The sequence below is a fragment of the Paenibacillus sp. RC84 genome (assembly GCF_041260495.1).
GTDB lineage: Bacteria > Bacillota > Bacilli > Paenibacillales > NBRC-103111 > Paenibacillus_F.
The window spans coordinates 1-115343 of sequence record NZ_JBGBYL010000001.1 but is presented as its reverse complement, the minus strand read 5'-3'; the positions used below and the strand labels follow the sequence as shown (position 1 = coordinate 115343).

Genomic DNA, 115343 nt, shown 5'->3' with positions numbered 1-115343 from the left:
GGGATCATGAGGACGCGATTATGGAAGCGCTGAAGCTTGATCTCGGAAAATCCGACTTTGAAGCGTTCGCTACGGAAATCGGCATTCTGCTTGAAGAAATCAACCATGTGCTTAAACATCTCAAGCGCTGGAGCAAGCCGCGGCGGGTTAAAACGCCCCTTACGCATATCGGATCGCAGAGCCGCATTTATGCGGAGCCTTACGGCATTGCGCTTCTTATCTCGCCGTGGAACTATCCGTTCCAGTTGGCAATCTCGCCCCTGATCGGGGCCATGTCCGCAGGAAACTGCGCGGTCCTGAAGCCCTCCGAGCTTGCGCCGCATACTTCCGCCCTGCTCGCCCGGCTTCTCGGTCAGACCTTCGACGAAGCATATGTGGCCGTTATCGAAGGCGGCGTCGAAACGAGCAATGCCCTGCTCGCGGAGAAGTTCGATACGATTTTTTTCACGGGAAGCGTCGGGGTCGGACGGATCGTCATGGAAGCGGCCGCCAAGCATCTGACACCTGTCACGCTGGAGCTTGGCGGCAAAAGCCCCTGCATCGTGCATGCCGACGCCAACATCAAGCACGCGGCCAAGCGCATCGTGTGGGGCAAAACGCTGAATGCGGGGCAGACCTGCATCGCTCCGGATTACTTATACGTCCATGAGAGCGTAAAGGACGATCTGCTGAAGCGGATGAAGGAAGTGGTAGACGCCTTCTATGGCGATCCGCTTGCGGACGGAAGTCCATACCCGAACATCATTAATGCCCGCCACTACAACCGGCTCAAGAGCCTGATGGAAGCCGGACAGCTGGTGTACGGCGGAAGAACGGACGAGCGGTCTCTTAAGATCGAGCCCGCTTTTATCGGCGAAGTCGGCTGGGAGGACCCGGTTATGCAGGAGGAAATTTTCGGTCCGCTTCTTCCGGTCCTCACCTACCGCAATCTGGAGGACGTGATCCGGGAAGTAAACGCCCGCCCGAAGCCTCTCGCCCTGTACGCTTTCTCCGAAAGCGAAGAAATCCAGCAGAGGATCATCCACTCGATTTCGTTCGGCGGAGGCTGCATCAACGATACGATCCTCCATATCGCCACGCCGTACCTCCCTTTCGGAGGCGTCGGGAACAGCGGGATGGGCGGGTATCACGGCAAAGCAAGCTTCGAGGCATTCACTCACCGTAAAAGCGTGCTGAAGCAGACGAGCCGCTTCGACCTGCCTTTCCGCTATCCGAATGCCAAAAACGCTTTGAAAAGATTAAGAAGCGTTTATAAATAACCCGAACAAGCTGAACGATCTGAACGTTTGAATAAATTGCACAATGCCAAAAACCCCCGTGCCTGTCGGCAAGGGGGTTTTCCATTAAGATTTTTCTACGAATTCGAATTCATAATCGTTCAGGCGGATCGTCTGGCCGTCGACTGCGCCGCGTTCACGGAGTGCCTTATCGATCCCCATATTCCGCAGAATCCGGGCAAAGCGAAGCACGCCTTCTTCCGTGGTAAAGTTGGTCCGTTTCATCAGCTTCTCGATGCTCGGGCTCTCTACAACGAATATATCGTTCTCGCGGCGAATAACGAAATCGTTGTCATATTCGTTCTTTTTCTCCATCCGGTACACTTTGCGTTCTTCGACTTCCTGCACTTCTTCAAGAAGCGGAGCGTCGGGAATCGCGTCCAGCATATCGCCTACGCGGTACAGGAGGGGCTGAATGCCTTCCTTGGTGACGGCCGAGATGGCGAAGATTTCAACGGATTTGCCGTCTTCCTCCAGCCGCTTGCGGAAAACGGCCAAATTTTCTTCGGCTTCCGGAATGTCCATCTTGTTGGCGACTACCACCTGCGGACGTTCTTCCAGCTTGGCGTTGTACAGCTTGATTTCCTCATTGATCTTCTTCCAGTCCTCATACGGGTCGCGGCCCTCTGTGCCTGCCATATCGACCACGTGCACGATGATGCGTGTCCGCTCCACATGGCGCAGGAACTCGTGGCCGAGCCCGACGCCTTGGCTGGCGCCTTCAATAAGACCCGGCAGATCGGCCATGACGAAGCTTCGGCCTTCGCCGAGATCGACGACGCCCAGGTTGGGCGTAATCGTCGTAAAGTGGTAGGCGCCGATCTTCGGAGTCGCCGCCGACACGACGGATAGCAGCGTCGACTTGCCCACGCTCGGGAATCCGACGAGGCCCACGTCGGCCATCACTTTAAGCTCGAGAACGACCCAGCGTTCCTGGCCTTCCTCGCCGTTCTCCGCGATTTCCGGAGCGGTATTCTTGGCCGTTGCGAAGCGCATATTGCCGCGTCCGCCGCGTCCGCCCTTCCCAACGACCACTTCCTGCTGATGACGCGTCAGGTCGGCAATAACCTCGCCGGTGTCGTCATCAATGACAAGCGTGCCGGGAGGAACGCGAACGACCATATCGTCCGCATTGGCTCCGTGCTGGCATTTGTTGCGGCCTTTCTCGCCGCGCTTGGCTTTGAAATGCTTCTGGTAGCGGAAATCGACCAGCGTCCGGAGTCCTTCGTCCACGCGGAAGATCACATCGCCGCCATCGCCGCCGTCGCCGCCGCCAGGGCCGCCTTCGGGTACATATTTCTCGCGGCGGAACGCGACAAGACCGTCGCCACCGTCGCCGCCTTTTACATAAATCTTCGCTTTATCTACAAACATGTGCATCACACCTCAACTGATGTCCGGTAAGGCAGCCGCAGGGCGAGGGCCGCCTCCTGTTCCTGATAGTCATTCTGTTCCACAACCGCAACCAAGGTACGACCTGTCCCCGATTCCAATGCGAGCGACAAAGCCTCTTCCAGAAGGCTCCGGTTATACGGTCCCTGATATACAAAATCGAGCAGCAGCGAACCCTCTTCGGGAACGAGCTGCATGCTGAGCATGCCGCCTTCTTCATTTTCTCCCGCAGACGCTTGTTTGAAACCTTCGATAAGCTCGGGAATCAACTTGCAGACGGCGTCGCCGTCCAGCGCCAGCTTGCGGATGTTGACCTCCTGGTCAAGCTCGACCTCCAGCTTCATGTGCCTGCCTTCCGCTTTCGCGGTGAGCAGAAACACGATCAGACCCGGATCGCCCAGCTTGGCCATAAAGCTCTCATGCTGGAGCTTTCCCATCACACCGGCAACCACCCCGTGAAGATGATCGTATTTCTTCAATTGAATATATCCAAGAAGCACCTGGATATCGTTCATCCAATCGTGCCGAAGATGATTGATCGTCAGAAGCATCTCCTGCTGAGCGAGCTGCTGAATCCGCGCACGCTCTTCTTCCGCTTCCTTAAGCTTCATCCGGTGCCGGATGTACAGAACCGCTGCAAAACTTGCGGCGGTAACGGCTCCCGCAGCCAGACGAAGTCCTGCCGTCAAAGGCGCGGCAGCCAGCATTATCAAACCGAGCAGACCCAGCAAGGCTGCCGGTATCCACAACCTGTTCCCCATGTACGCATACGCTCCGTTTCCGACTTCCCATTAGCACATTATACCATTTCCGGTCCCAAAACGCATCCGTGCATAAATGGCCGCAGGTTCCGGTTGGATGCCTCTAAAAAGCAAGAAAGCCCCAGCAAACATTACGTCGCCAGGGCTGTACATGCATGAATTTTTAACTTATGCTTCTACAGTAGCCGCTACTGGAGCGGTTTCTACCGGGTAGACGCTAACTTTCTTACGCTCACGACCCCAACGCTCGAACTTAACAACGCCTTCCACTTTAGCAAACAGGGTGTCATCGGAACCGATGCCCACATTGTTGCCCGGGTGAATTTTCGTTCCGCGCTGACGCACGAGAATGCTGCCTGCGGTAACGGTTTGACCGTCTGCACGCTTAACGCCAAGGCGTTTTGCAATGCTGTCACGACCGTTCTTTGTGGAACCTACACCCTTCTTGGATGCGAACAGCTGAAGATCCAATTTCAACATGGTGTCAACCTCCTTCATTATAGGCTGTATGAATTGCTATATAGTCACTGTAGGAACTTGCAATAGTATGAAGCATCACGATCATAGACTCGATGATCAGCTGAACTTGAGCCATCTGTGCCGGTTCCGAATCAAGAGGAAGGATAACGTCAAGCCAGCCTTTCTCCATCTCTGTACCCGGTACAACTCCGGTTAGTGCTTCGATCGAATTGACCGTCCCGACCGTAATGGCCGATACCGCGGCACAGACAAGGTCTTTGCCGGGAACGTCGAATTCCGCGTGGCCTTCGACTTGGTACGCTTCTATCGTCGGGTCTTGTTCAGACCGTCTTGAAACCGTAACGTGGATCATCTGATGGCCTCTTAAGCTTCGATTTTCTCGATTACGACTTTCGTGTACGGTTGACGATGACCTTGCTTACGACGGTAGTTCTTTTTCGCCTTGTACTTGTAAACGATGATTTTGCGTCCTTTGCCTTGTTTCTCGACTTTGCCGGAAACTTTAGCACCTTCTACGACTGGAGCTCCTACTTGAAGACCGTTGTCGCCAGAAACAACCAGAACACGGTCAAAAGTGACCACATCGCCTGCGCCGGCTTCCAACTTCTCGATGTAAAGAACATCGCCTTGTTGTACTTTGTATTGCTTGCCGCCTGTTTCAATAATTGCGTACATTTCGTTGCACCTCCTCATGTCTCAGACTCGCCAATATCCAGGTGACGTTCAGCGGCAGAGCCTCTGCCCGTGCTTCACAAACCCGATCCGTGCGGTTACAGCGCATGCCTAAAGCAACGCACTCATAGTAGTATAGCAAAAGGGTTCGTCCTTTGCAACGTTTTATTCAACAGCTCAGGACGGCGATGCTCTCTTCTTAATCTCCCTGACTGATTATGTCTCTGATCGGAAAAGTCTTGGAATGCTGCGCTCGATGCGGGAAGCTTGAGCCATACGTAAAACAAACCGGCCAGCGAAAGTTTCCCGCTGGCCGGTTTTTATCCGTGCCTGTGCCGCATGCCGTGCCGATTACCGGACCATTCCGGTTTAAGAGTTCCGGATAACGGCCGTTGTCATGCTATAGGCTTAACGTTTGATGATATTGCTTGCTTGTACGGAGTGCTTGTACACCGTGCAGCCTTCAGGATCGGCAGCCGATATGCCGCCACGTACGCGAGAGGATTAATGCTGCCGATTGCTATTTGCGTTTGCGCGTTATTTCCAGCAGGCCAAGCTTCGTCCAGCCGAGGAGTATCGTTTTGGAGCGGTCCTTCTTGACCGCCTCCGCCATACACTCCAGCACGCGGTCGCGGTGCGCGGACTGCTCCATGTCGATGAAATCGACAATGATGATGCCGCGCAAATTGCGCAGCCGCAGCAGCCGCGGGATCTCGGCGGCCGCTTCCATGTTCGTGCGGAACACGGTCTGCTCCAGGGACGAAGTCCCTGTGAACCTTCCCGTGTTCACGTCAATGACCGTCAGCGCCTCCGTCGGGTCGATGACGAGATAGCCTCCGCTCGGCAGCCACACTTTGCGGCGCTGCGAGCGGGAAAGCTCTTCGGCGATGCCGAACCGCTCGAAGAGCGGGACATCGCCGCCGTCCAGGCGGACACGCGCCGCAAGCTCCGGGCTGCGCTGCCGCAGCAGCCCCTGCAGCTCCGCGCGGACGGCTTCGTCGTCCACCCAGATCTCGAGCACGTCCTCCGTGATCACATCCCGCGCAAGGCGCGGGAGCAGCTCGAGATCCTGGTAGATGCACGCCGGCGCGGCGCCGGCCTCCGCCCTCTGCCCGATCACCGTCCACAGCTCGCGGAGATCGAGCAGGTCGCGGCGCAGCTCCTCTTCGCTGCGCCCCTCGGACACTGTGCGGAGGATGAGTCCTTCTTCACCGCAGCGGAGGCTGTCCGCCACCTGCTTCAGGCGGATTTTCTCTTCTTCCGCTTCGATTTTGCGGGAGACGGCCGTGTACCCCGCTCCGGGCATGTACACCAGCCAGCGGCCCGGAATGGAATAATGGGTCGTGACACGCGCCCCTTTGGACCCTTCCGGTTCTTTGACGACCTGAACAAGCACACGCTGGCCCGGCTGAAGAAGTTCTCCGATAGGCGGTTTCGTCTTAGGCTGCTTCTGCATGTTGACAGGCAGCACGTCATCTATGTATAAAAAAGCATTCTTATCCAATCCGATATCTACAAATGCGGCCTGCATGCCAGGCAGTACGTTTACGACACGGCCGATGTAGATGCTTCCGGCACGCTGCGTCTCGCTAGGATGCTGAGCCTCGTATTCCACGAGCTTGCGATCTTCGAGCAGAGCCGCCTGAAGCGAAGCCGCCTCGCAGCTTACGATCAGTTGTTTCATGGCGTTCACCCCATCATTATTGTACATGAAGGAGAGATGTTTCGCACTTTACTGAATAAAAGCAGGAAAGCGAGTCAGACACCGAAACCCCGCACACCAGGGTGAACAGGTCAGGAAACTGTTGCCGATCCGTTTCCGCCCTTCAAGGCAGCAATTCGGAAACCGTGCACGAACGGTTTTGGTGCGTCAAATAAGTATCGACCACCTGCTGCTCCGGGAGGATCCCTTCGATCGTTCCCCGGCTGCCCATCACGTAGACGGGATGATATTTTTCACGCATAAAAAGCTTCACCACTTCTCCGACCTTCCGCTGCCTTGCGACCGCAATCGGCCTTGCTTGCGTTCCCTTCTGCATGAGGCGCTCCGCATTCGCTTCGCGGTTCATCAAAAACCGGAGAAAATAAAAAGGCAGATGTCTGCGGCTCACCCAATTTTGATAGAGCAGAAACAAGCCGACGATAAGGACGTTCATGTGAATCTGTCCCGTCCCCCCAGGCCAGATGGCGATGATGGTCATCATCAATCCGAGTACGATAGACACCCAGACTGTGCACACCAGGGTGCGCTGGTAAGGCAAGCCCAAGCTGAGCAACCCCTGCAGCAGTTTTCCCCCGTCAAGCGGCAAAATCGGCAGCAGATTAAACAAGGCGATAACCGCGTTGATTTCGATAAAATAGGACCACCACTCCGGATCCCCCGCTTCGAGAAAGCGACAGAGGAAGCCGAGAGCGATCAGCCAGAGATGCTGGAGCGGTCCCGCCAGCGCGACGATCATTTCTTCCCGCAGAGGAACGGATGCCAACTCGTCGACGACAAGTACGCCTCCGAACGGCAGCAGGCGAACCTCCCGCACCCTCCAGCCGAAAGCGGCCGCGGCTCCGAAATGGCCGAGCTCATGGAGAAAAACGATGCCAAACAACGTGGCCGATTCCAAAAAATGTCCGGTCGCCAGTGAAAGCAGCATCACCATTGTAAAAAGGGGATGAAAGCGGAAACGTACCTGCAGCCGATTATTCAAACGGGATCACACTCGCCGGATCGACGTAACGGCTTTCCTTTTGGACGGCAAAATAGAGAAGCCCTTTGTCGCTCTTGCTGTCTCTGGACACTTGACCGATCGCTTCGCCCCCTTTGATCCAGTCGTTGACCTCGACGCGGGACTGCTCGATCTGCCCGTACTCAGACTGCAGGCCCCCCGGATGACGGATGATGATCGTGTAGCCTGTCTCGTCTTTGGGACCCGCAAAGGTGACTTGACCCGCATCAAGCGCATACACGGGGGTATGGGGCTCGGCCGCTACGCTTACGAAAGGCTTGTCAGCCGTGTAAGTCTGGTGGATTTTTCCCTTCAACGGTACAAAATAGGAGCGTTTCTGGGCATCCGCTTTTACAGCCGGATTTTCTTCATCCGAATGAAAAGCCGGAATAAAGGAAGGCGCGCCGGCAAACGTTTTCTGATACCAGGCCGTCAGCTGCTGAAAATCGAGCGGCTCACGGAGGGCCGTCGTGACAATCCCTTTCCCACGTTCAATCAAGGGATGCTGAAGCTGAAACATGCCCCAGATAAGACCGAACAGCATGGCACTGGCGACCAGCTGCCGCAGAAACCGGATACGGTAAGGAATACGAGGGTGGTACCCGCCCCCGTCTCCATCTTCCGGATCCATAGCGCCGGGTCTCCGGGCATAGTAAGCGGCGGGAAGCTGAAGCTCGCGCTGCATTTTTTGCTTCCATACATATTCGGGGTCGTTCCATCTGTCGTCAAACTCTTGACCCCGGCGGACTAAAGGCAGCATGTCAGGCGCCGGTTCCACCTCCGAAGCCGGATTCCCAAAGGGCAAAAGTTCTCTTGACTGCCGGTGCCGAGGAGCTTTACCAGGAAGGCTCTCCTGCAGCTTCCTGATTTTTTCGAGTCTGCGCTGGCGCACGTTATGCTTGTTCTCCATGACTTAACCTCCTATGAGGCGGGGCTTGTTTACTACAGCATATGTGCGGCTTGTACGAAATATGAGCATACAAAAAACAGGCCTCACGGGCCTGTTTATTTATCATCTTCTATGGCAATATCGTGGATTTTAACGCTCAGCACCATTCCGATACAGAGCATGTTGATTAACAAGGAACTTCCGCCGTAACTAATAAACGGAAGCGTGATACCGGTCAAAGGCATCAAGCCTATCAACATACCGATATTCTCAAATATCTGGAACACATACATGGCTACAACACCGACTACCAGATAAGAGCCGCTTCGGTTTTTACTTTGAATCGCAATCAGAATCATCCTGTAGATGAGGAAGAAGTAAAGCATCAGGAGAACGGCAGCTCCCCGGAAGCCGAATTCCTCACCTACCACTACAAAAATCGAATCCGAATAAGCGTAAGGGATAAAGTTAGAGTGGATGGAGCTTCCGTTCAAGTAACCTTCACCCGTTAGCCCGCCCGAACCGATAGCGCGGAGCGAGTTTTCCATCTGATAACGTTCATCCCGGCTTGCTTGTGAAGGGTCCAAAAATGTATTGATCCTTTGGAACCAGTGGTCTTTAAAATGAAAGTGTTCGACGAGATACCCGCTGATTTCTTTCGGATACATCGAATAAAAGTAGAAAAAAGCAAACAACCCTCCGCCCAACACAATGAAAGCAAGTAGCGCGTGGGAATACTTGATATTCCCGATCCAGACCATACCAATCAAAATTCCGATAAGAATGATGGCGTTTCCTAAGTCAGGCTGGATAAAAACCAAACCGAAAGGAAGAAGCGTGATAAGCCCCATAGGAACTATATCTTGTAAAAGCCTGAGATCTTCTCCCCTTCGTTTATGAAGCCACGCCGCTAAAGCAATAATCAGAGCGACTTTAATTAACTCCGCGGGCTGAAACGAGAACCCGCCCGGCAGCTGAAACCAACCGCTTGCTCCGTTGATTTTCTGATCGAATTTCAAAACGACTACAAGGAGGATGACACTAATCGCATACGGATAAACAGCAAATCGGACAAGAAGCCGGTAATCCAGAAAACTGGCTCCCATCAAGGCGATCAAAGCAATCATATAGCTGATGATCATTTTGCTCCAGCTCACCGAAATCGTGGGATCGTCAATATCCGCGCTGTAAACAAGCAGAGAACTAATGGCCATAAACACCATCAACAAAAAAATGATGGTCAAATCTAATTTTTTTAATTTGGCAAGCATATCGCACTCATCCTAATTTAAAAAACTTTTTCAATTTAGCCAGCATACCCGGTTTTTCGTCAAGCGGCATAAGCGGGACCGATTCACCCAGTATGCGTCGTGCGACATTGCGGTAAGCGATGGCTGCCCGTGAAGTCGGATTCATCACGGTCGGTTCGCCGGAATTCGCCGCCTTAATGACATGCTCGTCATCCGGCACGATTCCCAGAAGGTCGATGGCCAGTACGGAGCAGATCTCGTCGATATCGAGCATTTCGCCTTTTTTGACCATGTTCTGGCGAATGCGGTTAATAATCAGTTTCGGAGCATGGATTTTCTCGTTCTCCAGCAGGCCGATAATCCGATCCGCATCCCGGACGGCCGCATTCTCGGGGGTCGTAACGACAATCGCTTTGTCGGCTCCGGCCACCGCATTGCGGAAGCCCTGCTCGATTCCGGCAGGGCAGTCGATGATGACGAAATCGAAATCTTTTTTCAATTCCAGCACGATATCCTTGACGCTCTCCGGGGAAACGGCATGCTTGTCTTTGGTTTGTGCGGCCGGAAGCAGATACAGTTCCTCGAACCTCTTGTCCTTGATCAGCGCTTGAGGAAGCCTGCAGCGTCCTTCCACAACGTCAACCAGGTCATAAATGATCCGGTTCTCCAGCCCCATAACCACATCCAGGTTGCGCAGTCCGATGTCGGTATCGACCATACATACTTTCTTGCCCTGCAGAGCGAGTGCTGTCCCCACATTGGCCGACGTGGTCGTTTTGCCGACGCCGCCTTTTCCGGAAGTGATAACGATTGCCTCTCCCATGGTATTCACTCCTCAGCGTTACGATAATTGCGTGCTGCCGGCTTGCAAAAGGCCATCCGGCTATTAAGCAAGCACCATACGGTGCAGACCGTTCAATTTATCAATTTCCATACGCCCGTCTTTGATATAGGCGTATTCCATAAATGCCTCCTGGAATCCCCATTCATCCGGAGGCCGGCTGATTACGCCGGCAATGCGCAGTTGAGTCGGACGCATATGGGATGCCGCAACGATCGCAGCCTCGTCCCCGTCCACACCCGCATGTGCCATTCCCCGCAAGGAACCCATGATGTAGATGCTGCCGGTGCACAGTATAGTGCCTCCGGGATTGACATCCCCCATGTACAGCAGATTGCCTTCATGTTTAAGTGTCTGTCCCGACCGGACCATCCCTTTAAGCATGGTAATGGGAGCAGCCGTTCCGACAAGCGGCTCCGGTTCATCGGATTCAATGGACTGAATGAGCAGGTTGCCCTTCTGTCCGATGATGGCGCGGATTTCTTCCTTCTCCTCGTCACTGACGCTGCGCTTACCGAGTCTGACTTGAACACGCACGATAGGTCCGGTCAGAATGCGGTCGTGAGTGCTCTCCACCTTGTGCCGCAGTTCTTCCAGGACAGTCGCAAGCTCGCATGAATCGTCGAGAAGAAAGTTCAGGCCGTCTTTGACTCCTTTTATAATCACATGATGTTTACCTGCCGTCGTCATAAACGTTCCAACCTCCCACCCCATACAATTCGGCCTGCTGTCCGGGTTTTCCTGCCGGGTGAAAAAGAACGGTCAAAATTAATGTTCCGCTCTGGATCCTTGGCCTTGGAGGGCTTCCATAAGCTTGCGCATCGGAATGTATACCGCCAGGGCGAACAGCATGTTGAGCAGCACGCTCGGCAGCATAATATGGGTAAACGCAAACTGAAAATTCACCGTTACAATGTTAAATAAACGGTTGATTCCGAATTTGATAATCTCGAAAATAAGAACGCCGACTCCCATCGTCATCAAAGTCGTGAAAATAAGGTTCGTCTGCCTGCGGGGAAGAAGCCCCGCTATGTAGCCGACCAATCCGAATCCGAAGGAGTAGACACCGAGTATGTGTCCGAAATAGACGAAATCGTGAAGCAGCCCGAAACCGAGGCCATACAGCAGTGCAGAATGCCGGTTTAAATAAAGTCCGATATACAAAATAATGATCAGCATGAAATTGGAAGAAATCCGGACGCTTTGCTGCCAGGAATCCGGAATCAGCCAGTGAATGAGCGATCCTTCCAATATGAGCAGCGAGAACAGAATGAGCCAGAGCGAGTTGCGTACCATGGCTATTTCACCTCGGGTATTTCGATGATAAAGACTTCCCGGATATGTCTGAAGTCAGCGAAAGGTTTGATCATCGCTTTCTGGGTAATCCCGAAATCCCCGGGCTCGCGGGAAACGACCGTACCTACCGGAATACCGCTCGGGAATACTTTGCCGATATCGGAGGTAATGACGGTGTCGCCGACCGCAAGCTTGTCGTTCTGATCGATTTTGTTCATCACGAGCAGACCCTTTTCTTTGTCGTACGACTCAATGATCCCGTAAGAACCTTGGCCTTCGGCGGATTTGTACTCCTTGCCTTTGACGGTTGCGGAAATAGCGGGCGCCTTGTTGTTGGTATCGCTCAAATCCGTAAGAAGCTGCACATTGGAGGTGAATTCCGTTACGGTGAGCACCCGGCCAAGAAGACCGTCCACGTTAATAACGGCCATATTGGGCTTGATGCCGTCTTTCTCACCCAGATTTACGGTGATGGTCCCGTTATAAGGGTCGGGACTTGCCGCGATCACGTCGGCAATCCGGTATTTATAATTGGACACTTGTTTCTGGCGCTCCGTGAACCCCAGAGCTTCTTTATACCGTTTGTTCTCATCTTCAAGCGCGTTCAGCTGCTGGGTAGCGAGTGCGTAGTCGGTCAGTCTTTTTTTCAAGATCTGATTCTCGTCATAGATGGTTTTAAGTTTGCCGACGTCTTCAAAGAAGCCCGCCACGCCCGCTGCCGGTCTGTAAAATACGCTCTGCGTCCAGGCGATCGAATCTTTCAGAAATTTTTCCGGCCAGTAAAATTTCGTCCGTCCGCTAAGTGTAAGTCCCATCAGAATGAAAAAACAGATGAGACCCACAAGCAGAACCATCAGCCTCTTGTTCCCCATGAATTTCAACAATTCAACACCTTCTCACGTCGGCACAGTGTCAGACTAGCGTCTGTATTTGGCGCCGGATTTGGCACCTTTGAACAGATGGATGTGGTCCAGGGCGCGGCCGGTCCCGATGGCTACACAATCAAGCGGATTGTCCGCGACGATAACCGGCATCCCGGTTTCGCCTGCAAGCAGTTTATCGAGATTGCGCAGAAGGGCTCCTCCGCCCGTCAGCACGATACCGCGGTCCATAATGTCGGCGGCCAGCTCGGGGGGACATTTCTCCAGCGTCACTTTAACCGCATCGATAATGGCGTTCACGGTGTCGGTCAACGCTTCCGTAATTTCGTCGGAAGTGACGGAAATCGTCTTAGGCAGACCTGTTACGAGATCGCGGCCGCGGATTTCAAGAAACTCCGGCTGTTCCATCGGCAGGGCGGAGCCCACTTCCATTTTCAGCGTTTCGGCCGTGCGCTCGCCGATCATCAGGTTATAGGTACGTTTGATGTACTGGGTGATGGCTTCGTCCATCTCATCGCCCGCGATGCGGATGGAACGGCTCGTCACGATCCCCCCGAGGGAAATAACGGCCACTTCGGTCGTACCGCCGCCGATGTCCACAACCATGCTTCCCGTCGGTTCCCAGACCGGAAGATCCGCGCCGATTGCGGCCGCGAACGGCTCTTCGATCGTATAAGCGTCACGTGCGCCGGCCTGCTTGGTCGCGTCTTCCACGGCGCGCTTCTCAACCGCCGTAATGCCGGACGGTACGCAGACCATAACATTCGGATGGCGCTGGAACATGAAACGATCCTTCTGTGCCTGACGTAAGAAATAACGGATCATCGTGGCGGTCGTTTCGAAATCCGCGATTACGCCGTCTTTCATGGGACGAATGGCACGGATGTTGCCCGGCGTACGTCCGATCATTTTCTTCGCGTTGTCGCCGACAGCCTCAATGGTTTTCGTATCCGTGCGGATGGCGACTACCGACGGCTCCCTCACGATAATTCCTTTGCCTTTCAAATACACCAATGTATTGGCAGTACCCAAATCGATACCTAAATCCTTTGTAAAACCTCCGAACATAATAAAACGGCTCCTTCCCAAAATCCATCTTCTCTCTGATTAACTGCTTAAATGGCAGCAGAAAAATACCGACGGTTTATTGTTTCGTCATAGTTTTCGTAGTCATTGTCGAAATTAGGGGTCTTTCCACGAACATAATCTTTATTATATTACATATGACCATGCTCCTTCAAACTGACATAGCGGTCATCTCCGATGACAATATGATCGAGGACTTCGATCCCTATAATATCACCGGCTTCTGTCAGCCTGTGCGTAAGTTCAATGTCCTGTGGACTTGGCGTTGGATCCCCGCTGGGGTGGTTATGTACACAAACGATGGAGGCGCTGCTGCGCTGAATCGCGGCGCGGAAAACTTCGCGCGGATGCACAATGGAGGCGTTCAAACTTCCGATGGACAGCGTTTCGCGTCCGATGATGTGGTTTTTCGTATTGAGGAACAAACAAACGAAGTGTTCTTTCTGCAAATAGCGCAGTTCGTCCTTAAGCAGATCAAAAACATCAAACGGAGAGCGCACCGTCGTGATTTCTTCCGTGCGGGTCCGGGAAATCCGTCTTCCCAGCTCGATTCCGGCCATAACCTGGAGCGCCTTGGCGTCGCCTATCCCTTTGATTCGGACAAGCTCTTCCCGGCTGGCTTCGACTAACCCCCGGAGTCCTCCCGTTTCGGAAAGAATCCGCTGTGCGAGCGCCAAAGCAGACTCGGAATAGGTTCCCGTACGAACCAGGATAGCCAGCAGTTCGGCACTGCTGAGCGATGAAGCCCCGAGCTGCATCATTCTTTCGCGGGGTCTCTCTTCCGGCGGAATTTCACGCAAGGTGACAATTGATGATATCATATATTCCCCTCTTCCGGTATGTTCTTAGGCCAATTTCCAACATTTCCTTTAAAACCGGCACCGAGCGTCCGAAAAGCGCCGTCTGCCGGGCTTTTGTCGTCTTCATTCGGCCACTGTGCGGTCCGGTTTTAACTGGAGCATCCCCAAACAATAAGCGCGGGGTGACCGGAACGGAAATGCCTGTGAAAATCGGCAGAGATCATTCGTTTATACCTATGCGGTCATCATATAAAACCGCACAAAACCATACAAAGGTCAGAGGGACTGTTAAATAGGACGATACAGGTCCCAAAAAAGTCTGCATACCTCGACAAAAAATACAAAGGATGACTCACAAATAAAAATTTTACGACGGATTTCCGGTTCTGGAGATGGGTTTAGAGGGATTTTTCTAACAGCAGGATCAAAAAGCCGGTGTAATAGGGAAGGCAGCAGTAAAGGAAAGAACGGAGCGGAAAACAAGATGCGTCAGCGGAGAAGGAAAATTAAAACGGAATGCGGGAGAGACAAGCGGCAAGCAGTAAACTCATGAAGAAGAAAAGGAAATGGGAGAGTAAAAAAAGCAAGAGCGCAAGGGCCCGAAAGCGGAAAGAAATCGAGGTGCATGAAAGGGTAAAATCAAGCTTAGCCATTTAACCGGCTCGGCGATTGAGGAAACGGCAAGGAAAGCGGCGGCGTCCAAGGCCCAAGAAGACAGGCGGACGGACCAAAGCGTCTCCCTGACGGGAGAAATCGTGCCTTGTGAAAGCTGGGTCCGCGCCGCCCCCGCAGCACCGGGTGTCTTTCCTCATGTATCGTTACAATAAAGCGAGCGCCTGCATGTCCTTGAGCGCTTAGCAAAGGCAGACGCCGCTTCAGGAAATCAGATTCTTCTCGGCATCGGCGGCTCTCTTCTCCGTCTCGTTCAAGGTACGGAGCATGCTGCCGATCGTCACGCCTTTCAAATATTGAATCATATTCTGTTCGGCTCCATCCAGCATGTTGTCCATCACATTCTGCATGTTCGCAGAAACAAGACATTCATTTCCCTGATCACCCGAACACCAGTTCGGTTTGAGGGTGCCGAGCGAAGTTAGCTGATAAATGTCGCCGAGCGTAATCTCGTCCGGGTCGTGATTGAGAATAAATCCGCCTCCGCATCCTTCCTTGGTGCGAACAAATCCGGCTTTGCGCAGACAGCCCATAATTTTGCGGATGCGCGCGGAATGGGTGCAAACGTTGGAAGCAATATCATCGCTCGAAGCCATGTGTTCCGGCAAATGGGCAAGAAGCACCAGACTGTGCACGGCAATCGTAAACTCGCTGTTCATGACATAGCCCTCCTTTCTCCTGATGTTCTCTCTATTGTAGCAGAATCGGCTCTTAATGAAAACGGTTCAGGGCCGGGGACATTTACCTAGATGACGCGGATGCCGAAAGGCTCGAGCATCTCGCTCAGAAGAGACACCGGAAGACCGACGACATTGAAATAGTCGCCTTCTATTCCCTCGATCAATGTGGCTCCGATCCCCTGAATCGCGTATGCCCCCGCCTTATCCGAAGGCTCGCCCGTCCCGATATACCGGAGAATCCGCTGCTCGTCCATCGCTTTCATCGTGACTTTCGTCCGGCGGTGGCTCACCGAAACGTTCCTGCGGTCCGCGCTCAGGCAGGCGACTCCGCTGAATACCTCGTGAGTTTGGCCCTGCAAAGCGGACAGCATGCGGAGAGCGTCCCGCTCGTCTTTAGGCTTGCCGAGCACTTCCCCGCCTAGAACCACAATCGTGTCGGACCCGATGATGACGGTTCTGTCCGGGGCGTATGAACCCGGTAAAGAGGCCGATACCGCCTCCGCTTTGCGCACGGCAAGCGTCTCGACGATCTCCCGGGGACCCAGGCTCTCCTCCACGGTTTCATCCGCATCGCTGGAGATAATTTCAAAATCAAGTCCCATCCCTTTCAGCAGCTCCTGCCGTCTTGGCGAAGAGGATGCGAGAATCAGTTTAATGCCCTGCTCATAGGGCGCGCTGCCGGATTGGCTCATAGCGGTATGCCTCCACTTTTCTCTTAAAAATTTACTTTCGTTTTCTCACGGGCTACACCTTGCGGTACAGCCAGAAAGCGGCCGCGAGGCCTATAATGCTGCACAAATTCAGTTTAATCTGCAAAAGAATATCATACTGGATGACCTGCAGGTCCGCTTTGGGCTGCCAGACGATATCCGTCGTTTTGGTCAGAAACGCCAGTGCTTTGACCGGTGCTAGGAGTTGTCCCACAATGATGCCGACGACAAGACCGATCACTAAAAACAGAACGAGGGTGAAGCCGTTTTTCTTCATCCGTTATCCTCTCTCTTCCCTTGTTTCTCCCTTATTATACGGAGCCGCAGGTTTCGCATCAATCCGAAAAAACAACAAATTGTAACATATTTCCGGCTTACTAACCTGGAAAGTACCTGTACAATTGGAAACGGGAGGGGAAAACACGATGAAAAAAACTACAAAATTAGCAGGGCTGACCCTCGCGCTTCTGCTGGTCTTTCCTTACGAGGCGATGGCCTACAAGGTTGTCGTCGATCCCGGTCACGGCGGGAAAGATCCGGGAGCCATCGGTGTAAACGGTCTCAATGAAAAAACGGTCAACCTCGACGTTTCTTTGAAGCTCCGCGACGAGCTCAAGAAGAAGGGCGTCGAAGTCGTGATGACCCGGTCGGACGACCGTTATTTGTCCCTTGACGAGCGAGTTCAATTTACAAATGCCCAGAACGCGGACGTTTTCGTATCCGTTCATGCCAATTCAAATCCAAGCTCGACCGCAAACGGATCGCAGGTGCTGTATTACGACAGCCGCTATCCCCAGGACGATTATCCCGCCAGTCCGGAAATGGAAGCCCTTACGCCTTCCAGCAAGCTGCTGGCTCAAAAGGTGTTAAGCTCCGTTCTGTCTCAAACCGGATTGAAGGATCAAGGCCTGGTGCCGAGCGCGGTTTATGTCGTCCGCAAAGGAAAAATCCCGAGCATCCTTGTCGAAACCGGTTTTTTGAGCAACAAAAAAGAAGCGGATTTACTGGCCGATCCGGCGTTCCGCACCAAAATGGCAAAAGCGATCGCCGACGGGGTCGTCTCTTACCAGCCGCCGGTTTTCCCGGATACTGCCGGGCACTGGGCACGCGAAGCCATCCTGCGCATCAAAGACAAAGGCTGGATGGAAGGCATCGGAAACAATTTCGAGCCTAACCGGGCGCTGACACGCGCGGAATTCGTAACCGTGATGGACCGCGTCTTCGGTTTCGACGGCCTGCTCGGGACGGGAAATTCCGCACCCGCACCCGCTTTCAGCGATTTGAAATCGACCCAGTGGTCCTACCCGGTGATGACAAAAGCCGTCCACCTCGGACTTCTCGACGGCTACGCGGATCATACCGTACGACCGAACCAGGCGATCACCCGCGGCGAGGTATCCGCCATTCTTCAGCGGCTTCGCGAAATGAAAGGCACCCCGTCTTTAACGCCGCCGGCCGGGCAGGACGTTTTCTCCGATGTTCCCGCCTCCATGTGGTGCGCCGGCGCCGTCTATACACTGACGAAGGCCGGTATCGTCGACGGGACAAGCCCGACGGAATTCAAACCGAACCGTTACATAACCCGGGCGGAAATCGCCGTCATGATGGACCGTTATTCCAAGCTTCAGCCCTAAAACCAACACGGCCTGCGAATTCGCAGGCCGTGTTTTTGCGTGATAGAGCGGCGGTTTGCGCCTACGCCGATGCGGCCGTCAGCTGCTGCATCAGGCGCTTCTCGACGACGACGTACTGCATCAGCGCCTCCTGGGCTTCGGCCAGAAGCGGGGCGGACGGCGACTTGCCGTACTCGCCGAGCTTCGCGACCGCCTTGGCGAGAGCCGCGTTCATCTCCTCGACCTGCGGCTTGGCCGCGTCGGGAATTCCCGCGGCTACCGCCGGCTGCAGAGCCGCCCACGCCTTGGCGGCGGCGTCGAGCGGCTGCAGCGAAGCCGCGTCGATCGCGCCGGGCGAAGCCTCCGCCATCTTCGCGGCGGAAAGGCTGCCGGCCGTGCCGGCGACCTTCGCGCCCTGCGCGAGATAATCCGCGAGCGGCTGGGCGCTGCCGCTCTTCCAGTACACCTTGCCGACAGCGGGAAGATCGAGCGGCTTCGCGAAGACTTCGATTTTCTTGGCGGCAAGGGCGGCTTTCAGCTTCGCGGCGTCCTCCTTGCTCCCGGCCAATCCGACGTACACCGTCGTCTTCGTGCCGGGTTCCGCTACCGCCGCGGCGCCTTTGCCCCGCGCGTCGGCCCGGGCGGTCTCCGCGCTCTGCGGCGTGCTGAAGATGCCGTTCTGCAGCACGGTGTAGGAGCGCGCCGGGATGGAGGCCGCCGCAGTCGGCCCTCCGACCGGCGGGGCGGCGACGGCGGCCGTGCCCGCGGACGGAGCCGAAGCGGCCGGGGCGGAGGCATCCGGCTTCAGCGGCGTGACAGCCCCGGGGCTCGGCTGGGCCTGGGCGGTCGCGGCCGGACCCGCGTCGATCGTGATGGGTTTCTCCGCCCCTCCCGAGAACATGGAAAGGACAAAATAACCGAAGGCCGCCCCGGTTACCATCGCCCCCGCAACCGATGTGGCGATGCGCAGCAAACCGCCGCGGCCGGAACGGGAAATGCGCACGCCCGACTTTTCGGGTTCCTCCCAATGAAGGCGGTTATACGGATCCTCGTAGACGGGTTCCCTGCGGTATGCCGGCGGTTCGTCCTCATAGTACGCGTGCTCGTTCCGTTTCCGGCTCCTGTTCTGCCCGGGAGGAGACGCTTGCGCAAGCTGCCGTTCATAGTAATCCCTCTCTCCAGACGTCCTTCTCTCCCTCGTATCCGGCACCGGTACGCCGCCGTTTACGGGACGCGCATAGCCGGCATCCTCCAGCTCGTCTTCTTCAGCGGCGCGCAGGCTGTTATAGCCGGGCAGGGAGGCCGTCCCGTGATCGATAAAGCCGCTGGGATCCTCCGGCCAGCCGAGGTTTGGCGGAAGCGGATAGCGTTCCTCGCGTTCCCGTTCACCTGAATTGCCGCGCCCTGCGGCCGGATTCTCCCGAAACCGGTCATCCGTATATTCGTCCTCCTGCTCGGAGGGCCCCTCAAAGTCCCTCAACTGCCGCGCGGCTGCTTCTTCGTCTCCGCGTTCCTTATACGCGCTCCGGTCCAAATCCTCGTATTCCTGTCTTCTTTCTTTTTCTTCCCTGAAGCGTTCATTAATCGTGCTCTCAAAATAACCGGAATCTCCCCGGTAACCCGGTTCGGATTCCCGGATAAGCTTGGCGATCCGTTCCGTTTCGGCATCATAAGGACTCTGCCATGTACCGAAGTCGGCCGTATATTCATTGAATCCTTCCCGGTTCCGGGGTCCCGCTTCCGTGTCCCTCCGGTTTTGCCGGTTTTTTTTCGCTCGATCCACCTCCGCGTCTCTCCAAAGAGCTTCCGAAACCGAAAACTCCTCTTTCGTTAAAGGAATAATTTTGCCGCCCGATTTATCTTCTTTACGGTTTGTCCGGTCGTTTCCGTCTATACGGTAAGAAATTCTCGCTTTATTCATACGGCCCATCTCCTTATCCGCGTTCTGCTATCAGCCTATGAACGGAAGCGGAAAAATATGTCCGGGCCTCTGTAAATTTTACTAGAGTGGAGTTTGCCTAAATATGGGTATATGGTATACGTGTGAAGTGAATAAACGGAGGTAGCCGAATCATGACCCTGAACAACAAAAGAAACTCTTTGCCGCTGCTTGCAAGTATACTCGCTGTCTTGGGCTTTTTCGCTTTTACGTCAAACCTGACAAACTCCAACCAATCCACTACTCTATACGTATTTAATCCCCATGTTCCTTTGACGGAGGAGCAGTTTAAGGGGCTCGGTATTGACGTGATCTCTTACAATCCGCCTATGGATAAGTTTAAAATCACGTCGTACCCTACATAAGTTCTAGTAAAAACCAAAACGCAGGAGCTACTCGGGATAACTAACGATTTTACGGAACTAGAGAGCCTGAGAAAGAAAAGCAACTAGGCGTTTAACTCGCGAAGCGCTTCCCGGCATCCTCTTATTTTCCCATAAAAAAACCTCCCGTCAGCGCAGGCTGAGGAAGGTTTTCGTACTGCGTCGTGCAGTATGTTTTGTTTGGTTATGTTGAAAAAACTTCTTTATTCCGCCTCATAGCGGGCGCGAAGCGTTTTCGCGAGACCGTCCGCCGTTTTCCAAATGTCTCCGGCTCCCATCGTGATGACGAGATCACCCGGTTTAACGCGGTCCGTCAAATAGACTTCCGCTTCGCCGCGGGTCGGAATGTAGGTGACGTTCGGATTGCTGTTCTTGCGGATCAGTTCGACGAGTTTCTCGGAACTGATTCCTTCGATCTGCTTCTCCCCCGCGGGTGAGTAGATGTCGGTGATCAGCACCTCGTCCGCCTCTTTGAACGCATGGCTGAACTGCTCGAATAAGTAAAACGTACGCGTATAGCGCTGGGGCTGGAATACCGCGATAAGATGCTTGCCGGTCGCTTTGGCCGCAGAGATCGTCGCCTCGATTTCCGTAGGATGATGGGCGTAATCGTCGATTACGAGAATGTCGTTCACTTCGCCCAGCACCTGAAACCTCCGTTTGGCGCCGCGGAACTCCTCGATCGCCTCGGCGATCTGGTCAAAGGTAAGGCCCGCTTCCAGACACGTAATCAGCGTAGCCATCGCATTGTATACGTTGTGCCGGCCCGGAACCGACAAGCGCACCTTGCCGAGCGTCTCGCTGCCGCGGCGGACGCTGAAGGACACTTTCCGGTCGCCCAGCTCGATATCCGTCGCCACATAGTCGGCATCCCGGTCGATGGCGTAAGTAAGGGTCTCGCTTTTGATCTGCGGAAGCATGCCCCGCAAATATTCGTCATCGAGACAGATGATCGCCTTGCCGTCTTCTCTCACCTGGCTGAGGAACTGGGCATAGGCTTTTTTCAGATTCTCGAAATCTCCGTCATAGTTCTCGAGATGATCCGCTTCGATGTTATTTACAAGGGCGAGCGTCGGATGATACTGCAGGAAAGTGCCGTCGCTCTCGTCCGCTTCGGCTACGACGTAGTCGCCTTTGCCCGCTTTGGCATTCGAGCCGATGTTCATGATCTCGCCGCCGATGATATACGTCGGGTCGGTTCCGCAGCGTTCCATGACAAGCGCGATCATGGAAGAGGTGGTCGTTTTGCCGTGGGCTCCGGCGACCGCGATGCCTTTGCGTTCATTCATCAATCTCGCCAGCATTTGCGAGCGGTGAATGACCGGTATGTTCTGCTCTCCGGCCGCGACCATTTCCACATTGTCCTTGGACAACGCCGTGGAGTAGACCACGAGGTCCGCTCCGTTCACGTTCTGGGCTTCATGCCCGATATAGACGCGGGCGCCTTTGGCCCTCAGCTTTTCCGTCAATTCCTGCTGGGCCAGATCGGAGCCGGACACCTGGTAGCCCATTTCCAGCATCACTTTGGCGATCGCACTCATACCGTAGCCGCCGATGCCGATAAAATGTACGTGTTCTGGGGTATTCAATGTCGTTCTCACCATCCTTTTTCAGAGTCGGTCGTGTATAAGAGCCAAGAACGAACATCAGAAATCAAGTAGAGCGTGCCGGATACGACCGCCAGATCATCCTGTCCCGTTCGCTGTTTCAATTGTTCCAGGGCTTTCTTCCAATCCGGTTCCACCACGATATCGATATCCCGGTTCACGTCCAGTTCCCGGAGGGTCTCCCGGGCCCGGTCGGCCAGACGGGACGCACTTTCTTTTTTATGAAAATCCGGTTCCGTAAGGATAAGCGTATCCACCATTGGTAGTATATGCCTGAAATAGCCGGGTTGATTCTTCGTGGACAACATGCCGGCCATCAAATGCAGTTTCTTATAGGAATACGTGTCTTTCAGGGCGGCGGCCAGCGTCTGCGCCCCCTCGGGATTATGGGCTCCGTCCAGCAGAATCCGCGGATTGTCGGAAACCATCTCAAGGCGGCCGGGCCACTGCGTTTCGCTCATGGCGGCGAAAAGATCTTCGTCGTCCACGATGAGCGCGTTATACTGGCGCAGAACTTCGAGCGTCATCAATGCCGCGGCGGCATTTTTCAGCTGGTGCGCCCCGTTGAGGGAGACCGGCACGTTCTCGATCGAACGGAACGGTCCCGTGAAGTTCAGCTTCTGGCCGTCCAGCTCCGTCGATACGGGCTCGTAAGTAAACTGCTTGCCCAGGAGATAAACGGTCGTGCGTTTGCTCTTCGCATCCCGAAGAAACAATTCCGCAAGCTCGGGCTGTTCCACGGTTGTAACCAGGGGCACGCCGGGCTTGATGATGCCCGCCTTCTCAAGCGCCACCTGCTCCAACGTATCGCCGAGAATATCCATATGATCGTGACCGATGTTCGTGATAACGGAAATGACCGGCGAGACGATGTTGGTGCAGTCGAGACGGCCGCCGAGCCCCACTTCCAGGACGACATAATCCGGGAACGTGACCGTGCCGAAATACAAGAGCGCCAGCGCCGTGCAAATTTCGAACATCGTCGGGGAACCCAGTTCGGTCTCCGCCAATTCGTCGGCGATCGGCTTCAGCCGGTTCGCCAGAAGCAGGAGAGCCTCTTCTTCAATATCTTGACCGTTATACTGTATACGGTTCGTAAACTTTTCGAGATATGGGGACGTGAAGGTTCCGACATCGTATCCGCTGCGGATAAGCACCTTCGTCAGGAAGGCGCAGGTCGAGCCTTTGCCGTTCGTGCCGCCGACGTGTATGAACTTCAGTCTCCGGTGAGGATGACCGAGTTTCTCCATCAGCAGGTCCATTCGTTTGAGTCCGGGTTTGATGCCGACCGGCACGAGTCCGGTGATCCAGTTCACTGCTTCGGTATAAGTCTTGAACGGGGAAGCCGCTTCTGTGTGTTGTTCCATGACTATCATCCCTTTAATTGATGTGAATCGCGGTGCTCCTCGTCAAACCGGACGGGGGGCACCGCGATATATTGCAGGCTTAGGCTTTCAGTTCGGCCAGACGGGCAACGACTTTGTCGCGCTTATCCGCGTAGTCGGCCATTTTCGCTTTTTCTTCTTCTATGACCTTGGCTGGAGCTTTGGCGATAAAGCCTTCGTTGGAAAGCTTCTTCTCGATCCGGGTCACTTCCCCGATGAGCGTCTGCATTTCTTTCTCCAGACGGGCCACTTCCTGAGCGATGTCAATAAGTCCCGCGAGCGGCAGGAACAGCTCCGCTCCCGTCACGACAGCCGTCATCGCCTTATCGGGCGGCGTGAGTTCCGCGGAAATGCTCAGCTCCGAGGTGCTGCAGAAACGGCGGAGGTACTCTTCGTTGCGGGAAAGAATCGTCTCTACGTCCTGGCCGGAAGGCTTGACGAGCAGCTCGATCTTCTTGCTCATCGGAACGTTCACTTCCGCACGGATGTTGCGCACGGCGCGGATAATGTCCATGAGCAGTTCCATTTCGCGCACCGCTTCCGGTGCTTCGAACTGCGCATCGTACACCGGCCAGGCGGCCAGTGTGATCGTATCGCCCTCGTGAGGCAGATGCTGCCAGATTTCTTCCGAAATAAACGGCATAAACGGGTGAATCAGGCGCTGCGTCCGGTCAAGCACATAGGCCAGAACGGATTTCGTCGTTTTCTTGGCCGCTTCGTCCTCCCCGTACAGGGAGAGCTTGCTGAATTCGATATACCAGTCGCACAGATCGTCCCAAATGAAGTTATACAGCAGACGGCCGGTTTCGCCGAATTCGTATTGGTCGATAAGACGCGTTACATCGCGTGCCGTTTCGTTCAGACGGTGCAGAATCCAGCGGTCGGCCGTTCCGAGCTTGCCGCTCAGGTCGATGTCCGCAGCCGTGAATCCTTCGAGATTCATCAGCGCAAAACGCGAAGCGTTCCAGATCTTGTTCGCAAAGTTGCGTGTCTGCTCTACGCGCTCGATGCGGAAGCGCAAATCCTGTCCCGGCGTGCTCGAAGTCGAGAGCATATACCGCATCGCATCCGCGCCGTATTTCTCGATAATTTCCAGAGGATCGACGCCGTTGCCCAGCGATTTGGACATTTTGCGGCCTTCCGAGTCGCGGATGAGACCGTGCAGCAGCACGTCCTTGAACGGAACTTGATCCGTAAATTCCAGGCCGCTGAAAATCATGCGGGCTACCCAGAAATAAATAATGTCATAGCCGGTGACAAGTACATTCGTCGGATAGTAGCGCTGCAGATCTTCGGTCTGCTCCGGCCAGCCGAGTGTCGAGAACGGCCAAAGCGCGGAGGAGAACCAGGTATCGAGGACGTCTTCGTCCTGACGGATATTTTCGCTTCCGCAGTGCCCGCAGGCATGAGCGTCCTGCTGAGCGACGGTCACCTCGCCGCAGTCCGCGCAGTACCACGCCGGAATGCGGTGTCCCCACCAAAGCTGGCGGGAAATGCACCAGTCGCGTACGTTTTCGATCCACTGCAAGTAGATCTTCTCGAAACGGTCCGGAACGAAGTTGACGCCGGAGCCGTTCTTCTGCGCTTCAATGGCGCGCTCGGCAAGCGGCTGCATTTTCACGAACCACTGCGTGGACAAGTAAGGCTCTACAACGGCGCCGCTGCGCTCGCTGTGTCCGACCTGATGGACGTGTTCCTCGATTTTGACGAGGACCCCCTGCTCCTGCAGGTCGGCGACGATTTTCTTGCGGCAGTCCGCACGGTCCAGCCCCTGGTACGGGCCCGCGTTGGCATTCATCGTGCCGGATTCGTCCATCACGAGAATTTGCGGCAGATCGTGGCGCTTGCCCACTTCAAAGTCGTTCGGATCGTGCGCCGGTGTGATTTTAACCGCGCCGCTTCCGAAATCTTTCTCGACGTACTCGTCGGCGATAACCGGAATTTCGCGGCCGACCACCGGCAGCACGAGCATTTTTCCGATCATATGCTTGTAACGCTCGTCTTCCGGATGAACGGCAACGGCCGTATCGCCGAGCATCGTTTCCGGACGGGTAGTCGCTACCGTAATGGAGCCGCTGCCGTCTTTGAGCGGATACACGAGGTGGTACAGGCTGCCCTGGATTTCTTTATATTCAACCTCGATGTCGGACAAAGCGGTCCGCGCTTTCGGGTCCCAGTTGATGATATATTTGCCGCGGTAAATCAGGCCCTTGTTGTACAAGCTCACGAAAACTTCGCGTACGGCTTTGGACAAACCTTCGTCGAGCGTAAACCGTTCACGCGAATAATCGAGAGAAAAGCCCATTTTCGCCCATTGCTCGCGGATGGTTTCGGCGTAGAGGTCTTTCCATTCCCACACTTTCTCTAGGAACTTCTCCCGTCCGAGGTCGTAGCGGGAAAGCCCTTCTTCGCGCAGCTTTTGCTCCACCTTGGTTTGTGTGGCGATACCCGCGTGGTCGGAGCCCGGAAGCCAGAGCGCGTCATAGCCCTGCATCCGCTTCGTGCGCACCAGAATATCCTGCAGCGTAAAATCGAGCGCATGGCCCAGGTGCAGCATTCCCGTTACGTTCGGCGGCGGAATTACAATCGTATAGGTTGCCGCGTCCGGACGTTGCCCCGCACGGAAAAATCCGTTAGAAATCCAGTAATCGTACCATTTTTTCTCGCTTTGCGAGGGATCGTAGGTTGTCGGCATGGATACCGAGTTTTTATCGCTTGTTTCTGCCATAGTCCATTTCCTCCATTCAAGTACCTTGCGCAGCTGCTCCAGCTAACAAAAAAATCCCTTCGCCGCAAAGGACGAAAGGATTTGCTTCCGTGGTACCACCTTCATTTCACGCCTGCTCCCGAAACGAGCGGAACGTGACACTTGAGACGCATATAACGGTGCGGGCCGGTTTACGCTAGACTTTACCGCCTTAAAGCGGATAAGTGCTCACGCAAACAACTCCGGGGCGACTTCGAACGGCCGTTTATCTCCCTGTGGAACCTTCCAGCGCTGCAATTCCACTCTCTGAAGGGCTCGCCGTCTACTACTCCCCATCCACGTCGATTCAACGTAATGAAAAATGTTTGTAAAGCAAACCGTTAAATTACACTTTATGATAAACCAAACGGACCAAAAACGTCAATCTTTTCAATACGAAAAGGGCTATTACCCATCATATCCAAGGGGGCGCCCGCATAAACTGGTAGCGGAAATTTTTATTATTTGAGGGGGATACTCATGCAAAAATGGTGGTGGAAAACCCGGTTCACCGTTCGGGGCGTGCTTTTCCCGCTCATCTGCATTCAATTTGTCCGCACGCTGATTTTTCCCAACGGCCTCGACGTCTTTCTCTTGTTCGTTCTTTTTCTCGCCTATCTCGGTTTTCTTCTGGACGTCTATTAATAATAGTAGGTTTGCAAAAAACAGGACGGAAAAAACCGGCAACGCTGGATGCGTCACCGGCCGTACCTTCCTTACTTCACAATGGTATCAAGCAGCATGCGGCCTGTTTCCATCTGAATATCGTACTCACGCTGATACTGATTGATAATGTCGGTGCTGAAACCTTCATTCTGAAGCGTATTCTGGGCACTGCCCACAATATCCCTGAAATCGGACACGCACTGGGCGAAGCGCTCGGAAGCTTCCTTATAAAGAGTGGACTTCTGGTGCGTTGTCGTCGCCCGGGAAAACTGCATCGCGTAAGAAACGAGGTCACGCTGGCACGCCGATTTCAGCGCATTCAGCTTCTGAATCGTTTCTTTATTGATGGAATCATAACGGTCATCGCGGTCCTTGCCGCCATTGCCGTTACCATTGCCGTTATTACCTTGGCCGTTGCCGTTATTGCCATTACCGTTATTGCCGTTGCCGTTGTTGCCATTTCCGTTGTTACCATTTCCGTTGTTACCATTACCGTTATTGCCGTTGCCGTTGTTACCATTGCCCTGGCCATTCCCTTGGCCGTTGCCTTGGTTTCCGTTGTTTCCGTTGTTTCCGTTGTTGCCTTTATCTTGGCCGTTACCCTTACCGTTACCGCCGGCCTGGTTGCCTTTGTCGGTGTTCTTGTCCTGGCCTTTGTCCTGGCCGTTTCCGTTGCCTTGACCGCCGCCGTTGTTCTGGCCCTTCCCGTTACCGGAATCCGGAACAGGTGTTGGAACCGGCGTCGGGACAGGCGTCGGGTCTGGCTTAGGTTCAGGCTTAGGGACAGGAAACTTCTGATTGCCGCCCGTAAGAATCGGGAGCAGATATTCGTTCAGGAAGCCCCATACATTGTTGGCAAGCTGATCAAAACTCGCGCGGGCGTTCTGATTCACCGCCGCTTGCGCATTCGCCTGACCCGGCTGGAAAGCCGGGGACAGCAGAGCCAGCAGCATTGCGGCCACGAGCGCTTTATTTAACTTTTTCACAATTTCACTCTCCTCTTGGCGGGCGTTCTGACAAAACCGCAGCTCACTCGTTAACGGATTGCTGATACGACTTGCCTTTGCTTAAGCCATATTTGCCCGCAATGGCGATCAGCTCGTTATACTCGCTTTCGCTCAGCTTGTCCATGATGATCGCTTTCGCCTTTTTCTTTTCCTCGCGTGACACGCCGTCCTTCATCAGGAGGCTTAGCTGCTTGATGTCGCTTGCCTGCAGCCGCTTCAGCAGAACGGATGTAATCTTCATCCGCTCCGACCAGGAAATCTCCCCGCTCAGGCGCTCGGCCCGGTCCGCCGGTATGGCTGCCGGGTCTTTGGGGCGGCTTTTCGCGCTTCCGCTGCCCTCCTCCGCCGATCCGGCTGCCTGATGTCCGGCCTGCCCCGGGTCCGGCCGGGCGGACGGCGCCGCAGACGCAGGAGCTTTCCCGCTGCCCGGCGCGGCCTTTACGGCCGGGAAAGCTTCCTGCGGACGGGAGCCGTCCTGTGCATCCGCACCGGGCGAAGCCGGCGCCCCGCCACCCGGAACCGGGCGGCCTTCCGGCGCTTCCTTGCCCGCAGCGTCAGCTTCGTCGGCTGCCTGCCCAATACTTAAGGAGGCCGCCGTCCGGATCATTTCATCCGAAATCCGGACGGCCGCAAAAACCCCGGCCATTCCCGTTATAAGGATGCCTGTCCCCACCCAAAGGAACAAGCGGCGTCGTTTGTTCATCTCCCGGCCTCCCGCCTTTTAATCCGGATGCTTGTCCGCCAAAGCCGAATCCCCCAAGGCGCCGCCCACACGGCTGCTGATAGTCCCGCCAAGCCTCCGGCTGTATCCAAGACAACATCCTGTATTGCGCTGGTACGCATGGCTGCGGCCGATTGAACCCATTCATCCCCCATCGCGATCGCGACGACATACAGCAGGGAAAAGAGTGCCCGCTTCCTCCGCCGGCTCCCCCAGAGAGAAAGAGCTTGATACGCAAGTGCGGCAAGTACGGCATAAACAACCAGATGAGCTGTTTTACGGAAAATAAATTCGATGAACCGCATCGGATCGGATTGCGCCCGAATAATCGTATGATGGTAGCGCACCGTCACCTGCGGGATATAGGCATGAATCTCCTCCTTTGTGAAAAGTTTATGCAATAAAGGCTGTATGCTCTGCTCGCGAAACGACTGATGAGACCAATGGAAGACGAGCAGCGTCCACAGCAATACAGGCAAAATCCATAAAAGCTTAGAGCGAGACGGTTTTGGCCGCACTGGCATTTGCGCTGCCGGTTGTGACGGCGGGACGCCCGACGGAATAATAGACGAACTCCCGCTCTTTCATTTCCCGTACGGAGAAACAGTTGCGCCCGTCCACGATAATCGGAGCCGTCAGCAGTTGTTTCACCCGGGCCAGATCCATTTCGACGATCTCGCTCCATTCCGTCAAAATGAGGCAGGCATCGCAGCCTTCCAATGCTTCTTCAAGCGTCTCGAAATCTTCGTAATACTCGGCGATCTGATTGCGCGCGGCCTGCATCGCGATAGGATCGTAGGCGCGTACGGAGGCGCCGAGCCGGACCAGTTCCGGAATGATGGTCAAGGAAGGGGCGTAGCGCATATCGTCGGTGTTCGGCTTGAAGGCAAGTCCGAGTACGCCGATCTTTTTGCCTTCCAGACAGCCCAGAGCCTGTTTCAACTTGTCCACGACAACTAAGCGCTGTTCGTCGTTGGCTGCGATAACCGATTTCAGCAGGGAGAAATCGAATCCCGCCTCTTCGGCGATATAAGAAAGCGCAAAGGTATCTTTGGGGAAGCAGCTTCCCCCGTAACCGATGCCCGCCTGCAGAAACTTCGCGCCGATTCGGCTGTCCAGACCCATGCCTGCGGCAACGGAGGTGACGTCGGCGCCGACACGTTCGCAGACGTTAGCGATTCCGTTGATAAAAGAAATTTTGGTGGCCAGAAAAGCATTGGCCGCATATTTGATCATTTCCGCGCTCTCCAGATTCGTCTGGAAAATGCGGGTGCGGAAAGGGGCGTGAAGATCGGCGATCCGCTTGGCCGCCTTGTCGCTCGTGGCGCCGATGACGGCGCGTTCCATGTTCATGCAGTCCTCGATGGCCGAGCCTTCCCTTAAAAACTCGGGATTGGAAACAACGTCGAACTGGACGAAGCGGTTTTTCCGGTTTTCCATAATAATCTGCCGGACCTGCTCACCGGTTCCGACGGGAACCGTGCTTTTGTTCACGATAATTTTGTAGCTGTTCAAATGCTGACCGATCGTCCGGGCAACCTCGTGCACGTAGCGCATATCGGCTTCGCCGTTATCGCCCATCGGCGTGCCGACCGCTATATAAATGATGTCCGACGCTTCAATGGCGTCGCCGATTTCGGAAGTAAAAAACAGACGGTCGGCATCGACGTTTTTCTTCACCAGTTCTTTGAGACCCGGCTCGTAAATCGGAATCTCGCCTTTGCGCAGCATCGCGATTTTGAACGGATCGACGTCGCCGCAGATGACCCGGTTGCCGATTTCAGAAAAACAAGTTCCGGAAACAAGCCCAACATAACCACTGCCGACTACTGTAATTTTTTCCATCTACTTCGCCACCTTACTGATAGGATTGTGAAGCGCAGCGTGCTGCTCGTGAACCGATTGAATGTATCCCAGCAAATCCTGCTGTAAATCCTCGCGCTGCAGAGCGAAGTCGAGGGTTGCTTTAATGAAGCCGAATTTGTCCCCCACATCGTAACGAACGCCTGAGAAGTTGTAGGCGACAACGGGCTTCTGCTCGTTCAGCCTGCGGATCGCGTCCGTCAGCTGGATTTCGCCGCCCGCTCCCGGCGCCTGATTTTCCAGGATTTCAAAAATTTCCGGCGTCAGCACGTAACGCCCCATAATCGCATAATTGGAAGGAGCCGCCTTGCGCGAAGGCTTTTCCACGAGCGTTTCCAGGAAAAAGACGTCCGGTTCGATGGAGGAGCCTCTCGGCGCGATGACGCCGTACTTGGAAACGTCTTCGTCGCTGACCCGCTGCACGCCCACGACGGACGAGGAGTAGCGGGAATGAATGCGGAGCAGCTGCTTCAGGCAGGGCTCCTCGGATTGCACGATGTCGTCGCCGAGCAGAACGGCGAACGGCTCGTTGCCGACGAAGCTGCGGGCGCACCAGATGGCGTGACCGAGGCCTTTCGGTTCTTTTTGCCGGATATAATGAATATTCGCCATGTCGGAGATGGCCTGAATTTGTTTAAGTTCTCCGTGTTTGCCCTTCTTGTCCAGGGTTTCTTCCAGTTCGAACGACTTGTCGAAATGATCTTCAATCGCGCGCTTGCCCCGTCCGCTGATAATGAGAATATCTTCGATGCCGGACGAAATGGCTTCCTCGATAATGTATTGGATCGTCGGTTTGTCCACGATCGGGAGCATTTCCTTCGGTTGGGCTTTCGTAGCTGGCAGAAACCGGGTACCGAGACCTGCCGCCGGAATTATCGCTTTACGCACTTTCATGATTCATTCCTCCTTATGGTCGTTAACTGCGGGTGGCTCTAAGCGTTCAAAGCATGAAGCAGAATGCCGATGACAAAATCCTGATCCGATTCGCTGAGGCTGGAACCGGAAGGCAGGCACAACCCTTGTTCGAAGAGGCGGTCGGACACGCTTGTTCCCTCTTCGTGCGGGTAGTAAGCGCACTTACCGTACAGCGGCTGCCGATGCATCGGCTTCCAGACCGGCCGGGACTCCGCATTCTCCGCGGCCAGGCGCGCGATAAGCTCTTCCGTCGTGATGCCGGCCGCGGCCGGATCGACCGTCAATGCGGTCAACCAGCGCGTGGAGCGGCCGTACGGCGCCTCGGGCATAAACGTGATGCCTTCGATGCCGCCAAGCGCCTCGCGGTACCGGTCGAACACGGCCCGGCGGGCGTTCACGCGTTCATCCAGCACACGCAGCTGCCCGCGACCGACACCGGCGAGAATGTTGCTCATCCGGTAGTTGTAGCCGACCTCGCTGTGCTGGTAATGGGGAGCCTGATCTCTTGCCTGCGTGGCCCAGAAGCGGGCTTTCTCCAAGGCTTCCAGATCGTCCGACACCAGCATGCCTCCGCCGGAAGTCGTAATGATCTTGTTGCCGTTGAACGAGTAGACGCCGAAACGTCCAAGCGTTCCGCTCGACTTGCCGGAATAGGTCGCGCCGAGCGACTCGGCCGCATCCTCGACAACGGGAACGCCGTAGGCGTCGAGCAGTTCCAGGAGAGGCGCCATGTCCGCGCTCTGGCCGTAGAGGTTGACGACGACCGCCGCTTTGGGCAGCCGTCCTTCCCGCTTCGACTCGGCGAGAGCCCGCTCCAATGCGGCCGGCGACATGTTCCAGGTCGCTTCGTCCGAGTCGATCAGCACAGGCTCCGCGCCTTGGTACAAGATCGGATTGACGCTGGCGACGAACGTGAGCGAGGAGCACAGGACGCGGTCGCCCGGGCCTACGCCCAGCAGACGCAGCGCCTCGTGGATACCGGCGGTGCCGGAGCTGAGGGCCACGGCCCCCTTCGAGCCGGTGTAAGCCGCCAGCTCGGCCTCGAACGCGTCCACGTTCGGTCCGAGCGGAGCGATCCAGTTCGTCTCGAACGCTTCGCGGACGAACTTCTGCTCCTCCTCGCCGATATGCGGAGGAGACAGGAGAATACGGCTCCGGCCGGTTCCCGGCAGACCATCCGCTGTTCCGGGGGCGGCCCCTGGTTGAAGCTGTGCGGCGCGGGCCGGTGAAGCATGAGTTTGAAGTTGAGCAGCCATATTCGGTCCTCCTTTGATTGATCCGGTCATTCGGTCAAATGGAATAAGAGCGTGTTTATGTACCTGACGGAATACGATTGATTGAATGAAATACGAATCATTTCGCTAAATCCGGGTAACACCGAGCGCAGCGCAGCTCAGCTCCCGGTGCACGCCGCGGTGCAGCATGACGTCAGTCACCCGCATATCGGCTGATTGCCGGGCAACTCGCTCGCCGCCCCGGACGGGTGAACTCAACGCGCGCGAATCCCAGGCTCGCGCCTGCGGCCCTGCGCGGCGTTCAGACGTTCAGCCGCTCACGCCTGCCGGATCACCCGGGCAGGGACGCCCGCGGCCGTGCATCCGGCGGGGACATCGCGCACCGCCACGGCTCCGGCGCCCAGCGTGCTCCACTCGCCGACGGCGAGCCCCTGGATCACGGAGGCGCCGATGCCGATGTGCGCCCCCGCTCCCACGTCAACACCGCCGGCCAGGGCCGCGTTCGGCGACACATGCGCGTAGTCGCCGATCACGCAGTCGTGCTCCACGACGGCGCCGGTGTTGACGATCGCGTGAGCGCCGATCCGGGCCCCCGCGTTGACGACCGCGCCCGGCATCACGGCTGTGCCGGGCGCCAGGCTCGCGTCCCCGCTCACGACGGCGCGGGGATGGATCAGCAGCGCGAAGCGCCCGGGCTCCACGCCGAGCGATTCGGCGACCCTGCGGCGGACCGCGCAGCTGCCGATGGCGACGAAGACGCGCAGGTCTTCGTCTTCCGCGAGCATACGGGCGGCCAGCGCAACCGGTCCGCGGGGCAGGCCGTCCGCCCCGGCGGCCGGGACCGCATACCGGTCGTCGAGCACGGCGGCAAGCTCGTACTGCCCGCCGGCCCGCGCGATGTCGCGCACGACCTTGGCGTGGCCCCCGTCGCCGATCAGGAGAAGTCTCCTCACGACGGGCTTCCGATACCGGATGCGGCGCTTCCGGTGTACTTGGTCGTCGTGGCCTGCCCTTCCTGCGACACGCCTTCCCTGCGGACGACTTTAACGGCGGTCAGCAGAAGTATTTTGACGTAAAGGCGGAAGGAGCGGTTGTCGACATACCACACGTCGAGTTTGAACTTGTCTTCCCACGAAATCGCGTTCCGCCCGTTCACCTGCGCCCATCCCGTAATCCCGGGGCGTACCCAGTGGCGCCGCTTCTGTTCGTCGGTATACAACTCCAGATATTCCATCAGCAGCGGCCGGGGGCCGACAAGGCTCATATCGCCCTTGATCACGTTCAAAAGCTGCGGAATTTCGTCCAGGCTGAGCTTACGCAGCAGCTTGCCGAAAGCGGTCAGCCTGACTTCGTCCGGAAGCAGATTCCCGGATGAATCTCTCTTGTCTGTCATCGTCCGGTACTTGTAGACGTGAAACGGCTGTCCGAATCGTCCCGGCCGCTTCTGCTTGAACAGCACCGGCGAACCCAGCTTCATGCGGACAAGAAGCCCGACGACCGCGTAGACCGGAAGCAGCAGGAGCACCAGAGGCAGTGCAATAGCAAGATCCGCCGTACGCAGGACGGTATGCCCAAGCCATCTTCCGATGCGGCCCTTTTCTCTTGTGCCCGTACGAAGCTCTTGGTACATCGTTTCCAGCCTTCGAACGACAATCTGCTCGGTAAATTCCTGTTCGATTCTGCGCCGTCCGCCTTGTCCCAGCAAGGTGCCGTACGCTTTGTTCTCGATGAGGGTGCGGAAGGCTTTGGCGAGCGCCCCCGTATTTTTGTAAGGAACGAGCAGACCCGTATCCTCATGCCGGACCAGCTCCCGCGTACCGAGCACATCGCTTGCGACCACGGGTTTGGAAAAAGCCATCGCTTCCATCAGAAAACGCGGAATTCCTTCTTTCTCGGAAGTCAGCACGACGATGTCGGCCATTTTCAGAAAGGCATACAGGTCGGAACGGTGCCCGATCAGCAGCACTTCTTTTTGCAGACCGAGTTCGGCGATCCGTTCGAGGATTTGCTTTTCCAGCGGACCTTTGCCGGCTAGCAGACACACGAAATCCGTGATTCCCTGGCTTTTCAGCAGAGCGAGCGCGTCCAGCAGAAAATGATGATCCTTCACCGGCTCCATTCTCGCTCCCATGAGCAGAACGGTCTTATTTTGCGGGACGCCGTAAGTCGCCTTTAACGTCTCCAGCTCTTCCCGGCCGATTCTGCCGGCCGCCTTGTCCAGCTTGTCCAGATCGACGCCGTTGCCTTCGTAGTACACGATCTTGCCCGCGTTCAGCGACTGAAGCTTCGCCATGTCTTCCCGGTTCTGGGAAGCAAGCGCATCGCAGAAGTACGTGCCGATTTTTTCAAGTGTCCGGTAAATCGTATAAGCCGTCTTTGACTGGCCCTCATAGAACGGCAGGCCGTGGCTCGTGTGCATAATGACCGGCGTGCGGGCCAGCCAGGCGGCGGCTCGTCCGATAATTCCCGCCTTGGCCGTATGGGTATGGACGATGTCATAGCCTTCGCGCTTGATAAGCCTTCTCATCCGGAGGATCGAACGCACATCTTCCACAGGACGTATTTTGCGGTTCATCTGCACGAACTTCAGTTTGAGTCCGCTGTTCTTCATCGCCTGCTCGTCGTAGCCTTCCGGGGATGAAATCAGATGGACTTCATGCCCGGCCTGCCGCAGGACGGACATTTTGTCCGCCAAAATTTTGTGAGAGATAGCCGACGTACAAATATGGGCGATTTTGCTCAAGCGAAGCCTCCCCTTTCCGTCTAAGATGCGTTTGCTTTAAGACCCGTAATACCCGACATACCAGTCGGCGAACTTGCGGAGCCCTTCCGAAATAGGCGTCGACGGACGGAATCCGACATCTCTCTGAAGAGCGTCAATGTCCGCGAAAGTCGCCTGCACATCACCCGGCTGCATGGGTTTGAATTCGATTTCCGCCCTCGTGCCCAGGCTCTCTTCCAGCGTCCGGATAAACGTCATCAGTTCAACCGGCGAATTGTTGCCGATGTTATACACTTTATAAGGCGCATAGCTCGTACTCGGATCGGGATTTTCCCTATCCCAGTCCTTATTCGGCGCGGGCGGGCGGTCCAGCAGCCTCACGATGCCCTCGACGATGTCGTCGATATACGTAAAGTCTCGCCGCATTTTGCCTTCATTGAACACTTGAATGGGCTTGCCTTCGAGAATGTTGCGGGTAAAAGAGAAATACGCCATATCCGGGCGCCCCCACGGTCCGTATACCGTAAAGAAGCGCAGCCCCGTCACCGGTATCCCGTACAGGTGGCTGTAAGAATGGGCCATCAGCTCATTCGCTTTTTTGGTAGCCGCATACAGGCTGACGGGATGGTCGACCGGGTCGTCCGTCGAGAACGGCATTTTGGTATTGGCGCCGTATACCGAGCTGGAAGACGCGTAGATGAGATGGTCGATTTTGTAAGTCCGGCACGCTTCCAGGACGTTTAGAAATCCGGTCAGATTCGAATCGGCGTAAGCCCTCGGGTTCTGGAGGCTGTACCTGACCCCCGCTTGAGCGGCCAGATTGACGGCCACCCGGATTTCATGCTCGCCGAACACCCGGTTAAGCTGCTCGTGGTCGCATAAATCGGCCGTATAATGATGATAATTCGGGTAATTTTGAAGCTGCTTCAGCCTGTCTTGTTTCAGCGTTACGGCATAGTAATCGTTGAGATTATCGTAACCGACTACCTTCGCCCCGCTTTCCAGCAGCCTTAAAGCCAAATGATAGCCGATAAACCCGGCTGATCCGGTGATCAGAATGGACACCTGCCTACACTCCCCTGCTTACATATTGATGAAAAGACTGCCAGAACTCGCTTCGATCGCGGTCCAGCTTCGTTTTGGTGAAATTAGCCGCTTTGGCAAAATTGCGGCTCGCCTGCTCCAGCATCCAGTCCCGGTTGATAACCGTTCCCGTAAGCAGAGCGGCCAATTGTTTATCCTGGCCCGGCTTGAACAGGCAGCCCGGATCGAGAAGCTCGGGAATGCCTCCGGCCGTCGAGCCGATGACGGGACAGCCCCTTCCCATCGCTTCGATTGTGGCGCGGGGAAGTCCTTCCTGGAAGCTCGGCTGGATGTAGATATCCACGCTGTCCAGCCAGCCGAATACCGCGCTGCCGCTTGGAAGGACGCCGTCGAACTGAACGTTCTCCTGCAGCCCGAGGCTGCCCGCCATCGCGATCCAGCGCGACTTGTCCCCGTCCCCCAGAATGCGGAACTTGAACGGGGGCAGCTGGCCTTTGATTCGCGCCAGGGCATTCAGGGCCGTGTCGATGCCCTTAGTTTTGCCGTTTAACGAACCGATCAAACCGATCGTGACCGGCGTTTTCATGCTGCGGATCCGCTCCAGCCTTCTTTGCAGCACGTCCTCGCCCATTTCGGGAAGCTCGACGTTCGAGCACGATTGGGTGCGGCCGCTCGGGCATGGGTACCTTTTCTGCAAAAACTGCTCGGTGACATAGATGGCGTAGGGGGCTTCCTTGACGTCGGACTTCGTTTTCCACGTGGCGATCGGCGCGTACAGCTTGCCCTGCACGCTGCCGTAGTTCCACAGACCGTCCCAGGCGCAGGCAACAACCTCGACCGCAAACGGTTTGCCCAGCTTCTTGGCAATGGCGATCGCTTCGGAGCCGATCTCGCTCGGCAGCCGGGCGATCACCGCGTCCGCTTTCATGACCGCTTCCGTCAGCACGCGCTCGACGTAGCCCTTTTTCGTAATTTTATTAACGGGATTGCTGAGGGAGGGCAGGACGATAAAGTTGACGCCCGCTCCGCTCGACAAGCTTTTCTTCTCCATTTCATGGGCGGAGGTCATTCTCTTGCCCCGGGACACGACCGTGAGAGAGTCGAATACGGAAAGATACCTCTCCCATACGGCGTAAGGCAGCTTGCCGCTTGAGTAAAATTTCCCCGAATCCGTAAAGTAAAACGTATGATCATGTGCCCACAGAACGTTCATAGTGACCCTCTTTTCTGATTGACTTAATGATTTTGGCCGGCACACCCGCCGCCACTGTCATGGAGGGAACCGGTCTGGTTACGACCGCCCCCGCAGCGACGATAGAACGGCTTCCGATGCTTGCGCCCGCCAAGACCCTGCATCCGCAGCCGATCCAGACATCCCGGTGAATGTGGATTTTGGAACAGACGACCGGATTGTCGCGGATGGGAAGAGACTCGTCCTCCCAGCTGTGCTGGAAGGAGATCAGCGAACTCTGGTGCGCGATGGACACTTCGTCGTCGATCTGAATCTCGCCGCACGCGTCCAGGTAGCACTGCTTGTGGATGCTGACATTGCTGCCGATCCGCAGGCGCTCCCAGTATTTGATCTCCACCGACCGGCCGACGAAGACATTGTCTCCGCAGCTCAGCGTCAGGCACTTCAGCAGACAGTAGCGCATCGCCACTCCCGCCGTGTCCGGCAGAAGATCGGTCAGCGTCCAAGCGTACTTAAGCGCCGGCCTCGGGAAGAGACGGAGAATGCGGATGACGATGTCCAGCACCGTTTTGAATTTGTGAAACCGGTCTCGGCCTCTCATGAATTCCTCTCCTTTTGTCGCGGATAGACTTTAGCCATTTCAGCGTCCAGCCGGCCGTATAAGCTTGAAACATATACAGCAGGGGCAGAATGGGAAGCTTCTTGCGCACCATGTTGTCCCCGATCGTGCCGACGCCGTATTCCAGATCGCGTCCCGTTACGGTCATGTAGCCGACGAGCACCAGCGTGCAGGCATAAGCGAAGAGCAGCACCACGACAATTCCGTAAAACGCCCTCGTCTCTTTATATCGGATAAACATCAGCACCGCAAAAGCAAGCGCCACGAGCATCGCGACGGCTTCCATGGAACGGTACATCACGTTCGTTTCCCAATTTTCCGGATTAACGGGATTGGGGCTCAGGAACAGGAAGGCCGTCAGCAATACCGCGTTGACGATGCCCAGTCCGCCGATTTTGACGGCGAGCACGCCGGCCGATACGACCAGCATGGCGACCGCGGTTTTGAATCTTTTCGTAAACAGCAGGTAAAAGCAAAGCGTGTACACGATGGCATAATCCCGCAGGCCGGTTGCGTACAACATCACGAGCAGGAACAAAACATACTTCCGCTTCAGCAGCAGATGCGTGCAGTACAGGCCGAGCGCCACGCAGGTGACGTCTTTTGCAAATAGCGAAGTCATCATCATGAACGACGGGCTGACGAACAGCCCCAGAATGATCCAGCCTTCGTACATGCGGCGGTTTGCCTGCTCATAGCCGAAAAACGACCGGTTCAGCGCATAGATCAGATAAGCGATCCAGATCAGCATCACCGAATTGTACGTAATGATGACAAGCGGATCGGACACGTCGAGAAATTTAAAGAACGGCATATACATCAGCCCGAAAATCGGGTAGGCCGATGAATTGAACAGATAAGTCGAAATATGCTCAAAGGCGTAATGCAGAAAATCACCCAGTCCCAGGTACGTGACGACCTGCTCGTAATAATGATTTTCGTCGGGTCCGGCCAAGGGAGTCGCCGTAAACGCATAAACGAACTTCCCGATCAGCATCACGCAAAAGCCGATATACAGCAGGAACGGCTGATCCGGCCAGCGGATCATGCAGAAAAGCGGCAGAAGCAGCACGAAAAAAGAAATGATCCCCATACGCTCATCCAGCAAAAAAATTCCTTTTTCCAGAAGCAGCATAAGGAGTACATAGCCGATCACGAACAGGTTCCGAAGGGGAGGCGCTCCCTTCGGCAGCCCGGCTGCGGGGCTATGGCGCCGCAGCGTACATCCGCTCCAGTCTCCGCACACTTGTCTGAATGTCGTATCCGCACTCCTGCAGCGCCTCCAGCCGGACGGGCCAGTCCAGCCGCGATCCGGCGGTTTTCTCCCGGATCGCCCCCGCCCACGAATCGGCCGATTCGTTCAGGGACAGCCGGCTGACCAGCCCCAGGTTCAGGTCCGCTTCCGCGGGCACCTGATCGGAGATGAGGCACGGAACGCCCGCAGCCTGCGCCTCGATGACCACGATGCCGAGTCCTTCGTACAGCGAAGGCAGCAGGAACAGGTCGAAGGCTCCGATCAGCTCGGGGATGTTCTTGCGCACCCCGAGCAGGTGCACATGGTCCGCGATTCCCAGCTCGCGGACCCGGGCTTCCATCTCGCTGCGCAGCGGTCCGTCCCCGATCAGCACAAGCTGGGCGTCCGGACGGACCCGCAGGAAGCGGGCAAAGATCTCGAGCAGAAACCGGTGGTTCTTCTGCTCGCTGAATCTTCCGATGTGCCCGATCACGGGCACATGAGGGTCCGTGACCCCGACCGCTCTGCGGTAAGCCGAGCGGTCTCTCTCCAACTGCCCGTAGGGCTGGACCTGGATCGAATTCGGGAACACGACGACCCGCTCGTCCCGCCAGCAGTCGGGCCCGAAAAGCGCTTCGCAGGCGGAGCGGGAGCAGCCGAGCATCGTCGTCGAGTTGCTGCGGATCAGTCCCCGCATGTACTTGCGGTAGAGGCTGCGCAGCCACGATTCCCGCTTGCTGTCGTGCGTGTTGTGGCTGTGGCTGATTCGGACCGGCACGTTCATCTCTCCGGCAAGTTTCAGCACGTAGCCGCTGAACTGGTAGATGTGGCTGTGCACGACCTGATACGGCCCGTGTTCCTTCAAGTTGGCGAGGAAAGCACGGCGGAAGGCGCGCAGCCCTTTTTTCGGATGGGGCTGTCTGAAAATACGGCCTCCCAGCTCGATGATCTCGTCATCGTAAAATCCTTTTTCCTCAAATTGTACGGCAAAATGAAACTCATACTTGTCCCGGTCTATCGTCCGGTACAGGTTCATCAATAGCGTTTCGATCCCGCCGGGATGCATTTTTCCGACGACGTGAAGAATTTTCGTTTTAGGCTTCATGCAGAATCCTCCCGACGTAAGTAACAAGCTCCCGTTTTTTCTGGTTGACGATCCGTACGGAGCCTTCGTGACGGCTCTTCTCCGGGACAAGCCCGGCAAGCACTGCTTTGGGGTCCGTACGGAAATCGAGCACGTACCCGGAGAGGCCCAGATCTTTAAAAATGCTCGCCAGCTTTTTGTCCCAGGCGATGCCGTAGGTCGGCTTGCCGAAGGAGATGGCCGGGATGCACGCATGCAGGCGCTGGGCGATTACCGTATCGCAGTCCCGGATGCTCTCGACCAGATCCCCGACATCGCCCGGATAAGGGGCGAATTCCACACCGGGCATTCCGGCCAGCCGCGGTTTGACGTAACGTTCCACGAAGGCGTTGTCGGTGTCCGCCCCGTTCGTAAAGACCCGGACGCGGCTGCCGCCGTCGGTCGCCCCTTTCGCCAGGCTGTACCACCAATCGGCGCAATCGTCCCGTTCCCATACGTAAGGGGAATGCCGCCTCATTTCGTTGGGGTCCATGATGCCGAGCCCGACGGTATGGACGGAAGAGGATCTTGCGCCCCCGGCTGCATGCCTTCCCGGAAATGCTTCCAGGGTAACGAGCGCCGGATCGGATAAAGCCACGGCTTTGTGGGCCAGAGACGGGGCGATGGAAAGTAAATAAGCCAGCGAATCTTCGTCGCGGACTGAAATCGTTTTGGCGTAATGCAAAATATCGGTAAACCACTTCCGGGCCAGAAAGCTCCAAGGCCCTCTCATGCCGACGAACACGACGTGAAGCGGCTTGCCCTGCCTCTTTACTTCCCGGACCAGACGGCGCATGGCGATGGGAAACGACAAATAAGTGTCGATAAACAAATGTCCTCCGCCGATCAGCACCGCATCCGCCTGCGTGACAAGTTCGCGGATCTGCTCGCCGAGCACGGCGTCTTTGCGTTTATGGACCGAGTACGATTTCATGTAACGCAGAAAATCCGGCGTCAGCTTTTTTTTCACGCTGACTTCGTTCAATTTGTAGTCGCGGGTTAGAGCGGGTCCTCCATCCGTTCGCGGAACGGAACCGCTGCAGGCCGGGGTCTCTCTGTACAGACCGGCCGTCAAATCGAAGTTGGTGACGGTATATTCCCCGCAGGTGCGGATCAATTGGTTGACGGTCAACGCGATAAGACCGTCTCCCAGGTTCGTCGAATGGGGCACGCCCGCAAGCAATATATGTTTCACGTTAATTCCCTCGCTTTTTGTTGGCGGTCATCCAGGCAAACATCCCGATCGAGATATTAAGCTTGCGCCGGATAACGATCACCATGGCTGTTTTCCAGCAGACGGTGCAGAGCAGATTCGTAATAGCGGCCCCCAGCATGCCGAAGGCGGGGATCAGGGCAAGGTTCAGCACGATGTTCAGCACGGCGGAACCGGCCAAAATCCGGCCCAGTGTTTTCTGCTGCCCCGTCATCGTCATCAGCGTACCCGTCTGCCCGCTGAACGCGGAGACGAGCTGGCCGGTGGACAAAATCAGCAGCGCCAGCGATCCCCGTTTAAACTCTTCTCCGAACAGGCCGAGAATGGGATCGTTCAGAAACAGGAAGGCGACATAGATGACGCCCGCAAACAGGAATCCCGCCAAATTGCTCAAGCTGAGCACATGCTGGAGCTGCTTGTCGTCCTTCTTGGCGTAGGACTCCGAGATGAAAGGAGCCGCCGTCATGTTGATAGCCGTCAGACCGAACGAAACGAGCGTTGCGATCCGGACGGCCGCCCCGTAAATCCCCGCCTCGGTCGTCCCCTCCATCCAGCCGAGCATCAGCACGTTAAGCTGGCCCAGCACGAGGTACATGCCCGAGACGAACATGAGCGACAGGGAGACGTTCACCCACTCGCGGGTGTTGTAGGCGGTGTCCGCTCCTTGGATCTTCGGAGTCAGCCTGCGCTTCAGCACCCATGCGCCTATGGCGTAGGACACGGCCATGGCGGCCAGGAAGAGCAGCATGGCCTCTCCCGCTCCGGCCTTCGTGTCTGCGATGGCGTTGTAGAGAAACAGCAGCGCGATGAACACGACCGGGCGGATGATTTTCTCCGGCAGCTGCGCGTGCAGCATCTCCTTCAGCGCCTGAAGGGAGCTTTGGCGGAGCAGGGCCAAGGCCATCACCGGAATGCCGAGCAGGCCGGCTATGTAGGTGTAGAGCAGTTCGCCGTTCATGGTTCCGCTCATCAGAAGCACGACGAGGAGCGAAATGACCGTTACGGCCAGGGACAGTCCCGCCGTGATCTGATTCGCCCGGCGGAGCAGGCCTTTCACCTCCGCCCACTGCCCGTGCGCCCGGTAGGACGAAACGTAGCGGACGATGGCGGTGTCGAACCCGAGCTTCGTCGGGAAAACAAGGAACGTCACTACGGTGGTGACGAACGAATAGTAGCCGTAGCTGACGGCGCCCAGCTGCCTGGCCAGCAGGATTTGCAGAATCAGCGCGATGCCGATTCCCCCCACATTGACCAGGAAGGACAGCGAGCTGCTTTTCATCAGCATTTTCGATAAAGAACGTTGTGTAAGTGGTTTCGCGGTTGTATTCATACTCATCCCGGATTCAATCCCATTCCTGCTTGAGTTTTAAGAAACATTGCGGTAGGTCGGCACCAGATGCTGCAGCAGCGCGCGGATTTCTTCGGGATCGCTGCCGAGCACGCGTTCAAGCCGGCGCATTTCGAACTCCAGCTCGGTCCGGTTGATATTCATCGGCTTCCCGATAAATATCCGGTCGTGCATCGTGGAAGACATGCCTTCCTCGCTGGTCAGCAGCTCCTCGTACAGCTTCTCGCCCGCACGGATACCGGAAAATTCGATATCGATATCGACGTTCGGTTCATAACCGGAAAGCCGGATAAGGTCGGTCGCCAGATCGACGATTTTAACGGGTTTGCCCATGTCGAGAATGAACACTTCGCCGCCTTTGGCGAAAGCTCCGGCCTGAATCACGAGCTGCACCGCCTCCGGAATAGTCATAAAATAACGCACCATCTCGGGGTGGGTCACCGTCACCGGGCCTCCCCGGGCGATTTGGTCCTTGAATCTCGGGATCACGCTGCCCCGGCTGCCCAGTACATTCCCGAAGCGGACGGCCACGAACTTCGTCTTGCTGTGCTTGTCCAGACTCTGGATAAACATTTCCGCGATCCGTTTGGTCGTCCCCATAATGCTCGTCGGGTTGACGGCTTTATCCGTGGAAATCAGCACGAAACGCTCCGCGCCGAATTCGTCCGCGCATTCCGCTACGTTTTTGCTGCCGAATACGTTATTCTTGATCGCTTCCGACGGGTTGCGCTCCATGAGCGGCACGTGCTTGTGCGCTGCGGCGTGGAAGACGACCTGCGGGCCGAATTCGCGGAATACGTCCGCAATGCGGGTCCGGTCCTGCACATCGGCGATCACGGTTTCGATCGGAAGATTCGGGAACAGCCGGCGCATTTCCATCTCAATGCCGTAAATGCTGTTCTCGCCGTGGCCGAGAAGGAGCAGCCGGGCCGGTTTGAACGGGGCTACCTGGCGGCAGAGCTCGGAGCCGATAGACCCGCCCGCGCCGGTGACCAGCACGATTTTGTTCTGCACGTAATCGGCGATATTTTGTAAGTCCGTCTGGATGGGATCGCGTCCCAGCAGGTCTTCCACCTGCACGTCGCGCATCTGGTTGGCCGCCATTTTACCCTGAATGTATTCCTGGATGTGCGGAATGATTTTCAGACGGGCTTTCGTCGTTTTGCAAATATTGATAATGTCCGAAATCTGCGTCTTCGACACCGAAGGCAGCGCGATAATAATATCGTCGATCCGCTGCTCTTCCACGATCCGGGGAATATCAAGGCGGTTTCCCATGACCGGAATGCCGTGAAGCTGAAGCTTCTGTTTGTAGGGATCGTCATCCACGAAGGCGACCGGCTTCATCATGAAGCTGTCGTTGTGCGCAAGCTCCTTCACGAACATGACTCCGCAGCTCCCCGCTCCGACGACAAGCGTCCTTTGGGCGGGCTTGCCGCCCCGGGACCTTGAGCTGCCGTAAAAATTGTCGCAGAACACGCGCCAGACAAACCTTGAACCGCCCAGCATAAGCAGGATACCGTTCAGATTCTGGAGGAACATATACAGCGTGATCTCACCGGCGGACAGGAATGACGTCACCGCATACGAAATCAGACAGGAGACGATGACCGCTTTGGCGATCGCTACCATTTCACCGACGCTGGCATACTGCCAGATCCGGTTATAGAGCTGGAAGTAGAACATCGCGCACGCTAGCGAGATACCGGATACCAGTGTGTAGAGCATAATGACACTCATGACTTCCTGCGGAATGCCGCCCCGGAAATGCGCCAGGAAAGTCAGATAAATGCTCGCCCATACGATAATCATGTCAATCAGGACAAGCATGGGCGTCCGTTTAGAATAACTCATCTTTTCCCCTCCCTTAGTGTTGGAAACCGTTTTGATAAAAGGATGATGAATCTAAATGGATGAAGCCGCCGTTTCCCAAGCAAATCAGCTGCTGTAGTCGTAATACGTGTTCATCTTGGCGTCCTTGCGGGCGACTTTGTTCAGCACGACGCCCAGTATCCTTGCATGGACGAACTGCAGGCTGTCCCGCGCTTTCTGCACCAGCTCGCGTTTGACTCCGCCCGCGTTAACGACGAGCACGACGCCGTCGCACTGGGTCGCCACGACCTGAGCGTCACTGACGGCGAGGACGGGAGGCGTATCGACCAGAATCACGTCGAACTCCTGTTTGAGCCGCTCCAGGAGATCCGTCATCCGCCGGGAACCGAGAATCTCGGACGGGTTGGGCGGTACGGTGCCGCAGGTCATAACATACAGGCCCGGGATATCCGTCTCCTTGAGCGCTTCCTCCACTTCGGCCTGGCGCGTCAGCACATCCGTCAATCCGGTGCGGTTCGAGAGGCCGAACGTGCGGTGAGCCGTCGGTTTGCGCAGGTCCGCGTCGATGAGCAGCACCTTTTTGTCCGTTTGGGCGTACACGACGGCCAAGTTGTCGATGGTGGTGGACTTCCCTTCCCAGGGACTTGCGGAGGTGACCATCAGCGTCCGGATTTCTCCATCCACCCCGGAGTACTGAATGTTCGTCCGCAGCGTGCGGTACGTTTCGGATATCGGCGACATGGGATTGCTGTGAGCGATAATCGGTCGCTGCTTATTGGATAGGGACACCGGATGCTTCACCTACTTTCTTCCCGATCGGGGTGCGTTTGGGCTTCATATCTCCGGCCCGTATTTCAGGGACCGCTACAAGGGTCGGAAGGCCGAGATAGTGCTCCACGTCTTCCTCCGTTTTCAGGGTATCGTCAAAATATTCGAGTGTGAAAACGAGTCCGATCGCGAACATGAGCGAAGCCAGGAAGCTGATGGCCACATTCAGCGGCACATTCGGTTTGACCGGCGCCGGCGTTTTGGCCGGGTCCGCCTCATGAAGCACGAAGACGTTGTCGATTTTCATAATGTTCGGAATCTGCTTCTGGAACATCTGCGCCACCGTGTTAATCATCTGAGCCGCTTTGGAGTAGGAAGCATCTTCAAGACTCAGCGTAAAAATCTGCGTATCGCTGACCGAACTGAACTGGATACGCCGCATAAGATCGTCGGAGGTCACTCCGTATTCCGGATGTTCCTTGACGACAAGATCCATAATCGCCGGCGTTTTGATAATTTCTTTGTAAGTGTGGATCAGGGAAATATTCGTGTTGATCGCATTCATATCGAGCCTCAGCATTCCCTGGTTATCCGCAGGGGAGTTGACGATCAGCTTCGTGGAAGCCTGGTAAACGGGCTTTAAGTAATATTTGCTTACGACGCCGGTAATCAGACAGCCCGCCGCCACGATCAGCAGAATAAGCCAGAGCCTTTTACGGAGGACAGCCAAATACCGTTTAATTTCAAAATCTATACTCACCGAACTGAATCCCTCGCTTTCCTTTGGTATCCGTATGACGCGGCCCGATGAGGGCCTACGAACAGCAAGCTGCTTTTTCCATACTTCACCGCATTAAAACAATGTCTAATTGCCGCTTTGTAACCTTAAAGTATAGAGGTGCGCCATTCAACGGAACATCGCAAAAATCCTTCGGGGCCTGCCTGCGACCGGTTCCCTTTTTTCCAAAGGAAGATCATTCGCTACCCGGATGGCGTTCCGGCGGCAGTATTCCGCGTAATCTCCGCCTATCTTCGCCTCTATCTTCTCATAGGCTTCACTCAGCCTGAACGGCCTGCGGACCAGATCGTGCGCATCCGACGCAACCAGATGAATCAACCGGCGGGAGCAAAGCTCATAGGCGAGCGACTGTACTTTCGAGCCGAATGTGCCCAGGATGGAATCCGAGGTGAGCTGAAATACCGCTCCCCATTCCGCAAGCTGCAGCAGCTTGTCCGGATCTCCCGCAACCTCCGCATTCCTCTCGGGGTGCGCAATTACGGGCACGAGTCCCAAAACCGAACATTCATGGCAGATCTCGGCCAGCTCCGCAGGAAGGGAGTAAGCGGGACATTCAATCAGCAGATAACGGGTTCCCCCAAGCGTGAGCAAAGTATCCTCGTACCAGTCATTGATCAGATTCGGGGTAACGCGGATCTCCTGGCCGCTTTTAACGTGAAGCGGAATGCCGTGCTCCAATAAGGACGCATTCAGCCCGGCTACCGCTTCTTCAATGTCTGCGGAGGGGGTGAAATAGCGGCTCGTCCGGTGATGAGGCGTAGCGAAAACCGTCGATATTCCATTCGACACCGCCATTCGCGCCATTTCGAGTGATTGCTCCAGGCTGCTTGGCCCATCATCCAGACCGTGAAGGATGTGTGTATGGATATCGATCATTCAATTTCCCTCCAGATCCGAATGTTACTAAAATTATGTCACAAAACGTATGGATTGCATGAGGGTGTATAGTTATAAATTCATGTAGTTACTCTTGCTTATTTTACAAAGCGAAGTATGAGCTGGATTTCCTGTTTGTTTTTGTTTTTATTTATCTCTTTTTCCAGTTATTTATAATTATTAAGCGGTATTTTACGAATAAAATGCTTTCTTCTGCCGCTTGCAAGGTACAACGAATCAGACCTTTATCTCTACAAGATCACGATCCGTTCATGCTTTTTTTCCACTCGAAAAGCCCCCTAATGCTTTTAAAAGACTGGCTCCGCGGGCTTTCGGGGGGTCGTAAACGAATTTTTAACAGTTGATACCAAAGACAGGTCCCAGGGAAAGCCGTTCGGCTCAATTTCGGATTTAAGGGTGGGACGGGGTAACTAACCTAGGTCTTAGGGATGGATTTAGAGGTTGAAAAGGAACCGGATTTAATTCCCACAATTTTACTTGGAATAGTCCCGGCCTGTACCTACCTCTTCCGAAAACCGGGACAAAATCCGATTTTTCGTCCCAGTCTTCCGGGAAATACCGCTACTAAATTCCCGTCCGGCGTGAGCTTTGCATGCGGAAAAGCCGACATCGGGCTCTTCCATGAAGACCCAACCCCGCGGAAACCGCCGTTTTTCGGCCGGTTCAGGTTATATTTGCCTCCTGGCAGTGACTTTGGACACAAGGAGGCGTGCGCCTTCCTTCTTTCAGCCCAATCCGACACGGTCTCAAGAGCTGTTTTTTGCAAGCGTTTCCATTCAAATTTTTGGGGGCTTCTCCTGTACTTTCCTTTTAGTGTCCAAAAGCACGCCCGGCTTCCGGCCGGCCCAAAGAAAAAAGCCGCGCGCGGCGGCTTCTCTTTCAACCCCAATTATTCTGTTCATCCGTGTTATCGGAACCTATCGGAACTTGCCGGATTGCCTGCCGGATTACTGGTCGGAGGAAGTAAACACGGCTTTCCCGGGGATATACAGGATTTGGCCGGGGCTGACTTCCTGATCCTCCAGCCGGTTGTAGAGCTGAAGCTCCCTCGGATTGATCTCATACCGTTTGGCGATAAGATCCAGTGAATCTTCCTTCTGAACGATGCACATCGTCACTTTGCGGAACTGCTGATCCTCTTTTTCCGTTTGGATAAAAAGTTTTTTCCACTCCAGGGCATCCGCTTTGGATTCTTCCGAACCCGCGGCCGAGGCGTATTCCCGCTCATCCTTTTCGGTCCGTTCGTAAGAAGATGCACCGCTGCCTGCACCGTTTGCGAAGAGCGACTGAAGACCGGAACCTCCGGACGACGGAGAGTCCTGCTGCTTCTTGCTTCCGAACGCCACCTTCAGTTCCTTCGTTTCTTCCTGCACGGCAGGCTCTTCATCGGCGAATACTTCCAAGCTCTCCTCGGCGGGAGCGGAAGCAATCACCGGCTCTCTCTCGGGCTCGATAACTTCCGCCTCGACGACGAAGGCCGGAGCCGTTTCCCCCCGCTCCGCCCGACCGGCCGCCTCCTGCTCCGCCGGGGAAGCCGAAGCAGGGTCCTCCGCCTGGGCAAGCGTCTGCTGCCCCGCAGCCGCAGACGGCGTGCGCTGCTCCTGCGCCTCTTCCTCGCCCGCGCTGCGGTAAGAGCGCTCGGACGAGAGCTGGTTCAGCGTCAGCTCGCCGAAAGACCGGTCCGCAAACGAAGCGGACGAATCCGCCTGCGGCGGAGGAGACTTCGGCGCGGCCAGCCGGTCCCAGGCGCTTGGCGCCGGACCGGACGGCGCCGCGGCCTGGACCTCGGGCTGCTCTGTCCGCGTCTCGCGCAGCCACGGGTTATCGGCCTTGTACGCGCTGCCCGGATAAACCGGAGCCTGAGGCTGGGCCTGGTACTGAGGCTGGGCCGATGTCGTCGGCGGCTGCAGCTTCGCCTGCCCGTCCGCCGCAGCCGCATATTCCGTCTGCTGGCGAAGTTCGAGTTCGTCGGCTCCGCCGGCAGGTTCGCTCCGCGGCTCTGCCGGAGCATTTTGCGGGGCGGAAGCCGTTTCATGCACGAAAACAACCTCTTCGTCCTCTTCGCTCCAGCCGCCGGCTTCATAAGCCATCTCCACCCCGTGCAGGGAAAGCACCCCGGTCACATTCAGGCTCCGTGAATTCAGTACGTCCACATCAAACGTTTCGATATCGACCAGAATATCCTCGATCCGATGCACCCGGCTGAGCGGCAGCGTAATCTCCACCGGAATGGAATGCTCCAGCGACCGTTTCGTTTCCTGCTCATCCAGATAGCTTCCGTTCAGCAGCAGGCTGCCTTTCAACAAAGCTTGTTCCTGCTGGGGAATCACCTCTATGCGGGGAATCAGTTCCACATCGTCCAAATCCCGTATGCCGGCGGCTCCTTCCGCCAAATGTACGCGTTCGTAGATGTCGAATCGCAGACCGTTCTGCTCTTCCGTCAACGTTGCCATCCTCCCTTCGGTTGTCCTCTAGTAAAGCTGCGCCTTATCGCGGGACTCCGTTCTTTACTATGTATATGATAGAAGGAGGACGGCATGACTGCATTTTCGCATTTATGCGTTCAATGCCGCAAGAAGCTCCCGGAAATCATCCGGATAAGGAGCATCGACAGCCAGCTCCTCGCCGGTGACCGGGTGACGGAATAGAAGGCGTGCGCCGTGAAGCGCCTGCCTTCCGAAAGCGTTCATCCGTCCGCCGTACAGGGCATCTCCGAGCAGCGGATGGCCGATATGGCTCATATGTACGCGGATCTGGTGCGTCCGCCCGGTCTCGAGGCGCAGCTCCAGCAGGGCTGCGTCTCTGAAGCTCTCTACCGTGCGGTAATGGGTCACCGCCGCGTCCCCTCCGGGAGACACCCGGCGGCGCGCCCGGTGATGACGGTCTTTTCCGATCGGGGCTGAAATCGTTCCGGCCGGAGGCGCCGGCAGTCCGTCGCAGACGGCCGCGTACATGCGCCCGATCGCTTTCTCCCGCATCGCTTCATCGAGCAGAAGGTGCGGCAGCTCGTACTTCGCATACAGCACGGCTCCGCTTGTATCCTGATCCAGCCGGTGAATGTGCCGGACGCCGCAGCTTTGGCCGGTGGATTCGTAATAGCCGGCCACCGCGTTCGCCAGTGTCCCTCGCTGCCCCGGCTCCGATGGATGAACCGCCATCCCCGCCGGTTTGTTAACGACAAGCAGGTAGTCGTCCTCGAACAAGACTTGCAAGTCGGTCCATTCCCCGGGCACCGGTGAAGGCTCATCGGGAAATACCTTCAGCAGAACTTTCTTCCCCTGCCGGCGGATTCCGCCTTCGCGTTCCAGCTTGCGCCACAGCTTAAGCGGAACCGGCAGTACCACGTGGACCTCTTCCCATGCACACGCATCGCCCGACAGCGTCAGCTCAATCCATTCCCCTTTTCTTCTGCCCGTCACGATAGCGCCCTCCCTTCCGCAGCACGACTGCCAAAGCGGCAAGCAGCACGACAAATACGAACACGATAAAGATCAGATCAATCGGAAAATCGAAGAAATAATAGCGTTTCATACGAATAAACAGCTCCGTTCGTCATCGAAAGTCTTTCCCATTTTATCATCTCCGCCTTTTAAAAGAAAACAAGCAGGTCCGGACCAGGCCCCTCGTTTGTATTAACGTTCACCGGCCCGCTTCCCGGCAGGAGATCAAGGCTGTCTCGCGAGGCTATCTCGCGCAGCCGGATGCAAGCCCAATCGCCGTTCCTTGCGTCCGCACCAATACGCACAAAAAAATCCCCGGTCCTGACAGACCGGGGATTCATCGTACAACAGGACAAACACCATGCAAAACAGCCGGCTAAAGCCTACAACCGTTTCAAAGCTTCGCGGTTCGCCTCGATGGTCGCTTCGATGTCTTCATCCGTGTGGGCGGCCGAAACGAACATCCCCTCGAACTGGGACGGGGCTACCGAGACACCCAGATCCAGCAGATGGCCGAAGTACCGGTTGAATACGGACAGATCGGACGTTTTGGCCGTGTCGTAATTGACTACCTTCTGCTCCGTGAAGAACGGGCACACCATCGACCCGACACGGTTCAGCGTGCTCGGTACGCCGATTTCCTTGGCATTGGCCAGAAAACCTTCCGCCAACCGGGCTGATTTGCGTTCGAGTTCCTCATAGACGCCCGGCTGTCCGAGCAGCTTAAGGGTGGTATACCCCGCCGCCATCGCGAGCGGATTTCCCGACAGCGTACCCGCCTGATAGATCGGACCGCTTGGAGCGATCTGCTCCATGATGTCCTTGCGTCCACCATAAGCGCCGACGGGCAGCCCGCCGCCGATTACTTTGCCCAGACAGGTCAGATCCGGCGTCACGCCGTACAATCCCTGCGCGCAGTTAAGATGGACGCGGAAGCCGGTCATCACTTCGTCGAAAATAAGCAAAGCGCCGAATTTGGAAGTCACCTCGCGCAGTCCTTCCAGGAAACCGGGCAGAGGGGGCACGACGCCCATGTTGCCCGCAATCGGTTCGACGATGACAGCGGCGATATCTTCGCCGAATTTTTCAAACACTAGCTTGACGGACTCCAGATCGTTGTAGGGAACCGTCAACGTATTTTGCGCGACCGATTCCGGCACGCCCGGACTGTCCGGCAGGCCAAGCGTCGCTACACCCGAGCCCGCTTTGATCAGAAGCGCATCGGCGTGGCCGTGATAGCTTCCCTCGAATTTCAAAATCTTGTTGTGCTTAGTGAAACCGCGAGCCAGACGCAGCGCACTCATCGTCGCTTCCGTACCGGAATTCACCATGCGCACGATATCGATGGAAGGTACGCGCTCCGCGACCAGCTTGGCCATTTCCGTCTCGATCAGCGTAGGCGCTCCGAAGCTCGTTCCTTTTTCCGCCGTCGATTTCACGGCTTCGATCACTTCGGGATGGGCATGGCCGAGAATGAGAGGTCCCCAGGAACCGATATAGTCGATATATTCGTTCCCGTCGATGTCGTACACCCGCGAGCCGCTTGCGCGCTCCATATACATCGGAGTCAGACCGACCGATTTAAAAGCGCGGACCGGGCTGTTCACCCCTCCGGGGATCACTTGTTTAGCTTCGGCAAAAGCAGCCGCGGACTTCGTATCGTTGCGTTTGTGATTCAGTTCCATAATAGCCGGATACCTCCTGGTTTCAGTTATCAGTAAACTTAATCGGGCGGGCACCGTCAGGCGGATGCGGTTAAACCGCGGTCCGCCGCCTCCCGTCTTGACAAAAGCCGGAACGCTTCAAACGAACAAAGGCGGTCCGGCTTCTGCTTGTCAGTTGTTTCTATTATACACGCTTCCGCATGGGATTGCTTTAAGAGGCACACGACCTTCGCTGCCGCCGCGCCGCACGTGTTCGCTTTGAGAATAGTCAGCATTTGCTTCTTATCGGAATCGGCAAACGGTTTCGTTTTAGTGCGGAGCGCAGCGAGCTGCCTCACGTCGACTTCGTCCATAAGCGTCACGTGAGGGGCCCTATGCTTGGATTTAACCAAGGCACTCGTCATCACGTTTGCTTTTGCCGCTTCGGCCCCGGCTCTAGTTTCCGCGACTAGACCTTCGCTGCCGTCTTCGTGCCTTCCGCTGAAGCTTTCGCCGCCGATCCGTCAGCCGCGCCCGTCAAGCGATCCGCGGCCTCGAATGCCGCTTCCCGTCCCTGCCGGATGCAGTCCGGCAGACCCACGCCGTGGAAGCCCGCGCCCGTCACGTACACGCCCGGCATACGCTCGGCGAGATCGCTCCTCAGCTCCCGGACATGATCCAGATGGCCGACCGGATACTGCGGCATCGACCGGTACAGGCGGGTCACTTCGTAGAACAGAGGCTCCGCCGTGATGCCCATCAGTTCCGCAACATCTTTGCGGACTTTTGCCACGATTTCTTCGTCCGTAAGATGCACCCAGTCTTCCTCACCCGAGCGGCCGACATAACAGCGAAGCAGGACGTGACCTTCCGGCGCCGTGTGAAGCCACTTGGTGGACGTCCAGGTGCATGCCGTGATCGAGCGCCCTTCGGATCTCGGGATAAGGAAGCCCGATCCGTCGAATTTGACGTTCGCGTCTTTTTCCCGGTAAGCGATCACTACGTTCGCAACCGACACGTAATTGATCGCCTTCAGCTTGTCGACGGCCGGGTGGTCGCCGAGCAGCTCGGCGGAATGATACGTCGGCAGGGTCAGAATGACGCTGTCGGCCGTTTCCCGCTGTCCGCCTTCGTATCCGACCTCGTAGCGGTCCCCTTCCTTGCGGAGTTCCGTCACTTTCGTGCCTGTCCGGATCGTCACGCCTTCCTCCCGCAGTACTTCCTCCAGCCGCTCAACCAGCGTCTGCAGACCGTTCTTGTAGGTCAGGAAGGTGGAGTTGCGGCCGGGAGCCGGCAAATTCAAAGCCTCCTGCTGGGATTTCTTGCGATTCGATATCATCCCGTAGATCAGACTCCGGTACTGCTGCTCCATTTCGCCGAACTGCGGAAAGGTCGACTGCAGGCTGAGCGCATACGTATCGCCTGCATAGATGCCCGCCAGCAGCGGTTCGACGATCTGGTCCAGCACTTCTTTGCCCAGTCTCCGGTGAAGGAAATGGCCGAGAGATTCGTCGCTGTCGTCTTCCTTCTTGGGCAGCACGAGATCCATCATCGCACGCGCCTTGCCTTTCGCGGAAACGAGACCCGTTCTCATAAACGGTTCGATGTCCGTCGGAATGCCGAGCACCAGTCCCGCAGGCATCGGGTGCAGAGTGCCGTCCCGCAGGATGTAGGTCTTCTTCGCCTCCGGGTTCGTACCCGTGAGTTCCCCTTCCAGCCCGAGCTCGCGGCTCAGCTCAATGATCGGAAGCTTCCGGGCCAGGAAAGAATCCGGGCCCTTCTCAATGACGAATCCTTCTTTACGCAGGGTATGGATTCTGCCGCCGAGCTTTTCGGCTCCTTCAACCAGGGTAACATCCGCCGTACATCCGGCCTCCTTCAATCGCTTATTCACGTAATAAGCGGCGGTGAGACCGGTGATGCCTCCTCCGACAACGATTACTTTACGGGCCTCGTTCATCATGCAACGTCCTTTCCGCCCGGACGGCATCTTAAGGCCGCCCGGATTATAAAATCGCAAAGAGGCGCATCCGAATGTCTGCGCTCCCTTGTCGTCTTGCTCTAAGCTTGTTTCGTCAGTTCGCCGTACTGCTTCCAGACGGCATCGCTGAGCGTCTGCATATACAGCGGGTCGGTATTAAGCGAATCCGTACGTTCAAGGTGCAGGCCGATTTCCTTGGCGAGCTGCTGCGCCTCTATATCCAGATCGTACAGCACTTCCAGGTGATCCGAAACGAATCCGATCGGGCACACGAGTACGCGCTTCACGTCTTCCTTCGCGAGAGTACGCAGTACATCCAGGATGTCCGGGCCAAGCCAAGGGGTAGCCGTTTGTCCCGCGCTCTGCCACGCAAACTGCCAGTTCTCGATGCCGGCTTTGTCCGCGATCGCGCGCGAAGTTTCAAGCAGCTGCTCCGGATACGGATCGCCCAGCTCGAGAATTTTCTCCGGCAGGCTGTGCGCCGAGAACAGGACGCGGACGGAGGAACGGTTCTCCTCTCCGAACTTGCCCAGCGCGCGTTCCACCCGCTCGGTCAGAGCTTGAAGCAGCTTCGGATGCAGATGGTAGCTGTCGACAAACGTCATGGCAATGCCGTGCTCGGCCGCTTTTTCGCGTGCGCGCTTGTTGTAGCTGCCGATGCTCATCGTCGAATAGTGAGGAGCGAGAACGATGCCCACTCCTTCGGTAATTCCGCTCTGAGCCATTTGCTCAATGCCGTCTTCGATGAACGGATATGCGTGCTTCAAGCCTTGGAAACAGACGAATTCCACGTCGTCATGCTCGGAAGCCAGCGCATTTTGCAGACCCGCCACCTGATTGTCCGTATTTTCCCGCAGCGGAAAAACACCTCCGACAATCGCTTCGTAACGGCTGGTCAGCTCATGCAGCTGTTCCGGACTCGGCTTGTTGCCCCGCCGGATGTGCGTGTAGTAAGCTTCGATATCCTCCATGCTCTGAGGAGTGCCGTAAGACATCACCAGTACGCCGACTTTCTTCCTGCTCATGGTTCAGACCCCCTTGCCCGCGTTCCGCCCGGCCAGCGCCTCGGCAGAATAGGCATGTATAAATTCAGTGAGTTCCTTTAATTTATCCAGAGACGCTTCCGGGAACAGGCCGTGACCCAGGTTGAAAATATAACCCGGCTCCGTGATCCCCTGATCGATAATGCGCTTCGCATGTTCCTGAATGACCGGCATCGGCGCCGTAAGTAGGTAAGGATCGAGATTACCCTGGACGGCAAAGCGTCCTCCGGTTCTTCTCCGTCCTTCCGGAATGGATACGCGCCAGTCGAGGCCGATCACATCCGCCTGGAGGTCGCCAAGCAGAGGAAGCAGTTCGCCCGAGCTCACGCCAGGGAAATAAATCTTAGGCTGCTTCAGATCGCCGAGCTCGCGGAAAATCCGCTGGATCGTAGGCAGGACGAACACCCGGAAATCTTCCGGCGCAAGCGCGCCGACCCAGGAATCGAACAGTTGGACCGCTTTCGCGCCTGCCGCGATATGCGCCCGCAAATATGTAATGACCATGTCTCCGAGCTTATCCATCAGCGCGTGCCATACTTCCGGATTTCCGTACATGAGTTCTTTCGTGCGAATGTAGCTTTTCGAAGGACGGCCTTCTATCAAGTAGCTTGCAATGGTGAAAGGCGCTCCGGCAAACGTAATGAGCGGAACCGTCAGCTCGCGGTCCAAAATCCGGATCGTTTCGATGACATGGGACAAGTCGCCTTCCACGTCGATCGGCTTCAGCTTCATTACATCTTCACGGGAACGGATCGGATTCTCGATCACCGGCCCCACGTTTTTAACAATATCGAATTGAATGCCGAGCGACGCTACGGGATTCATAATATCGGAATACAAAATAGCCGCATCCACACCGAGCTTCTTTACCGGCATCAACGTGACTTCTGCAGCCAGTTCCGGCTGTTCGCATATTTCAAGCAGCGAGTATTTTTCTTTGATCTTGCGGTATTCGGGATCATAGCGTCCGGCTTGACGCATGTACCACACGGGCAGCCGGTCTACTTCCTGCTTGCGGCAGGCTCGAATAAAACGGTCATTATTTATCACAAGACACCTTCTCCTGACCCTGTCATGATTTGTTACCATTATGCCCTAATTATACCCCGGTCACAACCGGAACCGCGCTCCGACTTCCGACAAATGTTTGACAAAGCCGCAGTGAGCGGGCTTTCCTCCGTGCTCTTACCTTCTTTAAAGAGAATTGAAACCGCATTTCCCGGAGGTACGGTTTCGAATGTAAACGGCTGCGTCAGCCGGCTCCCGCGCTTTTTGCCCGGATAAAAAACGCTCCGCAGTTTCCCGGCCGGGCTCCTGCGGAGAAAGAAGGTACGGTGTACCTCGGTTAAACGTTTTTCAGCCAGCGCGCCGCATCCTTGGCATGGTAGGTCAAAATAATATCGGCTCCCGCGCGCTTAAAGCCAAGCAGCGTCTCCAGCACGATTTCTTTTTCATTGATCCAGCCGTTCTGGGCCGCAGCCTTTACCATCGAATATTCCGCGCTTACGTTGTAAGCCACGAGCGGAAGATCGAAGTTCTGCTTAAGCAGCTGCAGAATGTCCATGTATGCAAGCGCAGGCTTCACCATGAGGAAATCCGCGCCTTCCAGAACGTCGCTCTCGGCTTCGCGGAGAGCTTCGCGGGAGTTCGCCGAATCCATCTGGTAAGTTTTGCGGTCCCCGAACTGAGGCGCCGAATCCACCGCTTCACGGAACGGACCGTAGTAAGCGGAAGAATATTTGACCGAGTAAGCCATAATCGGCACATGTTCCAAACCTTCCGCATCCAGTCCCGCCCGGATGGCATGCACATAGCCGTCCATCATGTTGGACGGAGCGATAATGTCCGCGCCCGCCTTCGCCTGGGAAACGGCTGTTTTAACGAGCAGCTCCAGCGATTCGTCGTTGGCGATATCCGTGCAGCCCGTTTCCGGGTTATGATGCACAACGCCGCAGTGACCGGTATCCGTGAACTGGCATAGGCAGGTATCCGCAATAATGAGCAGATTCGGGTTGATCTTCTTGATCAGGCGCGATGCCTGCTGGACGATACCCTCCTCATGAAAAGCCGACGTTCCGATCGCGTCTTTCGTTTCGGGAACACCGAACAGAAGAATGCCCTGGATACCGAGCTCGGAAATCTCGCGGATTTCTTCTTCCAGACGGTCCAGGGAAAAATGGTAAACGCCCGGCATAGACGGGATTTCGGATTTGATATTATGACCGGCCTCCACGAAAACCGGCTGAATCAGATCGTTAACGGACAACGCGTTTTCACGCACAAGGTTGCGGATTGCAGCCGAACCGCGCAGACGGCGGTGGCGCACTAATGGGAAACTCATGATAACTTCCTCCTTTTAATCCATGCCGGCAGGGCAGCGGCCCCCGAAACTTCGAGCACGGCCGCTCCCGCCGCATAACGAAAAGTTTAATAGAGTCAAGAGCCCGCAGGCTCTCCTGCTTTAACGGCCCGGCCTGCGGCAATGCTTTCCACGAGGGACGCGATGGTCGCTTCCGGCGGCATATAGGCGGCCGCCAGCTCGTAATGAGCCAGCGTCGCTTCCGTCTTCGGACCTATGCAGGCGATCTCCGTGTTTTTCAGCAGGGATACGGGGTCTTGGACCCCGAGCTTCTGAAGCGCTCCGATCAGATTCGTGACCGTCGAGGAGCTCGTGAACGTCGTGATGTGAACCTGCCCTTCCTCCAGCAGCCGGACCACGTCTTCGCCGCCTTCGACTTCGGGTACGTTCTCGTAAACGTCCACTTCGTCAACTTCGAGACCGAGCGAACGCAAGCCCTGTGGAAGTGCGTTGCGGGCGATGTCCGCGGTGGGCAGCAATGCGCGCTCTCCCGGGCGGACCGCTTTTCCCAGCTCCGCAAGCAGCTCGTCCGCATGGAACTCCCCGGGAAGCGTCTCGACGAGCAGCCCCCGGGATTCCAGAGCTTCCGCGGTCTTGGGTCCGACTGCCGCGATCCGCACGCCGGCCAGACCCCGTATATCAAGGCGCAGCTCCCGCATGCGGCGGAAGAAGAACTCCACCCCGTTCGTGCTCGTAAACACGACCCAATTGTAATCCGCGAGTCCGCGGAGCGCTTCGTCCAGCAGACGCTGCGCATCCGGGCTGCTCGGCGGCTGGAGCTTGATCACCGGAAATTCGACCGGCTCCCCTCCAAGCTCCTCGATCATCGCAACGAGCTCGCTGGCCTGGCTCCTCGCCCGCGTAACGAGCACGCGTTTGCCGAATAGCGGCTTTTTCTCAAACCAGGCCAGCTTCTCGCGCAGTTTGACCACTTCGCCGATGATAATGACGGCCGGTGACTTGAAACCGGCTTCCTTCGCCTTGGCGCTGATGTCGGACAACGTGCCGATCAGCGTCTGCTGCTCCGTCCATGTGCCCCAGCGGATCAGTGCGACCGGCAGGTCGGCAGGCTTTCCGTACCGGATCAGCTGTTCGCTGATCTGCTCCAGATTCGCTACGCCCATCAGGAACACGAGCGTGCCGATTCCTTTGGCCAGATGCTCCCAATCGAGCTTCGTATAAGTCTTATTCGGATATTCATGCCCGGTTACGATGGCGACCGAAGAAGTGAAATCCCGGTGTGTGACGGGGATGCCTGCATAAGCGGGAACCGCTATGGCGGAAGTAATACCGGGAATGATTTCGAACGGAACTTCATGATCGGCCAGCAGCTCGGCTTCTTCCCCGACACGGCCGAATACGCTCGGGTCGCCGCCTTTCAGACGGGTCACGACCTTGCCCTGGAGGGCCAGATCAACGAGCAGACGGTTAATGTCTTCCTGCTTCATCATATGTTTGTCCGGGAGCTTTCCTACAAACACCAGCTCCGCATCCGGTTTGCGGTGTTTGAGCAGCCTGGGGCTCGCCAGCCTGTCGTAGACAATCACGTCGGCCCGCTCAATCGCCTGGAGTCCCCGAACCGTAATTAACTTCGGATCGCCGGGTCCTGCGCCGACTAAATAAACTTTCCCTCTCTCCACTCGCCCACTTCCTCTCAGCTGCTTCCATCCCCTTGCGGGAAAGGCCACCTTTTCTTTCTCCCGTGGTCCTTCTGCCGCTTCTCAATCGGAAGCTTTCTCCCGCTATTGCTGTTCGTACCTCTATCCCTAAGCCGCTATTCCGCAAAAGCCGCCGTATTTCCCAGGCAGCCTCTATTTGTAGTAGCAAAACCGCGCCGACCAAGCCGCAGCAGCCGTCATAACCGCGGCGGCCAGGTGTTAATCACGCGCATATGGAGCTATACGGTTCGGCAGATATACACCCGCCGACGCCACTCGCTAAAGCCGCCGTACGACTATTCGATCCGGCCGCTCTCGTACGCTTCGGCCAGAATGCGGTCCGCGCCGCGGGCGATAAGCTTTTCCGCGGCTTCTCTGCCGAGCGCTTCCGGATCGCTGCCCCGCAGCGTCTCCTTCAGCAGCTCGGCGCCGTCCGGCGAGCCGACCATCGCCGTCAGCGACAGCTCCGTGCCGCCGCCGGTACGCTCAACGGTCGCGTAGGCGCCGAGGGGCACCTGGCAGCCTCCGTTGAGTCTGCCGAGGAAACTGCGCTCGGCTCTGACCGCGAGCGCCGTATCGTCATCTTGAATCTTGCTCAGCAGATTCAAGACGAATTCGTCGTCCGCCCGGCATTCGATGCACAGCGCGCCCTGCCCGACGGCAGGCACGCACGCTTCGGGCGGAACGTAGGCGCTGATGCGATCCTGCCAGCCGATCCGGTGCATACCGGCAGCGGCCAGTACGATCGCATCGAAGCCTTCCGATTCGAGCTTGCGCAGCCTCGAATCGATGTTGCCGCGGACCGGCTGGATGCGCAGGTCCGGGCGGCTGTGCTGCAGCTGGCTGGAGCGCCGCAGCGAGCTCGTGCCGACGAGCGCGCCCTGGGGCAGCTCGTCCAGCGACTTCTCCCCTTTCGTGATGAGTACATCACGCGGGTCCTGGCGCTTAGGCACCGCGCCGACCATGAGCCCTTCGGGAAGCTCGAACGGCATGTCCTTCATGCTGTGTACGGCAATGTCGATTTCTTTGTCCATCATCGCCTGCTCGATTTCTTTGACGAACAGTCCTTTGCCTCCGACCTTGGACAGCGTTACATCCAGAATCCGGTCCCCTTTGGTCACAATCTTGCGAAGTTCAAACTCGCATTCTATGCCGGATTGCCGGCTCAGTTCCTTTAATTCGTCGATAACCTGATTCGTTTGAGTGAGGGCCAGTGCGCTCTGACGGGTGCCCACGACGATCGTACGCATATGTAATTCCTCCGTTTCTTCTATGAAGCCGTGAAGATGTTACCTTGATTCCAATGCCGGGCCCGTAAACGGGTGCCGGCTCTATTGTTGATCCGCTTCCATCCATATCGCGGCAAAAGCTTCTTCCGAATCCTGCGCCGCCTGCAGCCTGCCCAGCAGAGAGGCTCTCCACGCTTCGTATGTACCGGCGGCGATACGGTCCAGGACGCGCCAGTTCGGAAGCCGCCGGAGCAGCTCATGCCGCAGAGGCATATCGCCGACCCGGCTGCGGGCGAGCTCTCTCAGCTCCGCCAGAAAGTCGAGGTAGATCTCGTACTCCGGTCCGTACCTCTCCTGCAGCTCACGGCCGATTTTAGCGGACAGCGCGGGACTTGCTCCGGACGTCGATACGGCCAGTGTAAGTTTGCCGCGCCTTACCGCGGCCGGCACGATCAGATTTCCACTGTCGGGCTTGTCCGCCACGCTGACCAGTTTACCGGCCTTGTCGGCATCGGCCCGAACCCGCTCGTTGACCTGCGGATTGTCCGTCGCCGCAAAAACAATAAGATATGGAGAGAGGTCCGGATATAAGGAGGCCTCCGTTCCCGGCCTGCCCTTATCCGAACCTTCTCTATCTTTTGTGTAAGAATAACCCGCTTCTCCGTAGCGCCCGCAGCGCCAGGTTATCCGGCCGGTTTCCGCCCACTTCTCGACGGCCGCGGCAGCCGCAGGGCTGATCACCGTAACGAGCGCACCCGCTTCCAGGAGGGAAGCGATTTTTCTTTCGGCTACGGCTCCGCCGCCTACAACGAGGCAGCGCTTGCCTTCGAGCCTGAGCATCGCCGGATATTCCTTCATCCTCCAACCCCCGTCTGCTGCCAGTTATGAAACCCGGAAAACACGTTGGAGAGGATAAAATTCAGCAGCACGATGACAAAAGCCGCCAAATTCCACTTCGCCAGCTTCGGACCCGACATGCTTAGCGAATGATGCTGGAACAGGTAGAACCCGTACGCGCAAAGCACCAGCAGCGAATTGATGACTTTCGAGTCGAACAGCACGTTGGCGTTCTTTTCGATAAGCACCCACACGACTCCCAGAGCCAGCGCCAGCATGAGCAGCGGCGTTCCGATCACGACGCTCACATAGGTGTAACGTTCGATTTTTTCCAGGGAAGGGAGCCTTTTCATCGTATTCGTCCAGCTCTTCTGCTTTAGCTTACGATGCAGGAACAAATACATGCCCGAGAAAATGGCCGAGATCGTATAGGCCGCGTAACTGCCGACAGCGAGAGAGACGTGAATGAACAGCAGCTCGTCGTTGACGTTCCAGGAATCAATCATGGGAGAGACATTGGAATCGCTGAAGAAATTTAAGGCCAATACGGCAAGCCCGAATAAATTGACGAAAAAGACCACAAGTTCAATTCGGAAAAACCGACTCATAATGAGCGATACCGTAACGAGCACCCAGGAAAATAAAAAGAGTGTCTCAAACATGGAGAACACCCATCGTCCCAGGTGTTCATATAAATTGTAGCCCAGATAGGCCGTCTGCAAAACCCATACAAAAGAAAGCAGCCCCGTACCCATCCGTTTCGCACTCCGATTCGCGCGCGCAACATCAGAGAAGTAAAACAGCAGGCTCAGGGCATATAAATAAATTATCGCATCGTACAGAAAGCTGCGAGTGAACACGGCATTTCTCCTTCCTCTATCTCGGAGAACCGGAAATCAGGAGCGTGCAAGCGCCGGCTGCATCGTAAAACCGCCGGTCAGCTCTTCTTTGGCATGCTTCTGGGCAGCCGTCTGGACCGCTTCCGCTTTGGTTTCTTCCAAAGCTTCGGCTTGTGCCTGCTCCGCCATAAGTTCCTCTAAAGCGAACATTTTCGTAAACATTTCAAGCGCCTCGTCGCCCTTCTTCTCCGCGGCCATTTCTTTAATAGCCAGAATCGGGTCTCTCAGCATCTGGTTGACAATGCTTTTGGTTAATTTCCGGATCACTTTCATCTCGCGCTCATCCAGGTCCGGCAGCTTTTTGAACAAGCTTTCCATCGTTTCCTGATGTACCATATTCGCTTTGGCCTGGAGCGCGTGAATAACCGGGCTCACTCCGAGCGTCTTCGTCCACTGATCGAAAGCCGCAATCTCGGCGCCGATCATTTCCTCGATTTTGACAGCTTCTTTCTTCCGTTCCTTGAGATGGCTGTCCACGATAGCCTCCAGATCGTCGATGTCGTACAGGAAAACGTCCGGAAGATCGCTGATGTCCGGATCAAGGTCGCGCGGAACCGCAATGTCCATCATAAATAACGGACGGGACTTCCGCTTGGGCAGCACGGATTGGAGCTGCTTCTTCGTCAGCACGTAATCGCTCGATCCCGTGGACGAAATGACGATATCCGCTTCGGCCAGCCGTTCGTAAAGCTGCTCCATCGGATACGCGTGGCCGTTGAACTTGCCAGCCAGCTCCAAAGCCCGCTCATAGGTGCGGTTGACGACGTCAACCCGCTCGGCGCCGCTCGCGTACAGGTGCTTCACCGTCAGCTCGCTCATCTTGCCCGCGCCCACGATCAGAATTTTCTTACCCTCGTAGCTTCCGAAAATCCGCTTGCCCAGCTCAACGGCGGCATAGCTGACGGAAACCGGATTTTCTCCGATCGAAGTCTCCGAGTGAGCGCGCTTGGCCATCGTTACGGCCTGTTTGAACAGCGTATTAAATATCGTGCCCGTGGCTCCAAGGCGCTGGGCTTCCAAAAATGCGTCCTTCACTTGCCCCAAAATCTGCGTTTCGCCGATAATCATCGAGTCAAGACCGCTTGCGACACGGAACAAATGCTCAATGGCCCGGTCATGTTCATATATATACAGATGGTTGTTGAATTCCGTCCGCGGAATCTCAAACCACTCTTCCATAAACTTGCGAATGTAGTGCCCGCAAATGTGTACACGATCGACCACGGCGTAGATTTCAGTACGGTTGCAAGTGGCCACGACAACACATTCCAGTATGCTTTTTGTCTGCCTCAGCTCCACGAGCGCTTGCGACAACTCTTCCTGCGTAAAAGTAAACTTCTCGCGAATCGCGACGGGAGCTGTCCGGTAATTTAATCCGACGACGACAATATGCATGGGGCACACCTACCTTTCTTTGCAGCTAACAATAATTATTATAACATAGCCGACCGTCGTAACCGACAAATATTTTGACTAAATTTTGAATGCTGCCGGAAGCCGCTATGCCTAGTGTGGTCTATGTTTCTTGTAGATATACCGATTATTGGAGCAGCTTTTTTTCAAGCAGTTCTCTTAATGCTTCATCATTTTTCGACACGGCTTCGCTTTGCGAAGTAACGACGCTCCCCGAGGAGGTCATAAGCTTGCCGTAGGCTTCGTACAGCTGCGCGTAGAGCTTGGCGGATTCCTGCAGGACGCCCTGCTCATCCGCTTTCAGAGCGCGCTCTCCGCCTATTTGCAGCCTCAGTATGTATTGCATCAGTTGAGGCAAACTGCCCAGCGTATGCAGCTTCTCGCTCCCTTCCGCAAGTACGAGTCTCTCGTGCGTATAACTGGCCGTGTACAGCGCCTGTTTAAGCGAATCGAGTTCCCGCGTATCGGCCGAACGTGCGGCATCCTGCAGAAAACGGTTCAGCAGCTCGATCTGGAACAAAGAAACCTGGAACAAAAGACGCTCCGCATCCGGCTTATCCGAGCCTTTCGTCACATAGCCATATAAGCCGGCAAGCGGCCAGGCAACCAGCCCGGCTGCCAGCGCAAACAGGATGAGCTTCGATTTGATTTGGCTTCGCACGGCACCTCTCTCCTTCCGGGTCCCGGTTAAGAAGACCCGTACCATTGTATGAGAGGCCTGACAAACAAATAACCACGGAATGCGGACTCCGTGGTTACCTTACTTATATAAACGCTTATCTTGTATACTAAAACAACAAACTTACTTAGCCAATACGGCTTGCTTGATTTCCGGCGTTTCGACTTCAAACTCGCCCATTCCGCGAACCAGTTTCTTGGCATAGACCTTCTCCGGCTTAAGCAGCGAGATCATGTGGTCGATAGCCAATTGAGGATCTACCGTTTCACCGCAAGTGTAGCAATCCAGCGCGGCAAAACCTCTCTCAGGATACGTATGAATGGAAAGATGACTCTCAGACAGCAGTACTAGTACTGTGGCACCTTGTGGCTCAAATTGCTTGGACTGAACAGACATGACCGTTGCTCCACACGCTTCAGCTGCGTCTACCATTTGGGCTTGCAGCCACTCTGCATTGTTCAAAAGTTCAAAATCTACTCCCCAAGTATCTACAGCAACGTGTCTTCCGAAAGTTGAATATTCCATCTTCCGGTTCCCCCTTCCTAGGAATAAAATTGTTCTCGCATTTCATCCGCTAGGACCTACGTCATTCACTTCCCGAGGGAATAATCTCTCGCAACATTCAATGTCCTGAGTGAATCCTGGTTCCTATATTGTTTTCAACGAAATTAAAAATAACATCTATTGAACAGAAATGCAATAGTTTTTTTCACATTCGCAAGATTCATTTTCGGAATGCTCTGCTTGCGGTTCTGTCCGTAATACACTATGTAACGGTGCGCCGCTTCGTGTCTGCCAAAGCGGGTCGGACGAATCCATTTTTTTCTCTTCACAAAAAAATAAAAAAAGAGCCTGTGAACAGGCTCTCCGCTTCTCTATATAGAGCTTAACTTGCACGTAAAATAATATGCCTACTGCCGGGTTTGAGCAAATCCTACGCTTCGAGTACGAACAGACGGCGGGTCAGCATTTTCAGACGGTCGTCGATATCGAGCTTGAGCGAAGGGCAGGGAACTTCGTTGCGCATGTCCAGCAGATGGTTAATCTGATCCTGGATCATGCCGATTTCCCTTTCGATCTCCGTCCGGCGGAAAAGGTTCTCCAACTGGCCGAGCGTATCGTGATACTCATAGACGACGTTCGTATGCTGTCCTTTGATCTCGACGATTTTGACGACTTTCCCGTTCTCGTAGGTATACATCATCACAAACGTAGCGTATATCCGCTTAACGATGGCTGAACCTTTGAATTCGGCTATCGCCTTGCGCATAAGATTAGTCAAACGCAGACTTGTTACACGGCAGGATCCCGAGCTAATATACTGCTTACCGACGCGTTCAAACGAAAGAACAATCTCTTCTCCCGCCTCTTCCTGAAAGACAAACTCCTGGTTTCCGTTCTCGATGACTTTGACCTGAGCCGTGATTTGCTGATCGGCAAACATTTGGACAAATTTGGACATTTCGGCTTCCGTTAATTGCAGGCGGGTTTTGACATATTCAGTCGCTAACCTCTGTGCCATGGAAATCCCTCAATTCTATTTTTTCAACGCCTTTGATCTTGCCTACTTCATATTATACTACATCAAGACTTAATATTCCTGCGTACGATGCATGAAAATCCGGCGAAAAACGGAAAAAACGCTCTCCTGCCTGAAAAAATTGGCTATCAGCACCGTATAGTCTCCAATTGCCTTGAAAACTCATCGCTTTCCATGCTCACTTCTTAAAATAGTCTTCCATACGGCTTTTTACCCGTCCATGCTTCCGATTAAACAAAAAAAGCGCGGAATCCGCGCTTGCTGTTTATTAACCTTTGGTGAAAATTTAATTTTTTCGCTCCCGGTATTTGATGTACGAATACAAGGTCGGGACGAGCACGCTCAGCAGAATAACGACAATTCCGAACCAGGCGGGAACGACCGACGGGAACAGCGACACTCCGATAAATACGATTCCCGCCAGCATCCAGATGGGACCCGCCATGCGGTGGGTCCGGCGCCATACCTCCTCGTCAGCGAGCGTCCAGGGAGTCCGGATTCCGAACGTATAGTTGGGGCGCGCGCGTCCCATATAGTTGCCGATCACCATCCAAAGAGCGCCGACGCCAAGCGGAACCCAGAAGTTGACGGGCACGTCGTACCCGAGATTGGTCAGCAGGGTGATGAAGAAAACACCGCTCAATAAAACCGTGATTAAAATTCGGAAAAGATCGTAAAACCCTTGAAATTTTTCGTAATTATTCCGTTTCGGATCGAGAGACGGGGCCCACTTCATCAGCAGAGGCAGAGCCAGATTTAGCGCAGACATCAGAATGAGGAAGGAGCCTTTGCTCTGATAGCCGTTGGCTTCCCCGCCCGTTCCGAAGTGAACCGCCATTATCTCGGGCAATTTGCCGTAGATCCCTATAGCGTAGAGAATGGGCGCCGCGGCGATGATCAGCAGCAAGGTGTCTTTCCACGTCCATCTCGGCGTTTTACGAATCGCGTTTGTCATGTTGATTTCCTCCCTCGTCTTTATGCGTAAAATCCATCAACCATCCCAGGGCATCCTGGATAACGGTCGTGTTCAACGAATAGATGATGCTTTGGCCTTTGCGTTCGTCGAGCACCAGCTTAGCCTGCTTCATGACGCTCAGGTGATGGGAGATGCTCGGTTTGGACATTTGAAAATGGTCGGCGATTTCGCCCGCGGATAAATCCCTTTCTTTCAACAGTTTCAGGATTTGTCTCCGCGTCGGGTCCGACAGGGCTTTAAAGGTATCGTTCACCACCCTCACCTCCTCATGAAAACTTTTTTGAATTCCGATTGAAAAAGGCAGATATCGTGCCGCGGCAGCCTTCGGGATTACAGGTAGAGCTGCCAGCCGATCGCAAATACCGTCGTTCCGACAAAAGCGGCGATGGCTTCGGCCTGAGCCAGCGATTTTTTGGCGGCTGCCAGTACGGCCAGGTTGAGCAGGGAATGAAGCGGAATCAGAATCACGGCCGACCAGGGATAACGAGCTATGCACAAGGCAGCGCCGATGTGGTAAGCGCTGGCGAAGACCCGTTCGATGAGCCCCCATGCCGGATGGGCTCCGTACGTCCCCTGCGCCTCCAGCATGGCTTTGGCCTGCATCGCTTTCTCATCCGTGCGTTTGGAGAGGGAGGCTACCGCGAAAAGGGTTACGAGCGTATACACAATCTCGATAGCGGCCCAGCCAATGCCTATCGAAGCCGCGGAGCCGATCGTCAAGCCCGCTGCGAGCAGCGTAACCAGGCGGACAAGTTCCTCCAAAGGTCCGGATGACGATACGAGAAGCAGGCGCCCTTTTTCTGCGGGCATACGGGCTGCAAGAAGACTTACCGGCCCTCTGAGAGCGAGAGCCGCGATCCAGCCCGCTGCGCCCAGCAGGACCGGTTTTACGGTTACGCCCACTCCCTGATAGTCGAAAAACGCCCAGAAGGCGAGCGGTACCAGGAGATAAAGCGGAGACATCAGCTGGGACAAGCGGATGTGGTGCTCCTGAAGCCGCTTTAAATCAGTAGTCTGGTTCACGGTCGATGCACACCCTTTATCGATCTTAATTAGATATTTAGATAAACTTCTAAATAAAGAATACAAGGTTTTTCCCATTCCGTCAAGAGACCCCTCCGCCCTTCTTATTGCGACCGCACCGAGGCTCCCGGCGCGCGGTGCTTAGCGTTCCATGACGATGGTCAGCCTCCACCCGATGAACAGCAAAAAAACCGTCCCGTAATGAGACGGTTTACACCCTGCAGCCGCGGGCTAACGAGAGACCGCGGTTATTATTCCTCCGAAGGAGCCGATTCCGGCAAAGCTTCGCTATCCGGCTGCGGCTGTCCCCAACCGATCGCGGACTCCAGAATCTCCCACAGCTCGTCCTTCCCCATTCCCGTTTCCGACGAGAAAATAATGAAGGGACCCGAACGGTCAAACTCCAGATCGTCCTTGATGATCTTGGCGTGCTTCTGCCATTTGCCTTTGGGCACCTTATCCGCTTTGGTCGCAACGACAATTACCGGCACATCCATATGCTTCAGCCAGGTATACATGGCCTGGTCGTCCTTAGACGGCGGGTGACGTAGGTCGACCAGTTGCATAACCGCTTTAAGCGGTTCCCGCTTCAGCAAGTAATTTTCGATAAACTTGCCCCATTCGGCACGTTTCGTTTTGGAAACTTTGGCATAGCCGTAACCGGGAAGATCGACGAAATATAAGTCGTCATTAATGCGGTAATAATTGAGGGTTTGCGTTTTGCCCGGCTGGGAACTTGTCCTGGCCAGATTTTTACGGGAAATCATGCGGTTGATGAGGGAAGACTTACCCACATTGGAACGCCCTGCCAAAGCAATCTCCGGCAAGGCATCCTCAGGGTATTGTCCCGGTCCCACCGCACTGATAATAAATTCAGCCTGGTTGACCTTCATGTTTCACACTCTTTTCATCGATATGCGCCCGGTCTTCGCTTGCGGAAGACAGGAAGATCTCCGACCGGCTTAAGCCTTCAGATCCACTTCCTTGACGAGCGCGTGTTCCAGTACCTGGTCCATATGAGCGACCGGAATAAACGTAAGATCGTTACGGACGCTTTCGGGAATATCCCGGATGTCTTTCTCGTTGTCCTTCGGCAGGAGGATGGTGCGGATTCCCGCACGATGTGCGGCCAGCGCCTTCTCCTTCAGTCCGCCGATAGGAAGGACGCGGCCGCGCAGCGTAATCTCGCCGGTCATGGCCACCTGGCTGGACACGGGGATGTTCGTCAGCGCGGAGATCAGCGCCGTTCCCATCGTAATCCCTGCCGACGGTCCGTCTTTGGGGATCGCGCCTTCCGGAATATGAATATGAATGTCATTCTTTTCATGGAAATCCGGCGCGATCTTGAGCTGCTCCGCTCTTGAGCGCGTGTAGCTGAATGCCGCCTGGGCGGATTCCTTCATCACGTCGCCGAGCTTGCCCGTCAGCGTCAATTTGCCGCTGCCCGGCATGACCGTGACTTCGATGACCAGCGTATCGCCGCCCACCTCCGTCCAGGCCAGACCCGTGACCGCACCGATCTGATCCTGCTCCTCCGCCATATTATAGCGGAATTTGGGCGGACCGAGGTCTTCTTTGACGGTGTCCACCGTAACCTCGACCGTGCGGCCGGGATCGGAGACGATCTTCTTGGCGGTCTTGCGGCAGATCGCGGCAAGCTGCTGTTCCAGATTGCGGACGCCCGCTTCACGGGTATATTCGCGGATCACCTGAAGAAGAGCATCGCGGTTCATCACCATCTGGCCGTCTTCAAGCCCGTGATCGCGCTTCTGCTTCGGCAGCAGGTAGCTGTCCGCGATTTCAAGCTTCTCGATTTCCGTGTAGCCCGGAAGGTACAGAACTTCCATCCGGTCGAGCAGAGGCCGCGGAATGTTGTGCAGCGCGTTGGCCGTCGTAATGAACATCACGTTAGAGAGATCGAACGGCACTTCGATGAAGTGGTCGCTGAACGTGTTGTTCTGTTCCGGGTCCAGCACTTCAAGAAGCGCGGCAGCCGGGTCTCCGCGGAAATCCATCGCCATTTTGTCGATTTCATCGAGCAGGAACACCGGATTCACACTGCCCGCCGTCTTCATGGCCTGAATAATGCGGCCCGGCATCGCTCCGACATACGTGCGGCGGTGGCCGCGGATTTCGGCCTCGTCCCGTACCCCGCCGAGCGAGATGCGGACGAACTCACGGTTCATCGATTTCGCGATCGAGCGGGCGATGGACGTTTTACCTACTCCCGGAGGACCCGAGAGACAGAGGATAGGCCCTTTCAGCTTCTTGACCAGCTTCTGAACGGCCAAATATTCCAGCACGCGTTCTTTCGGTTTTTCCAGTCCGTAATGATCGGCATTCAAAATTTCTTCCGCTTTATGGATATCCAGGTCGTCTTCCGTCTTCTTCGTCCACGGGAGAGCAAGCAGCCAATCGATATAATTGCGGATAACGCTTCCTTCCGCCGATGTGGAAGGCATCTTCTCGAGACGGTCGATTTCCTTCTCGATTTTTTCCTGAACGTTCTCAGGCACTTCCGAGGCGGCAAGCTGGCTGCGGAGTTCTTCGATCTCTCCGGCCCGGCCCTCTTTATCGCCGAGTTCCTTCTGAATCGCCTTCATCTGTTCCCGCAGATAGTATTCCTTCTGTGTCTTCTCCATCTGCTTCTTCACGCGCTGGCTGATTTTGCGTTCCAGTTCAAGCACTTCGCGCTCGTTGTTCAAAATACTAAGCAGCTTCTCCAGACGGCTTCGCACGTCCACCGTTTCGAGAATGTCCTGCTTGTCTTTGATTTTAAGGGAAAGATGGCTGCAGATGACATCGGCAAGTCGCCCCGGCTCATCAATATCGGATACCGCAGCCAATGTTTCCGGCGTTACTTTTTTGGACAGCGTAATATAGTGCTCGAACTGATTGAGCACCGTACGCATCAGTGCGTCGATTTCGGCGTCGTTCACTTCTTCTTCGGGAAGCTCTTTCGCGTTGACTTCGTAAAACTCGTCGTTGGCGATATACTCGACAATTTCCGCCCTCACGACTCCTTCTACCAGTACGCGAATCGTTCCGTTCGGAAGCTTGAGCATTTGACGCACTTTCGAAATGGTCCCCACCCGGTAAATATCTTCCTTGGCGGGTTCTTCTATATTCACTTCGGCCTGGGAACAGAGCAGGATCATGCTGTCTTCGATCATTGCTTTTTCCAAGGCTTTGACCGACTTCTCCCGGCCTACGTCCAGATGCAGTACCATGCTCGGATATACGAGCAGTCCCCTGAGAGGCAATAACGGCAGGCGGCGTATCCGCGTTTTATTAGGCCCCATGTTCCGACACCTCCACTTTTTTACTGGTGGGCTAATGCTGTAGATAACATTTTAACAAAATTGTCTGCAAAACACCAATTGGGCACAAAACGGCCCCCGGAAAGGAATTTCTCCCTGCCGAAAGCCGCTTCTGCCCGGAGACGGAAATGTTACGATTTGGCGGATTCCGATCCATCGGTCGGCCCCGCATGCAGGAACGGCATCGTGCCCGGCATCATCTGCTCTCCCGCCGCAGGCATCGGAATGACATTGCTGGCGATCTGGAGGCCGAGGGCAAGCGAAAGCACTTCTTCCACCGATTCCACCGCGATGACTTCGACACCGGGCAGATCCGCGAAAAGCTCCTGCCAGTTTTCCTTCGGAATAAGCACGCGCGTCGCACCCGCCTGGAAGGCGGCCTCCACCTTGGCGACAACGCCGCCGACCGGCTTCACTTTCCCGTGTATGCTCATCTCGCCGGTCATGGCGAGCTTGTTGTCCACGGGTATCTGGTGAAGGGCCGAGGCGATTGCCGTTGCCATGGCGATTCCCGCGGAGGGTCCGTCGATCGGCGTACCGCCGGGGAAATTAATGTGCAGATCATAGTCCGAAGTGCGCAGCCCCATGCGCTTCAGAACCGTCAGCACATTCTCCACGGACCCGCGGGCCATGCTTTTGCGGCGCAGCGTGCGGGAACCGCCGCCCATCTCTTCCTCGTCGACGACCCCGGTGATGTTGAACGAACCGCTTCCCGGACGGGCGGCGGGGATTGCGATAACTTCCAGCTCCAATAGCGTGCCCAAATTCGGACCGTATACCGCAAGCCCGTTTACAAAGCCGACCTGCGGCTCCGAAGGGATTTTGCGTTCCGGTCGGGGCTGGATCTGGGAGCTGTTGACGACCCACTCGATATCGGCCGCGGTCACTTCTTCGCGCTTATCCGTCAGAGCGAGTCCGGCCGCCAGCTGAATCACATTGACCGCTTCACGACCGTTGGTCGCATAGCGTTTGACGACATCGATGGCGGATTCGTTCGCCGGGAACCCGATTTTGGCCAGCGCATTGGCCGCAATCTCGCCGATTTCCTCCGGCAGGAGCGGACGGAAGAAGATTTCCATACAGCGGGAACGGATGGCCGGAGGAATTTCATTCGGCGTGCGCGTCGTCGCGCCGACGAGACGAAAGTCCGCAGGCAGCCCGTTCTGAAAAATATCATGGATAAAGTTCGGAATGTTGTTGTCTTCCGAATTGTAATAGGCGCTTTCCAGGAACACTTTGCGGTCTTCCAGCACCTTGAGCAATTTATTCATCTGAATCGGATGGAGTTCCCCGATTTCGTCAATGAACAGGATACCGCCGTGAGCTTTCGTAACGGCACCCGGCTTCGGCTGCGGAATTCCGGCAACGCCCATTGCACCGGCGCCCTGGTAAATCGGGTCGTGAACGGAGCCGATCAGCGGATCGGCAATGCCCCGCTCGTCGAAACGGGCCGTGGTCGCGTCGATTTCCGTGAATTTCGCTTCATTGCGAAAAGGCGATTGCGGATTTTTCTTCGCTTCTTCCAGGACGACCCTAGCCGCGGCCGTCTTCCCTACACCAGGAGGGCCGTATATGAGCACATGCTGGGGATTGGGACCGCACAGAGCGGCTTTTAAAGCCTTGAGCCCTTCCTTCTGCCCGACGATATCCTGCATACTGGAAGGCCGCGTTTTTTCCGCCAGAGGCTTGGTCAGTGAAACGGACCGGAGCTTTCTCAGCTTCTCCAGCTCTTTCTTTGATTCTCTATCGATGGCAGACCGGTTGGTCTGCTGGTTGCGCAGCAAATTCCAGAAGTACATCCCGATGACAACTGCAAAAAACACCTGAATCAACATTAAAATCATACTAAAGCTCATATCCATTTTATCTTCAGTCCTTTCCGGTCCGATCTCATACATGGCAGTATTCCCCTCCTGTGAAGGAATAATCATGCCGTCCAAATGTTTTCTCGGTTAATCATGAATGAGAGAACGGTCGGCGTAGAAAGCTACCGTTAAACCTTTTCCGGAAAGGATGGACCGGATGTTTACCAAACGCTTACTAACGGGCTCTTGTCTGGCCGCTTGCATAACCGGCCTTTCTTTGTTTGCCATGGCTTGCGGAACGTCAAACCGGCTTGCCGAAACCAAACCTCATACCAGCGGTACCGCCTTGCAGGCATCCAAGCTTGCAGCCGACGCCAAAAAATCGCTTACTACGGGAAAAGCCCATGCGGAATCGCTGCCCGATATAATGGAACCGGCGACGACACCCGACTCCCCACTCAACGCGCAGCCTCCCAAATCCGCTTCCAGGACCAACAGCCATATAAATCCGCCCGATGTGCTGATTGATGTCGGACACGGCGGCATTGACGGCGGAGCCGTTCACGGCGATCTGCTCGAAAAAGACATCAACCTGGCCGTAGCCAAGCAGACTTATCAGCTGCTGACGGAAGCGGGCTATCGGATCGTTTTGAACAGAGACAAGGACTACGCTCTAAGCGACGACAACAAATGGCTTAATAACCGCAGCCGGCATATCCGTGACCTTGCCCAGCGGATGCAGATGGCCAACGACCTTAAACCGAAGCTGCTCATTTCGCTTCATGTGAATTCTTCGTTCAGCCGTTCCAAAAAAGGCCCCTATGTGCTGCATCAAAACAACGCCGGTTCCCTTTTTCTTGCCACTCAGATCCAAGAACGGTTGAACGCCATTTCAGGAACCCGGCATCTCCCCATCCTTGGTAAAACGTATTACCTTCTGAAAAGAGCCCAAAGCCCGTCGGTCATCGTGGAGATCGGGTTTATCACAAATGCGGAGGACCGGGCACGGATGACGAGCGCCGAAGGCCAGCAAAAAATCGCAGCGGCGATCCGGGATGCCGTTGCCGCTTATATCGCCCATGGGGATTTAGGCCCCGGGCCCGGAGGCAGCCAGAACAACGGTTCCCCACCGGCAAAATGACGGACAGCCCGCTTCGCTTGCCAAAGAAATCAGCTTTGGGGCTAAGGGGGCGAAAGGATTCCGGCAAATGCCAGGATTAAGCATCAGGATGTGCAAGTGTCCGTTTCAAGCTCTAACAAAAAAAGTCACGATCCTTAGGGGATCGTGACTTTTGATTTTATAAGCGGAGTCAGCCGATTGGCTGAATCCAGCCTTAGCCGGGGTGAATCCTATGCATCAGGAATGCTGAGCTTGAGCCTGCTTTTGAGCGAGCTCGATCCGTTCTTGATGCTGGCGGCGTCCCGGAATTTCACCCGTACGGTTGAATTCGTGGACAATGATGTCGATTTCTTTCTTCAGCTCGTTCAGAAGCTCGGCTTCCGGTACCTTGCGGACCATCTCCCCGTAGCGGAAAAGCAAGCCCTCGCCTCTCGCTCCGGCGATTCCGATATCGGCTTCGCGGGCTTCGCCCGGTCCGTTCACGGCGCAGCCGAGTACGGAAACTTTAATCGGCACCTTGAGGTTGGCAATGTAGGCCTCGACTTCGTTCGCGATGGAAAAGAGGTCGATGTCCAGGCGTCCGCAGGTCGGACACGAAATAAGCGTCGCGGCATTGGTAATGAGGCCGAACGTTTTAAGCAGCTCGCGGGCGACTTTCACTTCCTCGACCGGATCCGCGCTGAGCGAGATCCGCATCGTGGAGCCGATGCCCATGCTGAGCAGCGCACCGAGCCCCGCTGCGCTCTTCACCGTGCCGGAGAACAGTGTTCCGGCTTCGGTAATGCCGAGGTGAAGCGGGTAATTAAATGCCTGAGCTGCCTGGGTATACGCGGCGATAGCCATCGGCACATCGGACGCCTTCAGGGACACGATAATGTCGTGGAAATCGAGCTCTTCCAAAATGCCGATGTGGAACAAGGCGCTTTCCACCATCGCTTCAGGCGTCGGATATCCGTACTTCTCCAAGAGGTGGTTTTCCAAAGAACCCGCGTTTACGCCGATCCGGATCGGAATTCCCCGCTCTTTACAAGCTTTCACAACGGCTTCGACTTTCGAGCGGCGACCGATGTTACCCGGGTTGATCCGGACTTTGTCGATGCCGTTCTCAATGGCCGCCAGTGCGAGGCGATGATCGAAATGGATATCGGATACAAGCGGAATGTTGATCTGCTTCTTGATTTCTTTGACGGCGTCCGCCGCTTCCATATTGTTGACGGTCACACGAACGAGCTGGCAGCCGGCTTCTTCCAGCCGGTGGATTTCGGCTACAGTCGCTTTGACGTCCGCCGTTTTCGTCGTACACATACTTTGAATGATAACCTCGTCGCTGCCGCCGATCGTTAAATCTCCGACACGAACGGGTCTCGTATCTTTTCTGTGAAACATACGTGTCTTCTCTCCCATGAACCAAACATCCTCCGCGCCGCACCGGCATAAGCCGCGCCGGCCTCAAATGATGAAGCGGTCAGCCAAGGCCGGGCAGCTTGGAGGCTGTCGGTTACTCTATAGTATGAGCTCCGATCTCAACCGAGATCAGGCGCTTTCTTCTTTCTTCTTGTTGACATCCTGACCTTCCTGAGAGGAAAGAATAGGAGTCAATTTGTCCTGAACCGTATCTTTCGTAACGGTGCAGTTCGTTACATCCGTGCGGGACGGCACGTCGAACATCACATCAAGCATAATGCTTTCAATGATAGCACGAAGACCGCGGGCGCCGGTGTTGCGCTTAATGGCTTCTTTGGCGATAGCATCCAGCGATTCCGCATCGAATTCAAGCTTGACGTTATCCATGTCCAGCATCTTCTGATACTGCTTCACGAGGGCGTTCTTCGGTTCGGTGAGAATACGAACGAGAGCGGCTTCGTCCAGCGGTTCCAGCGTGGAGACAACCGGCAGACGTCCTACGAACTCCGGAATCAATCCGAATTTCAGCAGGTCTTCCGGCAGTACCATGGAGAGGTACTCGCCCGGCTTCAAATCGGTTTTCAGACCATCGGAGCTGAAGCCGATGACTTTCTTCCCGATTCTGCGTTTGATGATTTGTTCCAGGCCGTCAAACGCGCCGCCGCAGATGAACAGGATGTTCGTCGTATCGATCTGGATAAATTCCTGATGCGGATGCTTGCGTCCGCCTTGCGGCGGTACGGAAGCGACCGTACCTTCCAGAATTTTCAGAAGGGCCTGCTGTACGCCTTCGCCGGACACGTCGCGTGTAATCGACGGGTTCTCGGACTTGCGGGCTACTTTATCGATCTCATCGATGTAGATAATGCCGCGTTCGGCTTTCTCCACATCGTAGTCGGCTGCTTGGATCAGCTTCAAGAGAATATTCTCGACATCCTCGCCCACGTAGCCGGCTTCCGTAAGGGAAGTCGCATCGGCGATAGCGAAAGGAACGTTGAGAATTTTGGCAAGCGTCTGAGCAAGAAGGGTTTTCCCGCTTCCCGTAGGACCTACAAGAATGATGTTACTCTTCTGCAGTTCCACGTCTTCCAGCTTGCTTTGGGAGTTGATCCGCTTATAGTGATTGTAAACGGCAACGGACAGGGATTTCTTCGCCTGATCCTGGCCGATTACATATTGATCGAGAATGCCGCAAATGTCCTTCGGCTTCGGAATGTCTTTGAGATCCAGCTCTTCCTCGTGCCCGAGCTCCTCTTCCACGATTTCCGTGCACAATTCAATGCACTCGTCGCAGATATAAACGCCGGGACCCGCAACGAGTTTGCGGACTTGATCTTGGGACTTTCCGCAGAAAGAACATTTCAACTGACCTTTTTCATCGTTGAATTTAAACATTGGATCACTCCTTTAAGATTTCAGGTCGCTTCGAGTGATGACTTCGTCGATCAATCCGTACGCCTTCGCATCTTCCGCGCTCATAAAGTTATCGCGATCTGTATCGCGATCTATTTTATCATACGGCTGGCCGGTATGCTTCACATAGATATTATTCAGCTTCTGCTTCGTTTTGATGATCCAGTCGGCGTGAATTTTGATGTCCGACGCCTGCCCCCGGACACCGCCCAGCGGCTGATGGATCATAACCTCGCTATTCGGCAAGGCAAAACGTTTACCGGGCGCACCGGCCGTCAGAAGCAGGGAACCCATGCTCGCTGCCATGCCTACGCAAATCGTCGACACGTCAGGCTTGATGTGCTGCATCGTATCGTAAATTCCGAGTCCGGCCGTTACCGAGCCACCCGGAGAATTAATGTATACGTGAATGTCTTTCTCTGCGTCCTGGGACTGTAAAAACAGCAGTTGGGCAATGACAAGGTTAGCCACATCATCATCAATCGCGCTGCCGATAAAGATAATACGGTCTTTGAGCAGGCGAGAATAGATGTCGTAGGAACGCTCACCACGGGCTTCTTGCTCCACAACCATAGGGATAAGACTCATTGGACCAACTCCTTTGCGGGTACTTACTTTTCATTTTACCATGTTTAAAAGGTAAAGTCATTTTTAGGATAAATCCCGCTAAATATCGCTTCCGCGGCTGTTTTCGGGTAAAACAAAGGCACGCTTTGGATTACGTGCCTTTGTATGTGTCCTATTATACAGCTTTTGTCGGGATCGTGCAGTGCCTGGGAAGGCGAAGCGATTACTCGGCCGCTTCTTCTTCTTTGGCTTCCTCTTTCGCTGCTTTTTTAGCTTTCGATTCTTTCTTAGCCGGCTTTTCTTTCTCTTCCGTGCTGTTGGCGAGCAGGAAGTCTACGGTTTTGCGAACAGCCAGATCCTGCTTGATGCCTTCCAGGCTGCCGTTAGCTTCGAAGATCGAGCGAAGCTCTTCAACGGATTTCTGGTACTGTTCGGCAAGACGATCCAGCTCGGCGTTCACGTCTTCGTCCGTCGCTTCGATTTTCTCTGCGATCGCGATCGCTTCGAGAACCAGGTTGTTGCGAACGCGTTTCTCGGCGTCTTCTCTCATTTGAGATTTCAGCACGTCCACGTTCTGGCCGGAGAATTGGAAGTACAGATCCAGCGTCATGCCCTGCATGCGCAGACGTCTTTCGAATTCACTTACCATCTGGTCGAGTTCGGTTTCGATCATGGAAGCCGGAATTTCAACGTTCGCGTTGGCAGCGGCCTTCTCGACCACAGCTGTTTCGCGCTGAACTTCAGCATCCTGCTTCTTCTTCTCTTCCAGGTTCTTCGCGATGTCCTGCTTGTACTCTTCGAGCGTGTCGAATTCACTTACGTCTTTAGCGAACTCGTCGTCAAGTTCAGGAAGGTTCTTGCGCTTAATGTCGTGCAGCTTCACTTTGAAAGTAGCCGCTTGACCTTTAAGCTGCTCGGAGTGGTATTCTTCCGGGAATGTCACTTCGATGTCCTTCTCTTCGTCCTTGGTCATGCCGACGATTTGCTCTTCGAAACCAGGGATGAAGCTGTTGGAGCCCAGCTCAAGGGAGTACTTCTCCGCTTTGCCGCCTTCAAACGCTTCGCCGTTCACGAAACCTTCGAAGTCGATGATCGTGATGTCGCCGTTTGCCGCCGCGCCTTCTTCAACCACGACAAGCTCAGCGTGTCTTTGCTGCAGGCGTTCCAGCTCTTCGTCGATTTCCTTCGGAGTTACCGCGCTGTCCGCTGCAGGAATCGCGATGCCTTTGTAGTCGCCGAGTTCCACTTCCGGCTTCACGGCTACTTTCGCTTTGAACTTCAGGGCTTGGCCTTTACCGAATTGTTCAACGTCCACTTCAGGACGGTCAACAGGCTCGATGCCCGTTTCTTGAACGGCTTGCATGTAAGCTTCCGGCAGAATGATGTCCAGCGCATCCTGGTACAGGCTTTCGATGCCGAAGCGCTTTTCAAAGATGGACCGCGGTACTTTACCTTTACGGAATCCCGGAACGTTTACTTTGGCTACGACTTTCTTAAAAGCTCTGTCGAGAGCGTCGGCAACTTGCTCCGCTTCCACTTCGATATCAAGAACTGCAGTGTTCTTCTCTATTTTTTCCCAGCTTGCTTTCATTTTATGCTTTCCCCTCCAAAAATGTACCCTGACAAGTATTTTTTCACGTTCTGACCTCATAATTAAGCTCGTAAGCCTTTTAGTGGCCATTATAACCATTCTAGTATACCACAAACCCTTGCTTTTTCAAGCGAATGACTGGAATGGCTTTATTTTAGCCGCCCGTGTACAAAGCCTGGATAAAAGATTGCAGACAAGCGTAAGCTTCGCCCCACGCCTGCAGCATGGAAGCGGTGATTCCGTACTGCTCCCGCAGATGCTCCCTGTCCGCGCTCCCGAATAAAGATTCGTGAAGAACGGTATGCAGAGCGCTCGCCCAGACGTCCACCTCTTCTTCCCGGCAGATGCTCATCGACGTGTACAATTCCGTGCCGTACACCGTTTTGAGAAATTCCAGCCACGTCTGCTCGGCGAAAAAACCGAAGTCCGGCTGCTCCGACTCGCTGATCTGCTGAACCCGGTATACCATTTCGCGTATCCGGTCCGGGAATTCTTCGAGCTTCAGGGGCGTATCCTCGATGCGGAGCACCATTTTGTTCTGCGCTCGCGCAAGCACGACAGGGCCTTTGCCTCCCCGCTGCTTCAGCATCTGCAGGGCTCTGAACTGGACGAACGGATGGCTCGGGGCCGTATGGAGCCACTCTTTTACAAACTCGTCGATCCGGTCGTCCTCCGCAAAAGCAAGCTGCTCCAGAGCGATCATCTGACGCTCCATATCCGTACCGTCCTCAAGCATGTCCAGCAGACTCCCGACATACTGCCGGCCTTCCGCGGACTTCCCGGCCACCGACTGGCGCTTGAGGTCTTCCTCGGTAATTTCCTCCTCTTCACCGCCCTCCTGCATGACGGCATCGTCGTACAGAGTTTCCGGGAACATCGTTTCCAGCCACTGCAGAAGAGCTCTCCACTGGGCTTGTTTCTCCGCGTCGTCCCTGGCGAACTGCAGAAGATAACGAAGCAGGCGGACCGCCTCTTCATAGCGCTCCTGCTCCAGCAGTTGGGTCATCTGCTTCTCGTAGGAAGCGGCCGTTTTGGGAAATAAAACTACATTATCGTAGGAATGAGTCAAAGGTTCCACCTCGAAGCCGGACTCGTCCCGGCTGATTTTGAAATATTCTTCCGCAGTTCCTCCTGCAAAAGATCATCCATAAAGTGTACCGGATTAGCGGGAGGAAATCAAAGAACGGGATTTGGGCGGGTTCCCCCGCCCTCGCTGCTCCCGGCGTCTTTCCGTAAGGCCGGACACGTAAAAAAAAGCCAGCCCCCTGTCGAAGGAAAGCTGACCTCGTTTATTGAGCTGCTTAATAAAAAAGAATATCAGACCAGTTCAACGACCGGAATTTCACCGGCGCATTTGTTTAATCCGGTTGGCTGTCCGCCCCGACGCACAAGCGTAAAGTATTCGTAGCGCCCGATCACCGAATAGTCGCCGTGCATGACCCCGGGGTAGGCCCGGTCCACGGAATACACTTGGCTTTTGTGCGCCTGGAGCGCTTCTCCCTTGCGGCTGCGGAATTCCGAAATATTCACGCGTGACGTAATGGGGCAGCACTCGGACGGGCCGCAGTCGCCGCAGTGGTCGTAATAGTTCGGAATGGAGGCGTAATAAAGGTCGGGCGCCGCCCCGCCGTCCGCGTCCAATTCCTCGACCGCCCGCAGCACCGCCTTGGAGATGGCGATATGATCGGGATGCCCCGTTACTCCGTCCGGAGGAAACGTGACGACGAGATGAGGCTGCAGGTCCAGAATCGTCGCGGCCACACGGGCGGCCAGGAGATCTTCACGGACCTCGGCCAGGCCTCCGTCCGGATAACGGTAGAAGTGAACCCGCTCGACGCCGAGAACGGCGGCGGCCCGGCGGAGCTCCCCTTCCCGGTACAGCGCGATTTCTTCCCTGCAGGTAAACGTGTACTCCCCCGTTTTGCCCTTGCAGCCGGATGTGGCGCAGGCCAGATGGACAGCATGTCCACGCTCCGCATATTTGGCCATCGTGCCTCCGCAGGCAAACGATTCGTCGTCCGGATGCGCAAACACAAAGAGCAGCGTTTTCCTCATAACGTCCCCCACCCTCCCCCGGATTTACGGCAGCAGGCTGAGTCCCTGGGCGATCACTCCGTAAATCGGTTCTTTTTTTATTTCTTCCAGATTACATGAAGGGGCGAATTCGCGCAATTTTTTCGTCAAACGGCTCCGCACAAACTCATTATTCTGGAGAACCCCTCCCTGGAGGATCAAAGTGAAGGAAGTGTCTTTCATTCCAAGCTTTTCGATAACGGCCCGTCCCCCGTAAACAAGCTCATCCGCGGCGGCTTCGAGAATACGCAGGGAGGATGCGTCTCCCTCCCGCGCGGAATCGCTGACAAGCAGCGACAGTTCCGCAACGGTGTCTACCCGGTAGTCGGCCGAATACACCCAGTTGTACAGCTCCTCCTCCGAACGGAGGTCGAGATAGGGCAGGACTCTGCGGGCGAGAATCGTCGGTCCCTGCCTGCCGTCCAGAGTCTGCAGGATAGCGGTGAGGGCCTGTTTGCCGATCCAGTAGGCGCTCCCCTCATCCCCGACCCGGTAGCCCCAGCCGCCCGCCCGGGCGCTGCGTCCCTGTCCGTTGACGCCGTAAACGATGGAGCCGGTGCCCGCGATAAGCAGGACGCCCGGCTTGCCGTCCGTCGCTCCGAGCAGCGCGGCAAGTCCGTCGTTCTCCACGACGACCCGGTCCGCCTGAATCTCCGCCCTGGAGAGGGCTTCACGGACGAGCCCTTCAATGATCTGCCGGTCGTAGCCGGTATCGAGCCCGGCCATCCCGAAGACCGCGCATTCGACGCGCAGCGTTTCGTCCGGAGCGGGAGGTTCCGTCAGATCCTCCCTGGCGATCTTCATGGCCCGCACCAGCTCATCCACGGCGGCTTCCGTGCCCGTCGTCTGGTAATTGCAGGAACCTCCCCGGCCGGTTCCTTCTATTTTTCCCTGCCTATCGGTAAAAACAGCCAGGCACTTGGTTCCACCGCCGTCTACGGCTAGCAGCGGAATGCTGCGCCCCTTCATTGACCGGAGCTCCATCCTTCAAGCGCCGCATCCAGGTGCGACAGCGCCTCTTCCGTTTTGCTCTGCGAATCCCGGAGCCAGGCTTCCTGGGTCTGCTGACGGCTGCGGCGGTCTGCGATCGTGCTGCGGATTTCGTCCGGGGCAGGTCCCCCGGGCAGGGTGCGGATGTAGACGAAATGGACAGGGTCCAGCGAGCTGCGGAACGCTTCTTCTGTAATCGACAAGTCGCGGCCGATCACCTGACGGGCAATCTCGTTAACCATAGCCAGCGATATTTCGTTGGCGGCCAGCCCTTCGGATACCGCGCGTTTCACGACTCCGCTGACGATGTGGTGGGCTTTGCGGAAAGACAGGTTGTCGGTCCGCACCAGAGTATCGGCAAGTTCGGTCACCGTAGCAAAGCTGCCTTCCGTCCGCTTGCGCAGCACATCTTTGTCCACGTGAATCGTACCGATGACGCAGGATAGAAGGCGGTACATCTGATCGAGGACAGCCAGAGCTTTCCATGCGTACGGCTGCATGTCGTCTTCGGTGTCGACGATGTCGCCGAACGGCGTGTTGTGCATCATCGTCAGTACGGTCTGGGTGTTCCCCACGCAGCTCGAAAGAAGCGAGCGCATGTGTTCGAACGAGACCGGATTGCGTTTTTGCGGCATGATCGACGAAATCTGGACGTACGGGTCGGCTACGCGCAGCACACCGAATTCCTGTGTGCACCACAGCAGGAAATCTTGGGAAGAGCGGCCGAGATTAATGGCGGCCAGCTGTACGGCCGTCGCAATCTCACCGACATAATCGGCCCCGCCGATGGCGTCGTAGGAGTTATAGATCAGCTCGTCGAAGCCGAGCAGTTCCTGCATTCTCTCCCGGGAGATATTGAACCCGGAAGTGGTCAAAGCGGCGGAGCCCATGCTGCTGCGGTTGCAGTTGGCGTAGGCGGCCTGCAGACGGCGCACATCCCGGTCGAGCGAATCCGCCACCGCCATGATGTAATGAGCGAGCGTTGTCGGCTGCGCCTGCTGGGTGTGCGTGTAGCCGATCATGATCGTTTCGGCGTGCTCCTCGGCGAATGCGAGCAGTTGGCTTTTGAGGGCAAGCGCTCCCCGGATCGTCGTCTGGAGCTTCTCCCGGAGCACCATCCGGTAAATCGAGATGCCCATATCGTTGCGGCTGCGGGCCAGATGGAGATTGCCGGCGATGTCTCCGGCCGCTTCCAGCAGGTCGCTTTCCACCTGGAAGAACAAGTCCTCGAATTGTCCCGTATACTCGGCTTGACGCAGCCCGTCCAGATCCAGTCCGCGGATCGCGTCCGCAATTTGCGACGCTTCCTCTTCGGTAACGAGCCCCTGGTCTTTAAGCATAATCAGGTGCGCTTTATTGATTGCCATCATCGGGCCGAGAAGACTTGCTTTCGCTTCATTGAAAGCGGGTTTAAGCACAGCTTCCGTATAGGTCAGCCCGGGAAAGACGGCGCCTTCTTCCTGTAAAATCTGTTCGCGGTTTCTCATGCGGTCCATTCCTCCTAGTGGTACTTTCTATATGTTTATGACAGGCAAGCGGTGTGGTTCAGGGAGCGGGCCGGCCTAGCCAGTTCGCAATGAGGGCGTTCATGTTGGCCGTGACCTCGCCTACAATCCAATCGCCCGCTTGAAGAGAAGTCTGACGGATGTGGCCCGTATAGCCCTCCCAGCCTTCCGGCGTGCCTTCCACCAATACGTAAGGCATCGGGGAAAGCGGAGGAGGCGGAGTCAATTCCGCATCTTCTTCCGATACATGAACCAGGTCGGGACGGAACGCTTTGACAGCGGACATTTCGTAAGGCCCGCCGTGTCCTCTTCCTGTCGTCCCTTGAAAAAATCCGAGCTTTTCCGGAGCGTCCGCAGCAGCCAGCTGCCACCAGTTGATCAGGAGAAAGCTTGCATCCTTCCAGCGGGAAGTTACTTCCTCGGCAACCGTTCTGGAGGCTCCAATGTTGCCGTCATGGGCGTTGAGCAGCACGATTCGTCTGAATCCCGAACGGCAGATGCCTTCCAGCACATCGCTCAAATACCGGTGAAACACGGCCGGATCGATGGATATGGTGCCGGGATAATCCCCTGTTTTGCCCGGACATGCCGTGTAAGGAATGGCCGGATAAACGAGGGGTTTTAACCCCGGGTCAATAAGTCCCGCGAAGCCTTGGGCGAGAAAAAAATCCGTCCCCAGCGGAGAATGCGGACCGTGGTATTCGAAGCTTCCCAGCGGAACGACCGCAAAGGCGGCATTCCTGAAAGCGGACTCGGCATGCCTTCCGTGGATATCTAGGGCCTTCATGTTGTCCCCTCCGGTTTCTTTGGTTTGTTCCTGCTGCCGGATCAAGCCGACCGCGATAGAACGGAGGATCGGAAGATCCCCCGCTGCGGTCTTTCTTCATTTAAATAAGGAGTGAATCATCGGGCTTTTTGAAATAAAAGAACGGTATAAGTTCAATTGCCAAGCTTACTGCTTTAAGCTGATCATGTTCACGAACATCCGGATGGAACCCGGAACAAGGCTCGGCATTTCACGGTACCAGACAAGCGAGCTGTACGTATACGTGCCTTTGCCGTAATCGGCGGAGAGGAATGTACCCGTAAATTCTTTTTCGCCCGGATCGCCGTTGGAAATCAGTTCGGTGTACTCTTTGCCCCACTCAGCCGGATTGTAGGCCGAACGGTCCTGAATCCAGTTCTGCCAGTCGGCGTCCGTAATTTTGTTCGGCGTATTGAAGATCTTGTGATCCGGCGCCAGCATGGTTACCTTCGAATTCTCGTCCGTTACCCTCCATTGAATGAGAGGCTGGCCGATTTTGATCGGATACGGCGCGAGGTCCGGCGTCCATTTGTCTTCCGGCTTGTGATACTGAACGACCAGGTTGCCGCCGTTTTTCGCGTAATCAAGCAGACGCTGGTTGCTCGGAATCAGTTCCGGACGGAACGCGTAAGCGCGAATGCCGAGCACGATCGTATCGTATTGGGACAGATCCCCGAACTGGATCGCTTTCGCATCCAGGTTCGTCACGTTAACGCCTACCTGGCGCAGAACGGCATCGATATTGTCAAAGCCGCTGGAAACATAGCCGACTTTAAGATCCTTCGACACGTTAAGGTCAAAAGCTTGAATCGTTAAAGTCGCCGGTTTCACGTAATAAGTCGTGCCGATATGCGGGTACGTAATGACCTGCACCGTCCGGCTTGTGTCGGTCTGGCCTTCTTTGGCCACGGCGGAAATGTCCACCTTGCCCGGTTTCACGCCCTTCGGCGCTTTTACGGTAAACTCGATGGCTTTTGTTTCGTTCTTCGCCGCAAAGCTTACGTCCTGGGAAGCGGGCTCGACCGTCCAGCCTTCCGGAGCTTTCAGCGCAACGGTCGTTTTGGAAGCTCCCGGCGCGTAATTGCGGGCGGTTACTTTAACCGGTACGGCTTCGTCCGGCTTAAGCGTGTTGAACACGGCCGCTTCCGGGCTGAGGGTCAAGGACGTTGCCGGAAGAACGGCAACCGCGTTGTCCGGTACCGCATGGACCGCTGCCTGCGTGCCGTAGGCTGTGTATGTAACATCAGCGCTGATGAGCGGCAGGGCGTACGGGTTGAAGTCGGCGACTTTCGCCGGAACGGTCACTTCGAACTCGGTTTTGACCGTCTGGTTGTAACCCAGTTTCTTGAACTTGGCGTCGCCCGCCGGCTTGGCTGTCCAGCCTTCGGGAACATTCAGCTTCATCGCGATGTCCGAGATATCTACACTGCCGCCGCTGTGTGCGGTGACTGCCACCTTCGCCGTTTGTCCGGCTACAAGCTCGCCCGATACGGGCTTCACTTTAACGGTCAGAGAGGCCGCTTCCATGCTCGCTTTGTTAAGCTGATCGGTTTTCACCTGCAGCCTATGAAGGAGATCAGTTTTAACAGAAGAATCTAAAGTGGATTTTTCCACATTTTCAATTGCTGACTTCACGTCCGCCTTCATTTCATGAACCTCGCGTGCGACGTTCGCAAATTTAGGATAGGCGGCGATGACTTCATTGGCATCCTGCTGCAGGGTTTTCAGATCTTTGACGATCTTATTGTCTTTGCCTTTGGTGTCCAGCTCTTTGGCAAGATCTTCGAACGTAAAGGAAATGCCGTCGAAGAGCGAGCTGCTTTTTGAAACGGCTGTCTTGTTGTCCCCGGCGGTTCCTGCCAGCTTGTAATAGGAGTTTCCGGGACCTTCATCTACATGGCGGCCCATGCCTTGGCTTTTGTGCATAAAACGCGATTCTTCCCCCAGCTGCGAGTAGGAAGCTCCGTAAATTTCGTTATAGTCACCGACCGGAAGGGCGACATCGTAATCCTTGTCCGTGGCCGGCAGGTACAGCTTCTTCGGCTGCCATACGGCGAGGCCTTCTTTAAGCTGCTCCGGGAAAATAGCCGGATTGCCCGCGTCTTTGAACGCCCGTACCGTCAGAACGTTGATGGCCCTATGATGACCGTGAGTGGAATCTTCGTTCAGGAAAGCGGGAATCAGGATGTCCGGCCGTTTCTGGCGGATTTGGCGGATCAGCCGTTCGTAGGCGACGGATTCGCCCCACTTCTCCAGCGTTTCGTCCGGGCTTTTGGAAAAGCCGAAATCGTAGATCGGATCGTCGAGCTTCACGCTAAGGTTCGCCAGCGTAATGTTCGTGATCTTGGAAGCTTCCTGCAGTTCCCGGGTCCGGATAATGCCGAGGGCATTGCCGAGCTCGCTGCCGATTTCGTTCTGTCCGCCTTCTCCGCGGTTGGCGATGACACTGGAGGTGTCGACCCCTTGACCGAGAGATACATACGCGAGTGTAGCACTGTGCTCATCGTCGGGGTGAGCCCCCGTATTCATGGCACTGGCGATTGTGGTGAGCGGCTTGATTGATTTCCAGAGATCGACAACCCCTCTGTCGGCCGACGCTGTCTGCGGCGCCGCCGGTAAGGCGACGGTTCCGACAACCGTCAGCGAGACGGCGGCTGCCACCCACTTTTTCATCCATCTGTTTGCACTTGCTTGACTCAATCGCTTCTCCTCCTCAGGCGTAAAAGTGGCGGCAGGAATCCTGCATGACTCCCTGCCTTTATCAAAATCGCGGCGGACGCGGCGTTCCGCGGGGGAACGGCCGCGACCTTACGATAATGAACCGTAGCTCGGGTCAGATAGCGGACCCGGCGTTGCCGCCGGTCAGCTTCCTGGAAACGAAAAGAACGAGAATGATCATGACAATCTGCAAAACTCCGTAGGCGCATGCCGTACCGAATTCGAACGCATACATGCGCTGGAAAATTTCAACCGACATAGGTGTCGTGTTATTCGTGTACAGAAGGATCGACGCTACGAACTCGCCGAGGCCCTCCACCATGGCCAGCAGCGTTCCCGCGAGAATACCGCTCAGGGCCATCGGGAAGACAACCCGCCGGAAGCTGTACCACCATGAAGCTCCAAGGTTGCGCGCCGCTTCCTCTACCGAGCTGTCCATCTGCATCAGAGTCGAGGATGTCGACCGGAAGATCAGCGGCAGGTGGCGGACGAAATAAGCGAGCGGTAAAATCCAGAAGCTGCCGATCAGAACCTGGTTGAACGAGAATACGTTCGGTTCGCTGAAGGCCGTGATCAGGTTGACGGCTACGACCGTACCCGGCAGCGCCCATGGCAGCATGATCAGGATGTCGAGCAGCGTTTTGCCCTTGAATTTCATCCGGACGATGGCGTAAGCCGCCGCAACGCCGAAGAGCAGGTTGCCGATGGTCGCCACGAAGCTCATCTTGAAGCTGTTTGCGATCGGGCGCCATGTTTTCGGATCGGTAAACAGGTCTTTAAAGTGCTGGAGCGTATACTCCGGCGGAAGGACCTGGACCGTCCATGTACTGTCTTCGGAGAAGGAAAGCAGGACGATGACGAGAATCGGCAGCATCAGCACGAGAGTGGCGATAAAGGACAGCACCATCGCCGTGTACTTGCCCGCCTTGCTTTTCACTTCGGTCCGGTGGACGCTGACGCCTTTGCTCATGTTCTGATAGTTCCGCGCGTTCTGGTACCAGCGCATCATGATCAGGAACAGGATCGACACGATCGACAGCAGGGTCGATTGAGTCGCCGCCATGTCCAGGTCCCCGTTCGTACGGGACAAGTAAATCTGCATGGTGAGCGTCCGGTCGATCCCGAACACGAGCGGCGCCGTATAGGAAGCCATCGAGATCATGAAGACGAGCAGCGAAGCCGCGATAATGGCCGGCGTGAGCATCGGCAGAATGACTCTGCGCCAGATGAGCAGGCGTCCGGCGCCCAGATTGGCCGCCGCTTCTTCCAGCGACGGGTCCAGGCCTCTGATAGCGGTGGACGCCGTCATATAGAAATAGGTGTACATCGTGAACGTATGGACCACGATGACCCCCCAGATGCCCTTAAGCGCAAGCGGCGCGTGATCCAGGTCAAAAAGCTTCTGCAGCGCGCGCGGGATAATGCCGCTGTCCCCGTACAGGAACGAGAAGGACAGCACCCCGATCAGGGGCGGAAGAGCCATCGGCACGATCGCGAGGACGGACAAAATTTTGCGTCCCGGAAACTCGTAGCGCTCCAGCAGGAACGCCATCGCGACACCGACGATACCGCAGGTGATCACGCTGAGTACGGAGATGTAAACGCTGTTCCACAGCGCTTCCAGATTCGATGTATGATCAAGACTGAAGAAGCGGGCATAATTTTTGAACGAAAAAGCCCCTTCCAGCTTCACACTCTGTAAAAACGTCTGAAAAAACGGATAAATGACATAGGCAAGCAAAATCAGAAACAACGGCGCGATGAGCACATAGACGAAGTAAGGCGACGTCGTGATCGTGGTCCATCGGCTGTTCGGACGGATGGCCGGCTGCTGCTTGGCTTGCGGTTTGTTCGTCTGCACGGGCGCACCCTCCTTATTCTACGAAATAGACGCTTTCCTTCGGGACGGCAAAAGCGATATCCTCATCACGGTGGCGCATGCGCTGGCCGGGGCCGATAAACATCGCTTTAATCGGCAGCGTGCCGACCTGCGCGACGTAGTTGACGCTCACGCCCGTAAATTCCGACATCAGCACTTTGCCGGCCAGAATGTTCTCCAGGCCTCTCTCCGACGCCGCGGCTTCGCGAATCGATTCCGGACGGACCGAAACCGTCACCTTGCTGCCCTGTGCCAACCGGCACTCGGGCGAAGCGTTGGCGGCAAATCCCGTGATAAGCGTGTCGGACGAGGTGCGGACGTACACCGTGTCGCCTTCCAGGCGTTCCACGGTCCCTTCCCACAGATTCGACTCTCCGATAAAGGAAGCGACAAACCGGTTGACGGGACGGTTGTAAATGTCGTGCGGAGTGCCGATCTGCTGCACGACGCCGTCTTTCATGACCATGATCCGGTCGGACATGGACATGGCCTCGGCCTGGTCATGCGTGACATAAATCGTCGTAATGCCGAGCTCTAGCTGCAAGCGCTTAATTTCGAGGCGCGTCTCTTCCCTCAGCTTCGCGTCGAGGTTGGACAGCGGCTCGTCAAGCAGGAGAATATTCGGTTCGATCACCAAGGCTCGGGCCAGTGCCACCCGCTGCTGCTGCCCGCCGGACAACTGGTCGATTCTGCGGTCGCCGTATCCGTCCAGGTGGACGAGCTTCTGGGCGCGCGTCACCTTATCCATAATTTCCGCCTTGGACTGTTTGCGGACTTGGAGACCGAAAGCAATATTCTCGAACACGGTCATGTGCGGAAACAAGGCGTAGTTCTGAAACACCATCCCGGTGTTGCGTTTGTTCGGAGGCGTATACGTCACGTTGTTCTCGCCGAACATGATCCGTCCCTCCGTCGGATAATAGAAACCGGCGATCATGCGGAGCGTTGTCGTTTTGCCGCAGCCGCTGGGGCCGAGAAACGTGAAGAATTCGCCCGGCTGGATGTGGATGTCGACGTTTTCAACGCCGCGTGCGCCGTTAAACTGCTTGCTTACTTTATCGAGCTTGACTTCTATCAAGTGGAATCCCTCCTAGAAAGTAAAACTTCCCTACCTATCCGTACGTCTCTCCCGCCGGCACAAAGGCACAAATCGTATCATGTGCCCGGCCTAAACGGGCCCGGATGGGGCTTCCCCCACCCGGATCTGTCAGGCTTCGGGCTTTATTTCTTGCCTTTGCCCTTGATATTTTCATCCCAGTACTGCATCCACTCTTTTTCTTTGGAGGCCAGTACTTTCCAATCGAGCTGCAGCGGTTTCGTTTCGATTCCTTTCAGCCAAGCCGGGAATTCATCCTTGTTGATGTCCGTCCGGGTCGGGATCTGGAACAGCTTTTCCGCTTTCTTCTTCAGTTCTTCTTTATCGAAAAGGAACTCGTAAAATTTCTTGGCGGCGTCCATGTTTTTGGCGCCTTTGACAATACCCACTCCGTCTACGAGGATCGGAGCGCCGCTGGCCGGATAAATGAAATCGAACGGCTGCTTTTTCATTTCCTTCTGAATCAGGATATCTTGGAGGTTCCAGAGGGAAAGCGTGCCTTCCTGACGAGCCATTTTCAGATACAGGTTGGTCGGATCCTGCGTGTATTCCTTCGTGTTCGCGTCCAGCTTCTTGAGCCAGTCGTAGCCCTTCTGCGGATCCGCAGGGTCCTGGCGGTAAATCATCGAGGAATAGATCGTGCGCATCGTACCGGACGCCATAACGCCGCGGATCAGAAGCTTATCTTTATATTTCGCGTCCAGCAGCTCATCCCAGTCCTTCGGAGCATCTTCTTTCTTCAGCGCCTGGGAGTTGTACATGATCACTTCGGGCAGCAGCATTTCGCCGTACCAGCGGTCCTGGGCGTCCTTGTTCTCGGCCGCGACGTTATCCGCGAAGGTCGGCTTATACGGCTCAAGAAGACCTTCCTCGGCCCCGGTTATGAAAGAGGACTGCGTGCCTCCCCACCAGAAGTCCGCCTGGGGATTCGATTTCTCGCCGCGGATACGCTCCAGAACCTGCTGGGCGCCCATCGTCATGACTTCCACGTCAATGCCCGGATTTTTCTCTTTGAATCTCGGCAAAATCTCGTCGACCACGTTCTTGTCGCGGGCCGTGTAAATCACGAGCTTCTGGGAACCGGAAGCGGCTCCTCCGCCGGTGCCTTCGGCACCCTTCTTCGCACCGTCGTCACCGCCGCCGCAGGCCGACAGGCCGACAGCCATTGCCGCGATAAGAGTCAAACTGGTCCATTTGGTCATCTTCTTTTTCACTTGTACTCCCCCTAGTTCTAGATTGTATCGTTTAATCCGCGCCGGCAGATCCGGAGGATCTGGCCGGCTGGGCGGACGGAAACGCTTCCAGCACACTGTGGACGGCCCCCAGCAAACCTGCCCGCTCCCTCAGCCCCGCCAGTTGGATGTCCGGCAGCACCGGAACCCACTGCGCAAGCAGCTCGCGGATGCGGGCCAGGCCGCTTTCGCTCAGATGGACCATTTCGCCGCTCAGGATGAGCAGCTCCGGGTCCAGCACGCTGACGGTATTGGCGATACCGGACGCCCAATGGATGTAAACATCTTCGAGCAGCGTCCGGGCTTGGCGGCTTCCCTGATTCGCCTGTTCGCCCAGCTGCCGCAGGATGCTTCGCCCCGGATCGACGGTCAGACCGGCAGCCTTCGCTTTGTCGCCGATGCCGGTAACGGAGTAGTTCTTCTCGAAAACGCCGAATTCGCCTTGTCTGCGGAGCCGGTCGCCGCCGATAAGCATGTAGCCGATTTCGCCGGCAGCCTCTTTGCTGCCTCTGTAAAACTGCTTGTCGATGATAATCCCGGCCCCGATCCCGGTGCCCACATACATGTAGACCAGGCTGGAAACCCCCGAGCCGGCGCCCCCGTAAAATTCGCCCATCGTCATCATATTGACGTCGTTGTCGAGAATAACGGGAATGCCGAGCCGTTCTTCGATTTCCTTCCCGACCGGCAGGTTCATCCAACCCGTGCTTGGCGCGTAGCTGACGGTGCCGCTTCGCTTCTGTGTAATACCCGGCAGGCCGACGCCGATCCCGATAACGCGGTCGCGGCCGAACCCGCTTTTCTCAAGCAGCGTATCCAGGTTAGTCTTGAGCGCTTCCAGAGCGGAATCGCCGTCAACCGGCTGCTCCAGGCGGGTATGCACATGATGCAGCAGCTCGCCTTTCATATCGGCAATGGCCATTTCCAGCTCACTGCCTTCAAAAACGGCCCCGACGACCGTATACGCCTGAACGTTGTATTCAAGGAGAATCGGCTTGCGCCCGCCCTTCGACTCCCCCGTTCCCACTTCATGAATAAGCCCTTCATGGATCATTTCGTCCACGAGAGAGGAGACGCAGGGTCTGCTCAGCTTGGTCCGGACCGACAATTCGGCTCTCGACAAGCGGGGATGCTGGCGCAGTTGGTACAGAATGCCTTCCCGGTTCATTTGCTTTACTAATTTCGTATTTCCCGTTTTCCCCTTGCCGATCACAAGCCCAATCACCACCTTACTTAGTTAAAATGACTAACAAACTAATTAAATCAAGTATATGTATACGTTTACATGATGTCAATATAAAAAGTGAAATTAGTCATAGAAAATAAGTTTTAATCGCGTTATTATTAATAATTTCATATATTTTCAACCCTTTTCATCCTTAAAAAGCGTTTATTCTTCCCTTCAGTTTATTTGCTTTTCCGCCTCCTTATGCGTCCGCGTCAAAAAGCCCGCTGCAGCCGCAGCAGGCTTTCGTCTTCCTTACGCTTACTTCTCCGTCCCGTGACTGAGGTTGTTCTGGGCCGTATGCTTGACGTTTTTGGCTTCCATCTCCTCGGCAAATTCCGCGTTTACTTCGTACTTTTTGCCTTTGGTCGCTTTCGAAACCTTCGCCATGTTCATCACCCCCGCCCGGTTGTCGATTTCCTTTATTCCGGCCTCCGCCGCAAACGGACGGTGAACCGGAATACTTAAAGCGGCACTGCTCAGTGCTGTTTGTTCGGGAGCCGTTTTTCCGGGCGGTTTTTGCCTTGAGTCCTCCGGTTGCGTTCGTCTTTACGCTGAGTGTCATGCAGTTTGCTGATGAAATGACTATCCATCTCCGCAAGCCTCCCCGAGAAATAAGTTTCGTGAAGCCGTCTTAGTATGTCCGGGCTTAAGGGGGAAGCATGCCGGATCCCGCGAAAAAAAGAAAAAGAGCACCAGCCGGCGCTCCTCGGTTCTCTATACGTATAAGTGCTTGTCCGTTCAGGAAAGATCTTAAGCTTCCGCTTCCAGTCTCATGGCCATGTCAACCAGAACCGCGCGCGCTTCCGGCTTCGTTTTCACTTCGTTGTAAAGCTTCTCGAAAGCCGCTTTGTTTTCTTTGAATTCGCCTTCGTTCTTGATCGTGAAATGGCTCCACTCGATCAGACGATTCTCCGCATGGCGAAGCTCATTGAAAGCTTTATGGAAACCGCTGCGTTCAATCGCATCTTCCATTTCTTTCTGACCGATTTCCGCACCGTTTTGTCTCATGTCGTTCAGTTTCTTGTCAGCCTGCTGGCTGGCTGCGAGAAATTGTTCTTTGGCCGCCAAATAATCGATTTGCGCCCTGGCGTATTTACGTTTCATCAATAACAGTCCACCTTTAGCATGATTTCCCCGTTAGCGCTTGCAGGGGGAGTTTTCTTCTACCAGATTCTATTGTAACAAAATTTTTCTGGAAACAAAACCGATTTCGCCCTTCCAGTTCTTCCGGTCCTTACGGGGTGGACAGACATTTTCGCTGCCGGCGCCGCATACCCTTTAATCATCGCATTCGGCAGTCTTCTCGAAAGGCTCGCTTAGAACGTATTTCGAAAGGGTGAATATCATGTGCGGAATTACAGGATGGATAGACTGGCGCAAAGATCTGACCACATCTTCATCCATTCTCGAAAATATGACGGAAACCTTGGTTCACCGCGGTCCTGACGCTTCCGGCACGTGGATATCCGGCCACTGCGCCCTGGGGCACAGACGGCTGAGTGTCATGGACCCGCTTAACGGCGCTCAGCCCATGATCCGCAAGGACGGGGACCGGACGTACTCCATCGTATATAACGGGGAATTGTATAACGCTCCCGAGCTGCGCAGCGAGCTGGAACACCGGGGCCACCGGTTCGCGACCTCATGCGACACCGAAGTTCTGCTGGCCGCTTTCGTCGAATGGGGCCGGAGCTGCGTGGAGCGGCTGAACGGCATCTTCGCGTTCGCGGCCTGGAACGAACAGGAGCAGACCTTGTTCCTGGCCCGGGACCGTCTTGGCGTCAAGCCTCTATTCTACAGCCACACGGACGGCGCCTTCCTGTTCGGCTCGGAGCCGAAGGCTATACTCGCCCATCCGGATATCAGAACCGAGGTAGGCGCCGAAGGCCTTGCCGAGATTTTCGCCGTCGGACCCGCGCGCACGCCCGGTCACGGCATTTACCGCAACCTGGCCGAACTGAAGCCGGGCCATTTTATGGTTTACGACCGCAGCGGGCTGACGATCCGTCCTTACTGGAAACTGGAAAACCGGCCCCATACGGAAAATGTGGAGGAAACGGCGCTCCATATCCGCGAGCTCCTGGCCGACACCGCCCGGCGCCAGCTCGTCTCGGACGTCCCGGTCTGCACCCTGCTTTCGGGCGGGCTGGATTCCAGCGCGCTGACGACACTCGCCGCCCACCATTACCGGGACAGCGGCAGCGGCGTGCTGAATACGTACTCCGTCGATTATGCCGACAACGACAAGAACTTCAAGGAGAACGCGTTCCAGCCCAACTCCGACGCTCCTTGGATCAAGCGAATGACGGAATACCTCGGCACGGAGCATCATTACATCGAGTTCGATACACCTGAACTCTTCGAATCGCTCCGCACCGTCGTACTCGCCCGCGACACGCCCGGAATGGCCGACATCGACGGCTCGCTTTACCTGTTCTGCCGCGAAATCAAGAAAGGCGCCACCGTGGCGCTTTCCGGCGAAGCGGCCGACGAGATCTTCGGCGGCTACCCCTGGTTCCACCGGGAAGACGCCCTCAATGCGAACACGTTCCCGTGGTCGCTTTCGCTGCCTCAGCGGGTCGGCATTCTGTCGCGCGATTTCGCCGACTGGATCAAGCCCGAGGCATACGTCCGCGGCCGCTACGAGCAGGCGCTGGCCGAGGTGCCCCGTCAGGCGGGGGAATCGCGGGAGCAGAACCGGATGCGGGAGATGTCTTACCTGAACATCACCCGCTTCATGCCGACCCTGCTTGACCGCAAAGACCGGATGAGCATGGCCGTAGGGCTCGAAGTCCGGGTTCCCTTCTGCGACCACCGGCTCGTGGAATACGTGTGGAACATCCCGTGGGACATCAAAACGGCGGGCGACCGGGAAAAAGGCATCCTGCGGAAGGCGCTCGCCGGCGTACTGCCGGAAGATGTGCTGGCCCGCAAAAAAAGCCCTTATCCCAAAACGCACAACCCGAATTATGCGTCCGCGGTCAAACGGCAGGCGCTTGAAATTTTAAGCGATCCCTCGTCGCCGCTTCTTCCTTTTGTGGATGCCAAAACGCTGCGCGCCATGGCGGCTCCGGGAGCCGAATCGACCGAGTTCCCCTGGTTCGGCCAGCTCATGTCCGGCCCGCAAATGTTCGCGTATCTGATCCAGGTGGACACGTGGCTGCGCGAATATAAGGTATCGATCCGTTAAGGATCTTACCGCACGTCTGTCTATGCGCGTCTAAACTTACATCTGTTGGTTTCCGAGCGGTACCGGGAACTTCAAAAAAACCTCCAGCCGCCATTTCAATGGCACTGGAGGTTTAGTACGTTTCACCCGAACCTCGGGAGTTTCTGTATCTGTATCTGTACCTGTACCTCTTCCTCTTCCTCTACCTCTTCCTCTGCCGCAACCGTTGCCGGGCCACACCTTCGTGCCCGCATTCAGAGTCCGTATGCCCGGTCTTGGCACCGAATCTCGCCCTAATCGAGCCAGCCGTTCTTCTCGGCCGCGGCAATGGCGTCGATCCGGTTCTTGGCCTCCAGCTTCTGGATCGCCTCCGACAAGTAATTGCGGACCGTGCCGCCCGTAAGGAACAGACGCGACGCAATCTCCCCGGAAGAAAGCCCCTCTCTGGCAAGCTTTAGCACCTCGCGCTCCCGTTCCGTCAGCGGATTCTCGGCTTCCCAGAACGTGAGCGCCAGCTCCGGGCTGACCGCGCGCCTGCCCGCCTGCACATCGCGGAGCGCGGCCGCAAGCTCGCTGACCGGCGAATCTTTGAGCAGGAAGCCGCGCGCTCCCGCACGCATGGCCCGCTGAAAATAGCCGGATCGGGAAAAGGTCGTCAATATGACGACTCCGCACGGATCCTTGCTTTTCTGGAGCGCCTCGGCCACATCAAGGCCCGACATTTTCGGCATCTCAATATCCATGACGCAAAGATCCGGTCGGAGCGTACGGATCATCTCCAGCGCTTCCGCGCCGTCCGCCGCCTGGCCGATCACTTCGATATCGTCCTCCAAATCCAGCAGGGCGCTCAGCGCTCCCCGGAGCATGCCCTGATCTTCCGCGACAATGACCTTCATTCGCCGTCCGCCTCCTTTTCTCCCTTTTTGGTCACTTTAGGGATCGTAAAAACGACCCGGGTGCCCCGGCCGCCCGCCGATTCGAACGTGCAGTGCCCGTCCACCAGCTTAAGCCGCTCTTTCATGCCTCTGAGCCCGTTCGTACCCAAGTTCGGCTGCCTTTCGTCCCTCTCGAAGCCGACTCCGTTATCCGACACGATCAGCCTGTACCCCTCCTCATCGGAGGCCCATTCCACGATACACACCTTCGCTTTGCTGTGCTTGACGACGTTCGTCACCGCTTCCCGCAAGCACATGCCGAGAATGTTGCCGATCAGCGGGGGAGCCTCGTCTTCGGCGCCTTCTCCGGCTTTCAATTCCAGCACAATGCCGCCTGCCGCAAGAATCTGCTTGGCCCGGTCGAATTCCTCCCGGATCGTGACCATGTTCATATCCGATACAAGCTCGCGCACCTGTTTGAGCGCCGCCCGCGAGGTCGCCTGGATATCCTGAACTTCCCGGACCGCTTTCTCCGGATTTTTCGGAATCATTTTCTCCGCCAGTTCGCCCTTGAGCGTGATGAGAGACAAAGTATGCCCGAGCGTATCGTGCAAATCGCGGGATATCCGCTGGCGTTCCTCGATTTTGGACAGACGGGCAATTTCTTCGTTAGCCAGTTGAAGTTTGCCCCGGAGCTCCTTCGACCTGCGTCCGATGCGCATCGCAACCGGCATGATCAGGATAATGATAAGAGCCGGAAGAAGCTGCAAAAACAAATCGACATCGTTCATTAACTTGTAGTGCCAGCCTACCGCCACGAACATCAGAAACAAACCCGCTATCGCGGCGGCCATTTGCCTGACGCTCCGCAGCATCCCGATCACCGGTGACGGATAAAACGCCAAGTAAATAAAGTTCTCGTTGTACCGGATCGCCAGAATACCGATAACGATAGTCTGAAACAGAATGAACCAGTACCTTCCCGCCGCCCGGTTAAAAGAAGTCAAATAAGCCGCCACGAAGGCGATAAGCAGTCCCGAACCCAGTATTTTTTCCGGAAAAGGAAGCTGCAGAACCGAAACGACCGGGAAGATCAGATACACCAGCCAGATGATCGTAAAAATAAAAGGGGGCCCCTCGCGGGGCCTTGCCGGTTGCCGACGAAACATTTAAACCGCTTCCTGTCTCTTGATGATATAGGAAGATAATATCACAAATACGACGACGTACACAGCCAGAATAAGCACGCCCGTCCAGTCGATCGAACCGCCTCCGATCAAATTCCAGGCTCCCTGCCCCAACCGATAGGTCGGCGTGAACTTGGCGATCGTCTGAAGAGTCCCGGACATGGACGCGGTCGGGAACCATAACCCTCCCAGAATGGATAGGCCCATATACAGAATCATCGTCAGCACCTGAACCACATCGGGGTTGCGCATGGAACCGAGCAGCGTACCGAGAGCCATGAACGAGAAACCGCCGATCCAAATCCAGAGGAAGCTTTCGATCCATACGGAAACCGGCAGATCAACCTGTTTGCCGAGCCCTCCGATAATAAACATCATCAGAATGATAAATAAATTAATAACGCCTTGGGCGGCTACCTTCGATACCATGTAAGACCAGGAAGGCAGCGGCGTAATGCTGAGCAGGCGGACCCAGCCCTGGGTGCGTTCCCTCGAAATCCGCTGGGCGAAGGAAGTCAGGCTGGCGCCGATAACGCCATATACCGTCATGGACATAAGATAGTAGGATGTCCAGTCCACACTGCCGATCTTCGTATCGCTTCCCATCGTACTCGTAAACAGAAAATAAAAGGCCACCGGCATAACGATCGAAAAGAAAATAAATCGTTTGTTACGGAAGGTGCGCAGCAGCTCCGCACGGCACTGGGCCGTAGTCGCTTTCAGAATCGTCGCATTCATATTCGTTATCTCCCCTTCAGCCTGCATTCGTATTTTGAATTAAAGTCTGGAAGGCGTCTTCCAGTCCACCGCTTCGAACTTCGATATCTTTCATATCGATGCGTTTGTCGATCAGCGCGGTAAGCAGCCGGTCCGTGTCCGGTCCGAACATTTCGACGCGCCGCCCGTTCCACTTGATATCGCTGACTCCCGGGAAAGCCCTCAGCAGATCAGCCGTAACCCCCGAGCCCGCTGTAAAAGAAATGACTCTCCCCGTCGTTTCCGCTTTAATCTCGCTCGGCGTCCCGTCCGCAACCAGCTTGCCGTTATTGATCACGACGACTCTGTCGGCCAACTGATCCGCTTCCTCCAGATAATGAGTCGTCAGCACGACGGTTTTTCCTCTCGCGGCCATGGCGCGGATCGTATCCCAGAACAACTGCCGGGATGTCACGTCCATGCCGACGGTCGGTTCGTCCAGGAAAATAATTTCCGGGTCTCCCGCCGCGGCCATCGCGAAGCCCAATCTGCGCTGCTGCCCGCCGGAGAGAGCCGAGGCCATCTTATTCCGCTCGGCTTCCAGGCCGGAGATGAGCAGAAGCTGCTCCAGCGAGAGCGGGTTCGCGTAATAATGGCGGAACAGGTCGATCGTCTCGGCTACTTTCAGATTGTCGATCACGCTGACATCCTGAAGCATGGCTCCGATCCGGTCCCTAACCCGCTGGTCTTTCGGATGGCCTCCCAGCAGCTTGACAGTCCCGCTCGTAGGCTCCTGAAGGCCGAGAATCATCGAAATCGTGGTGGTCTTGCCCGCCCCGTTCGGACCGAGCAGTGCGAGCACCGTTCCTTGTTCCACGGTCAGCGTTAACCCGTCGACCGCCTTTTTGCCTTTAAATTGTTTCGTAACCTTCATCAATTCGATAGCTGTTGTCACAGGGGTTCAGCTCCTTCTGTTATGTGGGCTTTCCGTTTCATCGTTCATCGTTCAACGTTTCGTTAAGCTCTTTAACCTGAATCCATCATACCGCGCGGCGGATTTCCTCCCTACCTACAACCGTAACCTTTTCCGGATGACAATTGTCACCTTCGTCCGCCGGACCCGCTATGACATGTGAAACAACGAAAAAACCGGTTCCGAATCGAATCGGAAACCGGTTTGGTTCGTGTCCGCCAAGCGGACACGTTGTTTATTCGGTTACGTCAAGCGGCCGGAATGGCGCTCGAAAAACTGCTCGAGCGCCGCAGCCCGGTGGCTGATCGCGTTTTTCTCTTCGAGCGGCAGCTCCGCCATCGTCACTCCCCGCTCCGGCAGATAAAACAGCGGGTCGTAGCCGAACCCGTCCGTGCCGCGCGGCTCCGCGATAATGACACCCTCGCAGGTCCCCTCCGCCTCGAGCGTGTCCCCGCGGAGCGGGTCGACCAGCGCCAGCGCGCATACGAAGCGCGCGGTGCTGAGCACCTGCGGCGCAGCCGCGTCCGCGGCCTTCGGGCCGTCCGGGAGGCCCTGCGCCCGTGCGGCACCGCGGTCCGCCGCGGACGGCTCGCCGGCGGACGCCGCCTGCCCGGCAGCGCCGGGCCCGGGCCGTCCGGTTGCGGCCGAGACCGCGCCAAGCTCGCGCAGCAGCTTGGCGTTGTTCGCCGCGTCGGCGGCGTGCTCGCCCGCATACCGGGCGGAGTATACGCCCGGATCGCCGCCGAGCGCGTCGACGCACAGCCCGGAGTCGTCGGCCAGTACCGGCAGGTTCAGCCTGCCTGCAATCGCCGACGCCTTGATCCGGGCATTCGCCGCGAAGGTCGCGCCGTCCTCGACGATGTCGGGCATATCGTCGAAATCGTCAAGGCTGCGCACTTCCTTGCCGAAGCGGGCGAAATAGTGGGCAAACTCGCGCACTTTGCCCTTGTTGCGCGTGGCGATCACCACGACGCCGGAAGCGGAAAGATCAGGCACGGACACCCGCTCCGATCAGGCCGCTTACGCGTCCGAGCGCTTTTTTCTGCTCCTCGACCATTGTGTAGACGCCGCCCTCGGCCAAGGCCAGCAGAGTGTTCAGCTCCTCGCGCGAGAAAGGCGCCTCTTCTCCCGTCCCCTGTACTTCCACGAACTTCCCGGTTCCGGTCATGACCACGTTCATATCGACGTGCGCCTGGGAATCTTCCGTGTACATCAAGTCCAGCAGGGGCTTGCCGTTCACGATCCCGACGCTGACGGAGGCAAGGTAATCCGTAATCGGCAGCTTGCTCAGCTTGCCGCTGGCCACCAGCTTCTCCATGGCAAGCGCCATCGCTACGAAGGCTCCCGTGATGGAAGTCGTTCTCGTCCCGCCGTCCGCCTGGATCACATCGCAGTCGAGCGTCACGGAACGCTCTCCGAGCGCTTCCAAGTTAACGACGGAGCGCAGCGCGCGTCCGATCAGCCGCTGGATTTCCATCGTGCGGCCGCCGAGCTTTCCTCTGGCCGCTTCTCTCTGGTTGCGGACCTGGGTAGCGCGCGGGAGCATCGAATATTCGGCGGTTACCCAGCCTTTGCCCTGGCCTTTCATAAAGGGAGGAACACGCTCTTCCACGGTTGCGGTACAAATGACTTTCGTCTCCCCGACTTCTATTAGAACCGAACCTTCGGCATGTTTGATATAGTGCGGCGTAATTTTCATCGGTCTTAGCTGGTCATTCTGTCTTCCATCGGCTCGCATTCTGTATCCTCCTGTACGATCATAGCATCCATTTCTATCCTTCCTATTGTAGCAAACAAAGGAGCCGAGCAAAAGCACCGCGGGTTTCGACGAAAAAAGGGAGAGCTCTTCTCTCCCCTCAAACCTCCGTAAGGTCCGACAATGCGGCTTTCCCGACCTAAAGACCGAAAGCCAAGTTTTAAAAACGTCCGCCCCGGTTTGCCCGGAAGATTCCCCCTAACGGGGTTAGGAGCCGCATAACGGCGCTTACCCCCGGATCTCCCGATGTGCGGTTAAGGCGTCGCATAACGGCAGGCCACACCGCTTGCCCCTCCGTTTACGCTCGGGCTTCACGAGCCCCGCGTTTCAGCCTGTCACGCGGCGGACTCCCCTCGGCTAAACCTTTTACAGCTTTTCCGGGTTCGGGTTCAAATGAAGCGGCCGGGAGACGGGCTGGCTGTAGGTTTGGGAATCGGAAGTTTCCACCTTCGGACTGCCGTTCACCGTTATTTGAACTTTGGCGGCGTTCGTATTTTCCGTCAGAGACAAAATAACCGACTGGAGCCCGTCCGCGGGCGCTTTTTTGTTCTCGTCCAGAAGCTGGTCGGAGAAGTTTACCGTCAGCACCGTGTCCGACGTCTTCTTCACATCCAGCACCTTGGCGGAAGCGTTCAATACCGGCTGCAGGCCCTTCGACGTGTTGGGGCCTTTCAAAAGTTCGTCCATGACCGCCTTGGCGACGTCATCGGTCCTTTTTACCAGGCGTGTAACCGGTACATAATATTTGCCGTTTTGCGCCGTTGCATTCGTAAAGTACAGCGTCACCGGCGTGGACTGGCCGTAATCGACCCCTTCCTGCTTCTCCAGGTTGATGCCGATTTTGCGCGAAAGCGGTTCGTCCAGCGGCGTGCGGGCCACCGGCATTTCCTTAAGCTCCTGCCCGTTTATTTTGATCTTCACCTGCTCGACGGTTGAAAAACCGGTCATGGCCCAGGTGATCCCCTCCATGATTTTGCGTTCTTCCTTGGCGTCGTATTTTTTGAAGGCCTGGTTAAAATTGACCGTGGCCAGTTTATCCTTTATGTCCACCGTCAGCGTAGTCCCTTCGGGCAGCAGAGAGGCAAACCCGGCGGGAAGCTGGCTTTCGCCCGGGCCTTTGGCCACCATATATTCCAGCGTGGTCTTCGCCACCGACTGTGTCTTCGGCAAATCCAGACTGACCGGAACGACGAAGCCTTTCGGGTCTTTCGCATAGACGGTCATTTTGGCGGTTTGCGACGTTTTGGCGCCTGCATCCGCTCCGGTTCCCCCCGTACCGGTTCCCGTCTCCATCGCGGTTTCGGTACCGGGCGGCGGAGCGTCGATCGGTTTGGACTCCGATCCCCACATACCGCATCCCGTCCCGAGAATCGCGATCGCTCCTGTCATGGCTGCCGCCTGAAGCCAGCGTACTTTTCTCAATTCCATCCCCTCCTGTTCGTATGTGCCTTGCGCAAAGGTTCGGCATGACCTGGGGCCCGCCGCCGGCAGCGCCTTCTTTCGGGAGTTTCCTGCCGGTCCGGATGACGTTTGTCCTTCGTACTCCTATGTATACAGGGGGCCTGCCTGCTTTATGCCCGAGTTGTCCGAAAAAACGGGACAATTTCCGGGCTTGTTCCCTTTCCGTCCACCTTTTCGAAGGACAAATCCGTTCCAAAGCGATACTCTTTCCTAAAAAAAGGGTATACTAGGGTATCTGCTTTCATTTGACAACGGAGGAGAAGCCCATCGTGAAATATTCCCTGGATAGTGAAAAAGTAGCTTCGGCTACCCGCGAGCTGCTTGAAAAAAGAGGCGTTCAAACGTCTCAAATCGCCGAACTGACCTATTTTCTGCAAAAAGATTATTTCGAATCGCTGACCCTGGAGCAGTGTCTGGCGAGCGTAGAATCCGTCCTGGCCAAAAGGGAAGTACAAAACGCCGTCCTGACCGGCATTCAGCTGGACATGCTTGCGGAAGAAGGCAAGCTGATCTCCCCTCTGCAGGAGATGATTCAGCATGACGAAGGCTTGTACGGCTGCGACGAGATCCTTGCCCTGTCGATCGTGAACGTTTACGGGAGCATCGGATTCACGAATTTCGGCTATATCGACAAGCTGAAACCGGGCATCTTGAAAAAGCTCAATGATAAAAGTACCTACGAGAAGCACACGTTTCTCGACGATATCGTCGGCGCCATCGCCGCTGCCGCGAGCTCCCGCATTGCCCACCGCAAGCAATCGGAAGCCGAAAAGAAAGGCGACGCTCCCGGAAGCTGAGAGGCCATTCTTAAACCGGGATGTGTTCCCCCGTTATACGGCGCCAAACACCGTGCGCTGCGAGGAGCCGCGAGCAGTGTGAGAAGACGAACCGCTTAAGAGGAAACGGAATAGAGCGGACGAACAGTCCCTCACAAAGTTGTTTTCCGGCTGTCGTCAAGGACGCTCCGAGTAGAGGAGCCGACACAAAAAGGGAACCCCATGACGGCGGTTCCCTTTTCCATTTTCCTTTTTCATCCCAAGATTGCCGAGGCTTCCCTCTTGTCCGTTCCCCTTACATACGCAGCATGCAGCTTCCTGTCCGGTCACCGGTACTTCCGGGCAACGATATATTCCGCCGCCGGAAGGAGCACGATGCCCAGTCCCAGTAAAATCAGAACAGCCATATTATCCCGGCCGAAAGCCAGTTTTTCCACTATACAGACGATCAGGGAAGCGGCAAGCATAATGAAATAGGCCGCTTTGGCGCTTACGAAAGTAATGTGCCTGCCCATCTCTTCCTCCTGCGTAATGCCTTCCCCGTCCTCCTTGTTCCCCCAGGTCAGAGCGCCGAACATCGCGGCCAGGGCAGCCGCTATGCTCGTTAATTCGCTCGTTCCGACCGGTTCTCCGGACGCGTACTTTTTAAGCGTAAATCCGATGACAACCAGTGAGGTAAGTCCGAAACCCGCAGCAATGAGCCGCTGCTTCGATGTTTTCCGTCCGGTCACAGTTTCCGCCTCCTTGTATACTGCCGTTTTACGTGTCTTTGTCTGCCTGGAACAAGTCATCCACCGTGACGCCCAGCGTACGGGCCAGATGAAAAGCCAGTTGGAGACTCGGATCGTACTTGTTGTTTTCAATGGCGTTAATAGTCTGTCTGGACACACCGCACGCTTTGGCGAGATCTTCCTGAGACAGCCTGATTCGTTTGCGCAGCTCATGAATCCGATTTTCCATAGCAAACTCCAATGTCAAAATGTTTTTACATCTTGATTGTAAAAAGAAGCGTTGGAAATGTCAAATATTTTTTACATTAAGCCAGTAGGACGGCATACGGATAAGGCAGATTTTTCAGCAGGGGTGCCCCTCCTTCTTCAAAGCATAAAAAAACGAACCCTCTTACCCGAGAGTCCGTCATATGGTTGTTTGTCGGGCACTGAAACACATAAATAGGAATGCCCCCGATGCGAGGGTTCGCAGTGAAACCAGAAACGAGCTTGTACGGCATAGGCACCGTCCGCGATCAGCTCCGTCTTTACGAAGCCTCACGAAGCATCGCATCGCATCGCCACGCTTGAACTCCGCGAGAAAACGCGAGGGACGGGCGACCGCTCAAAACCGCGCCTGGTACACGATGATCCCTTCCCTCTCGCTCTCGGCCGCTCTGCCGTCCAGCGCAAGGCGCACCGTATGCGCGATCGTCTCCGCCATGGCGAAGCGGAGCTGATGCAGCGTAAGCCGGTCGCCGAATGTATCGCGGCAGAGCGCGTAAGCCGTCATCGGCTCGTGCAGCTTGTCCGCCATGAGCGCAAGCCGCTCCTCGTGATGGCGGACAAGCTCTTCGGCCCGCTGGCCGAAGGCGGTGAAGGGCGACCGGTGGCCCGGGTACGCCATCTTGACCGGCAGCCCGCTAATCTCCCGCAGGCTGCCCATGTACGCGCCGAGCGGGTCGTCTTCGACGCCCGGCATGAAGCTCACGTTCGGCGAAATTTGCGGCAGCACATGATCGCCGCAGAAAATCTCGCGCGTCTGTGCGTCGTAGAAGCACAGATGCCCGGCCGCATGTCCGGGCGTCTCGATCGCTTCGTACGCCGCGCCGCCCAGACGCACGCGGTCTCCCGCCCGCAGCGCGGTCAGCTGCGGCTGCGGCGAAACTTGCGGGACGAAGCTGTCCATATGCTTCGCCAGCTCCCCGCACAGCGCGGCCTCCATGCCGTGCCGCGCGAAAAGCCCGGTCAGCAGCGAAGTCATCGGCTGACCGTCGCCCCACAGGAGCCGCACCTGACCGATGCCGGTTTCCGACAGGTAAACCGGCGCGCCCGTGCGCTCCTGGAACCAGCCCGCCATCCCGTAGTGGTCGGGATGGTGGTGGGTCAGTACGACCTGCGAAATGCGGTCGTACCCGAAGCCGAGCCCCCCCAGCGCTTCGTTCCACAGCGCCTCCGCGGCTTCCGTGCGCAGGCCCGGATCGATCACCGTCAGGCTCCCGTCCGGCTCCCTAAGCAGATAACTGTTGACCCATCGCAGGGGAAAAGGCAGAGGGACTTTGATCTGCCAAAGCCCCTCCCGTAAAGCGATGACCGTTGTTGAATGACTCATTGCAGGCTTTCTCCTTCCCTTCCTCCGACAAAAATCATCCGGGGAGACGACTCCCGGTCGTAATCCTTACCGTCATAGCTGCCGTAGATCCGGTCGACCCGCAAGCCCGCCGCGTACAGCATATCGACAAAAGCCTCGCAGCTGTACAGGCGCACCTGTTCCGAATAATGCCGCGGGCCGTCCTGTTCATCCGTGATGCAAATTTGTTTGCGGACATACCCGTTCTCGATGGAGCGTGTCTCTTCTATAAAAAGGCCGTTCTCCTCGCGGCTTGAATAGGGAACGAGGTTCGTTTTGACATAAGCGGGATTTAAATAGTCAATAATAAATTTCCCGTCCGGCCGCAGAAGCCGTTCGATTTCCGACAACACCAGGCGGTTTTCTTCCTCCTGCTCGAAGTATCCGAAGGAAGTGAACAAATTGACCACGGCGTGAAAAGATTCCTCGCTCGGAACCCGCCGCATATCGCCGTGCAGCCAGGTTACCCGCTCCTCCGGGTCCTGCTTCCGCGCCTCCTCAAGCAGGGTATCCGACAAATCGATACCCGTCACCGTATAGCCGAAATCGGCGAGCGCCAGCGAATGGCGGCCCATGCCGCAGCACAGGTCCAGCACACGGGCGCCTTCGGGTAGATGAAGCCAGTTCATCATCCGTTTGACCTCGGCGTAAGCTCCTTCGAAATTGCGGTGTTTGTACACCAGCAGATAGTCTTTTCCGAAGCTTTCCCGGTACCACGCGCTTTTAACTTTCATGCCCGCATCCTCCCGATCTTTTTTTAGTACGGATTATAAATAAGCGGCCGTTTTCTCAATCGAACCAGCCTTTGCGCTTAAACCAGACATACATGGCAAACCCGATTCCGAACATAATCAAAAGAACAATAAAATAACCGTAGGGCCAATGAAGTTCGGGCATGTTGTCAAAGTTCATTCCGTAAATTCCCGCGAGAAACGTCAGCGGCATAAAAATCGTCGTGATGACAGTCAGCGTTTTCATAATGGTATTCATCCGGTAAGAATTCAATGAAATGAAATTTTCCCGCATGTCCGCGGTCGTGTCCCGGATCGAGTCGATCATTTCGGCCAGCTTCAGCAGATGATCGTAAATGTCCGCATAATAAATCTGCTGCTCACGCACGTTCGGCAGCTTGTCCGAATTGACGACCCGGTAGAGCAGGTCGCGCATGGGAATGATCGACCGCCTCAGATGCGCCAGCTTGGAGCGGATGTCGAACACGCCGCGCATAAGCGCGTGAATGGACGTGCCTTTCTGGTCGGAATCGAAATCGTTCATCTCGTCTTCCAGCATATGTATACAAGGAAAATATTCATCCACGAGCTTGTCCATGACGAGATACGCGCCGAAGGAAGAGCCTCTTTTCCAGTTGTCCGGTTCGGCTTGAAGCTTCTGCCAGGCGTCGTTGATCTCTTTGAGCTCCGTGAAGTGGAAAGAAACGAGGAAGCGGGGCGCGACGAAAAGATCGACCTCATCGGCTTCCAGCGTCTGTGGATGAATGGCGTGCAGCACGAAAAAATGGACATCCTCATAGTGGTCCAGCTTCGGCCTCTGCAGCAGATGAAAGCAGTCTTCAACCGCAAGCGGATGAAAATGAAAATGGGTGTCGAGCAGCAAAGCCTCTTCGTGAGTCGGGTTGTTGAAGTCTACCCAGTACCAGTCGATAGAATCTCCGTCCAGCTCCTGCAAAGGCAGGTCCAAGACCAGTTCTCCGCTGCGGGTAACGGCGACCGTGCGAATCATAAAGGTCCTCATTTCGTCCGTGATCAGGGTGAAAGCATTGGGTATATCGTACCATGTTTTGCCTGGAAACAAAACGGTGCTTGGCGCGAAAGCGATTGGAGCCGGCCTCCTTGTCTCCTTAGCGGTTCGGCCGGGACAGCCACTCCTTCGAAAACCGCAGCCATTCGCGGGCGGCATAAGATAAGTAACCCTCTTTGCGCCAAATCATAACAAGATGCCACGGAATCCGCGGAGAAACCAGGGTAATCGTGGCCACTTTGTCCGGACTCAGCTTGCGGCAGATCGTTTCGGGCAGCAGGGCGACGCCGAGGCCCGCTTCCGCCATCCCGCTCAGAAAATCCCACTGGGAGCTTTCGTAGATGATGTCGGGCTTGAATCCCGCCTGGATGCAGGCTTCGGGAATGCTCTCGTGCAGGGTGAAGCCTTCGCGGAACATAAGGAACTTCTCGCCGCTGAGCTCCGCAAGGCGGACGGTCTGCCTGCGGGCGAGCCGGTGCCCGTGATGCACGACAAGCCGGAGCTCTTCCTTGACGAAGGCGAACATCTCGAAGCGCTCCGCATCGACGGGAAGCACCGCGACGCCGAGATCGAGGCTCCCGCTCTCCACCTCGCGTTCGACCGTGCGGGCCCCTTCCTCGATCAGCCGGATTCCGATCCCGGGATACAGCTTATGGAAAGCGGCGATCAGCTCCGGGAAGAAAGGCGCTCCGGTCATCGGCGGCAGGCCGATCCGGATCTGCCCTTTGCGCATGGAAGTCACGTCCTCGAGATCGACGGAGAGATTTTCCAGAGAACGGACAATCTGCTGCGCCTGGATCATTACGGCTTCACCCGCATCCGTCAATACAATTTGACGGGCCGTGCGGTCAAACAGCTCGACACCGAGTTCCTCCTCCAGGATGCGGATCATTTTGCTGATGGTGGGCTGAGTGACGTGCAGAGCTTCCGCCGCTTTGGTGAAGCTTCTGCGCTTAGCCGTCTCCAGAAAATATTGCAGATGCCGAACGTCCAAGTCATCGCCTCCTTTAGCCTTCTGCATTGGTTCCCTTTCCATAGAGAAAAGGAATGAAAACTATTCGATATATGTATTTTACCTATCCTTGTCCCCTACGTATACTCGGAATTATGGAAGGGGATTATCCGGATGAACAAACAACCCGCACCACCTTTAAGCGGTCCTCATAAAAAACTACGTTTCGTTTGGCCGCCGGACCGGTTTGCTCCGGTTCACGTCCGGCGGGCGCTCGTCACCTGCGGCCAGATCGGCCTGCTGATCGCGTTCGCCTATCTGGGACGCCTCGTGTCCGAGCGGCTGCACCTGCCGGTGCCGGGAAGCATCGTCGGCATTCTCATCGTCTTCGCCGCGCTTCACTTCGGCTGGGTCCGGCTGGAATGGATCGAGAAGGGCGCCGATTTTCTGCTGTCGAAGCTGCTGCTCTTCTTCGTCCCGCCTGCCGTCGGCATTTTGGAGTATAAGGAAATGTTCTCGGTATCGGGGAGCGGGTACCTGCTCATCATCATTATCAGCACGTTCTTCGTTATGGCCAGCACGGGGCTCGTAGCGGAATTTCTGGGGCGCAGACGCGCCGGCAAAGACAAGAAGGAGGAAGCGGCCTCATGACCGGAACCGGACTTCTGTACCTGCTGATCACCATCGTCGTCTTCTGGGCGGCCAACCGGCTGTACCGGAAGACAGGCAAAGCCTACCTGTCGCCGCTCGTCGTCGCGCCGGTTCTGCTTATCGCCGGTCTGTTCTTCACCGATACGCCGGTTGAAGCCTACAACGCCGGCACGAAGCCGCTGACGGATCTGCTGCAGCCCGCCACCGTGGCGTTCGCGATCCCGCTGTACCGGCAGTTCAAGCTGCTCCGCAAGCACGCCATGGTGCTTGTGGCGGGCGTGCTGTGCGGCTCCGTCGTCGCCGTGCTCACGTCGGTGCTGCCTGCGGGCTGGATTCACGCGAGCCCGCAGATGATCGAGAGCGTGGCGCCGCGCTCCATCACGACTCCCATTGCCATGGAGGTGTCGCGTTCGCTCGGCGGCATTCCTTCGATCACGGCCGTGTTCGTGGTCGTGACGGGCATCTGCGGCTCGGTGATCGGGCCGCTGGTCATCCGCTCGCTGCGCATCCGCAGCGGCATCTCGCGGGGCCTGCTGCTCGGCATGGGCGCCCACGGCGCCGGCACGAGCAAGGCCCACGAGCTCGGCAGCGAGGAGGGGGCCATCGCCAGCGTCGCGATGATCCTGGCCGCGCTGTTCTCGCTGGGGCTGATCCAGCCGATCATGGCGCCGTTCCTGTGACGGCGGCGCCGGTTACAGACCGCTTCCTTCGGGAGGCGGTCTGTTTTTGTTCCGGCGACGGGTCGGCGGCGGGCGGGTGCCCGGCAGCGGTGTTTTTCCCGCGGGAGAGTGGGGGGCCCGCAATTGCGCTTTTTCCGCAATCGGAGCGGCAGAAGATGCCACAAGGCCGCAGGGGGCCGCTTCCTTCGCGGCCGAGCTCGTTTAATGGGCAGCTTTACCCTGCCGGAAGAACAAAAATAACCTCTCTCATGTAACCACGAGAGAGGTTATTTCGCAACGTTCGTCAGAGAGCGGCAAATGCCTCGCCCAAATGGGCCTACCGATCGACGCGATAAACATTTCCGGTTACCGTCGCCGTTTTGCCGTATTTATTGGACACGACGATCGTATACGGATTGGCGCCTTTTTTCAAATCCAGCCATTCCGAAAAAGTCCCGTCATAAGAAGAACAATAAATTTTGCGGTCATTCAAGTAAACCACCGGATAGCTGTCGTTCTTATCCTTTACGGTTCCCGAAATCGTCATGTAGCTGAGCGTCGTGCTGCCCGGATGATAGCTGACCTGAATAACGGGCGCATCGGTTTCCAGGGTGACCGTTCTGGTCAAGGTCGTACTTCTTCCCGTTGAATTGGTCGCTTCAAAAACGAGCGTGTTCTCGCCTTCCGACAACGTGATTTCTTCGGAGAACGATCCGCTGGCGTAGGAGGTGTAGTACACTTTCTTCCCGTTAATCTTGAGAGTCGGCATGCTGTCGTTCTTATCCGTTACATACCCGGAAACCGTCAAGGTTTTAGAGGCGGTTTTCTCGGGGGTTGCATTCAGCTTCAGGGTCGGCCCGTTGACGTTAAAGGTCACTTTTTTGGTCACGACCGTCACTTTTCCGTTCTGGTTCTCCGCCTTGAATGTCAGCGTGTTCTCGCCTTCTTCCAATCTGATGGACTCACTGAAAGAACCGCCGTACATATATACTTTCTTGTCGTTGATATACAGGATAGGATAGGAATCGTTGGCATCCTTAACGGTACCCGAAACCTTGATCGAAGCGACCTGCGAGCTGTCCGGAATGGAGTTTACCTTAAGCTCGGGACCACCGGAGCTAAAGGTGACTTTCTTCGTAACGACGGTTTCTTTTCCCGCTTCGTTTTCCGCTTTAACGGTGAACGTGTTTTCGCCTTCCGCCAGCTTTACATCTTTGGAGAAGGTGCCGTCCCAGCTGCTGACGTACATTTTCTCATCGTTGAGATAGACGGTCGGGTACGAATAATTGGTATCCTTTTTCACCTTGCCCGAAATGGTCAAAGACCCCTTCGTAACCGTGTCCGGCGTGTTGTCCACCTTCAAGTCCGGACCGTTCACCTGGTACGTTACTTTTTTGGTTACGGTTGTCGTTTTGCCGCTCGGAAGCTTGGCCGTAACCCGGATTTCGTACGTGCCTTCCTTCTCCAGACGGTAGCCTTCCTTAAAAGAGCCTTCGTCGGTCGATACCGCCTTGTCGTTGATCTGAACCTTGGCGTCGCGATGTGTTTTGCCCGAAACATAGAACGTGCCGCTTTCCGTCTTCTCCGGTACGGTCACTTCCAGGGAAGGTCCGTCGGCTTGATCCTGAGCGGAAGATTTAATGACCCGGAAAAGAAGAGTGGCTACCTCCGCCCTTGTGATCGGCTTCTGCGGTCTGAACGTGCTGTCCTCGTAGCCGCCGATCAGCTGCTTTTCCGTCGCAATGGCGACATAGTCCCGAAGGTTATAGGAAATTTCGTCCACATCGCTGAAATTTCTTCCGAGCGTACTGCTGCTCCGCAAATCGTCGGTCGTGTAACCCATCGTTTTGACGAGCGCAACGGCAACATCTTCACGAGTTGCCTTGGTATCCGGGCTGAAGAACGGCTTGCCTTTCGGTGGATAATAGCCGGTCAAAAATTCTTTCGTGGATTCGACGTAACCGAACGACCACTTGTCCGGATTCAAATCCGCAAAGGTCGGCTCGGCCGGTGTTTGCAGATTGATCGAAAACGTCAGCGCGATCAGTTTGGCAAATTCTTCGCGAGTGATGGATTTCTCCGGTTTAAAGGAGGAATCCTCGTAACCGCTGATGATGCCTTTCTTCGCCATATCGTAGATAGCGTCGTTCGCCCAATGATTGTTTACATCAATGAAAACGATATTCTGGTTAATCGTCCCGCCGTTCACCGCCTGATTCTGGAGAATCGCTTCCGCGTGCACCAAAGGACTGATTTGCAGCAAGCAGACGATCATCATTAAACTCAACAGCTTATGTAAGTGTCTCAAAAAAATGCCTTCTTTCCCGAATGAATAGTATGACCTGGCTGCCCGTTTCTGTCGGGCTCGTTTCTCTTCTCCTTCTGATTTATATAGGTAATTACTCCTATATTATATAGCCTAAAGGGAAATATTTGTATATATTTGTTTGATTCTCCCTTTGATAACTATTACTATAGAACTACTTTCTTGCCGCATGGTAAAATTTCCATATGGAAAAACCAAAAAAACGCCCCCTCCCGGAGACGCTTCATTTTCCGCCTATAAAATAAGTGCTTGCCCGCTTATTTGCCGCTCAAAGTAAAGTAATAGTCGTGCAGATCCAGCCAGTCCCGCAAATCCCCGAAGCCTTCCGCGTCCAGCGTTCCGGGCTCGTAGGGATTCTCCGCGGCCTTCTTCGCGATATACACGTACCGGTCATTCTCGCCGAGAACTTCCGCACCCGCTGCCGTTTTCTTCACCTCGGACCAGTCTTCTTTCTTGTACACTTCGATCCGGGCCACCACGTCGTGCAGACGGTGCAAATCCTCATCCTGAACCATATAATGGATCAGCGTCAACGCCTGCGCCCGTTTATCCAAACGGCCCTCTTCGATGGACGTTTTCACGTTTTCCTCCGGTATGACGCTCACCATCACATTCTCCAGCCATCTCGGAACCCCGAATCCGTATCCGTATTTCTCAAGCAAGGCCTCGTCCTCTGCGGAAAATTCCATGTATGGCTTGTCTTTCAGAACGACCTTATTGTTGGTGCCGTCCCAAGCGACACTCAAATCAAGCCGCTGCGCAAGATCGCGGAGAGGCAGGTACGTATTGCCTTCGTACGTGATAGGGACCAGATCGTTCCCCTGCTCATCTTTCAGCGTAAACGTAACGCCGTTCAAATCCACCTGCAAATCGGGGTTTAAAAAAGCTTTGATCTCCTTCAGATTACTCGTCGCGTAAGCTCCGGCCGTAATGCCGACCAGAAGCGCCGCCGTCATTCCCGCTGCTGCCCAACTTTTCCGCATGGCTTGAATCTCCTCCCTAATGCTCTACAGAACATTTTACAGCAGAGACGGCCGGGATTTGTTACAAACGATTATCAAAATCGGGATGCGGAATCACTGATATTAAAACAGCCCTGTTCTCGCCTATTTTTCCCCCGCCATCGCACCATTGGTAAGCGCCCTTCATACACTAAGTTGACTGTATCCCTTACCCTTGTAATTACTCCAAAACCCGAGCAAGGAGGGATGACAACTTGAAGGGCAGCGACCATAAAAACAAATTCTTACTCACAAATCGTGAACGCGAAGTCTTTGAATTACTCGTACAGGACAAATCTTTTAAGTACTGTTGTATCCAAAATAATTGCATAAAAAAAGAGGGCAGTGTTTAACTGTCCTCTTTCATTTTACTCGTATTTATTATGGAATTGGTTACAATTTCAGCTATGGATTGATGGAGGTCATGCCACTCTTTTTCTGTAGGTTTATTTTCAGGGACAACCAATCCGATCCTTCCGTGCTTACCCTGAATAAAAACCGTTACACGCTTCTCGATGTCAGTGTGATCTACCCCATCTGCCCACCTCTCTTTTGTCGGTACACCTTGAATAATTTTATTCATCGGCCTCCTACTTTAAGACAGCAATATTGAGAATGAGCGATAATTTATAGAATGCTTTCCATCTAATTTTCGTGTATGTTTCTTTACTGATGGGCGGATTAAACTTAAAGCTGTAAACTTGGTAATCCTTGATATAATCCCCTTCGAAGTCTTCTTTCATATATCTTTCTTCTATTAAGAGTCGTTCTTTGGGGTGTAACCGCCTTACAGCTCTTTCTAAACGTTCGCAGTACTTTCGTCTGCGTTCCGGTTCATCAGTGTTATAGATGGCTATGCTGGCTGTTTGATCACTAGTGACATTGGTGGGTCCATGAAAACGTTCCGTATAGCCCGCCGTTATAGATGCTTCGCGTTCCTCAAAGAAGATAAATTTATAAATTCTGTACTTTTCGAAAGCATCTTCAACCGCGGCTTTCGTAGCCTTCCTATCAAGCTCCGGTAATTCGAAGCTAATCTGTTGCAAACTAACCGCCTCCGTTCAAGGCATCTTGAGTAATATCGGAGCCCTTTTGGGCTTTTTTTAGTACAAGCGTCACAAACCAATCAACCCTCCTATATTGTATTTCGAATCCACTAAGAGAGGAGTTGGTAGTCTTGAGACGTAAACTTGAATTAATCAGGGACATTTTAGAATTTGCAGCAGATGTAATATCTTGGTTTTATATCTAATGGTTAATCATCTATGGGGAGGGATTTCCTCCCCTAGTTGATGTTTAAACGTTGTTCATCTGCTGCCGCACTATCTGCGCGACGGTCGGGTGCATTATCAAGGTGCTGCCCATCGCAAAAATCCCTTTCCTTGGCGTCACGCTGAATCCGTAACGCTTCGCCCATTTCTTATTGATTCGACGCTTCCGATGTGTTCGGTTTTGTTTCCTTACGACCATATTTACATTCTCAATAATTCTGTATCCAAGAAGCATATAAACCCTCCCTTAGTTGATGTTACCGGTGTTCATCAATCCATTTCAGTCTGACCGCACCACTTGCATTGCCACTTTCCGTCATCAAGTTTAGTATGTTCTTCGGCTCCCTCGCAGTTGCGGCATCCTGTGACCACAATGCTTCCAGGCGGCATTCCTCGCATTTCGTCGTTTGTTACCTCCACGGTCTTAACCCTCCCTTAGTTGATGTTTAAACGTCTCACAGCCCGGTTACGGCCGTCCGTTCAGGTCTTTCCTGGATGCTGTACGGATAGCTTTCGCAGTCACCACTCACGTTAATGATTACTTGATTGGAAAAAATGTCACACACTAAGCTTTCTACCTCAATATTCTTGTATCCCAACGCCGCCATTATTGCGGCTGGAGTTGTTCTGATCTGTCCAGTTTGCACCTTTAAACCCTCCCTTAGTTGATGTTTAGCCTGCGTTCATCGCCTCGATCTGCATGATCGCCGCGAAGATCGGATATATCTGCTGTGGTACTACGGCGTT

At 55.6% G+C, this 115343-nt stretch carries 109 protein-coding genes, 1 pseudogene and 1 other annotated feature (1 of these 111 running past the window's edge); of the genes and pseudogenes, 11 read left to right on the top strand and 99 right to left on the bottom strand.

Annotated features, from left to right (window positions below; translation table 11 throughout):
• Window positions 1–1259: the 3' portion of an aldehyde dehydrogenase gene (locus ABH899_RS00550; protein WP_369993095.1), read on the top strand. It extends 112 nt beyond the left edge of the window; 1259 of the gene's 1371 nt are visible here — the last part of the coding sequence; its start codon lies off the left edge, out of view; it ends in the stop codon at window positions 1257–1259.
• 84 nt (window positions 1260–1343) lie between these two features.
• Here ABH899_RS00550 and obgE read toward each other — a convergent pair whose 3' ends face one another.
• The 18 genes from obgE to ABH899_RS00460 all read right to left on the bottom strand — a co-directional run bounded on the left by obgE (window position 1344) and on the right by ABH899_RS00460 (window position 16684).
• Window positions 1344–2651 carry a GTPase ObgE gene (obgE, locus tag ABH899_RS00545; protein ID WP_369993092.1) on the bottom strand — a complete coding sequence of 436 codons (1308 nt, stop codon included), beginning with the start codon at window positions 2649–2651 and terminating at the stop codon, window positions 1344–1346.
• Between the two features lie 5 nt (window positions 2652–2656).
• Complete coding sequence (locus ABH899_RS00540) at window positions 2657–3430, bottom strand: Spo0B domain-containing protein (protein WP_369993091.1); 774 nt, start codon at window positions 3428–3430, stop codon at window positions 2657–2659.
• A 168-nt stretch (window positions 3431–3598) separates the two neighbouring features.
• A complete protein-coding gene (gene rpmA, locus ABH899_RS00535) occupies window positions 3599–3910 on the bottom strand; it encodes a 50S ribosomal protein L27 (protein WP_009675465.1) in 312 nt (103 codons plus the stop codon).
• 4 nt (window positions 3911–3914) lie between these two features.
• Window positions 3915–4262 (bottom strand): ribosomal-processing cysteine protease Prp, encoded by a 348-nt coding sequence (locus ABH899_RS00530; RefSeq protein WP_009675459.1) that lies wholly within the window; start codon window positions 4260–4262, stop codon window positions 3915–3917.
• An 11-nt stretch (window positions 4263–4273) separates the two neighbouring features.
• The gene (rplU, locus tag ABH899_RS00525; RefSeq protein WP_009675460.1) at window positions 4274–4585 is read right to left on the bottom strand and encodes a 50S ribosomal protein L21; all 312 of its coding nucleotides are present in this window, start codon (window positions 4583–4585) and stop codon (window positions 4274–4276) included.
• A gap of 13 nt (window positions 4586–4598) precedes the next feature.
• Window positions 4599–4692: a sequence feature (ribosomal protein L21 leader region), on the bottom strand.
• A 410-nt stretch (window positions 4693–5102) separates the two neighbouring features.
• Complete coding sequence (locus tag ABH899_RS00520) at window positions 5103–6266, bottom strand: Rne/Rng family ribonuclease (protein WP_369993087.1); 1164 nt, start codon at window positions 6264–6266, stop codon at window positions 5103–5105.
• A 142-nt stretch (window positions 6267–6408) separates the two neighbouring features.
• Window positions 6409–7284 carry a site-2 protease family protein gene (locus ABH899_RS00515; protein ID WP_369993086.1) on the bottom strand — a complete coding sequence of 292 codons (876 nt, stop codon included), beginning with the start codon at window positions 7282–7284 and terminating at the stop codon, window positions 6409–6411.
• Entirely contained in the window at window positions 7277–8212 is a 936-nt protein-coding gene (locus ABH899_RS00510) for a peptidoglycan DD-metalloendopeptidase family protein (protein WP_369993084.1), read from the bottom strand. The genes ABH899_RS00515 and ABH899_RS00510 overlap by 8 nt, the downstream gene beginning before the upstream one ends.
• Window positions 8213–8307: 95 nt before the next feature.
• Window positions 8308–9462, bottom strand: coding sequence for an FtsW/RodA/SpoVE family cell cycle protein (locus ABH899_RS00505; RefSeq protein ID WP_369993082.1), 1155 nt, complete (start codon window positions 9460–9462; stop codon window positions 8308–8310).
• Window positions 9463–9469: 7 nt separating this feature from the next.
• Window positions 9470–10264 (bottom strand): septum site-determining protein MinD, encoded by a 795-nt coding sequence (gene minD / locus ABH899_RS00500; RefSeq protein ID WP_009672982.1) that lies wholly within the window; start codon window positions 10262–10264, stop codon window positions 9470–9472.
• Between the two features lie 63 nt (window positions 10265–10327).
• Entirely contained in the window at window positions 10328–10996 is a 669-nt protein-coding gene (locus ABH899_RS00495; protein ID WP_016423514.1) for a septum site-determining protein MinC, read from the bottom strand.
• Between the two features lie 54 nt (window positions 10997–11050).
• Window positions 11051–11578: a rod shape-determining protein MreD gene (mreD, locus tag ABH899_RS00490; protein WP_009672985.1), complete on the bottom strand. Its 528-nt coding sequence runs from the start codon at window positions 11576–11578 to the stop codon at window positions 11051–11053.
• A 2-nt stretch (window positions 11579–11580) separates the two neighbouring features.
• Complete coding sequence (gene mreC, locus ABH899_RS00485) at window positions 11581–12459, bottom strand: rod shape-determining protein MreC (protein WP_009672970.1); 879 nt, start codon at window positions 12457–12459, stop codon at window positions 11581–11583.
• Window positions 12460–12495: 36 nt separating this feature from the next.
• Window positions 12496–13527, bottom strand: coding sequence for a rod shape-determining protein (locus ABH899_RS00480; RefSeq protein ID WP_009672964.1), 1032 nt, complete (start codon window positions 13525–13527; stop codon window positions 12496–12498).
• A 149-nt stretch (window positions 13528–13676) separates the two neighbouring features.
• The gene (gene radC, locus ABH899_RS00475; RefSeq protein ID WP_009672984.1) at window positions 13677–14366 is read right to left on the bottom strand and encodes a RadC family protein; all 690 of its coding nucleotides are present in this window, start codon (window positions 14364–14366) and stop codon (window positions 13677–13679) included.
• Between the two features lie 854 nt (window positions 14367–15220).
• A complete protein-coding gene (locus ABH899_RS00470; protein WP_009672969.1) occupies window positions 15221–15676 on the bottom strand; it encodes an RrF2 family transcriptional regulator in 456 nt (151 codons plus the stop codon).
• Between the two features lie 86 nt (window positions 15677–15762).
• Window positions 15763–16389, bottom strand: coding sequence for a Maf family protein (locus ABH899_RS00465; RefSeq protein WP_369993077.1), 627 nt, complete (start codon window positions 16387–16389; stop codon window positions 15763–15765).
• A 52-nt stretch (window positions 16390–16441) separates the two neighbouring features.
• Window positions 16442–16684 (bottom strand): DUF4321 domain-containing protein, encoded by a 243-nt coding sequence (locus ABH899_RS00460; RefSeq protein WP_009672966.1) that lies wholly within the window; start codon window positions 16682–16684, stop codon window positions 16442–16444.
• Between the two features lie 148 nt (window positions 16685–16832).
• On the opposite strand from ABH899_RS00460, the gene ABH899_RS00455 reads away from it, so the two are divergent.
• Window positions 16833–18041 (top strand): N-acetylmuramoyl-L-alanine amidase, encoded by a 1209-nt coding sequence (locus ABH899_RS00455; RefSeq protein ID WP_369993073.1) that lies wholly within the window; start codon window positions 16833–16835, stop codon window positions 18039–18041.
• Window positions 18042–18102: 61 nt separating this feature from the next.
• Here ABH899_RS00455 and ABH899_RS00450 read toward each other — a convergent pair whose 3' ends face one another.
• Window positions 18103–19941, bottom strand: a complete 1839-nt coding sequence (locus ABH899_RS00450; protein WP_369993070.1) for an SPOR domain-containing protein — start codon at window positions 19939–19941, stop codon at window positions 18103–18105.
• Window positions 19942–20093: 152 nt separating this feature from the next.
• On the opposite strand from ABH899_RS00450, the gene ABH899_RS00445 reads away from it, so the two are divergent.
• The gene (locus tag ABH899_RS00445) at window positions 20094–20324 is read left to right on the top strand and encodes a hypothetical protein (protein ID WP_369993068.1); all 231 of its coding nucleotides are present in this window, start codon (window positions 20094–20096) and stop codon (window positions 20322–20324) included.
• Between the two features lie 221 nt (window positions 20325–20545).
• Here the strand turns inward: ABH899_RS00445 and murC are convergent, their stop codons facing one another.
• From murC to ABH899_RS00430, 3 genes are all read right to left on the bottom strand, one after another.
• Window positions 20546–21931 carry a UDP-N-acetylmuramate--L-alanine ligase gene (gene murC, locus ABH899_RS00440; protein ID WP_369993066.1) on the bottom strand — a complete coding sequence of 462 codons (1386 nt, stop codon included), beginning with the start codon at window positions 21929–21931 and terminating at the stop codon, window positions 20546–20548.
• A gap of 8 nt (window positions 21932–21939) precedes the next feature.
• On the bottom strand, window positions 21940–23316 hold the full coding sequence (locus ABH899_RS00435; RefSeq protein WP_218228215.1) for a bifunctional folylpolyglutamate synthase/dihydrofolate synthase: 1377 nt from the start codon (window positions 23314–23316) through the stop codon (window positions 21940–21942).
• 79 nt (window positions 23317–23395) lie between these two features.
• Window positions 23396–26062 carry a valine--tRNA ligase gene (locus tag ABH899_RS00430; RefSeq protein ID WP_369993063.1) on the bottom strand — a complete coding sequence of 889 codons (2667 nt, stop codon included), beginning with the start codon at window positions 26060–26062 and terminating at the stop codon, window positions 23396–23398.
• 498 nt (window positions 26063–26560) lie between these two features.
• Here ABH899_RS00430 and ABH899_RS00425 point away from each other — a divergent pair, with 498 nt between their 5' ends.
• Window positions 26561–26725 (top strand): hypothetical protein, encoded by a 165-nt coding sequence (locus ABH899_RS00425; protein WP_009672975.1) that lies wholly within the window; start codon window positions 26561–26563, stop codon window positions 26723–26725.
• 71 nt (window positions 26726–26796) lie between these two features.
• Here the strand turns inward: ABH899_RS00425 and ABH899_RS00420 are convergent, their stop codons facing one another.
• From ABH899_RS00420 to lonB, 43 genes are all read right to left on the bottom strand, one after another.
• On the bottom strand, window positions 26797–27732 hold the full coding sequence (locus ABH899_RS00420) for a hypothetical protein (RefSeq protein WP_369993060.1): 936 nt from the start codon (window positions 27730–27732) through the stop codon (window positions 26797–26799).
• Window positions 27733–27775: 43 nt separating this feature from the next.
• On the bottom strand, window positions 27776–28456 hold the full coding sequence (locus tag ABH899_RS00415; RefSeq protein WP_369993057.1) for a hypothetical protein: 681 nt from the start codon (window positions 28454–28456) through the stop codon (window positions 27776–27778).
• Window positions 28453–28944 (bottom strand): VanZ family protein, encoded by a 492-nt coding sequence (locus ABH899_RS00410; protein ID WP_369993054.1) that lies wholly within the window; start codon window positions 28942–28944, stop codon window positions 28453–28455. Before ABH899_RS00410 ends, ABH899_RS00415 begins: the two co-directional genes overlap by 4 nt.
• A gap of 22 nt (window positions 28945–28966) precedes the next feature.
• Window positions 28967–30319 carry a UDP-glucose 6-dehydrogenase TuaD gene (gene tuaD, locus ABH899_RS00405; RefSeq protein WP_369993051.1) on the bottom strand — a complete coding sequence of 451 codons (1353 nt, stop codon included), beginning with the start codon at window positions 30317–30319 and terminating at the stop codon, window positions 28967–28969.
• The gene (gene galU, locus ABH899_RS00400; protein ID WP_009672971.1) at window positions 30320–31231 is read right to left on the bottom strand and encodes a UTP--glucose-1-phosphate uridylyltransferase GalU; all 912 of its coding nucleotides are present in this window, start codon (window positions 31229–31231) and stop codon (window positions 30320–30322) included. It lies immediately after the preceding gene.
• A 38-nt stretch (window positions 31232–31269) separates the two neighbouring features.
• Entirely contained in the window at window positions 31270–32508 is a 1239-nt protein-coding gene (locus tag ABH899_RS00395; protein ID WP_369993048.1) for a DegT/DnrJ/EryC1/StrS family aminotransferase, read from the bottom strand.
• A gap of 105 nt (window positions 32509–32613) precedes the next feature.
• Window positions 32614–32745 (bottom strand): hypothetical protein, encoded by a 132-nt coding sequence (locus tag ABH899_RS00390; RefSeq protein WP_369993045.1) that lies wholly within the window; start codon window positions 32743–32745, stop codon window positions 32614–32616.
• A gap of 59 nt (window positions 32746–32804) precedes the next feature.
• The gene (locus tag ABH899_RS00385) at window positions 32805–33440 is read right to left on the bottom strand and encodes an acetyltransferase (protein ID WP_369993043.1); all 636 of its coding nucleotides are present in this window, start codon (window positions 33438–33440) and stop codon (window positions 32805–32807) included.
• On the bottom strand, window positions 33437–35230 hold the full coding sequence (locus ABH899_RS00380; RefSeq protein ID WP_369993041.1) for a sugar transferase: 1794 nt from the start codon (window positions 35228–35230) through the stop codon (window positions 33437–33439). The genes ABH899_RS00385 and ABH899_RS00380 overlap by 4 nt, the downstream gene beginning before the upstream one ends.
• A gap of 36 nt (window positions 35231–35266) precedes the next feature.
• Window positions 35267–36274: an NAD-dependent epimerase gene (locus tag ABH899_RS00375; RefSeq protein ID WP_016423516.1), complete on the bottom strand. Its 1008-nt coding sequence runs from the start codon at window positions 36272–36274 to the stop codon at window positions 35267–35269.
• A gap of 4 nt (window positions 36275–36278) precedes the next feature.
• Window positions 36279–37466, bottom strand: a complete 1188-nt coding sequence (locus ABH899_RS00370; protein WP_369993038.1) for a glycosyltransferase — start codon at window positions 37464–37466, stop codon at window positions 36279–36281.
• Window positions 37444–38046, bottom strand: coding sequence for an acyltransferase (locus tag ABH899_RS00365; protein ID WP_009675065.1), 603 nt, complete (start codon window positions 38044–38046; stop codon window positions 37444–37446). The genes ABH899_RS00370 and ABH899_RS00365 overlap by 23 nt, the downstream gene beginning before the upstream one ends.
• A complete protein-coding gene (locus tag ABH899_RS00360) occupies window positions 37958–39220 on the bottom strand; it encodes a hypothetical protein (protein ID WP_369993036.1) in 1263 nt (420 codons plus the stop codon). The genes ABH899_RS00365 and ABH899_RS00360 overlap by 89 nt, the downstream gene beginning before the upstream one ends.
• 49 nt (window positions 39221–39269) lie before the next feature.
• Entirely contained in the window at window positions 39270–40403 is a 1134-nt protein-coding gene (locus ABH899_RS00355; RefSeq protein WP_369993033.1) for a glycosyltransferase family 1 protein, read from the bottom strand.
• Complete coding sequence (locus ABH899_RS00350) at window positions 40393–41616, bottom strand: polysaccharide pyruvyl transferase family protein (RefSeq protein ID WP_369993031.1); 1224 nt, start codon at window positions 41614–41616, stop codon at window positions 40393–40395. The genes ABH899_RS00355 and ABH899_RS00350 overlap by 11 nt, the downstream gene beginning before the upstream one ends.
• 1 nt (window position 41617) lies before the next feature.
• Complete coding sequence (locus ABH899_RS00345; RefSeq protein ID WP_369993029.1) at window positions 41618–42970, bottom strand: flippase; 1353 nt, start codon at window positions 42968–42970, stop codon at window positions 41618–41620.
• A 30-nt stretch (window positions 42971–43000) separates the two neighbouring features.
• Window positions 43001–44836 (bottom strand): polysaccharide biosynthesis protein, encoded by a 1836-nt coding sequence (locus tag ABH899_RS00340; protein WP_009675059.1) that lies wholly within the window; start codon window positions 44834–44836, stop codon window positions 43001–43003.
• Between the two features lie 84 nt (window positions 44837–44920).
• Window positions 44921–45604: a CpsD/CapB family tyrosine-protein kinase gene (locus ABH899_RS00335; RefSeq protein WP_218228822.1), complete on the bottom strand. Its 684-nt coding sequence runs from the start codon at window positions 45602–45604 to the stop codon at window positions 44921–44923.
• Window positions 45588–46343, bottom strand: coding sequence for a YveK family protein (locus tag ABH899_RS00330; protein WP_369993026.1), 756 nt, complete (start codon window positions 46341–46343; stop codon window positions 45588–45590). The genes ABH899_RS00335 and ABH899_RS00330 overlap by 17 nt, the downstream gene beginning before the upstream one ends.
• 147 nt (window positions 46344–46490) lie before the next feature.
• Complete coding sequence (locus ABH899_RS00325; RefSeq protein ID WP_009675061.1) at window positions 46491–47258, bottom strand: tyrosine-protein phosphatase; 768 nt, start codon at window positions 47256–47258, stop codon at window positions 46491–46493.
• Window positions 47259–48226: 968 nt separating this feature from the next.
• Entirely contained in the window at window positions 48227–49732 is a 1506-nt protein-coding gene (locus tag ABH899_RS00320; RefSeq protein ID WP_369993023.1) for a LysM peptidoglycan-binding domain-containing protein, read from the bottom strand.
• A gap of 102 nt (window positions 49733–49834) precedes the next feature.
• Window positions 49835–50698 (bottom strand): RluA family pseudouridine synthase, encoded by an 864-nt coding sequence (locus tag ABH899_RS00315; protein WP_369993021.1) that lies wholly within the window; start codon window positions 50696–50698, stop codon window positions 49835–49837.
• Complete coding sequence (locus ABH899_RS00310; protein ID WP_009675069.1) at window positions 50667–50810, bottom strand: hypothetical protein; 144 nt, start codon at window positions 50808–50810, stop codon at window positions 50667–50669. Before ABH899_RS00310 ends, ABH899_RS00315 begins: the two co-directional genes overlap by 32 nt.
• A 292-nt stretch (window positions 50811–51102) precedes the next feature.
• Window positions 51103–52404 (bottom strand): glutamate-1-semialdehyde 2,1-aminomutase, encoded by a 1302-nt coding sequence (hemL, locus tag ABH899_RS00305; RefSeq protein ID WP_369993019.1) that lies wholly within the window; start codon window positions 52402–52404, stop codon window positions 51103–51105.
• A gap of 56 nt (window positions 52405–52460) precedes the next feature.
• Window positions 52461–52787, bottom strand: coding sequence for a 2-oxo acid dehydrogenase subunit E2 (locus ABH899_RS00300; protein ID WP_369993016.1), 327 nt, complete (start codon window positions 52785–52787; stop codon window positions 52461–52463).
• Window positions 52788–52831: 44 nt separating this feature from the next.
• A complete protein-coding gene (gene hemY / locus ABH899_RS00295) occupies window positions 52832–54325 on the bottom strand; it encodes a protoporphyrinogen oxidase (RefSeq protein ID WP_369993013.1) in 1494 nt (497 codons plus the stop codon).
• A gap of 98 nt (window positions 54326–54423) precedes the next feature.
• Entirely contained in the window at window positions 54424–55368 is a 945-nt protein-coding gene (hemH, locus tag ABH899_RS00290) for a ferrochelatase (RefSeq protein WP_369993010.1), read from the bottom strand.
• 3 nt (window positions 55369–55371) lie between these two features.
• On the bottom strand, window positions 55372–56475 hold the full coding sequence (hemE, locus tag ABH899_RS00285) for a uroporphyrinogen decarboxylase (RefSeq protein ID WP_369993008.1): 1104 nt from the start codon (window positions 56473–56475) through the stop codon (window positions 55372–55374).
• A gap of 256 nt (window positions 56476–56731) precedes the next feature.
• Window positions 56732–57727 carry a porphobilinogen synthase gene (gene hemB, locus ABH899_RS00280; RefSeq protein ID WP_217558225.1) on the bottom strand — a complete coding sequence of 332 codons (996 nt, stop codon included), beginning with the start codon at window positions 57725–57727 and terminating at the stop codon, window positions 56732–56734.
• 95 nt (window positions 57728–57822) lie between these two features.
• The gene (cobA, locus tag ABH899_RS00275) at window positions 57823–59385 is read right to left on the bottom strand and encodes a uroporphyrinogen-III C-methyltransferase (RefSeq protein ID WP_369993006.1); all 1563 of its coding nucleotides are present in this window, start codon (window positions 59383–59385) and stop codon (window positions 57823–57825) included.
• Window positions 59386–59699: 314 nt separating this feature from the next.
• A complete protein-coding gene (hemC, locus tag ABH899_RS00270; protein WP_369993004.1) occupies window positions 59700–60653 on the bottom strand; it encodes a hydroxymethylbilane synthase in 954 nt (317 codons plus the stop codon).
• 81 nt (window positions 60654–60734) lie between these two features.
• The gene (locus ABH899_RS00265; protein ID WP_369993001.1) at window positions 60735–61490 is read right to left on the bottom strand and encodes a precorrin-2 dehydrogenase/sirohydrochlorin ferrochelatase family protein; all 756 of its coding nucleotides are present in this window, start codon (window positions 61488–61490) and stop codon (window positions 60735–60737) included.
• The gene (locus ABH899_RS00260) at window positions 61487–62329 is read right to left on the bottom strand and encodes a cytochrome c biogenesis protein (protein ID WP_218228201.1); all 843 of its coding nucleotides are present in this window, start codon (window positions 62327–62329) and stop codon (window positions 61487–61489) included. Before ABH899_RS00260 ends, ABH899_RS00265 begins: the two co-directional genes overlap by 4 nt.
• A 36-nt stretch (window positions 62330–62365) precedes the next feature.
• Window positions 62366–63763 carry a glutamyl-tRNA reductase gene (hemA, locus tag ABH899_RS00255; RefSeq protein WP_369992999.1) on the bottom strand — a complete coding sequence of 466 codons (1398 nt, stop codon included), beginning with the start codon at window positions 63761–63763 and terminating at the stop codon, window positions 62366–62368.
• Between the two features lie 145 nt (window positions 63764–63908).
• Complete coding sequence (locus tag ABH899_RS00250; RefSeq protein WP_009674208.1) at window positions 63909–64442, bottom strand: hypothetical protein; 534 nt, start codon at window positions 64440–64442, stop codon at window positions 63909–63911.
• 141 nt (window positions 64443–64583) lie between these two features.
• Window positions 64584–64985, bottom strand: coding sequence for an adenosylmethionine decarboxylase (speD, locus tag ABH899_RS00245; protein ID WP_016423520.1), 402 nt, complete (start codon window positions 64983–64985; stop codon window positions 64584–64586).
• 409 nt (window positions 64986–65394) lie between these two features.
• A complete protein-coding gene (locus tag ABH899_RS00240; RefSeq protein ID WP_369992998.1) occupies window positions 65395–65982 on the bottom strand; it encodes a non-ribosomal peptide synthetase module in 588 nt (195 codons plus the stop codon).
• Window positions 65983–66286: 304 nt separating this feature from the next.
• Window positions 66287–66955 (bottom strand): SdpI family protein, encoded by a 669-nt coding sequence (locus ABH899_RS00235; protein ID WP_369992995.1) that lies wholly within the window; start codon window positions 66953–66955, stop codon window positions 66287–66289.
• On the bottom strand, window positions 66936–67229 hold the full coding sequence (locus ABH899_RS00230) for an autorepressor SdpR family transcription factor (RefSeq protein ID WP_369992993.1): 294 nt from the start codon (window positions 67227–67229) through the stop codon (window positions 66936–66938). The genes ABH899_RS00235 and ABH899_RS00230 overlap by 20 nt, the downstream gene beginning before the upstream one ends.
• Before the next feature lie 77 nt (window positions 67230–67306).
• Window positions 67307–67999, bottom strand: coding sequence for a hypothetical protein (locus ABH899_RS00225; protein WP_369992991.1), 693 nt, complete (start codon window positions 67997–67999; stop codon window positions 67307–67309).
• Between the two features lie 251 nt (window positions 68000–68250).
• The gene (gene yihA, locus ABH899_RS00220; protein ID WP_009674209.1) at window positions 68251–68892 is read right to left on the bottom strand and encodes a ribosome biogenesis GTP-binding protein YihA/YsxC; all 642 of its coding nucleotides are present in this window, start codon (window positions 68890–68892) and stop codon (window positions 68251–68253) included.
• Window positions 68893–68961: 69 nt separating this feature from the next.
• A complete protein-coding gene (lon, locus tag ABH899_RS00215) occupies window positions 68962–71301 on the bottom strand; it encodes an endopeptidase La (protein WP_369992989.1) in 2340 nt (779 codons plus the stop codon).
• A gap of 149 nt (window positions 71302–71450) precedes the next feature.
• On the bottom strand, window positions 71451–73175 hold the full coding sequence (lonB, locus tag ABH899_RS00210) for an ATP-dependent protease LonB (protein WP_369994058.1): 1725 nt from the start codon (window positions 73173–73175) through the stop codon (window positions 71451–71453).
• 166 nt (window positions 73176–73341) lie between these two features.
• On the opposite strand from lonB, the gene ABH899_RS00205 reads away from it, so the two are divergent.
• Complete coding sequence (locus tag ABH899_RS00205) at window positions 73342–74265, top strand: N-acetylmuramoyl-L-alanine amidase family protein (protein WP_369992987.1); 924 nt, start codon at window positions 73342–73344, stop codon at window positions 74263–74265.
• A 216-nt stretch (window positions 74266–74481) separates the two neighbouring features.
• On the opposite strand, the gene ispG is transcribed toward ABH899_RS00205, so the two are convergent.
• The 17 genes from ispG to ABH899_RS00120 all read right to left on the bottom strand — a co-directional run bounded on the left by ispG (window position 74482) and on the right by ABH899_RS00120 (window position 93849).
• A complete protein-coding gene (gene ispG / locus ABH899_RS00200) occupies window positions 74482–75630 on the bottom strand; it encodes a flavodoxin-dependent (E)-4-hydroxy-3-methylbut-2-enyl-diphosphate synthase (protein WP_009674222.1) in 1149 nt (382 codons plus the stop codon).
• Between the two features lie 147 nt (window positions 75631–75777).
• Window positions 75778–77043: an ATP-dependent protease ATP-binding subunit ClpX gene (gene clpX / locus ABH899_RS00195; RefSeq protein WP_042230544.1), complete on the bottom strand. Its 1266-nt coding sequence runs from the start codon at window positions 77041–77043 to the stop codon at window positions 75778–75780.
• A gap of 12 nt (window positions 77044–77055) precedes the next feature.
• Window positions 77056–77649, bottom strand: a complete 594-nt coding sequence (clpP, locus tag ABH899_RS00190) for an ATP-dependent Clp endopeptidase proteolytic subunit ClpP (RefSeq protein ID WP_009674201.1) — start codon at window positions 77647–77649, stop codon at window positions 77056–77058.
• A 202-nt stretch (window positions 77650–77851) separates the two neighbouring features.
• Window positions 77852–79219, bottom strand: a complete 1368-nt coding sequence (tig, locus tag ABH899_RS00185; RefSeq protein ID WP_009674213.1) for a trigger factor — start codon at window positions 79217–79219, stop codon at window positions 77852–77854.
• A gap of 154 nt (window positions 79220–79373) precedes the next feature.
• Complete coding sequence (locus tag ABH899_RS00180) at window positions 79374–80297, bottom strand: hypothetical protein (protein WP_369992983.1); 924 nt, start codon at window positions 80295–80297, stop codon at window positions 79374–79376.
• A 239-nt stretch (window positions 80298–80536) separates the two neighbouring features.
• Window positions 80537–81274, bottom strand: a complete 738-nt coding sequence (locus ABH899_RS00175) for a PIG-L deacetylase family protein (protein ID WP_009674207.1) — start codon at window positions 81272–81274, stop codon at window positions 80537–80539.
• Between the two features lie 24 nt (window positions 81275–81298).
• Window positions 81299–82261, bottom strand: coding sequence for an N-acetylglucosamine kinase (locus ABH899_RS00170; RefSeq protein ID WP_369992981.1), 963 nt, complete (start codon window positions 82259–82261; stop codon window positions 81299–81301).
• Entirely contained in the window at window positions 82258–83769 is a 1512-nt protein-coding gene (gene argH, locus ABH899_RS00165) for an argininosuccinate lyase (RefSeq protein ID WP_369992980.1), read from the bottom strand. The genes ABH899_RS00170 and argH overlap by 4 nt, the downstream gene beginning before the upstream one ends.
• A 58-nt stretch (window positions 83770–83827) precedes the next feature.
• Window positions 83828–84574 carry a creatininase family protein gene (locus tag ABH899_RS00160; protein WP_369992977.1) on the bottom strand — a complete coding sequence of 249 codons (747 nt, stop codon included), beginning with the start codon at window positions 84572–84574 and terminating at the stop codon, window positions 83828–83830.
• A gap of 165 nt (window positions 84575–84739) precedes the next feature.
• Window positions 84740–87265, bottom strand: coding sequence for an NEW3 domain-containing protein (locus ABH899_RS00155; RefSeq protein ID WP_369994056.1), 2526 nt, complete (start codon window positions 87263–87265; stop codon window positions 84740–84742).
• 160 nt (window positions 87266–87425) lie between these two features.
• Entirely contained in the window at window positions 87426–89132 is a 1707-nt protein-coding gene (locus ABH899_RS00150) for an ABC transporter permease (protein WP_369994055.1), read from the bottom strand.
• Window positions 89133–89184: 52 nt separating this feature from the next.
• Window positions 89185–90267, bottom strand: a complete 1083-nt coding sequence (locus tag ABH899_RS00145) for an ABC transporter ATP-binding protein (protein ID WP_009674234.1) — start codon at window positions 90265–90267, stop codon at window positions 89185–89187.
• Between the two features lie 143 nt (window positions 90268–90410).
• Window positions 90411–91499 carry an extracellular solute-binding protein gene (locus ABH899_RS00140; RefSeq protein ID WP_369992973.1) on the bottom strand — a complete coding sequence of 363 codons (1089 nt, stop codon included), beginning with the start codon at window positions 91497–91499 and terminating at the stop codon, window positions 90411–90413.
• A gap of 31 nt (window positions 91500–91530) precedes the next feature.
• Complete coding sequence (locus tag ABH899_RS00135; protein ID WP_369992970.1) at window positions 91531–92730, bottom strand: ROK family transcriptional regulator; 1200 nt, start codon at window positions 92728–92730, stop codon at window positions 91531–91533.
• Between the two features lie 273 nt (window positions 92731–93003).
• Window positions 93004–93132, bottom strand: a complete 129-nt coding sequence (locus ABH899_RS00130) for a hypothetical protein (RefSeq protein WP_256123684.1) — start codon at window positions 93130–93132, stop codon at window positions 93004–93006.
• A gap of 89 nt (window positions 93133–93221) precedes the next feature.
• Complete coding sequence (locus ABH899_RS00125; protein ID WP_016423522.1) at window positions 93222–93335, bottom strand: DUF4023 domain-containing protein; 114 nt, start codon at window positions 93333–93335, stop codon at window positions 93222–93224.
• A gap of 160 nt (window positions 93336–93495) precedes the next feature.
• Window positions 93496–93849: a hypothetical protein gene (locus ABH899_RS00120; protein WP_009674233.1), complete on the bottom strand. Its 354-nt coding sequence runs from the start codon at window positions 93847–93849 to the stop codon at window positions 93496–93498.
• A gap of 241 nt (window positions 93850–94090) precedes the next feature.
• Here ABH899_RS00120 and asnB point away from each other — a divergent pair, with 241 nt between their 5' ends.
• On the top strand, window positions 94091–95935 hold the full coding sequence (asnB, locus tag ABH899_RS00115; protein ID WP_369992967.1) for an asparagine synthase (glutamine-hydrolyzing): 1845 nt from the start codon (window positions 94091–94093) through the stop codon (window positions 95933–95935).
• Window positions 95936–96207: 272 nt separating this feature from the next.
• Here asnB and ABH899_RS00110 read toward each other — a convergent pair whose 3' ends face one another.
• From ABH899_RS00110 to ABH899_RS00080, 7 genes are all read right to left on the bottom strand, one after another.
• Window positions 96208–96810 (bottom strand): response regulator, encoded by a 603-nt coding sequence (locus tag ABH899_RS00110; protein ID WP_369992964.1) that lies wholly within the window; start codon window positions 96808–96810, stop codon window positions 96208–96210.
• Window positions 96807–97958 carry a sensor histidine kinase gene (locus tag ABH899_RS00105; RefSeq protein WP_369992961.1) on the bottom strand — a complete coding sequence of 384 codons (1152 nt, stop codon included), beginning with the start codon at window positions 97956–97958 and terminating at the stop codon, window positions 96807–96809. Before ABH899_RS00105 ends, ABH899_RS00110 begins: the two co-directional genes overlap by 4 nt.
• Window positions 97959–98714 (bottom strand): ABC transporter permease, encoded by a 756-nt coding sequence (locus tag ABH899_RS00100; protein ID WP_369992959.1) that lies wholly within the window; start codon window positions 98712–98714, stop codon window positions 97959–97961.
• A gap of 16 nt (window positions 98715–98730) precedes the next feature.
• Window positions 98731–99627, bottom strand: coding sequence for an ABC transporter ATP-binding protein (locus ABH899_RS00095; RefSeq protein ID WP_369992957.1), 897 nt, complete (start codon window positions 99625–99627; stop codon window positions 98731–98733).
• Between the two features lie 261 nt (window positions 99628–99888).
• Window positions 99889–100641 (bottom strand): non-canonical purine NTP pyrophosphatase, encoded by a 753-nt coding sequence (locus tag ABH899_RS00090; RefSeq protein ID WP_369992954.1) that lies wholly within the window; start codon window positions 100639–100641, stop codon window positions 99889–99891.
• Window positions 100634–101383, bottom strand: coding sequence for a ribonuclease PH (gene rph / locus ABH899_RS00085; RefSeq protein WP_009672305.1), 750 nt, complete (start codon window positions 101381–101383; stop codon window positions 100634–100636). The genes ABH899_RS00090 and rph overlap by 8 nt, the downstream gene beginning before the upstream one ends.
• A 384-nt stretch (window positions 101384–101767) precedes the next feature.
• Window positions 101768–102829, bottom strand: coding sequence for a GerMN domain-containing protein (locus tag ABH899_RS00080; RefSeq protein WP_369992951.1), 1062 nt, complete (start codon window positions 102827–102829; stop codon window positions 101768–101770).
• 302 nt (window positions 102830–103131) lie between these two features.
• Between ABH899_RS00080 and ABH899_RS00075 the strand changes: the two genes are divergently transcribed.
• Window positions 103132–103659 carry a phosphatidylglycerophosphatase A family protein gene (locus ABH899_RS00075; RefSeq protein ID WP_009672297.1) on the top strand — a complete coding sequence of 176 codons (528 nt, stop codon included), beginning with the start codon at window positions 103132–103134 and terminating at the stop codon, window positions 103657–103659.
• A 305-nt stretch (window positions 103660–103964) separates the two neighbouring features.
• Here the strand turns inward: ABH899_RS00075 and ABH899_RS00070 are convergent, their stop codons facing one another.
• From ABH899_RS00070 to ABH899_RS00045, 6 genes are all read right to left on the bottom strand, one after another.
• Complete coding sequence (locus tag ABH899_RS00070; RefSeq protein WP_218228190.1) at window positions 103965–104369, bottom strand: hypothetical protein; 405 nt, start codon at window positions 104367–104369, stop codon at window positions 103965–103967.
• A 28-nt stretch (window positions 104370–104397) separates the two neighbouring features.
• Complete coding sequence (locus ABH899_RS00065) at window positions 104398–104598, bottom strand: helix-turn-helix transcriptional regulator (RefSeq protein WP_009672314.1); 201 nt, start codon at window positions 104596–104598, stop codon at window positions 104398–104400.
• A 375-nt stretch (window positions 104599–104973) separates the two neighbouring features.
• Window positions 104974–105960 carry an MBL fold metallo-hydrolase gene (locus ABH899_RS00060; protein WP_369992948.1) on the bottom strand — a complete coding sequence of 329 codons (987 nt, stop codon included), beginning with the start codon at window positions 105958–105960 and terminating at the stop codon, window positions 104974–104976.
• A complete protein-coding gene (locus ABH899_RS00055; protein WP_369992945.1) occupies window positions 105957–106712 on the bottom strand; it encodes a class I SAM-dependent methyltransferase in 756 nt (251 codons plus the stop codon). The genes ABH899_RS00060 and ABH899_RS00055 overlap by 4 nt, the downstream gene beginning before the upstream one ends.
• Before the next feature lie 55 nt (window positions 106713–106767).
• Window positions 106768–107718, bottom strand: coding sequence for a magnesium/cobalt transporter CorA (gene corA / locus ABH899_RS00050; protein ID WP_218228188.1), 951 nt, complete (start codon window positions 107716–107718; stop codon window positions 106768–106770).
• 118 nt (window positions 107719–107836) lie between these two features.
• Complete coding sequence (locus tag ABH899_RS00045; RefSeq protein ID WP_369992943.1) at window positions 107837–108730, bottom strand: LysR family transcriptional regulator; 894 nt, start codon at window positions 108728–108730, stop codon at window positions 107837–107839.
• A 132-nt stretch (window positions 108731–108862) separates the two neighbouring features.
• On the opposite strand from ABH899_RS00045, the gene ABH899_RS00040 reads away from it, so the two are divergent.
• The 3 genes from ABH899_RS00040 to ABH899_RS00030 are packed head-to-tail and all read left to right on the top strand — an operon-like array spanning window position 108863 to window position 110224.
• Window positions 108863–109339 carry a CidA/LrgA family protein gene (locus ABH899_RS00040; RefSeq protein ID WP_218228186.1) on the top strand — a complete coding sequence of 159 codons (477 nt, stop codon included), beginning with the start codon at window positions 108863–108865 and terminating at the stop codon, window positions 109337–109339.
• On the top strand, window positions 109336–110019 hold the full coding sequence (locus ABH899_RS00035) for an LrgB family protein (RefSeq protein WP_009672315.1): 684 nt from the start codon (window positions 109336–109338) through the stop codon (window positions 110017–110019). The genes ABH899_RS00040 and ABH899_RS00035 overlap by 4 nt, the downstream gene beginning before the upstream one ends.
• Before the next feature lie 46 nt (window positions 110020–110065).
• Window positions 110066–110224, top strand: coding sequence for a hypothetical protein (locus tag ABH899_RS00030; RefSeq protein ID WP_369992939.1), 159 nt, complete (start codon window positions 110066–110068; stop codon window positions 110222–110224).
• Between the two features lie 111 nt (window positions 110225–110335).
• Here the strand turns inward: ABH899_RS00030 and ABH899_RS00025 are convergent, their stop codons facing one another.
• Both ABH899_RS00025 and ABH899_RS00020 read right to left on the bottom strand, forming a co-directional pair.
• Complete coding sequence (locus ABH899_RS00025) at window positions 110336–112306, bottom strand: S-layer homology domain-containing protein (RefSeq protein ID WP_369992938.1); 1971 nt, start codon at window positions 112304–112306, stop codon at window positions 110336–110338.
• A 275-nt stretch (window positions 112307–112581) separates the two neighbouring features.
• Entirely contained in the window at window positions 112582–113307 is a 726-nt protein-coding gene (locus tag ABH899_RS00020; RefSeq protein ID WP_369992937.1) for a stalk domain-containing protein, read from the bottom strand.
• Window positions 113308–113540: 233 nt separating this feature from the next.
• Here ABH899_RS00020 and ABH899_RS00015 point away from each other — a divergent pair.
• Window positions 113541–113624: pseudogene (locus ABH899_RS00015) on the top strand (helix-turn-helix domain-containing protein); the annotation flags it as partial.
• Window positions 113625–113674: 50 nt separating this feature from the next.
• Here the strand turns inward: ABH899_RS00015 and ABH899_RS00010 are convergent.
• Both ABH899_RS00010 and ABH899_RS00005 read right to left on the bottom strand, forming a co-directional pair.
• Window positions 113675–113908, bottom strand: coding sequence for a hypothetical protein (locus ABH899_RS00010; RefSeq protein WP_369992935.1), 234 nt, complete (start codon window positions 113906–113908; stop codon window positions 113675–113677).
• Window positions 113909–113915: 7 nt separating this feature from the next.
• Complete coding sequence (locus tag ABH899_RS00005; RefSeq protein WP_369994053.1) at window positions 113916–114362, bottom strand: ArpU family phage packaging/lysis transcriptional regulator; 447 nt, start codon at window positions 114360–114362, stop codon at window positions 113916–113918.
• Between the last annotated feature and the right edge of the window lie 981 nt (window positions 114363–115343).

Coding starts and splice junctions, on each gene's coding strand:
- obgE (WP_369993092.1), bottom strand. CDS start 2,651: ATGTTTGTAGATAAAGCGAAGATTTATGTAAAAGGCGGCGACGGTGGC.
- ABH899_RS00540 (WP_369993091.1), bottom strand. CDS start 3,430: ATGGGGAACAGGTTGTGGATACCGGCAGCCTTGCTGGGTCTGCTCGGT.
- rpmA (WP_009675465.1), bottom strand. CDS start 3,910: ATGTTGAAATTGGATCTTCAGCTGTTCGCATCCAAGAAGGGTGTAGGT.
- ABH899_RS00530 (WP_009675459.1), bottom strand. CDS start 4,262: ATGATCCACGTTACGGTTTCAAGACGGTCTGAACAAGACCCGACGATA.
- rplU (WP_009675460.1), bottom strand. CDS start 4,585: ATGTACGCAATTATTGAAACAGGCGGCAAGCAATACAAAGTACAACAA.
- ABH899_RS00520 (WP_369993087.1), bottom strand. CDS start 6,266: ATGAAACAACTGATCGTAAGCTGCGAGGCGGCTTCGCTTCAGGCGGCT.
- ABH899_RS00510 (WP_369993084.1), bottom strand. CDS start 8,212: ATGGAGAACAAGCATAACGTGCGCCAGCGCAGACTCGAAAAAATCAGG.
- ABH899_RS00505 (WP_369993082.1), bottom strand. CDS start 9,462: ATGCTTGCCAAATTAAAAAAATTAGATTTGACCATCATTTTTTTGTTG.
- minD (WP_009672982.1), bottom strand. CDS start 10,264: ATGGGAGAGGCAATCGTTATCACTTCCGGAAAAGGCGGCGTCGGCAAA.
- ABH899_RS00495 (WP_016423514.1), bottom strand. CDS start 10,996: ATGGGGTGGGAGGTTGGAACGTTTATGACGACGGCAGGTAAACATCAT.
- mreD (WP_009672985.1), bottom strand. CDS start 11,578: ATGGTACGCAACTCGCTCTGGCTCATTCTGTTCTCGCTGCTCATATTG.
- ABH899_RS00480 (WP_009672964.1), bottom strand. CDS start 13,527: ATGTTCGGAGGTTTTACAAAGGATTTAGGTATCGATTTGGGTACTGCC.
- radC (WP_009672984.1), bottom strand. CDS start 14,366: ATGATATCATCAATTGTCACCTTGCGTGAAATTCCGCCGGAAGAGAGA.
- ABH899_RS00470 (WP_009672969.1), bottom strand. CDS start 15,676: ATGAACAGCGAGTTTACGATTGCCGTGCACAGTCTGGTGCTTCTTGCC.
- ABH899_RS00465 (WP_369993077.1), bottom strand. CDS start 16,389: ATGAGCCAATCCGGCAGCGCGCCCTATGAGCAGGGCATTAAACTGATT.
- ABH899_RS00460 (WP_009672966.1), bottom strand. CDS start 16,684: ATGAAGAAAAACGGCTTCACCCTCGTTCTGTTTTTAGTGATCGGTCTT.
- ABH899_RS00455 (WP_369993073.1), top strand. CDS start 16,833: ATGAAAAAAACTACAAAATTAGCAGGGCTGACCCTCGCGCTTCTGCTG.
- ABH899_RS00450 (WP_369993070.1), bottom strand. CDS start 19,941: ATGAATAAAGCGAGAATTTCTTACCGTATAGACGGAAACGACCGGACA.
- ABH899_RS00445 (WP_369993068.1), top strand. CDS start 20,094: ATGACCCTGAACAACAAAAGAAACTCTTTGCCGCTGCTTGCAAGTATA.
- ABH899_RS00435 (WP_218228215.1), bottom strand. CDS start 23,316: ATGGAACAACACACAGAAGCGGCTTCCCCGTTCAAGACTTATACCGAA.
- ABH899_RS00430 (WP_369993063.1), bottom strand. CDS start 26,062: ATGGCAGAAACAAGCGATAAAAACTCGGTATCCATGCCGACAACCTAC.
- ABH899_RS00425 (WP_009672975.1), top strand. CDS start 26,561: ATGCAAAAATGGTGGTGGAAAACCCGGTTCACCGTTCGGGGCGTGCTT.
- ABH899_RS00415 (WP_369993057.1), bottom strand. CDS start 28,456: ATGAACAAACGACGCCGCTTGTTCCTTTGGGTGGGGACAGGCATCCTT.
- tuaD (WP_369993051.1), bottom strand. CDS start 30,319: ATGGAAAAAATTACAGTAGTCGGCAGTGGTTATGTTGGGCTTGTTTCC.
- galU (WP_009672971.1), bottom strand. CDS start 31,231: ATGAAAGTGCGTAAAGCGATAATTCCGGCGGCAGGTCTCGGTACCCGG.
- ABH899_RS00395 (WP_369993048.1), bottom strand. CDS start 32,508: ATGGCTGCTCAACTTCAAACTCATGCTTCACCGGCCCGCGCCGCACAG.
- ABH899_RS00370 (WP_369993038.1), bottom strand. CDS start 37,466: ATGAACGTTCTGTGGGCACATGATCATACGTTTTACTTTACGGATTCG.
- ABH899_RS00365 (WP_009675065.1), bottom strand. CDS start 38,046: ATGAGAGGCCGAGACCGGTTTCACAAATTCAAAACGGTGCTGGACATC.
- ABH899_RS00355 (WP_369993033.1), bottom strand. CDS start 40,403: ATGAAGCCTAAAACGAAAATTCTTCACGTCGTCGGAAAAATGCATCCC.
- ABH899_RS00345 (WP_369993029.1), bottom strand. CDS start 42,970: ATGAGTATGAATACAACCGCGAAACCACTTACACAACGTTCTTTATCG.
- ABH899_RS00340 (WP_009675059.1), bottom strand. CDS start 44,836: ATGAGTTATTCTAAACGGACGCCCATGCTTGTCCTGATTGACATGATT.
- ABH899_RS00325 (WP_009675061.1), bottom strand. CDS start 47,258: ATGATCGATATCCATACACACATCCTTCACGGTCTGGATGATGGGCCA.
- ABH899_RS00320 (WP_369993023.1), bottom strand. CDS start 49,732: ATGGCAACGTTGACGGAAGAGCAGAACGGTCTGCGATTCGACATCTAC.
- ABH899_RS00310 (WP_009675069.1), bottom strand. CDS start 50,810: ATGAAACGCTATTATTTCTTCGATTTTCCGATTGATCTGATCTTTATC.
- hemL (WP_369993019.1), bottom strand. CDS start 52,404: ATGGAACTGAATCACAAACGCAACGATACGAAGTCCGCGGCTGCTTTT.
- ABH899_RS00300 (WP_369993016.1), bottom strand. CDS start 52,787: ATGACGAGTGCCTTGGTTAAATCCAAGCATAGGGCCCCTCACGTGACG.
- hemY (WP_369993013.1), bottom strand. CDS start 54,325: ATGATGAACGAGGCCCGTAAAGTAATCGTTGTCGGAGGAGGCATCACC.
- hemH (WP_369993010.1), bottom strand. CDS start 55,368: ATGAGCAGGAAGAAAGTCGGCGTACTGGTGATGTCTTACGGCACTCCT.
- hemE (WP_369993008.1), bottom strand. CDS start 56,475: ATGGTAACAAATCATGACAGGGTCAGGAGAAGGTGTCTTGTGATAAAT.
- hemB (WP_217558225.1), bottom strand. CDS start 57,727: ATGAGTTTCCCATTAGTGCGCCACCGCCGTCTGCGCGGTTCGGCTGCA.
- hemC (WP_369993004.1), bottom strand. CDS start 60,653: ATGCGTACGATCGTCGTGGGCACCCGTCAGAGCGCACTGGCCCTCACT.
- ABH899_RS00265 (WP_369993001.1), bottom strand. CDS start 61,490: ATGAAGGAATATCCGGCGATGCTCAGGCTCGAAGGCAAGCGCTGCCTC.
- hemA (WP_369992999.1), bottom strand. CDS start 63,763: ATGCATATTGTCGTCGTCGGATTAAATTACCGGACAGCTCCCGTCGCG.
- speD (WP_016423520.1), bottom strand. CDS start 64,985: ATGGAATATTCAACTTTCGGAAGACACGTTGCTGTAGATACTTGGGGA.
- ABH899_RS00240 (WP_369992998.1), bottom strand. CDS start 65,982: ATGGCACAGAGGTTAGCGACTGAATATGTCAAAACCCGCCTGCAATTA.
- ABH899_RS00235 (WP_369992995.1), bottom strand. CDS start 66,955: ATGACAAACGCGATTCGTAAAACGCCGAGATGGACGTGGAAAGACACC.
- yihA (WP_009674209.1), bottom strand. CDS start 68,892: ATGAAGGTCAACCAGGCTGAATTTATTATCAGTGCGGTGGGACCGGGA.
- lon (WP_369992989.1), bottom strand. CDS start 71,301: ATGGGGCCTAATAAAACGCGGATACGCCGCCTGCCGTTATTGCCTCTC.
- lonB (WP_369994058.1), bottom strand. CDS start 73,175: ATGAGCTTTAGTATGATTTTAATGTTGATTCAGGTGTTTTTTGCAGTT.
- ABH899_RS00205 (WP_369992987.1), top strand. CDS start 73,342: ATGTTTACCAAACGCTTACTAACGGGCTCTTGTCTGGCCGCTTGCATA.
- ispG (WP_009674222.1), bottom strand. CDS start 75,630: ATGTTTCACAGAAAAGATACGAGACCCGTTCGTGTCGGAGATTTAACG.
- clpX (WP_042230544.1), bottom strand. CDS start 77,043: ATGTTTAAATTCAACGATGAAAAAGGTCAGTTGAAATGTTCTTTCTGC.
- clpP (WP_009674201.1), bottom strand. CDS start 77,649: ATGAGTCTTATCCCTATGGTTGTGGAGCAAGAAGCCCGTGGTGAGCGT.
- tig (WP_009674213.1), bottom strand. CDS start 79,219: ATGAAAGCAAGCTGGGAAAAAATAGAGAAGAACACTGCAGTTCTTGAT.
- ABH899_RS00175 (WP_009674207.1), bottom strand. CDS start 81,274: ATGAGGAAAACGCTGCTCTTTGTGTTTGCGCATCCGGACGACGAATCG.
- ABH899_RS00170 (WP_369992981.1), bottom strand. CDS start 82,261: ATGAAGGGGCGCAGCATTCCGCTGCTAGCCGTAGACGGCGGTGGAACC.
- argH (WP_369992980.1), bottom strand. CDS start 83,769: ATGAGAAACCGCGAACAGATTTTACAGGAAGAAGGCGCCGTCTTTCCC.
- ABH899_RS00160 (WP_369992977.1), bottom strand. CDS start 84,574: ATGAAGGCCCTAGATATCCACGGAAGGCATGCCGAGTCCGCTTTCAGG.
- ABH899_RS00155 (WP_369994056.1), bottom strand. CDS start 87,265: ATGAAAAAGTGGGTGGCAGCCGCCGTCTCGCTGACGGTTGTCGGAACC.
- ABH899_RS00130 (WP_256123684.1), bottom strand. CDS start 93,132: ATGGCGAAGGTTTCGAAAGCGACCAAAGGCAAAAAGTACGAAGTAAAC.
- ABH899_RS00125 (WP_016423522.1), bottom strand. CDS start 93,335: ATGGATAGTCATTTCATCAGCAAACTGCATGACACTCAGCGTAAAGAC.
- ABH899_RS00120 (WP_009674233.1), bottom strand. CDS start 93,849: ATGAAACGTAAATACGCCAGGGCGCAAATCGATTATTTGGCGGCCAAA.
- asnB (WP_369992967.1), top strand. CDS start 94,091: ATGTGCGGAATTACAGGATGGATAGACTGGCGCAAAGATCTGACCACA.
- ABH899_RS00110 (WP_369992964.1), bottom strand. CDS start 96,810: ATGAAGGTCATTGTCGCGGAAGATCAGGGCATGCTCCGGGGAGCGCTG.
- ABH899_RS00105 (WP_369992961.1), bottom strand. CDS start 97,958: ATGTTTCGTCGGCAACCGGCAAGGCCCCGCGAGGGGCCCCCTTTTATT.
- ABH899_RS00100 (WP_369992959.1), bottom strand. CDS start 98,714: ATGAATGCGACGATTCTGAAAGCGACTACGGCCCAGTGCCGTGCGGAG.
- rph (WP_009672305.1), bottom strand. CDS start 101,383: ATGCGAGCCGATGGAAGACAGAATGACCAGCTAAGACCGATGAAAATT.
- ABH899_RS00080 (WP_369992951.1), bottom strand. CDS start 102,829: ATGGAATTGAGAAAAGTACGCTGGCTTCAGGCGGCAGCCATGACAGGA.
- ABH899_RS00065 (WP_009672314.1), bottom strand. CDS start 104,598: ATGGAAAATCGGATTCATGAGCTGCGCAAACGAATCAGGCTGTCTCAG.
- ABH899_RS00060 (WP_369992948.1), bottom strand. CDS start 105,960: ATGAGTCATTCAACAACGGTCATCGCTTTACGGGAGGGGCTTTGGCAG.
- ABH899_RS00055 (WP_369992945.1), bottom strand. CDS start 106,712: ATGAAAGTTAAAAGCGCGTGGTACCGGGAAAGCTTCGGAAAAGACTAT.
- corA (WP_218228188.1), bottom strand. CDS start 107,718: ATGATTCGCACGGTCGCCGTTACCCGCAGCGGAGAACTGGTCTTGGAC.
- ABH899_RS00040 (WP_218228186.1), top strand. CDS start 108,863: ATGAACAAACAACCCGCACCACCTTTAAGCGGTCCTCATAAAAAACTA.
- ABH899_RS00035 (WP_009672315.1), top strand. CDS start 109,336: ATGACCGGAACCGGACTTCTGTACCTGCTGATCACCATCGTCGTCTTC.
- ABH899_RS00020 (WP_369992937.1), bottom strand. CDS start 113,307: ATGCGGAAAAGTTGGGCAGCAGCGGGAATGACGGCGGCGCTTCTGGTC.
- ABH899_RS00010 (WP_369992935.1), bottom strand. CDS start 113,908: ATGAATAAAATTATTCAAGGTGTACCGACAAAAGAGAGGTGGGCAGAT.